Annotated in this window: 68 protein-coding genes (1 of these 68 running past the window's edge); 26 read left to right on the forward strand and 42 right to left on the reverse strand. The window is 72.2% G+C overall.

Going from position 1 to position 89070, the window contains the following annotated elements:
* Positions 1 to 1229, forward strand: partial view of an SAV_2336 N-terminal domain-related protein gene (locus ACFVYS_RS25050; RefSeq protein ID WP_389505372.1) — the 3' end only. Its footprint begins 2107 nt before the window's first position; 1229 of the gene's 3336 nt are visible here — the last part of the coding sequence; its start codon lies beyond the left edge, outside the window; the stop codon is at positions 1227 to 1229.
* A 72-nt stretch (positions 1230 to 1301) separates the two neighbouring features.
* Here the strand turns inward: ACFVYS_RS25050 and ACFVYS_RS25055 are convergent, their stop codons facing one another.
* The 5 genes from ACFVYS_RS25055 to ACFVYS_RS25075 form a co-directional block, all read right to left on the reverse strand.
* Positions 1302 to 2291, reverse strand: coding sequence for a malate dehydrogenase (locus tag ACFVYS_RS25055; RefSeq protein ID WP_389505374.1), 990 nt, complete (start codon positions 2289 to 2291; stop codon positions 1302 to 1304).
* A gap of 429 nt (positions 2292 to 2720) precedes the next feature.
* Entirely contained in the window at positions 2721 to 3722 is a 1002-nt protein-coding gene (locus ACFVYS_RS25060) for a helix-turn-helix domain-containing protein (protein WP_389505376.1), read from the reverse strand.
* Between the two features lie 127 nt (positions 3723 to 3849).
* The gene (locus ACFVYS_RS25065; RefSeq protein ID WP_389505378.1) at positions 3850 to 4308 is read right to left on the reverse strand and encodes a helix-turn-helix domain-containing protein; all 459 of its coding nucleotides are present in this window, start codon (positions 4306 to 4308) and stop codon (positions 3850 to 3852) included.
* 244 nt (positions 4309 to 4552) lie between these two features.
* The gene (locus tag ACFVYS_RS25070) at positions 4553 to 5095 is read right to left on the reverse strand and encodes a DUF3017 domain-containing protein (protein WP_389505380.1); all 543 of its coding nucleotides are present in this window, start codon (positions 5093 to 5095) and stop codon (positions 4553 to 4555) included.
* Positions 5085 to 5939: a bifunctional methylenetetrahydrofolate dehydrogenase/methenyltetrahydrofolate cyclohydrolase gene (locus ACFVYS_RS25075; RefSeq protein WP_142265812.1), complete on the reverse strand. Its 855-nt coding sequence runs from the start codon at positions 5937 to 5939 to the stop codon at positions 5085 to 5087. Before ACFVYS_RS25075 ends, ACFVYS_RS25070 begins: the two co-directional genes overlap by 11 nt.
* Before the next feature lie 293 nt (positions 5940 to 6232).
* On the opposite strand from ACFVYS_RS25075, the gene ACFVYS_RS25080 reads away from it, so the two are divergent.
* On the forward strand, positions 6233 to 6865 hold the full coding sequence (locus ACFVYS_RS25080; RefSeq protein WP_171399011.1) for an RDD family protein: 633 nt from the start codon (positions 6233 to 6235) through the stop codon (positions 6863 to 6865).
* 107 nt (positions 6866 to 6972) lie between these two features.
* Here the strand turns inward: ACFVYS_RS25080 and purH are convergent, their stop codons facing one another.
* Positions 6973 to 8556 carry a bifunctional phosphoribosylaminoimidazolecarboxamide formyltransferase/IMP cyclohydrolase gene (gene purH / locus ACFVYS_RS25085; RefSeq protein WP_389505383.1) on the reverse strand — a complete coding sequence of 528 codons (1584 nt, stop codon included), beginning with the start codon at positions 8554 to 8556 and terminating at the stop codon, positions 6973 to 6975.
* The gene (gene purN, locus ACFVYS_RS25090) at positions 8553 to 9182 is read right to left on the reverse strand and encodes a phosphoribosylglycinamide formyltransferase (protein WP_389505385.1); all 630 of its coding nucleotides are present in this window, start codon (positions 9180 to 9182) and stop codon (positions 8553 to 8555) included. Before purN ends, purH begins: the two co-directional genes overlap by 4 nt.
* Positions 9183 to 9490: 308 nt before the next feature.
* On the opposite strand from purN, the gene ACFVYS_RS25095 reads away from it, so the two are divergent.
* The gene (locus tag ACFVYS_RS25095) at positions 9491 to 10249 is read left to right on the forward strand and encodes a hypothetical protein (RefSeq protein WP_389505387.1); all 759 of its coding nucleotides are present in this window, start codon (positions 9491 to 9493) and stop codon (positions 10247 to 10249) included.
* Positions 10250 to 10391: 142 nt separating this feature from the next.
* Here the strand turns inward: ACFVYS_RS25095 and ACFVYS_RS25100 are convergent, their stop codons facing one another.
* The gene (locus tag ACFVYS_RS25100) at positions 10392 to 12248 is read right to left on the reverse strand and encodes a DUF6350 family protein (RefSeq protein ID WP_389505389.1); all 1857 of its coding nucleotides are present in this window, start codon (positions 12246 to 12248) and stop codon (positions 10392 to 10394) included.
* A 96-nt stretch (positions 12249 to 12344) separates the two neighbouring features.
* Here ACFVYS_RS25100 and ACFVYS_RS25105 point away from each other — a divergent pair, with 96 nt between their 5' ends.
* Positions 12345 to 13532, forward strand: coding sequence for a sigma factor-like helix-turn-helix DNA-binding protein (locus ACFVYS_RS25105; protein ID WP_389505391.1), 1188 nt, complete (start codon positions 12345 to 12347; stop codon positions 13530 to 13532).
* Between the two features lie 91 nt (positions 13533 to 13623).
* On the opposite strand, the gene sucD is transcribed toward ACFVYS_RS25105, so the two are convergent.
* The 6 genes from sucD to ACFVYS_RS25135 form a co-directional block, all read right to left on the reverse strand.
* Positions 13624 to 14511, reverse strand: coding sequence for a succinate--CoA ligase subunit alpha (sucD, locus tag ACFVYS_RS25110; protein ID WP_389505393.1), 888 nt, complete (start codon positions 14509 to 14511; stop codon positions 13624 to 13626).
* Between the two features lie 21 nt (positions 14512 to 14532).
* The gene (gene sucC, locus ACFVYS_RS25115) at positions 14533 to 15711 is read right to left on the reverse strand and encodes an ADP-forming succinate--CoA ligase subunit beta (RefSeq protein ID WP_389505395.1); all 1179 of its coding nucleotides are present in this window, start codon (positions 15709 to 15711) and stop codon (positions 14533 to 14535) included.
* 573 nt (positions 15712 to 16284) lie between these two features.
* Positions 16285 to 17178, reverse strand: coding sequence for a hypothetical protein (locus tag ACFVYS_RS25120; RefSeq protein ID WP_389505397.1), 894 nt, complete (start codon positions 17176 to 17178; stop codon positions 16285 to 16287).
* A 65-nt stretch (positions 17179 to 17243) separates the two neighbouring features.
* Positions 17244 to 18416 carry a vWA domain-containing protein gene (locus ACFVYS_RS25125; protein ID WP_389505399.1) on the reverse strand — a complete coding sequence of 391 codons (1173 nt, stop codon included), beginning with the start codon at positions 18414 to 18416 and terminating at the stop codon, positions 17244 to 17246.
* Positions 18413 to 21169 (reverse strand): DUF5682 family protein, encoded by a 2757-nt coding sequence (locus ACFVYS_RS25130; protein WP_389505400.1) that lies wholly within the window; start codon positions 21167 to 21169, stop codon positions 18413 to 18415. The genes ACFVYS_RS25125 and ACFVYS_RS25130 overlap by 4 nt, the downstream gene beginning before the upstream one ends.
* Before the next feature lie 112 nt (positions 21170 to 21281).
* Positions 21282 to 22424, reverse strand: a complete 1143-nt coding sequence (locus tag ACFVYS_RS25135; RefSeq protein ID WP_389505402.1) for an AAA family ATPase — start codon at positions 22422 to 22424, stop codon at positions 21282 to 21284.
* Positions 22425 to 22603: 179 nt separating this feature from the next.
* Here ACFVYS_RS25135 and ACFVYS_RS25140 point away from each other — a divergent pair, with 179 nt between their 5' ends.
* Together ACFVYS_RS25140 and ACFVYS_RS25145 are read left to right on the forward strand one after the other, a co-directional pair.
* The gene (locus tag ACFVYS_RS25140) at positions 22604 to 23956 is read left to right on the forward strand and encodes an SWIM zinc finger family protein (protein WP_389505403.1); all 1353 of its coding nucleotides are present in this window, start codon (positions 22604 to 22606) and stop codon (positions 23954 to 23956) included.
* Positions 23957 to 24033: 77 nt separating this feature from the next.
* On the forward strand, positions 24034 to 25644 hold the full coding sequence (locus ACFVYS_RS25145) for a DUF5691 domain-containing protein (RefSeq protein WP_389505405.1): 1611 nt from the start codon (positions 24034 to 24036) through the stop codon (positions 25642 to 25644).
* Positions 25645 to 25898: 254 nt separating this feature from the next.
* Here the strand turns inward: ACFVYS_RS25145 and ACFVYS_RS25150 are convergent, their stop codons facing one another.
* A complete protein-coding gene (locus tag ACFVYS_RS25150) occupies positions 25899 to 26315 on the reverse strand; it encodes a cobalamin B12-binding domain-containing protein (protein WP_020132112.1) in 417 nt (138 codons plus the stop codon).
* A 500-nt stretch (positions 26316 to 26815) separates the two neighbouring features.
* On the opposite strand from ACFVYS_RS25150, the gene ACFVYS_RS25155 reads away from it, so the two are divergent.
* On the forward strand, positions 26816 to 27796 hold the full coding sequence (locus tag ACFVYS_RS25155; protein WP_389505407.1) for an esterase/lipase family protein: 981 nt from the start codon (positions 26816 to 26818) through the stop codon (positions 27794 to 27796).
* A gap of 264 nt (positions 27797 to 28060) precedes the next feature.
* Positions 28061 to 29587: a M23 family metallopeptidase gene (locus ACFVYS_RS25160; RefSeq protein WP_389505409.1), complete on the forward strand. Its 1527-nt coding sequence runs from the start codon at positions 28061 to 28063 to the stop codon at positions 29585 to 29587.
* A gap of 129 nt (positions 29588 to 29716) precedes the next feature.
* Here the strand turns inward: ACFVYS_RS25160 and pcrA are convergent, their stop codons facing one another.
* A complete protein-coding gene (pcrA, locus tag ACFVYS_RS25165; RefSeq protein WP_389505411.1) occupies positions 29717 to 32212 on the reverse strand; it encodes a DNA helicase PcrA in 2496 nt (831 codons plus the stop codon).
* Positions 32213 to 32667: 455 nt separating this feature from the next.
* Between pcrA and ACFVYS_RS25170 the strand changes: the two genes are divergently transcribed.
* Both ACFVYS_RS25170 and ACFVYS_RS25175 read left to right on the forward strand, forming a co-directional pair.
* Positions 32668 to 33837, forward strand: coding sequence for an NlpC/P60 family protein (locus ACFVYS_RS25170; RefSeq protein WP_389505413.1), 1170 nt, complete (start codon positions 32668 to 32670; stop codon positions 33835 to 33837).
* 417 nt (positions 33838 to 34254) lie between these two features.
* A complete protein-coding gene (locus tag ACFVYS_RS25175; protein WP_389505415.1) occupies positions 34255 to 35262 on the forward strand; it encodes a tellurite resistance/C4-dicarboxylate transporter family protein in 1008 nt (335 codons plus the stop codon).
* On the opposite strand, the gene ACFVYS_RS25180 is transcribed toward ACFVYS_RS25175, so the two are convergent.
* Positions 35240 to 35596 (reverse strand): hypothetical protein, encoded by a 357-nt coding sequence (locus tag ACFVYS_RS25180; protein ID WP_389505417.1) that lies wholly within the window; start codon positions 35594 to 35596, stop codon positions 35240 to 35242. The genes ACFVYS_RS25175 and ACFVYS_RS25180 overlap by 23 nt on opposite strands.
* 459 nt (positions 35597 to 36055) lie before the next feature.
* On the opposite strand from ACFVYS_RS25180, the gene ACFVYS_RS25185 reads away from it, so the two are divergent.
* Entirely contained in the window at positions 36056 to 37147 is a 1092-nt protein-coding gene (locus ACFVYS_RS25185) for an NlpC/P60 family protein (RefSeq protein WP_389505419.1), read from the forward strand.
* A gap of 57 nt (positions 37148 to 37204) precedes the next feature.
* Here the strand turns inward: ACFVYS_RS25185 and ACFVYS_RS25190 are convergent, their stop codons facing one another.
* Both ACFVYS_RS25190 and ACFVYS_RS25195 read right to left on the reverse strand, forming a co-directional pair.
* A complete protein-coding gene (locus ACFVYS_RS25190) occupies positions 37205 to 37951 on the reverse strand; it encodes a LuxR C-terminal-related transcriptional regulator (RefSeq protein ID WP_389505420.1) in 747 nt (248 codons plus the stop codon).
* Positions 37948 to 39276: a PspC domain-containing protein gene (locus ACFVYS_RS25195; protein ID WP_389505422.1), complete on the reverse strand. Its 1329-nt coding sequence runs from the start codon at positions 39274 to 39276 to the stop codon at positions 37948 to 37950. Before ACFVYS_RS25195 ends, ACFVYS_RS25190 begins: the two co-directional genes overlap by 4 nt.
* A gap of 413 nt (positions 39277 to 39689) precedes the next feature.
* On the opposite strand from ACFVYS_RS25195, the gene ACFVYS_RS25200 reads away from it, so the two are divergent.
* Both ACFVYS_RS25200 and ACFVYS_RS25205 read left to right on the forward strand, forming a co-directional pair.
* Positions 39690 to 41195 (forward strand): PspC domain-containing protein, encoded by a 1506-nt coding sequence (locus ACFVYS_RS25200; RefSeq protein ID WP_389505486.1) that lies wholly within the window; start codon positions 39690 to 39692, stop codon positions 41193 to 41195.
* A complete protein-coding gene (locus tag ACFVYS_RS25205) occupies positions 41182 to 41442 on the forward strand; it encodes a hypothetical protein (RefSeq protein ID WP_389505423.1) in 261 nt (86 codons plus the stop codon). The genes ACFVYS_RS25200 and ACFVYS_RS25205 overlap by 14 nt, the downstream gene beginning before the upstream one ends.
* Positions 41443 to 41608: 166 nt before the next feature.
* Here ACFVYS_RS25205 and ACFVYS_RS25210 read toward each other — a convergent pair whose 3' ends face one another.
* Both ACFVYS_RS25210 and ACFVYS_RS25215 read right to left on the reverse strand, forming a co-directional pair.
* Positions 41609 to 42145 (reverse strand): DoxX family protein, encoded by a 537-nt coding sequence (locus tag ACFVYS_RS25210; RefSeq protein ID WP_389505425.1) that lies wholly within the window; start codon positions 42143 to 42145, stop codon positions 41609 to 41611.
* 247 nt (positions 42146 to 42392) lie between these two features.
* Complete coding sequence (locus ACFVYS_RS25215) at positions 42393 to 43682, reverse strand: hypothetical protein (protein ID WP_362268672.1); 1290 nt, start codon at positions 43680 to 43682, stop codon at positions 42393 to 42395.
* Between the two features lie 201 nt (positions 43683 to 43883).
* Here ACFVYS_RS25215 and ACFVYS_RS25220 point away from each other — a divergent pair, with 201 nt between their 5' ends.
* A complete protein-coding gene (locus ACFVYS_RS25220) occupies positions 43884 to 44819 on the forward strand; it encodes a DUF4429 domain-containing protein (RefSeq protein ID WP_389505427.1) in 936 nt (311 codons plus the stop codon).
* Between the two features lie 154 nt (positions 44820 to 44973).
* On the opposite strand, the gene ACFVYS_RS25225 is transcribed toward ACFVYS_RS25220, so the two are convergent.
* Positions 44974 to 45768: a class II aldolase/adducin family protein gene (locus ACFVYS_RS25225; RefSeq protein WP_020132127.1), complete on the reverse strand. Its 795-nt coding sequence runs from the start codon at positions 45766 to 45768 to the stop codon at positions 44974 to 44976.
* A gap of 109 nt (positions 45769 to 45877) precedes the next feature.
* On the opposite strand from ACFVYS_RS25225, the gene ACFVYS_RS25230 reads away from it, so the two are divergent.
* Entirely contained in the window at positions 45878 to 46504 is a 627-nt protein-coding gene (locus ACFVYS_RS25230) for a hypothetical protein (protein WP_389505429.1), read from the forward strand.
* A 105-nt stretch (positions 46505 to 46609) separates the two neighbouring features.
* Positions 46610 to 47083: a pyridoxamine 5'-phosphate oxidase family protein gene (locus tag ACFVYS_RS25235; protein ID WP_389505431.1), complete on the forward strand. Its 474-nt coding sequence runs from the start codon at positions 46610 to 46612 to the stop codon at positions 47081 to 47083.
* Positions 47084 to 47101: 18 nt separating this feature from the next.
* On the opposite strand, the gene guaA is transcribed toward ACFVYS_RS25235, so the two are convergent.
* Complete coding sequence (gene guaA, locus ACFVYS_RS25240) at positions 47102 to 48682, reverse strand: glutamine-hydrolyzing GMP synthase (protein WP_389505433.1); 1581 nt, start codon at positions 48680 to 48682, stop codon at positions 47102 to 47104.
* Positions 48683 to 49024: 342 nt separating this feature from the next.
* Here guaA and ACFVYS_RS25245 point away from each other — a divergent pair, with 342 nt between their 5' ends.
* Positions 49025 to 49321 carry a chorismate mutase gene (locus tag ACFVYS_RS25245; RefSeq protein ID WP_389505435.1) on the forward strand — a complete coding sequence of 99 codons (297 nt, stop codon included), beginning with the start codon at positions 49025 to 49027 and terminating at the stop codon, positions 49319 to 49321.
* Positions 49322 to 50124: 803 nt separating this feature from the next.
* A complete protein-coding gene (locus ACFVYS_RS25250) occupies positions 50125 to 51156 on the forward strand; it encodes an LPXTG cell wall anchor domain-containing protein (RefSeq protein ID WP_389505437.1) in 1032 nt (343 codons plus the stop codon).
* A gap of 77 nt (positions 51157 to 51233) precedes the next feature.
* On the opposite strand, the gene ACFVYS_RS25255 is transcribed toward ACFVYS_RS25250, so the two are convergent.
* The 4 genes from ACFVYS_RS25255 to ACFVYS_RS25270 all read right to left on the reverse strand — a co-directional run bounded on the left by ACFVYS_RS25255 (position 51234) and on the right by ACFVYS_RS25270 (position 57613).
* Complete coding sequence (locus ACFVYS_RS25255) at positions 51234 to 53012, reverse strand: GMC family oxidoreductase N-terminal domain-containing protein (protein WP_389505439.1); 1779 nt, start codon at positions 53010 to 53012, stop codon at positions 51234 to 51236.
* A gap of 53 nt (positions 53013 to 53065) precedes the next feature.
* Positions 53066 to 54709 (reverse strand): succinic semialdehyde dehydrogenase, encoded by a 1644-nt coding sequence (locus ACFVYS_RS25260; RefSeq protein WP_389505440.1) that lies wholly within the window; start codon positions 54707 to 54709, stop codon positions 53066 to 53068.
* Positions 54710 to 54831: 122 nt separating this feature from the next.
* Positions 54832 to 56685, reverse strand: a complete 1854-nt coding sequence (locus tag ACFVYS_RS25265) for a serine/threonine-protein kinase (RefSeq protein ID WP_389505442.1) — start codon at positions 56683 to 56685, stop codon at positions 54832 to 54834.
* Positions 56686 to 56716: 31 nt separating this feature from the next.
* The gene (locus ACFVYS_RS25270; protein WP_389505444.1) at positions 56717 to 57613 is read right to left on the reverse strand and encodes an MBL fold metallo-hydrolase; all 897 of its coding nucleotides are present in this window, start codon (positions 57611 to 57613) and stop codon (positions 56717 to 56719) included.
* Positions 57614 to 57700: 87 nt separating this feature from the next.
* On the opposite strand from ACFVYS_RS25270, the gene ACFVYS_RS25275 reads away from it, so the two are divergent.
* Positions 57701 to 58603: an AraC family transcriptional regulator gene (locus ACFVYS_RS25275; protein ID WP_389505446.1), complete on the forward strand. Its 903-nt coding sequence runs from the start codon at positions 57701 to 57703 to the stop codon at positions 58601 to 58603.
* Positions 58604 to 58614: 11 nt separating this feature from the next.
* Here the strand turns inward: ACFVYS_RS25275 and ACFVYS_RS25280 are convergent, their stop codons facing one another.
* The 5 genes from ACFVYS_RS25280 to ACFVYS_RS25300 all read right to left on the reverse strand — a co-directional run bounded on the left by ACFVYS_RS25280 (position 58615) and on the right by ACFVYS_RS25300 (position 68994).
* Positions 58615 to 60225 (reverse strand): serine/threonine-protein kinase, encoded by a 1611-nt coding sequence (locus ACFVYS_RS25280; protein WP_389505448.1) that lies wholly within the window; start codon positions 60223 to 60225, stop codon positions 58615 to 58617.
* 92 nt (positions 60226 to 60317) lie between these two features.
* Entirely contained in the window at positions 60318 to 61976 is a 1659-nt protein-coding gene (locus ACFVYS_RS25285) for a serine/threonine-protein kinase (protein WP_389505449.1), read from the reverse strand.
* Between the two features lie 72 nt (positions 61977 to 62048).
* Positions 62049 to 63746 carry a serine/threonine-protein kinase gene (locus tag ACFVYS_RS25290; RefSeq protein WP_389505451.1) on the reverse strand — a complete coding sequence of 566 codons (1698 nt, stop codon included), beginning with the start codon at positions 63744 to 63746 and terminating at the stop codon, positions 62049 to 62051.
* A 158-nt stretch (positions 63747 to 63904) separates the two neighbouring features.
* The gene (locus ACFVYS_RS25295) at positions 63905 to 66634 is read right to left on the reverse strand and encodes a protein kinase (RefSeq protein ID WP_389505453.1); all 2730 of its coding nucleotides are present in this window, start codon (positions 66632 to 66634) and stop codon (positions 63905 to 63907) included.
* A 176-nt stretch (positions 66635 to 66810) separates the two neighbouring features.
* Positions 66811 to 68994, reverse strand: a complete 2184-nt coding sequence (locus ACFVYS_RS25300; protein ID WP_389505455.1) for a serine/threonine-protein kinase — start codon at positions 68992 to 68994, stop codon at positions 66811 to 66813.
* A gap of 253 nt (positions 68995 to 69247) precedes the next feature.
* Here ACFVYS_RS25300 and ACFVYS_RS25305 point away from each other — a divergent pair, with 253 nt between their 5' ends.
* Positions 69248 to 70291, forward strand: a complete 1044-nt coding sequence (locus ACFVYS_RS25305) for a serine hydrolase domain-containing protein (RefSeq protein ID WP_389505457.1) — start codon at positions 69248 to 69250, stop codon at positions 70289 to 70291.
* A gap of 199 nt (positions 70292 to 70490) precedes the next feature.
* Here ACFVYS_RS25305 and ACFVYS_RS25310 read toward each other — a convergent pair whose 3' ends face one another.
* Positions 70491 to 72197 (reverse strand): glycerol-3-phosphate dehydrogenase/oxidase, encoded by a 1707-nt coding sequence (locus ACFVYS_RS25310; RefSeq protein WP_389505459.1) that lies wholly within the window; start codon positions 72195 to 72197, stop codon positions 70491 to 70493.
* Positions 72198 to 72573: 376 nt separating this feature from the next.
* Between ACFVYS_RS25310 and ACFVYS_RS25315 the strand changes: the two genes are divergently transcribed.
* Positions 72574 to 73782: a nucleotide sugar dehydrogenase gene (locus ACFVYS_RS25315; RefSeq protein ID WP_389505461.1), complete on the forward strand. Its 1209-nt coding sequence runs from the start codon at positions 72574 to 72576 to the stop codon at positions 73780 to 73782.
* Between the two features lie 577 nt (positions 73783 to 74359).
* On the opposite strand, the gene ACFVYS_RS25320 is transcribed toward ACFVYS_RS25315, so the two are convergent.
* From ACFVYS_RS25320 to ACFVYS_RS25335, 4 genes are all read right to left on the reverse strand, one after another.
* On the reverse strand, positions 74360 to 75484 hold the full coding sequence (locus tag ACFVYS_RS25320; protein ID WP_389505463.1) for a GuaB3 family IMP dehydrogenase-related protein: 1125 nt from the start codon (positions 75482 to 75484) through the stop codon (positions 74360 to 74362).
* 127 nt (positions 75485 to 75611) lie between these two features.
* Positions 75612 to 77117 (reverse strand): IMP dehydrogenase, encoded by a 1506-nt coding sequence (gene guaB, locus ACFVYS_RS25325; RefSeq protein ID WP_389505465.1) that lies wholly within the window; start codon positions 77115 to 77117, stop codon positions 75612 to 75614.
* Between the two features lie 164 nt (positions 77118 to 77281).
* Positions 77282 to 77869, reverse strand: coding sequence for a sigma-70 family RNA polymerase sigma factor (locus ACFVYS_RS25330; RefSeq protein ID WP_028807228.1), 588 nt, complete (start codon positions 77867 to 77869; stop codon positions 77282 to 77284).
* Positions 77870 to 78316: 447 nt separating this feature from the next.
* Complete coding sequence (locus ACFVYS_RS25335) at positions 78317 to 78928, reverse strand: response regulator transcription factor (protein WP_003948568.1); 612 nt, start codon at positions 78926 to 78928, stop codon at positions 78317 to 78319.
* A 379-nt stretch (positions 78929 to 79307) separates the two neighbouring features.
* Here ACFVYS_RS25335 and ACFVYS_RS25340 point away from each other — a divergent pair, with 379 nt between their 5' ends.
* Positions 79308 to 79637, forward strand: a complete 330-nt coding sequence (locus ACFVYS_RS25340; RefSeq protein WP_020132152.1) for a WhiB family transcriptional regulator — start codon at positions 79308 to 79310, stop codon at positions 79635 to 79637.
* A gap of 82 nt (positions 79638 to 79719) precedes the next feature.
* Here the strand turns inward: ACFVYS_RS25340 and ACFVYS_RS25345 are convergent, their stop codons facing one another.
* Complete coding sequence (locus ACFVYS_RS25345; RefSeq protein ID WP_389505467.1) at positions 79720 to 80655, reverse strand: LysR family transcriptional regulator; 936 nt, start codon at positions 80653 to 80655, stop codon at positions 79720 to 79722.
* A gap of 80 nt (positions 80656 to 80735) precedes the next feature.
* Between ACFVYS_RS25345 and ACFVYS_RS25350 the strand changes: the two genes are divergently transcribed.
* The 3 genes from ACFVYS_RS25350 (at position 80736) to ACFVYS_RS25360 (ending at position 83313) form a co-directional block, all read left to right on the forward strand.
* Positions 80736 to 81446 carry an MOSC domain-containing protein gene (locus ACFVYS_RS25350; protein WP_389505469.1) on the forward strand — a complete coding sequence of 237 codons (711 nt, stop codon included), beginning with the start codon at positions 80736 to 80738 and terminating at the stop codon, positions 81444 to 81446.
* A 296-nt stretch (positions 81447 to 81742) separates the two neighbouring features.
* Positions 81743 to 82516, forward strand: a complete 774-nt coding sequence (locus tag ACFVYS_RS25355; protein ID WP_020132155.1) for an SDR family oxidoreductase — start codon at positions 81743 to 81745, stop codon at positions 82514 to 82516.
* Between the two features lie 89 nt (positions 82517 to 82605).
* Entirely contained in the window at positions 82606 to 83313 is a 708-nt protein-coding gene (locus ACFVYS_RS25360; protein WP_389505471.1) for an ester cyclase, read from the forward strand.
* A gap of 213 nt (positions 83314 to 83526) precedes the next feature.
* Here the strand turns inward: ACFVYS_RS25360 and groL are convergent, their stop codons facing one another.
* The 4 genes from groL to ACFVYS_RS25380 all read right to left on the reverse strand — a co-directional run bounded on the left by groL (position 83527) and on the right by ACFVYS_RS25380 (position 87781).
* Complete coding sequence (gene groL, locus ACFVYS_RS25365) at positions 83527 to 85152, reverse strand: chaperonin GroEL (protein WP_389505472.1); 1626 nt, start codon at positions 85150 to 85152, stop codon at positions 83527 to 83529.
* 111 nt (positions 85153 to 85263) lie between these two features.
* A complete protein-coding gene (groES, locus tag ACFVYS_RS25370) occupies positions 85264 to 85572 on the reverse strand; it encodes a co-chaperone GroES (RefSeq protein ID WP_020132158.1) in 309 nt (102 codons plus the stop codon).
* A 398-nt stretch (positions 85573 to 85970) separates the two neighbouring features.
* On the reverse strand, positions 85971 to 86795 hold the full coding sequence (locus ACFVYS_RS25375) for a polysaccharide deacetylase family protein (protein ID WP_389505474.1): 825 nt from the start codon (positions 86793 to 86795) through the stop codon (positions 85971 to 85973).
* Positions 86792 to 87781, reverse strand: a complete 990-nt coding sequence (locus tag ACFVYS_RS25380) for a polysaccharide deacetylase family protein (RefSeq protein WP_389505476.1) — start codon at positions 87779 to 87781, stop codon at positions 86792 to 86794. Before ACFVYS_RS25380 ends, ACFVYS_RS25375 begins: the two co-directional genes overlap by 4 nt.
* Before the next feature lie 137 nt (positions 87782 to 87918).
* Here ACFVYS_RS25380 and ACFVYS_RS25385 point away from each other — a divergent pair.
* Positions 87919 to 89070 (forward strand): methyltransferase domain-containing protein (locus ACFVYS_RS25385; protein WP_389505478.1); only part of this gene is annotated, 1152 nt, incomplete at its 3' end.

The raw sequence follows: 89070 nt of genomic DNA on the forward strand, positions 1-89070 counted from the left end.
GGGTGTTCGTGCTGCGGCGCACGGTGGTGCTCGGCAACCTGTCGGACTGCGTGGTGGACGGTCGCTACGAGGGCACCGGCTCGGCCCCCACCGTCAAGGACAACATGCGCTCGCTGGGCGAGTTGCTCCAGCTGATCAGCAGCAGGGTCGGGGTGAACACCCCGGGCCTGCCGGACGGCATGCACCTGTGGCAGGGCGACGGCTGGGAGAGCCTGCGCCTGCTGGTCCTGCGCTGCTTCGACCCGATCCCCGCCACGCGCCCGGCGGCGGGTGAGATCGCGGACGTCCTCGCCCGGTACATCAGCCTGGCGCGCGCGGTGCGGGACTCCTCGCCGTCCCGGGTGCCGATCCGCCTCGCCCCCCGGGTGCCGCTGCGCCCGCCGCCCGCCGGGACCGTGCGGGCCGAGACGGTGAGCCCGCTGCGGCTGCCCCGCTTCGGCGCCGCCCGCCGGGACAGCGAGGCGATCCTGGAGCGGCTGCGGGTCCCGCTGGACCAGGGCAGGCGGCTGACCGTGCTCGGCGCCCACGCGGGCACCGGGCGGACCGTCACGACGGTGGTTCTCGGCTCCCTGCTGGCCACCGTGCGCGGCGCGCCCGTCCTCGCCCTCGACGGACCGCCCACCGAACGGGCCCTGGACATCTATCTGAGGGGTCCGGTGACGGCCACGACGCGGGACATCGCGCTGCTGCCGCCCGACACCCCGTACGCGGGGATCCGGGCCCTCACCACGCGTCTGGACTCCGGTCTGGAGATCGCCGGGTACGGCGCCCGGGCCGACCTCAATCCCGCACACGCGCAGGAGTACGCCCGGGTGCTGACGGTCGCCGATCCCCACTACGCGTTCGTGCTCACCAGCTGCCTGCCGGCGCGCTCGGGCCGACCCGCCGAAGCGGTCCTGGATCTGACGGACCAGCTGGTTGTGTGTTGCACCGCGTCCGACGCCTCCCTCGCCGACGCGAGACGCATGCTCCGCGGACTGCCCGCGGACCGGTCGCGGGTCCTGATGAGGGACGTCGTCGTGGTGGTCGGCGGCCCGGGGAACACCAGCCGCCGGCTGCCCGCCGGCTTCCCGCGACACCTGGGCGTGGACGCCGAACGCGTCGTCCGCGTCCCGTTCGACCCGGCGCTGCGCAACTCCGGCTTCGACGGCCTCGGCCGACTGCGTCCGGCGACCACCCGGGCGTACCTGAAGCTGGCGGAACTCGTCACGGACCCCGGAACGCGCTGATCCCCGGGCAGCTGGAGCAGCCACCCGGGGATCAGGAACAGTCGGCAGTGGTCAGGGACCGGCCGGCAGGACTCAGATGAGGCCGAGCGCGCGGACCGCCTCGCGCTCCTCCGCCAGCTCCTGCACCGACGCGTCGATGCGGGCACGGGAGAACTCGTTGATGTCCAGGCCCTGGACGATCTCGTACGAGCCGTCCTTGGTGGTGACCGGGAAGGAGGAGATGAGGCCCTCCGGGACGCCGTAGGAGCCGTCCGACGGGATGCCCATGGAGGCCCAGTCGCCGTCCGCCGTGCCGTTGACCCAGGTGTACACGTGGTCGATGGCCGCGTTGGCGGCGGAGGCGGCGGAGGACGCGCCACGCGCCTCGATGATGGCCGCGCCGCGCTTGGCGACGGTCGGGATGAAGTCCTCGGCCAGCCACTTCTCGTCGTTCACGGTCTCGGCGGCGTTCTTGCCGGCGATCGTGGCGTGGAAGATGTCCGGGTACTGGGTCGCCGAGTGGTTGCCCCAGATGGTCAGCCGCTTGATGTCGGCGACCGTCGAGCCCGTCTTCTTCGCGAGCTGGGTCAGCGCGCGGTTGTGGTCGAGGCGGGTCATCGCGGTGAAGCGCTCGGCCGGTACGTCCGGGGCGGCGGCCTGGGCGATCAGGGCGTTGGTGTTGGCCGGGTTGCCGACGACCAGGACCTTGATGTCGTCCGCGGCGTGGTCGTTGATGGCCTTGCCCTGCGGCTTGAAGATGCCGCCGTTGGCGGAGAGCAGGTCGCCGCGCTCCATGCCCTTGGTGCGCGGGCGGGCGCCGACGAGGAGGGCGACGTTGGCGCCGTCGAAGGCGACGTTCGGGTCGTCGGTGATGTCGATGCCCTGGAGCAGCGGGAACGCGCAGTCGTCGAGCTCCATGGCGGTGCCCTCGGCGGCCTTCAGCGCGGGAGTGATCTCCAGCAGGCGCAGCTTGACCGGCACGTCCGCGCCGAGCAGCTGGCCGGAGGCGATGCGGAAGAGCAGGGCGTAACCGATCTGGCCGGCCGCGCCGGTGACGGTGACGTTCACGGGAGTGCGGGTCATGGCGTTCTCCGTATGACAGCTGTCGGTGGGGCGTCCCTGCCCCTGGTGGGACGTACAAATGATCGATCTCTTGGTATCAAGAGATCCAACCAGCGGTCAGGCTATCGCGCCGCCGGGATCCCGGGCGGCCGGGGTTGTGTGGCCCGTCCCACAGAGTGATCCCGACTGTCCGACAAAGCGGCCCCCGGCGGTCCCTGGGCAGCGGCCCCGGCCGTACGGAAAGCGGCGACCGCCGGTCCGGGAGAGGTGGAAACCGAGCGGCCGCCGTGGTGGGGGTACCGGGTCGCGCCGGACTCCCGTGGGGGTACGGTTCGCCTGCCCGGGGCGGAGGCGCGTATTCCTGCCCGCTCCGACTTTTTTGCGCCAGGTTCCGCCGACGCCGCCCACCTCACCCGTTCGGCCCAGCGCCGGGCCCGGCGTGCGGCCGTCTCAGGGCGTACACCCCTGCTGTCCCGACGCCAGCACCGCGCACGCCGTCGCGTCCGACGCGCTCTTCACCGCCACCATCGGGGTGTACGCGATCGTGTCGCCGGCCACCGTGACGGCGCCGGTCTGCCGCACCGGTCCCACGGTCACCCGCACCCCGTCGCCCTGCGCGGCCTGGGTGATCCGGCCCCAGGCCGCCCCGCACGTCCTGCTGTAACGGACCTCGACCAGGGTCGTCCCGACCGTCGCGGTCTTCGCCGTCGCCGCGAGGTCGCCGCTGCACCCCATCTCCTCCGCGTCCCGGCCCGCGCAGTCGGAGCCACCGCACAACACCCCGGAGGGCAGGGCGGTGCTCGGCGCGGCCGAGGCGGGCGACGGCGACCCGGTGGTGCCCACCGCCTGCTTCGGGCCCCCTCCGTCGGTCAGCAGGAACGCGCCCACGACGATCGTCACCACCCCCACGACGCCGGCGAGGAACAGCGTCATGCGCCGCGGGCCGGCACCACCCGGGCCGGAACCCGGGCCGGCACCACCCGGGGCGCCGACGGCCGAACCGTGCGCGTCCCGCGAGCGCGGCATCGTCGGTGACACGCCCGCCGGTCCCGCGACGCCCGGGGTCACCGCGATCCGGCCCACATCGCTCTCGCGCACATCGGGCGCCGGCCCGAACTCCCCCAGCGCGGCCCGCGCCTGGGAGATCCGGACGGCCTCCATGGTCCGGTCGTGCCGCGTCTCCGAGCGGCTCCAGGCCCGCTCGGCCAGTTCCCACATGGTGGTGAGATGGATGGGAGGCGTGCCGGTGACCTCGGCCAGCGCGACGATCGCGCCCTTCGGGGCGAGCAACCGGCCGCTGAGATACCGCTCCCAGGACGTCTTGCCGTAGCCCGTACGGTCGGCCACCGCCGCGACACTCAGTCCCGTGCGGTCCACGACCCGCCGCAACTGCTCGACGAACTCCCTCACCTGCGGGTCGAGTTCACCGGGCAGAGCCCTCCAGCGAGCCATCGAACCCCCTCCCTCCGCCAAGTCCCCCACTGGTCACGTTAGACCCGATGACCAGACGATTCGGGATACATACCCGAACTGTCAACGTATCGACACGACGAGCGCACATCCGCACGACGAACGCACATCAGCCGAAGACGACCGCTCCCCCGACGGCGGTGCACAGCAGGACCAGCAGCAGCAGGGCCGCATACAACAGCAGGCGTCCGGCGGGCCGGGGCGAGGCCTCGGGAGCGGGCTCCTCCGGCCGGTCCCACCAGGGGATCGTCGGGTCGTCGCGGTACTCCTCGGCCGGGTTCGCCGGCGCCGGCCGCGGCCAGACCTCGACGGCCAGCTCCCAGCGCACGACGTGCCGTTCGGCGTCCGCGCCGGCCAGCCCCGCCACCCGGCACAGCGCGGCGACGGCCTGCCGGGGCGGCGGCTGGACGGCGTTGAGATAGCGCTGCCAGGAGGACTTGCTGTACGCGGTGCGCGCGCCGAGCGAGGCCAGGCTGAGGCCCGTACCGTCCTTGAGCTGCCGCAACTGCTCCACGAAGTGCCGTACTTCCGACGGCAGCCCGTCCGGCAGCGGCTGCCAGGCGCCCATCCCGCCCACCTCCCCTTCGATCCGTTGGGGGGACGACGCGGGACGGCCGGACGGTTCCCGGGGCGGGCGGCTGTGGCGGGGCGCGCACACCGTGGCGGAACGGTCACTTCCGTGCCACAGCGACCCGCCGACTGTTGAACAGGCAGTTCAGGAGGGTGGAACGTGGAACACGTCGGCGGCCCGTCCTCCTCGGGGGATGGGGACGGGCCGCCGACGTGTCGCGCCGTACCGGGCTCGGTTCGGCTCAGCTGCTGACCGTGAAGTGCAGGGTGTCCTTCAGGAAGGGGATCTGCAGCCACGGATCGGGCTGCGCCATCAGCGACAGCAGGACGATCGCGGTGCCCAGCACGGTGTACGTCACGATGTCGGTGAAACGGGAGCGCACGGCGAGCATGCCGACCCCGGGCAGCAGCCAGCGCAGCACCGCGCCGACCAGCAGCCCGACGCCGATCAGGATCGTGCCGATCCGGAACACGTCGAGCGCGGTCACCAGCAGACCGAGCGCGACGATGCCCAGGACGACGATGATCGGCCACTGCCGGGCGGCCAGCGCGTCACCGGGCGCGGCCCGGCCGCCGCCCTCGGGGCGCGCGGTGTCCCGCGTGAACAGCGGGAAGCGGCGGGTGGTGCGACGCGGCACCCCGTCGGCGTCGGGCGCGCTGACCGGGTCCCGCACCTCGATGTCGTCGATGCCCTCGGCGCCGCCGCCGTCGGTGACACCGGCGCTGTCGGTGCTGTCGGTCGCGTCGATGTTTCCGGCCTTGCCGGTCGTTCCGTCAGCCGACACTGCGCTCCGCCGCCTCCACCACGTTGACGAGCAGCTGGGCGCGGGTCATCGGGCCCACGCCACCGGGGTTCGGGGAGACCCAGCCGGCCACCTCACGGACGTCCGGGTGGACATCGCCCACGATCTTCCCCTCCGCGTTGCGGGAGACGCCGACGTCCAGCACGGCCGCGCCCGGCTTGACGTCCTCGGCCCGGATCAGGTGCGCGGAACCGGCCGCGGCGACGATGATGTCGGCCCCCTTGAGATGCGCCGACAGATCCCGGGTGCCGGTGTGGCACTGGGTGACCGTCGCGTTCTCGCTGCGCCGCGTCAGCAGCAGCGGCATCGAGCGGCCGATGGTGACACCGCGGCCGACGACCACGACCTCGGCGCCCTTGATCTCGACGCCGTACCGGCGCAGCAGCGTGAGCACGCCGTTGGGGGTGCAGGGCAGCGGGGCGGGCTCGTTGAGCACCAGCCGGCCGAGGTTCATCGGGTGCAGGCCGTCGGCGTCCTTGGCCGGGTCCATGAGTTCCAGGATCCGGTTCTCGTCGATGCCCTTGGGCAGCGGGAGCTGGACGATGTAGCCGGTGCAGGCGGGGTCGTCGTTCAGCTCGCGGACGACCGCCTCGATCTCCTCCTGGGTGGCCGTGCCGGGCAGCTCGCGCTGGATGGAGGCGATGCCGACCTCGGCGCAGTCACGGTGCTTGCCGGCGACGTATTTCTGGCTGCCGGGGTCGGTGCCGACGAGGATCGTGCCGAGTCCGGGCGTCACGCCCTTCTCCCTGAGCGCCGCCACCCGGGCGGTCAGATCGGACTTGATCGCGGCTGCGGTGGCCTTGCCATCGAGAATCTGGGCGGTCATGGACCCATCCTCCCGGATGACGGGCCCCCGGTTCCAATCCGGATGAACCCGGGCACCGGCTGACCCGGCTCCGGCCACCCCCCTCGACGGGTCCGCCCGGTGCCGTTTCGGCCATGATCGGGAAGGTTGCACTTGCACAAAGCCTGCGGAATGCGGCTGGACAGGAGCACACCTGTCCAAGAACGATGGGGCTCCGCAGTATGCGGTCGGTGTTGGGGGGCAAACCGCTCATCTGAAGATGTTCCTCCGCGCACTCCGCGTCGTCCCCGCTTGTGCAACGGAGGAAAATCGCCATGAGCTTCGGCCCGCCCAACGACCCCTACGGTCAGCCGCAGAACCCCCAGCAGGGGCAGCCCGGTTACGGCTACCCCCAGCAGGGCCAGCCCGGTTACGGCCAGCAGGCGCCGCAGGGCGTCCCCCCGCAGGGGTACGGCCAGCCGCAGCAGCCCGGCTACCCCCAGCAGCCCGGCTACCCGCAGCAGCCCGGTTATCCGCAGCAGGGTTACGGCTACCCGCAGCAGCCCGGCTACGGCGGTCAGCCGCCGTACGCGAACTGGGGCCAGCGGTTCCTGGGCACCCTGGTCGACATGCTGGTGTTCGCGGTGCCCTACGCCCTCGTCATCATCGGCAAGGACACTCCGGCACTGATGGCGATCGGCGCCGCCGCCCTGCTCGGCCTCGCGATCTGGCAGCTGATCCAGGAGGGCCGCACCGGCCAGACCGTCGGCAAGAAGGCACTGGGCATCCGCCTGGTGCGGGAGATCGACGGGCAGCCGCTCGGTGTCGGCATGGCTTTCGTCCGCCGCCTGGCCCACTTCCTGGACAGCCTGGCGTGCTACCTGGGCTGGCTGTGGCCGGCCTGGGACGCCAAGAAGCAGACGTTCGCCGACAAGGTGTGCAGCTCGATCGTGATCCGCACGCACTGACACACGCACTGACGCACGCGCTGCGCCGCGGATGAACGCACGTCGGCCCCGGTCCCCCTCCTGGCTCCAGGAGAGGCGACCGGGGCCGCGGCGTCGATCAGGGAAGATCAGTGGAAGAAGTGGCGCGTCCCCGTGAAGTACATCGTCACGCCCGCCTTCTTCGCGGCCTCGACGACCAGCTCGTCACGGACCGAACCACCGGGCTGCACCACGGCCTTGACGCCCGCCTCGACCAGGACCTCCAGCCCGTCGGGGAAGGGGAAGAACGCGTCGGAGGCGGCGTACGAGCCGCGTGCCCGCTCCTCACCGGCCCGCTCGACGGCCAGCTTCGCCGAGTCGACGCGGTTGACCTGCCCCATGCCGACGCCGACCGAGGCGCCGTCCTTGGCGAGCAGGATGGCGTTGGACTTGACGGCCCGGCAGGCCCGCCAGGCGAACGCCAGCTCGGCGAGCTCGGACGCGCCGAGCGCCTCGCCGTTCGCCAGGGTCCAGTTCGCCGGGTCGTCGCCGTCGGCCTGGAGCCGGTCGGTGACCTGGAGCAGCGCGCCGCCGCCGACGGGCTTGAGCTCGACGGCGCCCGCGGGGCCCTGCGGCGCCCTGAGCACCCGGATGTTCTTCTTCTTGGTGAGGGCCTCGAGCGCCCCCTCCTCGTAGTCGGGCGCGACGATGACCTCGGTGAAGATCTCGGCGACCTGCTCCGCCAGCTCCTTGCTGACCGGCCGGTTGACGGCGATCACGCCACCGAAGGCCGACAGCGGGTCACAGGCGTGCGCCTTGCGGTGCGCCTCGGCGACGTCCGCGCCGACGGCGATCCCGCACGGGTTGGCGTGCTTGATGATCGCGACGGCCGGCTCGGCGTGGTCGTACGCGGCACGGTGCGCGGCGTCCGTGTCCGTGTAGTTGTTGTACGACATCTCCTTGCCGTGCAGCTGCTCGGCCTCGGCGAGACCGCCACCGCTGCCGTCCACGTAGAGCGCGGCGGGCTGGTGCGGGTTCTCGCCGTAGCGCAGGGTGCTCTTGCGCTCCCAGGTGGCGCCGAGGAAGTCGGGGAAGCGCGACTCGTCCACGGGCGCGTAGGAGGACGCGAACCAGGAGGCGACCGCCACGTCGTAGGCGGCGGTGTGCTGGAAGGCCTCGGCGGCGAGCCGCTTGCGGGCGGCCAGGTCGAAGCCGCCGGACTGCACGGCCGAGAGGACGTCGGCGTACCGCGCCGGACTGGTGACCACGGCCACCGACGGGTGGTTCTTCGCGGCGGCGCGCACCATGGACGGCCCGCCGATGTCGATCTGCTCGACGCACTCGTCCTCGGAGGCGCCCGAGGCGACGGTCTCCCGGAAGGGGTAGAGGTTCACGACGACGAGGTCGAACGGCGCGACGCCCAGCTCGTCCAGCTGCTGCCGGTGGCTGTCGAGTCGCAGGTCGGCGAGGATGCCGGCGTGCACCTTGGGGTGCAGGGTCTTGACCCGGCCGTCCAGGCACTCGGGGAAGCCGGTGAGCTCCTCGACCTTGGTGACGGGGACGCCGGCGGCGGCGATACGGGAGGCGGTGGAACCGGTGGAGACAAGCTCGACACCGGCCTCGTGCAGCCCGCGGGCCAGCTCCTCGAGCCCGGTCTTGTCGTAGACGCTGACGAGCGCGCGACGGATGCCCCGCTTGCTGCTCTCTGCCGTGACAGTGCTGTCGGCGGTCACTGGATAACTACCTTTCGTCCCTCAATGCGATAGCCGTTGCGGGCGAGCCGCCCCACGACCTCGACGAGCAGCCTTCGCTCGACTTCCTTGATGCGCTCGTGCAGAGCGCTCTCGTCGTCCTCGTCCCGGATCTCGACCACGCCCTGGGCGATGATCGGTCCGGTGTCGACGCCGTCGTCGACGAAGTGGACGGTGCAGCCGGTGACCCGGGCGCCGTACGCGAGCGCGTCCCGTACGCCGTGGGCCCCGGGAAAGCTGGGCAGCAGGGCCGGGTGCGTGTTGACGAAGCGCCCCCCGAACCGCCCCAGGAATTCCTTCCCCACGATCTTCATGAACCCGGCGGAGACGACGAGGTCCGGCTCGTGGGCGGCCACCGCCTCGGCGAGCGCGGCGTCCCACTCCTGGCGGCTCCCGAAGTCCTTGACCTTCCGCACGAAGGTGGGGATCCCGGCACGCTCGGCCCGGGCGAGCCCCTCGACACCCTCCCGGTCGGCTCCGACGGCCACGATCTCGGCGCCGTAGACATCGACGCCGGTGGCCGCGATGGCGTCGAGGAGAGCCTGGAGGTTCGTACCGGATCCGGAGACCAGCACGACGAGGCGCTTGGCCACGGGCTTGGCGGCCACGTTGGGGCCCTTTCTTGGGGAAGCGTTTGCGCGGCCGGTTTATACATTCGTACGAATGCTTCGCGCCCCGGGATACGGGGAAGTCTACGAAGCGGCCGACCGTCAGCAACGATACCGGCACACCGGACGGCCCCCACGGGACGGGGGCGTGGCCGGAAGGTAGCGTCAGGGGCGAGCGGGCTCGGGAACGCGGTGGCGACGCGGTGCGTTCTGCAAGTGACGGCCCAGCTAGGCAGTACCAGCCCAAACCAGTTCATTGTCAGCCAAAGCCGATCACTAGCCGATCACTAGGGGAAGACGCCCACTTGATGCCGGACCGCAGTCTGCGACTCCTCACGCTCCCCCCGCAGTCACGGCAGGGAGGGGAGCGCGGCGCCGTGCTGCTGCGAGAGCGCCCAACCTCTCCCCCCGACGCCCCCTCGGGCGACAACTCGGGCGACAACCCGCCCCCCGAGGACGACAACCCCTTCGCCCCGCCCCCCGAGGGCTCCCCGGACCGGCCCTGGCAGCCCCGGCGCCCGGCGGGCGGCGCCCCCGAGGGCGACCGCACCCCGTGGGGCGGCCAGTGGAGCGACCGGCAGCCCGGCCGCTCACCCGGCGGCTTCGGCGAGCGCCCCGGCGGCACCCCCGAGGGCGGCGGCCCCGGCACCGACCCCGCCAAGCGCTGGGACCCCACCGACCCCGCCCAGCGCCACGCGCGCTACGCCCTGCTCTGCGGGATGTGGGCCTTCTTCTTCGCGCTCTTCGGCTGGCCGTACGTGGCCCTGCTGCTCGGCGCGCTGGCCCTGAACTGGGGAATCAGCGCCCTGCGCGCCAAGCCCCGCACCCCCGACCCCGACGCCCCGCCCACCCCGGAGACCACCGGCCGCCCCCAGAAGACCGCCGCCGTCAGCGGCCTGGTCACCGCCTCGGTGGCCCTGGCCCTGGTCGCCGCGAGCTTCACCGCGCAACTGGTCTACAGCGACTACTACACCTGCACGAACGACGCCCTCACCAACGAGGCCAAACAGTCCTGCGACGACCTGCTCCCCAAGGAGCTGAAGAACATCCTGGGCGCCAACGCGTGACGTTCCGCCCGTCCCGGCGAGCCGTCAGCCCGTCCGGCGTTTGAGGACGAGGCCCTTTCGGGGCCGAAGCGGGGGTCCGGGGCGGCAGCCCCCAGGGACGGGAAGGGAAGTGGCGGCGGGGGCGAAAAAACCCTCTGGACGGTCACCGCCCCACCCCACCCCCCTCACTCCTCTCCGAACCGTCCACACCCTCGTCCTCCCCCGCCTCCCGCAACGCCGCCCACCGAGCCTCCCGAGCCACATCCCCATGCCACACCGGCTCCACGTAACCCACGGGGTCACTCGGGTCCAGGGGGTCGATGACGTCCCGGGGGTGCATCGGGTCCCGGGCGGGCATCGGATCCCGGGGATGCATCGAGTCCCAGGGTTCCCTGGCGTCCAGAGGGCCGATGGGGTCCACCAGCTCGACAGGCGCGGGCGCAACCGCCACGGGCGGCACGGCCGGCACAGTCGGCGTGTCCCGCCCGGTCGGCACGGACGGCATGGCCTGCACGGACGCGCCGGTTTCGGCAGGGCCGCCCAGCACCACCGCACCGTCCCGCGCCACCGAACCGCCCCGCGCCACCGCATCGCCGTGCCCCACCGGCGAGAAGTCGTACAGCTCGGACCCCACCTCCAAGCCGGCGGCAGCAGAACCCGCGGTACCCGCAATACCGGCAGTACCGGCAGTACCCGCAGTACCGTCCTTCCCCGCCCTCGCCGCCCTCCAGCGCCGCCACCCTCGCACCACCAAAGCCACCGGCACCCCCACCCCCATGGTCCACAACACCACCGCAGCCCCCACCTGCCACCACACCGGCCCGAACCGTGCCAACGCGGAAACCCCCAACGGCCCACCGGCCAACCCCGCGAGCCCTCCCATCAGCACCCCGCACAACACCCCCGCCAGCACCACACCTCCCGCGGTCCGCCGGCGCGACCAGGCGCCGCCGGCCCCCGCCCCCCGCGCCACGAACACCCCCACCGTCACTCCGGCGACCACCGGCACCACCCCCACCGCCCAGTTCCACGGCGTCCCGCCCCCCGCCTCCGGCACCGCCGCCAGCAGCGGGAACTGCGGCAGCAAGGACGCCGGGTCGGAGGACAACGGCGCCACCGCATGTCCGGCGCCGAGGACGTACCCCGGCCCGAGGGCGTACGCCGCCCCCCACACCGCCGCGTTCGGAACCAGCGCCACGCACAGCAACAGCACCGCGAACCGCCCCGACCAGCCCTCCGTCAGCTGGAGAAACGCCTCCCGGGCCGCGCCCAGGTGCCACACCGAGGACACCGCCACCAGCGCCGCCCCGCCCCCGAAGAGCACCGCCGCCCCGGCCCCCGCCGCCCGCCCGGCGACCCCGAGCCGCTCCCTCCCGTCCGCCTCGAGCAGCAGCCGCCGCACACCGCGGGGCAGTACCAGCAGCGCGCTGTCGACAGGCCCGCGGGGACAGCCGTAGGCCGACCACACCCCCGCCCCGGCGGCCAGCGCCGCGACCGCCGGCACGCACACCACCGTCCACGCCCACGAGGGCCGCAGCGCGCCACCGGTGGCGGCGTAGCAGGCGACGCCCGTCCCGACGGCGAGGTAGCCGAGCACGACACCCGCCCACGCCGTACGGGCACTCACGAGTACCGCGCCCCCGTCGTGACCGCCACCCCCGTCCACCGCGTCCCTCGCGGCACGGCGCACCAGCCACGCCGGCAACGCGAGCAGCAGCAGCGGGGTGACGCCGACCGGCGCCGGGACCCCGGACAGCGTGTCGACGCGGACCAGTTCCGCGCCGTGGGCCAGCAGCCACAGGGCGGCGGCGACATGCAGCGCGCCGTCCGGCCCGCTGTCGGGATACGGCGAGCTGATCCACAGCACCATCACGAGCACGGCGAACGAACCGAGTCCGAGCCCGGCCGCGAGCGCACCGCCCAGGAGGCCGGCGGCCAGCCCGGAAGATCGGTCACGCATCCGGCTGAGCAGGGGCGACAACGACAGTCGGCGAGCGGTCATCTGGGTCACGCCCGTCATGCTCCCAACGACACGCGCTTTCCCGTCGTAACAGGCGAAGTACCGTTGTGTCGCTCAATATATGTTTATGTACATTTTCGTGCGAAGGGTTCTCCTGTGACACAGAGCCCTGCCCCACTCCCCCCTCCCAAGCTGCGCCGACACCTGCGCGAGGCGGCCTCGCTGACACCTGATCAGGTTGCCGAGCGGGTGGGCGTCGCCCGGGAGACGGTGCGCGCGTGGGAGTCCGGCCGCACGACACCGCGCGGCCGCAGGCGGGAGGCGTACGCGAAACTGCTGGCATCGCTGACCAAGGCGGACATGGTGACGAACACCCAGGAGGCAGCGCGCCCACCCCAGGTGACGGTGTGCCTGAACGGCGACCCTCAGCACCCCGAGACCCTGGAAATCCCCGGAGCCGCCGGAGCCCCCGGAACCCCTGAAGTCCCCGGAGCCCCCGAATCCTCTGGAGTCCCCGAAGTCCCTGGAGGCCCGGACACCGGGGCCACCCTGACGCCCGCTCAGGCCTTCGACGCCCTCTACGCCTTCTGCGCCCCCGCCCTCGTACGGCAGGCATACCTGCTCTCCGGCCGCCGCGAACTCGCGCGCGAATCGGTCGAGCGGGCGTTCCAACTGGCCTGGCAGCGCTGGCCCGAGGTGGCCGTGGACCGGGACCCGGCGGGCTGGGTGCGGGCCACGGCGTACGAGTACGCGCTCTCCCCCTGGCACCGGTTCCGCCCCCGCTACCGCCACCCGGAGCCGCCTCCGTCCGACGCCGCCGACCGCGCGCTGCTGGACGTCCTGCTGGCCCTTCCCGCGCCCTACCGCCGCACGCTCCTCCTCTACGACGGTCTCGGCCTCGACCTCCCGGAGACGGCGGCGGAGACGGAGGCGAGCACCCCCGCGGCGGCGAACCGGCTGCTGCACGCCCGTGAGGCGGTGGCCGCCCGGCTGCCCGAGCTGGCGAGCCCCTCGGCACTGCACCGGCGGCTGGCCGAGGTGGCGTCCGCCGAACGGCTGCGCGCGGCCGGGCCGACCACCGTGCGGGCGGGCGGCGAACAGCGAGCCCGTTTCTGGACCAGGGCGGCGATCGCGTTCACGATCGCGATCATCGGCGCGACCGCACTGACGGTACGTACGGCCCCCGCCCGCTACGAGCCCGCGGTACCCCCCGGTGAGACCGTGCAGGGCGTCCCCCCTCGATCGGCCCCCGGCCCGCTCTCGGACGCGGAACTGAACCTGCGCGCCAAGCTGAGGTCCGGGATCCAGCACGGCCCGCAACGGCTGCTCCCGCTGGCCGAATGAACCCGGGCCCGGCCGCGGGCCCCGCGACCCGGAAACGCCGGTGGGCCCGCTCCCCCAAGGGGAACGGGCCCACCGGAACCCGGCCTGGAACTCAGCCGGCCGCGAGGATCTCGCGGGCCAGCTTCGCCGTCTCGGTCGGCGTCTTGCCGACCTTGACGCCGGCGGCCTCGAGGGCCTCCTTCTTCGCCTGGGCAGTGCCGGAGGAGCCGGAGACGATGGCGCCGGCGTGGCCCATGGTCTTGCCCTCGGGCGCGGTGAAGCCCGCGACGTAGCCGACGACCGGCTTCTTCACGTTGTCCTTGATGAAGGCCGCGGCCCGCTCCTCGGCGTCGCCGCCGATCTCACCGATCATGACGATCAGGTCGGTGTCGGGGTCGGCCTCGAACGCGGCGAGCGCGTCGATGTGCGTCGTACCGATGATCGGGTCGCCACCGATGCCGACGGCGGACGAGAAGCCGATGTCACGCAGCTCGTACATCATCTGGTAGGTCAGCGTGCCGGACTTCGAGACCAGACCGATACGGCCCGGCTTCGTGATGTCGCCCGGGATGATGCCGGCGTTCGACTGGCCCGGGGTGATGAGACCGGGGCAGTTCGGGCCGATGATCCGGGTCTTGTCGCCCTGGGACACGGCGTACGCGTAGAACGCGGCCGAGTCGTGGACGGCGATGCCCTCGGTGATGACGACGGCCAGCGGAATCTCCGCGTCGATCGCCTCGACGACGGCGGCCTTCGCGAAGGCCGGCGGCACGAAGAGGACGGACACGTTGGCGCCCGTCTTCTCGATCGCCTCGGCGACCGTGCCGAAGACCGGGATCTCGGTGCCGTCGATGTCGACGGACGTGCCCGCCTTGCGGGGGTTCACGCCACCGACGATGTTGGTGCCGTCCGCCAGCATGAGCTTGGTGTGCTTCATGCCCGTGGCACCGGTCATGCCCTGGACGATGACCTTGCTGTCCTTGTTCAGGAAGATAGCCATGGCTGTTCTGTCCCTCTTCCCTTACTTCGCAGCCGCGAGCTCGGCGGCCTTGTCGGCCGCGCCGTCCATGGTGTCCACACGCTGGACCAGCGGGTGGTTGGCGTCGGAGAGGATCTTGCGACCCAGCTCGGCGTTGTTGCCGTCGAGACGCACGACCAGCGGCTTGGTGACTTCCTCACCCTTGTCCGCGAGCAGCTGAAGCGCCTGGACGATGCCGTTGGCGACCTCGTCACAGGCGGTGATGCCACCGAAGACGTTGACGAAGACGGACTTGACGTCCGGGTCGCCGAGGATGATCTCCAGGCCGTTCGCCATGACGGCGGCGGAGGCGCCGCCACCGATGTCGAGGAAGTTGGCGGGCTTGACCCCACCGTGCGCCTCACCGGCGTACGCGACGACGTCCAGGGTGCTCATGACGAGACCCGCGCCGTTGCCGATGATGCCGACCTCGCCGTCGAGCTTGACGTAGTTGAGGTTCTTCGCCTTCGCGGCGGCCTCGAGCGGGTTGGCCGACGCGTGGTCGACGAACTCCGCGTGTCCCGGCTGACGGAACTCGGCGTTCTCGTCCAGCGAGACCTTGCCGTCGAGGGCGATGACGTCGCCGGAGGCGACCTTCGCCAGCGGGTTGACCTCGACGAGGAGGGCGTCCTCCTCGATGAAGGTCTTCCACAGCGTCACGAGGACGTTGGCGACCTTGTCGGCGACCTCGGCCGGGAAGTTCGCGGCCTCGACGATCTCGCGGGCCTTCTCGGGGGTCACACCCTCGTTGGCGTCGATCGGCGTCTTGGCGACGGCCTCGGGGCGGGTCTCCGCCACCTCCTCGATCTCCATGCCGCCCTCGACGGACGCGATGGAGAGGAAGGTGCGGTTGGCACGGTCGAGGAGGAAGGAGACGTAGTACTCCTCCAGGATCTCCGGGGCCGTCTCGGCGATCATCACCTTGTGGACCGTGTGGCCCTTGATGTCCATGCCGAGGATGTTGGTCGCGTGCTCCACGGCCTCGTCGGCGGAGGCGGCGAGCTTCACGCCGCCGGCCTTGCCACGCCCGCCGACCTTCACCTGGGCCTTGACGACGGACTTGCCACCGAGACGCTCCGTGGCTGCGCGGGCCGCCTCAGGCGTGTCGATGACTTCACCGGCCAGCACCGGTACATCGTGCTTGGCGAAGAGGTCCCTCGCCTGGTACTCGAACAGGTCCACGCGCTTCCGTCCCTATCAGTGATCTCGCGGTTCGTTGTCTGCGTGGGCGTGCCGCGAGGGCAACGTGACGTCAACCGGTCTGTCAGTCACAAGGGAGGCGCACACGGTGTCCGAGCGCGCGGCATGTCCGTCTCGCAGGTTATCGCTGCTTGCAGGAGGCCCCTAAATCGAGGGTCACACCTGAGCGGTGATACCTGTCACATGATGCCGGGATCACTGGCACCCGGTGCCGGGTGTGAGGAGCTCGGGGGGAGACGGGAAGGGCCTCACCGGGTTGGGGTTGACCCGGCGAGGCCCCCTGAACAGCCCCTTTGAGGGCTCAGGTCGGTCGATCCTCACCCCAATGAGGAACACTCGACCCCACCCGTGAGGTTTCGGTCGGACGAACCGGTGGCTTTCGGCCGTCCGGGGGCCTGCCGCCTCACGGAGTCAACCGGTCAGACGCATGACGCGCTGCCGAAGAACGTGGTTTTCCCGCGCGACCCGCGCGACCCGCGCGCAGCCCCGCATGCCAAAAGGATCGTCGGCCGGGGAGAAGGCGCGAGGGAGGGGTGCGGTTAGGGGCGACTGCCCCTAACCGGGGAAGGCCGGGATGTTCCGGTGCCTGTCCCGTGTACCGGCCCCCTCGGAGCGCACGGCACTGCCGGGCACCAGCCGCAGCGGCACCCGGTGACGCGGTGTGACGGCATGGGTGTCGCCGTGCCGGAACGCGCCTCCGTCGAGCACCGACGCACCACCGCCCAGCACACCGTCGCTGCCACCGGCGGGCCCACGGCGCACCGGCCCGGGAGCGTGAGCAGGAGCTTGACCGGCGGGGGCGGACGCGACGCGGTGACCCACGTCGACCGAACCGCCGACGCTGGCACCCACCGGGCCGTACACCGCCCTACCCGAACCCGTACCCGCATGCGTATCCGTGTCCGCCGCTGTCACGGTCACCGCCACCGCCACCACGTCGACGGCCTTCCGATCGCCGAGTCCGTGCGCCCGTCCTTGCTCTTGCCCTCGCTCTTGCCTTTGCCCGCCCGGCGACGGGGTCGCCGCGGAGCCCTGCGCGGGCACCTCCACGACCGGCACCGGAAGCGTCCGCACCGGAACCGACGGAAGAGCCGGAAGATCGGGGAGAGCGGGGAGGTCGGAGACGTCGGGGAGGGCAGGGAGGGCTGGGAGGACGGGAAGACTCGGGAGGTCGGGCAGGTCGGAGACGTCGGGGAGCTTGGGAGGGTCAGGGAGCCTGGGAAGGTCGGGGAGCACGGGGAGGTCCGACGCGATCGGCAGCTTCGGCGAGGAGGAGACGGGCGGCGTGGACAGACCCTCCGCCGCGTGGGCCTGTTCCCCGCAGAGAAACCCGAGCGCGAACAACCCGCCCACCAGGAGCGCCAGTTGCACCACGCGCCGCCCGGCCGCGCCGCGCAGGACGCGCAGGATCCGCAGAGCGGCACCAGGCAGGGCGGTGGGCCAGGTCAAGGGGGAGGTTCCTCCCGTGCGGCGGCTACGTGCCCCCGATCCTTACATGTGCGTCCCGCGTCGCGTCAGGCGGTGTCCGGCACGGGCAGCGGGCGCTTCTCGATCGCCGCCGCCATCACCTCCGGGAAGAGATCGGGCGTGCAGGCGAACGCCGGTGCGCCCAGCGCCGCGAGTGCCGTCGCGTGCTCCCGGTCGTAGGCGGGCGTCCCTTCGTCCGACAGCGCGAGCAGTGCGACGAACTGCACGCCGGACGCCTTCATCGCCGCGACGCGCTTGAGCATCTCGTCCCGTATGCCTCCCTCGTACAGGTCGCTGATGAGCACCACCACCGTCTCGGCGGGCCGGGTGATCTGCGTTTGGCAGTACGCGAGCGCGCGGTTGATGTCCGTACCGCCGCCGAGCCGGGTGCCGAACAGGACGTCCACCGGGTCGTCGAGCAGGTCGGTGAGATCGGCGACCGCGGTGTCGAAGACGACGAGCCGGGTGCTGATCGAGCGCATGGACGCCAGTACCGCCCCGAAGACCGACGCGTACACGACCGACGACGCCATCGAACCCGACTGGTCGATGCAGAGGATCACCTCCTTCTTCACGGACCGCGACGCCCGCCCGTACCCGACGAGTCGCTCCGGCACGACCGTCCCGTACTCGGGCAGGTAGTGCTTGAGGTTGACGGCGATCGTGCGGTTCCAGTCGATGTCGTGATGGCGCGGGCGGTGGACGCGCGTGCCGCGGTCGAGGGCGCCGGTGAGCGCGGCCCGGGTGCGGGTGGCGAGCCGCTTCTCCAGGTCCTCGACAACCTTGCGGACCACGGCCCGTGCCGTCTCCTTCGTCGTCTCCGGCATCGCCTTGTGCAGCGAGAGCAGCGTGCCCACGAGGTGCACGTCGGCCTCCACCGCCTCCAGCATCTCCGGTTCCAGCAGCAGCGCGGACAGTCCTAGCCGGTCGATGGCGTCGCGCTGCATGACCTGTACGACGGAGGAGGGGAAGTACGTGCGGATGTCCCCGAGCCAGCGGGCCACCGACGGCGCCGAGGCCCCGAGCCCCGCCGAGCGGTCCTGCCCCGTCCGCGCCCCGCTCTCCTTTCCGTAGAGCGCGGTGAGCGCCCCGTCCATCTCGGCGTCCCGCCCGGAGAGCGCGTGACTGGTGCCGTCCGCCGTGTCGCCCCCGAGCACCAGCCGCCAGCGCCGCAGCCGCTCCTGTCCGGCCTCGGTCGTCGCCGCGTCGGTCGTCGTCATGTGCCCACCTCCGCAAGCTCGTCGTCGTCGGCCGGCCCCGGCCCCGGCCCTGTCCCCGGTTCCGGCCCCGGCCCTGGTACCAGCCCCAGCAGCAGCCGCACCACCGGCAGGACGGCGTCCGCGCGTCCCTCGTCGAGTCCGGCCGCGAACCCCGGTGTCCCGGAGTCCGTGCCCGGCCCGCTGCCCCGCTGCCCCGGGCCGCGCCGGACCAGCTCGCCGAGCGTTCTGCGCACCCCCGGTTCGTACGCCGAGAACGTCCGCCGCAGCAACGGCAGTACGTCCGTGAACGCGTCCCCCGGCACCGCAGTGAGCCATCCGTCGACCAGCCCGAGCAGCCGTTCGTCGTGCATGAGGAGCAGCCCGCCCCCGGAACCGCCTCCGACGAACCCCTCGATCCAGGCGGCCGCGTCCGACGGCGGTGTCCCCGGTGACAGGGCGAGCCCCATGAGCCGCGCGGCCTCGTCCTGGTCCAACTCCCCCTCGTCCAGCAGCAGCCGCACGGCCCGCCCCCGGATCACCCCGGGCACGGTGTCCCGCCCGGAGAGCACCCGCAACACACCCCGCCAGCGCCCCCGCAGCCCCCCGTGAGCCGGGCGTGGCCCACCGCCGAGTTCCCGGCCGGCTCCCCGTGAGACATCCGGCAGCCGCCCGCCCCCGTCCGTCTCCACGACCTCGGAGCGGCCCCCCGCTGCCCCGGCCGCCGTGCCGGTCCGTGTGTCGGCCGATGTGCCGGTCCGTGTGCCGGCCGCCGTGCCGGTCGGTCTGCCGGTCGGGGCCCCGGTCGGTGCGCCTGGCGATGCCCCCGCCGGTGAGTCGGCCCGTCCCGGGGGCGTCGACGTCTCCTCCAGCATCCCCACCGCTCCGTGCACCGCGTCCACCTGGCGCCGCATCTCGTCCGCCGCGTCGGCGTCCAGCGAGACGCAGGCCGGGGGGAGGCCGACGAAGACCCGTTCGGCGAGGCCGGCGGCCACCTCGGCCAGGGCTCGGGTGTCGGTGCCCCGTACGTCGCCGTAGCGGAGCGAACGCACCAACGCGGGCAGGGCCTGGGCGAGATGGCCGACGTCCGTGTCGAGTGCCGCCCGGTCGGCGAGGACCCGCATCACCGTCGGAAGCGCGTCCGGCAACCCGGCCAGGAGGCACCGCTCGGCGAGCCCGGTCACCTCGGCGAGGCCCCGCGCGGCGGCGGCGTCCGCTTCCGCCTTGGCGGTGGCCGCGGCGAGCACGGTCGTCCCCCACACCCCGGCCTCGGCGGTCCGCACCGACAGCTCCGGCTCCCACCGCAGCCGCCACGCCTCCCGGAACGTTCCCGTGCTGCCGGGCGAGGCGGCCGGATCGCCCCAGTCGACCCGCAGCAGCCGCAGCCGGTGCAGGAGCCTGCTGCGCTCGGCGTCGTTGTCCTTGCGCAGGTCGAGCGCCAACTCGCGTGCGTCGGCCTCCGGTTTGAGCCGCAGCCGGCGCTGAAGCCGGTCGAGGTCCCGCTGCAACGGCACGGCGGGCGCACCGGCCGGCACCTCACCCAGGACGTCCCCGACCACCAGCCGGTCGCGCACCAGCGCCAACGGAACGTCCGAGCCCTCGCACAGCACCGCGCGCACGGCGTCGGACGTCTCGCTCAGACCGGGCAGCGGCCGGCCGCGCAGCGCCGCGAGCGTCTCGGCCAGCCGGACCGCCTCGATGACATGTGCCGAGGACACCATCCGGTCCTCCGCACGGAGCAGCACCGCCACCTTCGTCAGCCAGCGCTCGACCGGCCGGTCCGGCGCACCGAACAGGTGGGCGTACCAGCCCGGCGAGTCGATACCCGCCCCGTACCCCCCGGCCCGGGCCAGTCTGCGGTGGGTCCACGGCACCCAGGTCAGGTCGGCCCTGACCTTGGGCAACCCCTTGAGCAGCGCCCGGTCGGCGGCGACGGGGACCCTCCGGCGCAGTGCGGGCACATGCCACGCCCCGCACACCACGGCCACCCCGTCCGACCCGAACTCCTTCTGTACCGCCCGCACTTGGATGCGCATGTACGCCTCCCGCACGAGATCCCGGCCGTCGCCGCGCTGCCCCGCTTCGGTCGCGCACGTCTCCCTCAGCGCCCCCATGGCCTCCTCGATCGCGGCGAACGGCGCGAACGGGTCCTTCGCCCCCGTCGACCGGTGCTCGACGACGTCCTCCCACCACCGCTCGGGATCGTCGTATCCGGCTACCGCGGCGAGCCGCCCGAGCGGGTCCCCCCGCACCCCCTCCCAGGCGGCACCGGGCACGTCGTCCCCGCTCGCACCCCCGTCCCCGTCCCTGTCCCTGTCCCCGTCCCCGTTGCCGTTCCCGCTCTCGCCCTGGTGCTGTCCCTCGGGACGCGGCCCCTTCTCCGGCTCCTCCTTCTCCCAGGCCAGCGTGTGGGTGGCCGGGAGGTCGATGAAGCGGGCGGGGACGCCGTGCTCCAGGGCCCAGCGGAGGGCGACCCATTCCGGGGAGAACTCGGCCATCGGCCAGAAGGCCGAACGGCCGGGTTCGTCGACGGCGTGGGCAAGCAGCGCGACCGGCGGCCGCATGTCCTCGTCGGCGGCGAGCGGGATCAGCGTGTCGGCCTCGGGCGGCCCCTCGACCAGCACGGTCCGGGGCCGGGCGGCGTCCAGCGCCGCCCGTACCGCCCGCGCCGACCCCGGCCCGTGGTGGCGTACCCCGAGCAGCAACGGCCGGCCCGCCTCCGGGACTTGGCCGCCACTCTCCGGGCCTTGGCCGCCACCCTCCGCGACGCCCGTCATCCCCTGCCCTCACGCCTGCGGGGCCACCTCGTGTCGTCGTCCACAGCCACCCTCCACGCTCCGCGGGTCCACGCCCGGATCTCCTCGTTCCCCTCGCTTGCGTCGCTCCCGTTCACGCGCTCACCTCCCGGCAGGCCCGGTAGAAGTCCGTCCAGCCGGCCCGTTCCCGGACGACCGCCTCCAGGTACTCCTGCCAGACGACCCGGTCGGCCGCCGGATCGCGGACGACGGCGCCGAGGACGCCCGCGGCCACGTCCCCCGCCCGCAGCACGCCGTCGCCGAAGTGCGCGGCCAGGGCGAGACCGCCGGTGACGACGGAGATGGCCTCGGCGGTGGACAGCGTGCCGCTCGGCGACTTCACCTTCGTACGCCCGTCGGAGGTGACGCCCGCGCGCAGTTCGCGGAAGACCGTCACCACCCGGCGGATCTCGTCGATGCCGTCGGGAGCGGCCGGCAGGTCGAGGGAGCGGCCGATCTGGTCGACGCGCCGGGCGACGATGTCCACCTCGGCCTCGACGCTCTCGGGCAACGGCAGCACCACCGTGTTGAAGCGGCGGCGCAGGGCGCTGGACAGCTCGTTGACCCCGCGGTCGCGGTCGTTGGCCGTGGCGATGAGGCTGAACCCGCGGACCGCCTGTACCTCCTGCCCCAACTCCGGTATCGGCAGTGTCTTCTCGGACAGGATGGTGATGAGGCTGTCCTGCACATCCGCCGGGATCCGGGTCAGCTCCTCCACCCGCACCGTCGCCCCCTCCGCCATGGCCCGCATGACGGGGCTGGGCACCAGAGCGCCCCGGCTCGGCCCGTGGGCGAGCAGCTGCGCGTAGTTCCAGCCGTAGCGGATCGCCTCCTCGGGCGTGCCCGCGGTGCCCTGCACCAGTAGCGTCGAGTCACCGCTGACCGCCGCCGCCAGGTGCTCGGAGACCCAGGTCTTGGCGGTGCCCGGGACGCCGAGGAGCAGCAGGGCGCGGTCGGTGGCGAGGGTGGACACCGCGACCTCGACGAGGCGGCGCGGGCCCACGTACTTCGGTGAGATCACTGTGCCGTCCGGCAGGACGCCGCCGAGGAGATAGGTGGCGACGGCCCACGGCGACAGCCTCCAGCGGGCCGGGCGCGGACGGTCGTCCTGCGCGGCCAGCGCGGTGAGTTCGGCCGCGAAGGCGTCCTCGGCGTGCGGACGCAATGCTTCCGCCGGCTCGTTCCCACTCGGTTGCACGGACGTCGGATCTGTCGTGGGATCTACGGACACGGACATGGCTGAGGCCCCCTCCAGCTCGGCCGGTTCGGCATCTGGTGTCCACCGTGCACCACGCCACTGACAATGCGATCCGACCTGCGAAAACGTCCTCCCGACCACCCGCGACGGACGGCCGGACGACGGTCGGCGGGCGCTCGCCGACCCGATTGTCAGTGGTGGGATCTACCTTCGATGTCATGACTCAGCAGGGGGTGCGCTGGACGGCGGACCAGGTGCTGGCACTGGCGCCTGACTCCACGTCACGCAAAGCGGGAAGCAAACTCGGCACGGCCGATCCGTGGTCGGGCACGGGCAGTTCGCGGGAGGGGGCGGTATGGGGCCTGTGCGAGGGCAGCGGCGGCACGCCGTACCGGACGGTCGTCGACACCGCGGACGGGACCGGCCCGGCGTACCGGTGCAGCTGTCCGAGCCGTAAGTTCCCGTGCAAGCACGCGCTCGGGCTGCTGCTGCTCTGGTCGGGCGGCGAGGGGGCGACGCCGGCGGGGAGGGCACCGGACTGGGCCGAGCGGTGGATCGCGGGACGCAGGCGTGCGCGGGAGCAGCGGGAGGCCGGCCCCACGGGGTCCGGGTCCGGCCCCGCCGATCCGGAAGGGGCGCGCCGCAGGGCCGAGCGACGCGCCGAGCGGATCACCGCGGGGGCGACGGAGCTGGAGGAGCGGCTCGCCGATCTCCTGCGCTCGGGCCTGGCCACCGCCGAGCAGTCGGGGTACGCGCTGTGGGAGGAGACGGCGGCCCGCATGGTCGACGCACAGGCACCCGGCCTGGCCGCTCGGGTGAGGGAGTTGGGGGCGGTTCCGGGGTCCGCGCCGGACTGGCCGGTGCGGTTGCTGGAGGAGTGCGCGCTGCTCCATCTCCTCGACCAGGGCTGGTTGCACCGTGAGCGACTGCCGGAGGCCCTGGCTGCGACGGTCCGCGCCCGTGTGGGTCTGCCGACCTCCCCGACGGGCCCGCCGGTCCGCGACCACTGGCTGGTGCTCGCCCAGTACGACACGCCGGACCCGAAACTGACGACCCGCCGCATCTGGTTGTACGGCACCGCCTCGGGCCGCACGGCTCTCCTGCTCTCCTACGGCGCCGCGGGCCGCGCACCGGAGCTCACGCTGCCCGTCGGCCTCGCCCTGGACGCCGAGGTGTCGGCACACTCGGGCGCGGGACGACAACGGGTCTCCCTCGGCGAGCAGTTCGCCCCACCCGTCCTCACCGGAACCCGTCCCCCCGGCATGACGACGACCGAGGCGACCGCCCGCTACGGCGAGACCCTGCGCCACGACCCCTGGCAGGACTCTGTCCCGGTGACGCTGGACCACGTCATACCGACCCCGGACGGCGACTCCTGGCAACTGGCGGACGCCGAGGGCGACACGGCGCTGCCGCTCACCCCCGCCGCAGTCTCGCGCCCCGGCCTGTGGTGCCTCGTGGCCCTCTCGGGCGGCGCCCCCGTCACGGTCTTCGGCGAATGCGGCCATCGTGGCTTCACCCCGCTGACAGCCTGGCCGACGGCCCCGGGAGAAGCGGTACGCCTGTGCTGAACCGACACCCCGCAACAGCGACAACAGCCGCACCGGGCGCGACAACCACCACGCCGACGGCAACAGAAGGGAGTCTCATGAACGCCACCCCGCCCCTCCCGCCGCCGCCCGCCTGGGAGGACCTGGTCACCACCGCCCTCCTCGGCACGGATCGCCGTACGCCCCCGGGCGCGGCCCCCGGCCGGGCCGCGCCGGCCGCGCTCTTGGACGCGGCGGCCGCCGAGACCGTACGCCGACGGGCCGGCCTGCGCCCGGGCCGGGCTGCCCCTCGGCCGGCGCCCGCAGCCGAGGATCCCCGTCCGCCGTTGCCCGTCGCGGCGGCCCGCCGGCTCGCCTTCCTGCTGGCCGACCGCCCCGGCACCGGCCCCGGCGGCCGCAGAGGCACCGCACCGGATCTCATGGAGCTGCTGCCCCAGTGGCTGACGGCGGTGAACGCCCGCGGGTTCGCCGCGCCCGCCGAGTCCCTGCCCGCGCTGCTCGACGCGGCGCGCGGACGTACGGACCTGCGCCCGGCGGCGCTGGAGTTCGCCGGACCGCGCGCCCTGTGGCTGGCCCGGCTCAACCCCGACTGGCGGTTCGCGCTGCGCGCGACACCGGGCGGCGGCACCTCGCTGCCGGGCCCCACGGAGACCGAACGCGCCGAAAAGCTCTGGCAGGAAGGCCTGTTCGCCGAGCGGGTGGCCCTCCTGGCGTCGATCCGCTTCCGCGACCCCGACGCGGCCCGCGAACTGCTGGCCGCGTCCTGGTCGACGGAGCGTGCCGAGGACCGGCTGATGTTCCTCGACTCACTGCGCACCGGCCTCGGCCCACGGGACGAGCCCTTCCTGGAACAGGCCCTGACCGACCGGAGCCGCAATGTGCGGGCCACCGCCGCGGAGTTGCTCTCGGCGCTGCCGGGTTCGGCGCTCGCCGCGCGGATGGCGGTCCGGGCCGGCGCGTGCGTGGCCGTCGACCACACCCTGGACACCCCGACGCTCCTCGTGGAGGCCCCGCACGAGTGCGACGCGGGCATGGAGCGCGACGGTGTGTCGGCGAAGGCGCCGCCCGGCCGGGGTGAGCGGTCCTGGTGGTTCGGCCAACTCGTGGAGGCGGCCCCGCTCGTCACCTGGCCGGCGCGCCTGGGCGGCCGTACGCCGGAGCAGATCGTGGCGTTGCCGGTCGCCGACGACTGGCTCGGCGAACTGCACGCGGCGTGGTGCCGGGCCGCCGTCCGGCAGCGCGACGCCGACTGGTCACGGGCCCTGCTCGGGGTGCCGTCGGCGCCGGGCGCGGGCGGGCCGGGCGCGGTCTCCCTCGCCGAACGGGCCAAACTGCTGGGCACGCTTCCGGTGGCCGAACGAGCCGAGTGGGTCGCCGGTTTCATCTCCGCCCACGGCCTCTCGGAGGCGTTCCAACTGCTCGGCGTGTGCCCCGTGCCCTGGGCCACGCCGCTCGGCCGTGCCGTCGTGGACGCGCTCAACATCGCCCGGGACGCGGGCAGTTACCCCTGGAGCTTCAGTGGCGTGATGGGCCTGGCCGAACGTTGCCTCGACCCCGAGGAGGCAACCCGCCTGGACGCCCTCCTGGCAGTCCCGGACGAACCGGAGGACGCCTCCCCGGGCGCCGGCGGCTACTGGGCGGAGGCATTCCAACGACTGGGCAGGACCCTGCGCCTGCGGGCGGTGATGACAGCGGAACTCAACCCCTAGAAACGGCACCCAGGACCCACCACCCGGCACCATCAATCCCGCCCGGCGACTCAGAACCCGGCCCACACCATCCAGCCCACCCGGCACCTCAGGACCGCCGGCCCACACCATCCAGCCCGCCCGGCACCTCGGGAACGCGGCCCACCTGTCCAGCCCGTCCGGCGATTGAGGACGAGGCCCGTTCAGGGCCGACCGGGGTCTGGGGGCAGCGCCCCCGGGGAAGGCCCGCCCAAAGCCACCCGCACCACAACCGCTCAGGCGCCGGCAGGCTGCCGCACGTTCGCCCGGACCCAGTCGACGATCGAAGCGGTGGTCGCCCCCGGCGTGAAGATCTCCGCGACCCCCTTCTCCTTCAACGGCGCGATGTCCGCCTCCGGGATGATGCCCCCGCCGAACACCAGGATGTCCGCCGCGTCCCGCTCCTTCAGCAGCTCGATCACCGCGGCGAAGAGCGTGTTGTGCGCCCCGGACAGGATGGACAGACCGATCGCGTCGGCGTCCTCCTGGATCGCCGTGCCGACGATCTGCTCGGGCGTCTGGTGGAGCCCGGTGTAGATGACCTCCATACCGGCGTCACGCAGCGCCCGCGCGATCACCTTGGCCCCGCGATCGTGGCCGTCGAGCCCCGGCTTGGCCACCACCACGCGGATCGGACCGGCTGCCACACCCATCACTGCCTCCATGAAGCGACTACGTCCATCCTCAACGGCACGGACACCCCGTGCCAGACCGCCCGGGGAAGTGAACGAACGTTATCGCCAGCATCCCGCAACCGGCAGTTTCACGGTGTCGACCGAGGGGGAAATCACACGAAGGGACACTTTCACCGCGCACCGATCCCCCGCGCCACGGGGGAACAGGCGCACCGGGAGCCGCAACGAGGTCGCCGTACCGCCACGCCACAGGCCGCTGGCGTGGCGGTACGGCGCAACGGAAGGCACGATGGGCACGTAGGACAGGTAAGGCACGACAGCGGGGAGCCTCGTCGCCAGACCGGCAGGGCTCCTTGTCGTCATCGGTGTAACGGGTGTCACACAAGCCGTACACGCCCCGCACGCCAGGCCGCGCCCGTCCCACTCCCTGCCGTGCCCGCTCGACCTCCTCCACCGCGACTTCCACGAGGGCACACGGGGGACAGAGAAGTCCTCAGCGTGCCGACAGGAGGTCGGCCATGAAGGTCACCCGGGCACTTCAGCCCTTTCTTCCGCTGTGCCAGCGTCTGCTGCCGGACATGCGGACCCTTCCGGGCATCCTGAACCTCTCCAGCCTCCCGAGCCTGCCGAACCTCCCAGGACTCCCCGGACTTCCCGGCCTGCCGAGCAGACTGGCCGGGCTGTCGCTGACGCTCCTCAAGGCGACCGCCCTGGATCTCGCGATCCTCGCGGGCCACCTGCTCCTCTATCCCTCCGGCATCGCCCAGGAGCGCCGCGCCACGGCCCGCCCCGCGCTGCCCAGGGCGGCCGGCGCCGAGGACCCGGCACAGCTGCCGACCAAGGCCCCGCTCCCGGTCGTCCTGCTGCACGGGTTCATCGACAACCGTTCCGTGTTCGTCCTGCTGCGCCGCAGCCTCGCCCAGCACGGCAGGCACCGGGTGGAGTCGCTCAACTACTCCCCCCTGACCTGCGACATCCGGACGGCCGCCGAGCTGCTCGGCCGGCACGTGGAGGAGATCTGCGAGCGCACCGGCAGCGCGCAGGTCGACGTGGTCGGACACAGCCTGGGCGGGCTCATCGCCCGCTACTACGTGCAGCGGCTGGGCGGTGACGGCCGGGTCAGGACACTGGTCACGCTGGGCACCCCGCACTCCGGCACCCGGGTGGCGCCGCTCGCGAACGCGCACCCGATCGTGCGCCAGATGCGCCCGGGTTCCGAGCTGATCGAGGAACTCTCCCTGCCGGCGCCGGGCTGCCGTACGCAGTTCGTCAGCTTCTGGAGCGACCTCGACCACCTCATGGACCCCCTGGAGTCCGCCTGCGTCGACCATCCCGACCTGTTGGTACAGAACGTCCGGGTGACCGGGATCGGCCACCTCGCCCTGCCCGTCCACCCGGCGGTCGCCACCGGCATACGGCAGGCCCTCGACACGGCACCTACGGGAGCGTCCGCCGGCGCTCGCACAGACACCCAGGCCGACGGCCTCACCGTGGCCTGACCACGCCCTCAGCGACACCCCGCCGCCGCCCCTGACGACCGTCCGACCACCCTTCGAGCGCCCTTCAACCGCCCTTCGAGCGCCGTCCGATATCGAACGCCATTCGAACATAGGGCCAAACCCGCGCCCGCCGTCCCCCGAAACACGGCCGAATGCCCCTTTCCCGCAGGCACGAAACCTGCGGAAGATTGTCGTGCCCGCGTACTGCCGGGTACAGTCGCCGCACTGCTCTGGCAGCCCCTGTTGTCGGCGAAAGAGAAGTTGGTGAACGACCGTCACCCGTCGGGGATCATGACCACCCCGACCCCGGCTTCCGACGCCGCTTCGGCGCACTACGCGTCGTACGGCACCCAGGAAGCCCAGTACGACGGCTTCACCACGCACCACGGCTACGAGACCGGCGCATTCGACGCCGGCGCCCACGCCACCGGCCACTTCACGCCGGCCGACCCGCTCTTCGGTGAACTGCCGGGCGACGGCACGGCCTCCACGACCGGCACGTACGACAACACCCAGTGGGGCACCGGCGGCCACCAGGCCCCGGACACGGGCAGTCACCAGACCTTGAACTACGACGGGTACGCGGCCCAGCACCACGCCGCCTACGACACGGGCGCGTACGACGCCACCGCCTGGTCCACGGATCACCACCAGCAACTGAACGCCGTCCCGCAGCAGGCAACGGCACCGGATGTCAGCGGACAGTGGGACGCGAGCGCCTGGCTCCAGCCCGACCAGTCCGTGAGCCCCGCCGACCAGACCCAGCAGTGGGAATGGGGCACGCAGGCCTTCGACACCGGCGCCTACGACGCCACGCAGTGGAACTCCGACAGCGGCGAGGGCGCCCAGCAGGCCTCCGACGAGCACGAGCAGCAGGCCGAAGTCCCGTTCGACCAGCAGGCCACGGCCACCTTCGAACAGGTCGGGCTCGACGAACACACCCCGGCCGAAGGCGAGTTGTCCGACGACACCCCGCTGCTCCTCCTCGACGACCAGGAGGAGGCGGCCCCGGCCCCCGCGCCGGGCGGGCGGGCGGCCGCCCGTAACGCGAGCCGTTCCCGGCGCCGGATGCCCGCGAAGCGCTCCGCGCTGCTGACCGTGGCCGTGCCCTCGGCCTGTGTGATGGGGGTCGCCGGGATCGCCGCGGCCTCGGTCGGCACGCTGACCGGCGGCGACGACAAGGACACCACGGCCTCCGCCTCGGACGCGCAGCCGGTGAAACCGTCCGCCGCGAACAACAAGCTGGACGCCCAGCTCGAGACCCTCAGCGCCGGGGCCGACGACTTCGCCGACCGGGCCAGCCGGACGCAGGAACGTATCGACCTCAAGACGCAGCAGGAAGCCGAGAAGAAGAAGGCGGCGGCCGAGGCGGCCCGCAAGGAGCGCTTGCGCCCCAAGTACGCCCTCCCGGTCGCGCAGCACGGCCTCAGCGCCTACTTCGGCCAGGCCGGCATCAACTGGATGTCCCAGCACACCGGTATCGACTTCCCCGTCTCCTACGGCACGACCGTGATGGCGGCGACCGACGGCACCGTACGGACGCAGTGGAACAGCGCCTACGGCAACATGATGATCGTGACGGCGAAGGACGGCACGGAGACCTGGTACTGCCACCTCTCCAGCTACCGCGTCTCCTCCGGTACGACGGTCAAGGCCGGCGACCCGATCGCGTACTCCGGCAACTCCGGCAACTCCACCGGCCCGCACCTGCACTTCGAGGTCCGGCCCGCGGGAGGCTCCGCGATCGACCCGCTGCCGTGGCTGCGCAGCCACGATCTCAACCCGACGTAGACGCTCGACCCGACGTGAGCCCGAGCGTGAGGACGACCGCTCGCCGTCAGCGCGTGCAGTGAGCCCCCGCCCCCGAAGCGGGGGCTCACTGCATGCGCACAGTCACGAGCGCGGGCGCGGCCCCGCCCGCTACAGCTTCTCCACCGGCGCGTACCGCAGCAGCAGCCGCTTCGGCTTGATGTCGCCGAAGTCGACCGTCGCCTCCGCGTTCGCGCCCGTGCCCTTGACGCCGACGACCGTGCCGAGACCGAACTGGTCGTGGGTGACGCGGTCGCCGACGGCCAGCGTGACCACCGGCTTGTCGGCGGACCGGCGGGTCGCGAAGCCGGACGCGCCCGCGGCCGAGGAACGCGAGCGGGACGAGGACAGCGAGGCCGCCACACCCGAGACGGGACCGGAGGACACGGGCGCGGTAGCCCCCGTCCGCTTCCAGTCCACATGCGTCGGCGGGATCTCCTCCAGGAACCGGGAGGGCGGGTTGTACGACGGCTGCCCCCAGGCGCTGCGCAGCGCGGAGCGCGTCAGGTAGAGCCGCTCCCGCGCGCGGGTGATCCCGACGTAGGCCAGGCGGCGCTCCTCCTCGAGCTCCTTCGTCTGGCCGAGGGCGCGCATGTGCGGGAAGACGCCGTCCTCCATGCCGGTGAGGAAGACGACCGGGAACTCGAGGCCCTTGGCGGTGTGCAGGGTCATCAGGGTGATGACGCCCGAGCCGTCGTCCTCGTCGGGGATCTGGTCGGAGTCGGCGACCAGGGCGACCCGCTCCAGGAATGCGGAGAGCCCGGCCGGCGTCGTACCGTCGCCCTCCGCCTCGCCGGTCTCCTGCTCGAACTCCAGAGCGACCGCGGCGAGTTCCTGGAGGTTCTCGATCCGGGTCTCGTCCTGCGGGTCGGTGGAGGCCTGCAACTCGGCGAGGTAGCCGGTGCGTTCCAGCACGGCCTCCAGGACCATCGCCGGAGCGGCGCCCGACTCGACGATCGTGCGGAGCTCCTCCATCAGCGCGTTGAACCGCTTCACGGCGTTCGTCGACCGCGAGGCCATGCCGTACGCCTCGTCGACGCGCTTCAGGGCCTGCGGGAAGCTGATCTTCTCGCGCTGGGAAAGGGCGTCGATCATCGCCTCGGCGCGGTCGCCGATGCCCCGCTTCGGCACGTTGAGGATCCGGCGCAGCGGCACCGAGTCCTCCGGATTGGCCAGCACGCGCAGGTAGGCCAGGACGTCCCGGACCTCCTTGCGCTCGTAGAAGCGGACCCCGCCGACGACCTTGTAGGGCAGGCCGACGCGGATGAAGATCTCTTCGAAGACACGGGACTGGGCGTTGGTGCGGTAGAAGACGGCGACATCGCCCGCCTTCGCGTCGCCCGCGTCCGTCAGTCGGTCTATCTCGTCGGCGACGAACTGCGCCTCGTCGTGCTCGGTGTCGGCGACGTAGCCGGTGATGCGCGCGCCCGCGCCCGCGTTGGTCCACAGGTTCTTGGGGCGGCGGGACTCGTTGCGCTCGATGACGGCGTTGGCGGCGGACAGGATCGTCTGTGTGGAGCGGTAGTTCTGCTCCAGCAGGATCGTCGTCGCGTCCGGGTAGTCCTCCTCGAACTGGAGGATGTTGCGGATCGTCGCGCCGCGGAAGGCGTAGATCGACTGGTCGGCGTCACCGACGACGCAGAGCTCGGCCGGCGGTACGTCGTACTCGCCCGGGGGCACGTCGACGGGGTGCTCGGAGGTGCCGACCAGCTCGCGCACGAGGGCGTACTGGGCGTGGTTGGTGTCCTGGTACTCGTCGACCAGGACGTGACGGAACCGGCGGCGGTAGTGCTCGGCCACGTCCGGGAAGGCGCGCAGCAGATTGACCGTCGTCATGATCAGGTCGTCGAAGTCCAGCGCGTTCGCCTCGCGCAGCCGGGACTGGTACATGGCATAGGCCTGGGCGAGGGTCTTCTCGAAGCCGTCGGCGGCCTGGGCGGCGAAGTCCTCCTCGTCGATCAGCTCGTTCTTCAGGTTGCTGATCTTGGCGCTGAAGGACTTGGGCGGGTAGCGCTTGGGGTCGAGGTCCAGATCGCGGCAGACCAGGGCCATCAGACGCTTGGAGTCGGCCGCGTCGTAGATCGAGAACGACGAGGTGAAGCCGAGCCGCTTGCTCTCGCGGCGCAGGATGCGCACGCACGAGCTGTGGAAGGTCATCACCCACATCGCGTTGGCGCGCGGGCCGACGAGCGCTTCGACGCGCTCCTTCATCTCGCCCGCGGCCTTGTTGGTGAAGGTGATCGCGAGGATCTGCCCCGGGTGCACATGCCGCTCGGCCAGCAGGTGGGCGATGCGGTGGGTGAGCACGCGCGTCTTGCCGGAGCCGGCGCCGGCCACGATGAGCAGCGGGGAGCCCGCGTGGGTGACGGCGGCGCGCTGGTTTTCGTTCAGCCCCTCCAGGAGCGCGGCCGCGTCCAGGACGGGGCGCGGGGCGCCGTCGCGGTAGTGGGTGTCCCGGTCCGGGGGCACGTCGAACTTCCCGCCGAACAGATCGTCCGGAACCGACTCCGGTCCGTGATCGTCCTCGGGCGGTGGCGGGGGTTCCTCCTCGTGGGCGCGGGGGCCCTGGAGGTTCGCCAGGAAGCTGTCGTCAAAGAGGCTGCTCATCGCTCTCCGAGTCTAGGGGGCGCCACTGACAACCGGCCGCCGTCCCGGGAACATCTCCCGCCCTCACCCTCCGGGGCACCCCTGTCACGATCCGCGACCCGCACCACCGCGACGCCGACTTCCGGCCAAAGGTCACGAAAATGTATCGGGCATATCGCCCATCAACCTTCACACGGACCACACGAGTTGGCTACCGTGCCGAAAGGCCGTACGACCCCCACCGGCGAACCCCGCCGGACCGCACGGCCTCCGCCGAGTCCGCCGCGTCCGCTCACGCCGACGGAACCGGGGAGTCACCGAGACCTCGGGGTGAATCGGCCCAACGCCCTTCCGGGGGCGGGCCGTAGGGCAACCCTTCCGACACACCTGCCCGAACCCTCCCCCAGTGCCCGACCAGCCTGGGAGAGACCCCACCGCTGACCCGGCAGGCGGAGCACTGGAAGGAGTCGCCTCCCTTGGCGTCGCAGCACCGCAAGCCGCGCTCCGCGGGCGCGCGCGTGGCGGGGATACGCACCCCCGCCCTCGCCACCGCCGCCCTCACGTCCGTGGCCCTGCTCTCCCAGACGGCGAACGCCGCTCCGTCGGACGACGGCAAGCCGAGTCTGGAGGAGGTCGAGAAGAAGGTCGACGACCTCTACCGCCAGGCGGAGTCGGCGACCGAGAAGTACAACGCCGCCAAGGAGAAGACGACCAAGCAGCGCAAGCGCACCGACGGCCTCATGGACGACGTCGCCCAGCGCACCCAGAAGCTCAACGAGGCGCGGGAGGAACTGGGCTCCTACGCCGCGGCCCAGTACCGCACCGGCGCCTCCGCGCCCGACACGGCAGCCTTCCTGCTCGCGGACACCCCGCAGGACTACTTCGACCAGAACCAGCTGATGAGCCGGCTGACCGGCCGCCAGAAGGGTGCGGTCGACGACTACGTCACCGAGCAGTCCGCGACGATGAAGCAGCGCCAGGAGGCCACCGAGAGCCTCGCGACGCTCACCGACGCGCAGCACGACCTGAAGATCGCCAAGGCCACCGTCCAGAAGAAGCTCGCTGCCGCGCGCGAGCTGCTGTCCCGGCTCACGGCCCAGGAGAAGGCGCGCCTCGCGGCGATCGAGAAGCAGCGCCAGGAAGAGGCCGCGCGCAAGGCGGCGGAGCTCGCCCGGCAGCAGGCGGCGGAGCAGGCCGCGGCCCAGCAGGAGAGCGGCGGCGCGTCGGCGGCCACGGGGTCGTCCTCGACCGCCCCCGCCCCCGCCCCCTCCGAGAACCCCGCGTACGCCACCAAGGCCGAGAAGGCGCTCGCCTTCGCCCGCGCGCAGATCGGCAAGCCGTACGTCTGGGGTGCCACGGGCCCCGACTCCTACGACTGCTCGGGCCTCACCCAGGCCGTGTGGAAGGCCGCCGGCGTCACCCTCCCGCGCACCACCTACGACCAGGTCAACGCGGGCACCACGGTCTCGCTCGCCGACGCCCGGCCCGGCGACCTGATCTTCTTCTACGACGACGTCAGCCACGTCGGCGTCTACATCGGCAACGGCATGATGATCCACGCCCCGAAGCCGGGCGCGTACGTCCGCGAGGAGTCCGTCTTCTACGACGGCGAGTCGGCCATCCACAGCGTCGTCCGCCCGGCCTGAGGACACAGGACACAGGGCACCCGGGACCCAGGCGACACGCGCGCGTGGAACGCAGGGGTCACGTGTGCATAGGACAAGCAGGGCCCGCACGCGTGGGACGCAGGGGACACGTACGCGGGGGCCACGCGCGCGTGGGACGCAGGGGAACACGCGGGGCCACGCGCGCGTGGGGCTTCGTCCTCGAGCGACATGACCCACCGCACCCCTGCACCCCACCCCGGACGTGCGCACACCCCCGGCACACTCACCCCCGCCTCCACCGCTGCCCCTGCCCATGCCCCCGCCCCTGCCCCGGAGGCGGGCCGCCGGCGGGACCGCCCCGCGCGCACGCCCCGCGCCCGGCACCCGCGCGCATTTCTGCGCGCCCACGCGCGTGCCCCGCTTCCGCGGCGCGCCGTGCTCCTTAGCATCGGCCGCATGCCAGGCTCCCCCGCCCTCCCGTCGCCGGCCCCTTCCCCGGGCTCCCCGCTCCGCGTCTGGTGGACGCAGCGGCCACCGGCGGCGGGCGCCGCGGTCATGGCGACCGGCATCGTGTCGATCGGGCTGCACCTGACGGGATACGACGTCCTGTCCCGCGTCACCCTGGTCATGGCGGGCGTCGCGTGGGTGGCGCTGGCGGCGGACTTCGTCGTACGGCTGGTGCGCAAGCGCGAGCGGTGGCTGACGGAGGCGGGCACGCCCGGGGCGCTGAACGCGGTGGCGGCGACGACCGTGCTCGGCACCCGGGTCTCCACGCTCGGCCGGCACACCCTCGCCGAGGCGCTGCTGGCGCTGGCGGCGGTGCTGTGGCCCGTGCTGCTCGTGACCGTCGTCCGGCAGTGGCGGCGGGGCATGCCGGGGGTGGTGTTCCTGTGCTGTGTGGCCACCCAGGGGCTCGCCGTGCAGGGAGCGGTCCTCGCCGAGGCGGAGGCTGTGGCCTGGCTCGCGCACACCGCGCTCGTGCTGTTCTGGCTCGGGCTCGTGCTCTACGGCGTCGCCCTGGCCCTCTTCGACCTGCGGCAGGTGGCCGAGGGCGCCGGCGACCAGTGGGTGGCGGGCGGCGCGCTCGCCATCTCGGCGCTGGCGGGGGCGGGCCTCCTCGCGGCCGACGACGGGGGCCTGTACCTGTGGAACGCCGACGACACCGGCGTCCTGCGCACGGTGACCATGGCGCTGCTGGTGCTCGCCCTGGCCTGGTACGCCGTCCTGCTCGTCGCCGAGGTGCGGTGGCCGCGGCCGCGCTACGACATGTGCCGCTGGGCGACCGTGTTCCCGATGGGCATGACGGCGGCGGCGACCCTGTCCGTCGCCGCCGCTGTCGACGTGCCGTCGCTGAAGGGGTTCGGGCAGGTGCTCCTGTGGGTCGCGGTGGCAGCCTGGCTGGTCGTCGCCGTGGCGGCCCTGGCCGCGGCCCGCGCTTCCCTCAGGTCCAGAGCACCGCGATGAAGATGTTCGCCAGGGTGAGCAGCCCGACCAGGGCGAACAGCGGTTTCTTCACCGCCTCTTCGTCCCGCTTCATGTAGACGAGGGCGAGGATGACGATCAGCAGAGCCATCTTCACGCCGATCTTGGCGTTGTCGACGTCCTGGTCGTCCGCCCGGTTGAGGGCGACCAGGACCACACCGGTGCCCAGCATGGCCGCCGCGCCGCGGAGCATCAGTGGGCTGAATCGGGCCGTGCCCTGGCCGCCCATTGCCTTCAACTGCGTGAGGTAGCCGCCCAGGAGCGCGGCGATGCCGATGATGTGCAGGCCGACGAAAAGATGAATGAGTAAGTCCATGAGGCCGGATGCTATTCCGCCGTGCAGGTGTCACGACAGCAGCTCTCCACCATGTCTCAAGCCGCATATATGCGTCCCATAGCACCCGGCCCCTTTCGCGTGTCTCGAAATCGCCGTTTCGGTCAGCGCACCGCGCGAACCCGACGGCCCGGTCCGGATTACCGGGCATTTGTGATCACGCCACGGTCCCCACGAGTCACTTCCGCACTTCGCGTTACCCAACCGTCACAGCCGGGCCTAGCGTCCTCCCCCAGGTGACCGGCTCCCCACCGCCGCCCGGGCCAGGGGCGGCAGTCGGCCACCACCGCCGAGAAGGTCCGGCGGCGTCCCGCTCCCCCTGTGCGGGCCGTCGCCGGACGCGTCAACCGCCCCCCGGGGCCGTCCGTCCGCTCCCACGACGGCTCTCCGGTAGCTGTACGGACGGACGAGGCGGTCGTACGAAAGGACGTGCAGTCCCACGTGGCAGCGCACCGCAAGCCCCGACAGCGCTCGCTCGGCGGCCAGACGGCCCGCACGGCGTTCACCCTCGCTCTCGCGGGCGCCGCGACGGCGACGGCCTTCGACGGGACCGGACAGGCCGAACCGAACCTGACTCCGGTCCAGGTCAAGGCGAAGGTGGCGAAGCTCTACCAGGAGGCGGAGGAAGCCACCGAGAAGTACAACGGCGCCCGGGAGAAGGCGACGGCGGCCGAGCAGCGGCTGGAGGGCCTGCGGGACGAGGCGGCGCGCAAGGAGGAGAAGCTCAACACGGCACGGGAGACGCTGGGTTCGATGGCGGCGGCGCAGTACCGCAGCACCGGACTCGACCCGGCCGTGCAACTGGCCCTCTCCGACGACCCCGACCGCTACCTCGACGGCGCCGCCTTCGCCGAACGGGCCGGGGACCGCCAGTCCGCCGCCGTCACCCAGGTACGCAGACAGCTGCGGGAGATCGAGCAGTTGCGCGGCGCCGCGCGTGTCGAACTGACCTCGCTCAAGACGCGCCAGGCCGAGCTGAAGACCCACAAGAAGACGATCACCGGCAAACTCGACGCGGCGCGCCACCTGCTGAACCAGCTGACGGCGGCGGATCGGTCCCGTATCGGCGAGGGAACGAGCGGCGGCACCGCGAGCGGCCGCGCCTCACGCTCCTCGGCAGACGGACGCGACGGCCTCCAGGCCCCCGGAACCGCCACCTCCGCCTCCACCGACCGAGCCCCCAACTCCCGTGCCGCGGACGCCGTTTCCTACGCCTACTCCAAGCTCGGCAGCCCCTATGTGTGGGGCGCGACCGGACCGAACGCCTTCGACTGCTCGGGCCTGGTCCTCGCCTCGTACCGCTCCGCCGGCGTCTCCCTGCCCCGCACCACCTACGCCCAGATCGGGGCCGGACAGCGGGTCTCCCGCTCCGAACTCCTCCCGGGCGACCTGGTGTTCTTCTACTCCGGCATCACCCATGTCGGCCTCTACATCGGCGACGGCCAGATGATCCACGCACCGAACCCGTCGGCTCCGGTGCGCGTGGCGCCCATCGACGAGATGCCGTTCGCGGGCGCGACACGCGTCGTGTGAGACAGCCCGTTGTGAGATCGCCCGTGTGAGCCCCGCCCCTGTGAGACAGCCCGTCCCTCACACCAGCCGTCGTGCCGTCGCCCAGCGGGTCAGCTCGTGCCGGTTGGACAGCTGAAGCTTGCGCAGCACCGCCGAGACATGCGACTCGACCGTCTTGACGGAGATGAAGAGCTGCTTGGCGATCTCCTTGTAGGCATAGCCCCGGGCGATGAGCCGCAGCACCTCGCGCTCGCGCTGGGTGAGACGGTCCAGGTCCTCGTCGACCGGCGGGGCGTCCGTCGAGGCGAAGGCGTCGAGCACGAACCCGGCGAGCCGCGGCGAGAACACGGCGTCGCCCTCCTGCACCCGGAAGATGGAGTTCACGAGGTCGGTGCCGGTGATCGTCTTGGTGACATACCCCCGGGCGCCGCCCCTGATGACCCCGATGACGTCCTCCGCCGCGTCCGACACGGACAGGGCGAGGAAGCGCACCGGCTGCTCGGCGTCGGCCATCAACGGAGCGCAGCGGCGCAGCACTTCGACCCCTCCGCCGCCCGGCAGATGGACGTCGAGGAGGACCACCTCGGGCCGGGTCGCGGTGATCACCGTGACCGCCTGGTCGACGTCCGCCGCCTCACCGACGACCTCGACGCCGGTCTGCTCGGTCTGGCCGATCTCGGCCTGCACTCCCGTACGGAACATGCGGTGGTCGTCGACGAGGACCACGCGCACATGGCGCCCGCCCGTGCCATCGCCGGAGGACTGCGCCGGCTCGGCCGCCTCCGCCGCTCCCCCTGTGCTGTTCGTGTCGGTCGGGTCGCTCATGACGTCTTCTCCGCCCTCTCCATCTCCAGTTCGACCTCCGTGCCGCCGTCCGGGACGGCCCGCAGTCGCGCCGTGCCCCCGTGGCGCTCCATGCGGCCGATGATCGATTCTCTGACGCCCATGCGGTCGGCGGGTATCGAGTCGAGGTCGAAGCCGGGTCCGCGGTCCCGGACGGACACGAAGACCGTCCTGCCCTCGACTTCGGCGTAGACCTGCACGGCGCCGCCCTCGCCACCGTACTTGGCCGCGTTCACCATCGCCTCACGCGCGGCCTGCATCTGTGCCCCGACCCGCTCGTCGAGCGGGCAGTCACCGACGACCACGACCTCGATGGGGACGCCGTGCTTGTCCTCGACCTCGGCTGCGTTGCGCCGCACCGCGTCGGCGACCGTGGTCGGCTCGTCGGCCTCCTCCTTGCCGGTGCCCTCGGGTTTGTAGAGCCAGGTGCGCAGGTCGCGCTCCTGGGCGCGGGCGAGGCGGCGCACCTCCCCGGCGTTCTCCGCGTTGCGCTGGATCAGGGTCAGGGTGTGCAGCACCGAGTCGTGGACGTGTGCGGCGACCTCCGCGCGCTCCTGGGCCCGGATGCGCATCAGGCGCTCCTCGGAGAGGTCCTGGGTCATTCGGACCAGGTAGGGACCGGCGAGGAGCGTGATACCGACGAGGACGGCGAGGGCCGCCTGGAGCACGGAGCCGAGGTGGGCGGCGGAGCCCTGGAGGACGAAGATGCCGGAGACGCCGGCTGTGACGAGCAGGACGCCGGCGCCCGCGCGCAGAAGCGTGAGCGTACGGCGTCTGCGGCCGACCTCCACCCAGCGGGCCCGGCGCGCGTTGTCCGCCTGGCGCCAGACGAGGGCGACGCCCGCGCCGACGAGGACGGCGGGCAGCAGATACGCCTTGGCGCCACTGCCCAGATTCACGTTGCCCACGAAGACCATGGCGACGACGACCATGAGGAGCAGCGCGACGATCTGCCCCTTGTCCGGTTTGCGGGCGACGAGCCTGCGACGGCCGTCGGGCGCGGTCTCGGTGCCGACGAGCGCCGGGGGCTTCTGCCCGCCGACCCCGCCGACCCCGAGCGGCACGAAGAACCAGAAGGCCGCGTACAGCAGGGCGCCGAGACCGTCCGCCATGAACAGGCCGGCGAAGACGAGCCGCACCCACACCACGGGCAGCCCGAGATGCCCGGCGAGCCCCCGCGCCACGCCCCCGAGCCAGCGTCCGTCACTGCTGCGGTAGAGCTTGCGCGGCGGCCGCGGTTCGACGAGTGGCACTGCTGCGGCTTCCGGCATGCCAACGATGGTCACACGGCCGCCGGTCCCGGGCATCAGGGTTCGCCCCCGAGACGCCCCTGATCTCCGGGACCCTCGCCGGTCGAACGCCTCCCCCGCCCCGGATCAGGGCCGATATCAGGGTCCGACCAGGGTCATTCCGACTGCCGCGAGGGCGGCTCGCCCGCCACCATGGACTCATGACAGATCACCAGCACGCCGCGGACGCCGTGCCCGACGGGGGCACCGCGCCCGACGCGGCCGCCCCGTCCTCCGGCGCCCGGGGCGCCGCGGGTGAGAACCCTCGCGCGCACGAGCGGGCGGGCGCGCACGAGAAACAGGGAGAGGGTGCAGGACGCGGCCCGTCGGAGGGCCCCGACGCAGGCACGCACGCCGGCACGGACGCGGAGGACAGGACAGTGGTCGAGGCGGCCACCGAGGCCGCGACCGCCGCCGCGGCGGCGGCCCGCATCGGCGGCGCGGAAACCAACGGCGGGACGGAATCCGACCACGGTTCGCCGGAAGGAAACCGAGGGCAGGGAGATGGTCCGGGCCCGGGAGCAAGCCAAGGTCCGGGGGCAGGCCAGGGGTCGGGAGCAAGCCAGGGGGCAGGCGGAAGCCAGAGGCCCGGTGGAAACCAGAGGCCGGGCAGAGGCCAGGGACCGGGTGGCCCCCGGGCACCGCAAGCGACCGAAGGGGTCGGTCCTCCGGCCAGGTTCCGGCGGGACCGCGAGCACAAGGTGCTCGCCGGGGTGTGCGCGGGCCTCGGGCGGCAGTGCGACATGGATCCGGTGATCTTCCGGATCACGCTCGCCGTGCTCTCCGCGACCGGCGGCCTCGGCCTCATCTTCTACGGCTTCGCCTGGCTCTTCGTCCCCTACTCCGACGACGAGCAGAACGAGGTGCGCAAACTCCTGACCGGCCGGGTCGACGGCCAGGCTCTCGCGGCCGTGCTGTTCGCGCTGGTCGGCTGCGGGGTGTTCCTGTCGATGCTGAACAACGGCAGCGTGCTGACCTTCGCCGTCGTCGTCTCCTTCCTCCTCGCGGGCGCCGGCTACTGGTCACGGCACCGGGACTCCTCGGATCCCGACCCGCTGGCCGCGCAGGCCGTGGCCGACGCCCCGCCGGAGGCCCAGGCACCGCCCGTCCCCTCCGCCTACCCCTCCTGGTGGCGCGACCCCATCGTCAAGGACGGCACCCACGACGGCGGTACGGGCTATCTCTGGGGCCCCTGGGACGCCCGAGCCCGGGACATCACGGCGACCATCGACGTCGACCTGGTCGGCCATACGCGACGCCCCGAGGACATACGGGCCCCGCACAGGCCGTACACCGGACCGCGCGGCCCTCGCTGGATCGGCGGCTGGCTCTTCCTGCTCGCCGCTGTCGCGGCCGGCCTCGTCACCCGGCTCACCTGGGACGACCACCCGCTCGGCACCAGCCTGCAGGCGGGGCTCGCAGCCGCGCTCATCGTGCTCGGCGTGGGTATCGCGGTCAGCTCGTTCCTGGGGCGGACCGGTGCGGGGTCGGTGTTCCTGGCGATCGTCACGGCGGGCCTGCTGGCCGGTACGGCCGTCCTGCCCAAGGACATCGGGACGCACTGGATCGACACGGTGTGGCAGCCGGCGGCGGTGGCGGACATACGGACGGACTACGACCTGGGCACCGGGGACGGCACCCTGGACCTGTCCCGGCTCGACATCGCGAAGGGACAGACGGTGAGCACCAATGCGGAGGTGGGGGCGGGCCGACTGCGGGTGATCGTCCCGCCGGACGTGACCGTGAAGGTGAGGATCGACGTGGGGCTGGGAGACATCCAGCTGCCGGGCGACGACGAGAAGGATGTGGATGTGCAGCCGGGCAAGCACAAGGAGGTGACCCTGTCGCCGGCCTCGGGTGGCAAGGACGCCGGGACCATCGACCTCGACCTCCAGGTCGGCGTGGGACAGGCGGAGGTGGCCCGTGCTGCGTCATGAGTTCCGGCCAGGCAGGCTGGTCGCCGGCGTCTTCTTCACCCTCGCGGGCGTCATCTACGCAGGTGACGCGGGCGGGCTATGGGAGACGCCGTGGTTCGTGGTGATCCCGGTCGTCACGGCCGGACTCTGTCTGGCGGGCGCGACGGGCGTCGTAGCGAGGAGCATACGCCGACGGCGAAGCCCGTCCCGCAGGACCACCCCGGCCGGGACCGGCCCGGACCCGGCCGGGGTGGTCCCGATCGACTGACGGCCTCACCGGCGGGGGCGGACGGGCTGACCGGCGGAGGGGCAGGCAGACGGGCTGACCGGCGACCGGCTCACTGAAGGACCGGCCGACCGGCTCACCAAAGGACGGGCGGACGGGCTGACGGCCTGGTCCACGCGTCGGTGGGGCCGGTGGCCGGGCGTAGGGCCTACCTGGCTCGGGTCCCGGCTCGCTCTCGCCGCCTGGAGCGCCAGGCGGCGTCGAGGGAAAGGACGGGGGCGCCGGCGAGAACCAGGGGCAGCCAGGCCATCAGGTAGGCGAGGTCGTTGCCGTAGTAGTACGGGTCCGAGGCCCAGCTCACCGTGAGCCACAGGCTGAGCGAGATCAGCGCGCCACCGAGCGCGGCGAGCCGGGTGAGGACGCCCAGCAGGGCGCCGATACCGACGGCGAGTTCGCCGAAGGCCATCGCGTAGCCGAAGCCGACGGGGCTCTTCAGGGCCATGTCGACCAGGGCCGGGATGGCCGAGGAGTCACGGACGGCGCGCATGGTGTCGCCGATCGAACCGGCGCCGCTGTCCTTCAGGAAGGCACCGTCGGTGAGTTTGTCGAGGCCGGCGTAGATGAAGGTGACGCCCAGGAAGATACGCAAGGGAAGGAGGGCGTAACGGGTGGCGGTGTCCCGCCAGTCGCGGCCGCCACCGTCCAGATAGGGGGGATAGGTATCCGTCCGCATGCCGTGAGTCATCGCCCGTAGCCGCCTCTCGCCCGCAGTGGTGGGACCCTCAACAGACCATACGTACGAAATGGGGGGTGCGCTCAACTGTCTGTACGAGCTCTCGGCACCACTGGTTCACTTCGCTCGACCGATTCACTCCGGCCCGTCGGCCCACGCGAGTACGAGGCCCACCCCACCGGAGCCCCACCGGATCAGCCCGGTTCGATCCGGTTCGGGCCAGTCCGGTTCATTCCGGCCCGGCTCAGTCCGGCCCGGCTCAGTCCGTGACGTCGATGGCGTACCGGTTCGTCTCCGCACCCGCGGCCGTGACGACCTGTACGTCCACCCGGCCCGGTTCCACGTCCGCCGGGACGGGGACGGTGAGGACGGCGTCGGTGGGGTTGCTGAAGCCGCCGGTGACCGGCACGAGGGGGACGTGGACATGGACCGGGCCGATGCGGACGACCATGCGGGAGAGCCGGTCGGCGGTCTGGGCGCCGGGCGGGACGAATCCGGCGCCGCGGATCTCGATGTCGTCGCCGGTGCGGATCGGGGCGTCGAGGTCGCCGGCCTCGCGGGAGCGGACGACGGAGAGGATGACGGGACGGCCGCCCTCGGCGTACTTGCCGGCGAGGTAGGTCGCGGCCGAGACCAGGACCACGACCGCCAGGCCCCAGGGGAGGTCGGGCAACTGGTCGGGGCGGCGGGCCAGCCGGACCGCGGCGAAGGCCAGGGCGACGGCACAGATCACGACGTACTGGATGTCGGCGAAGGTACCGCGGCCGGCGTCGTCGGTCAGCAGGTCGGCGGCCCGGGGGCGGTGGGCGCGGACCTTCTGGAGCCGCTGGCCGAGGACCCGCAGGCCGACCACCCGGCGCACCAGCACGGCGATCCCGCAGACGACGGCGAGGACGGTCACCACACCGGCGCCGCGGGACAGATCGAGCCCGGCGAGCAGCGCGTCGCGTTCGGCGTGGCCGGAGGCGGCGGCGAGCCGGCCCACCAGGACCAGCACCGCGTAGGCCACGAGCAGCACCCAGCCGACGGCGACCGCGCGGGAGGTGGAGAGGCGGTTGTCCTCGCCGATCACGGGGGCGAGGGCTCCGCCGCGCGCCCGGTGGAACCAGGAGGCGGCGGTCAGCGCGCCGGCCACGACCAGCGCGGCGAGGAGTCCGGCGGTGCGGGCGTCGGTCCAGCCCGCACCGATGGCGGTCAGGGACTGCACCAGCAACAGCGCCACGACCGACACCCACACGGTGACCGCCGTGCGGAGCCACAGGCGGGACAGCCAGGCCTCGCCCTCGGCGCGGCCGCGTTCGGCGACGAGTTCCGCGGACTGGGTGAGCTCCTCGGAGACCCACTGGCGGGAGGCCGAGACGGAGTGGGCGACGGCGGCCGGCAGGCCGTGTCCGGCCGCGAACCCGTCCCGCTGCACCAGGAACTCCGCCACCGCTCGCCGGTGCCCCGCGCGGGCCCCGTGCGGGCAGTCCCCGCAGGTACAGCCCCCGTCGTGCGTGCCCGGGCCCCTGCTCGACTCCGTGCCCTGTCTCGCCTCCTGTACCGCCATGTCCGACGCCCGCCTTCCCCACGACCCGATCGGATGGCGACCCTCGAAGGACCCTGTCTGGATCCCGGCCGCCGCGCTGAGAACAACTCCCCCGCAATGACAGCGAATTGTGCCCTACGGCACACCCCTTGTTCCCGGCAGGTCTGGTCAGCGCGGGTGAAGCGGGCAGGGCCGTGTTGACCCGGCTGCGAGAATTTCCGTATGGCCGAGATCATCCAGCGTGACGGGACCTGGGCCTTCGACGGCACATCGGTCAGGATCACTCCGGGACTCCACCGCTCCGTACCGCTGTTCCGGCAGACGTACGGGGAGATCACCGTGCCCCTGGAGGCGGTCGCCGGGATCGTCTACGAGCCCGAACGCAAGCGCGGGCGGCTGCGGATGCGGCTGCGTGAAGGGGCGGATCCGCTGCTGCACGCGACCGGCGGCCGGCTCCCCGACCGTGCCGATCCCTACCGGCTCACCGTGGACGTGGACCGTTCGGGGGTCGCCGAGTACCTCGCCGAGGAGGTCCGGCACGCGCTGCTCCTCGACCAGGTCCCGGGCGAGCCGACCAAGGCCTACCTCCTGCCGGGCCCGCCGGTTCCGGTCTCCGTGCGTTCCTCCGACGGCACCGTCTCCTTCGACGGCACCCAGGTGCGGGTCGACTGGGCGGACACCTCGGACCGGGTGAAGCGGGCGACGGGCCCGCGTGTGATCAACGTCGGCGATGTCGTGCGGGTCGAGTGGCTGCCCAACTCCGGTCTGGAGGACGGCTTCCTGCGCTTCGTGACCCGCGAGACGGTGTTCTCGAAACTGCCGGCCGAGAAGGACCCGTACGCCCTGGATCTGTGGGGGAACGTGAGTCGCGACCTGCTGACGGCCCTGGTCGCGACCGCGGTCACCGCGCGTCTCCCGCATCCCTCCGCACACGCGGGTGCGGAGCTGGAGCACGGGCGCGACCAGGAACGTGAGCAGCTGGGCGAGTACGGGGACCTCGCCCGCGGGCGCGGGCTCGCGGCGTCCGTCCCGCCCCCGTCCGACCACCACGACGTACTGCTGCGCCGACTGCGCGAGTTGGGTGAGCTGCACCGGGACGGGGTCCTCACGGACGAGGAGTTCACCCGGACGAAGGCGGTCGTCCTGCGCGGCTTCTAGAACGCGCACCGGCGCGCGACCTCCGTCCGGACACGGTCTCCGTCCGGACACGGCCTCCGTCCAGCACGCGGCCCCTTCAGCGCGCGGCCTGTGGACGCGGGCTGCGCACACGGCTTCCGGACGCGACCTGCGGAGACGACCGCCGGGGCGGGTCTCAGCTCAGCAGGTCCGGCTCACCCCGGCTGATGTCCTGCCACAGCGGCTGGTAGTTGATCCACGCCACGAGGTCGCCGCCGAGCTGTTCCCGGGTCGCGACCGCCGCCCGGTGGTCGATCAGGACGGGCCGGCCCGCCGCCCGCGCGGTCAGCTGGACCTGGCTGGAGCGTTCCATCGACAGGAACCACCAGGCGGCCGCGTCCACCGAGTCGCCGACCGTCAGCAGCCCGTGGTTGCGCAGCACGAGCGCCTTGCGGGAGCCGAGCGCGGACGCGATCCGCCGCCCTTCCTCCGCGTCGACGGCCACGCCGGTGTAGGCGTCGTAGAGCGCGTGGTCCTCGTAGAACGCGCAGCTCTCCTGGGTGATGGGGTCGAGCAGCTCGCCGAGCGCGGCCAGGGCGCGGCCGTGCACCGAGTGGCAGTGGGCGACCGCGACGACGTCCGGGCGGGCGGCGTGCACCTGGGCGTGCACGGTGAAGGCGGCCTGGTTGACGTGGTAGCGGCCCTCGACGACCTGTCCGTCGGCGTTGGCCAGCACCAGGTCGCCGACGGTGACGTGCTTGAAGGGCATCCCGAACGGGTTGACCCAGAAGCAGTCGTCGAACTCCGGGTCGCGGGCGGTGATGTGCCCCGAGACGCCGTCCTCGAAGCCGAGCCGCCCGAAGATGCGTACCGCGCCCGCCAGGCGTTCCTTGCGGTGTCGGCGCTCGTCCTCCACCGAGTCGTGCATCGGCGGCATCGCGAACTGAAGCCGGTCGGTGGGCAGGGGGGCAGGCGGCGTGGGCCCGTGCATCGGTCCTCCAGCACTGGTTGCTTTACGACGCGGAAGTTACCGTCGGTCAGTGCAAAAGGGCAGAGCCGTTATGTAAAGATGACGATTTCCGTCACCTTCGGAGCACACCGTGAGTCTCACCGACCGCCACATCACCGCCCTCATGCGTCAGATCGCGACGCGCAACGACATCGAGCTGGTCCACCCCTTCGCGGAGCTGGAGACGTTCGGCGCGCTGGTCTACCTGGCCGAGTGCTACGGCTTCCGGTACGAGAGCGTGCGCCTGGTCGGCAAGCACCGCATCATGCACGTGCAGCTGGTGCGCGACTCCAGCCCCTGGGCGCGGCAGCGGGCCGCGGCGAACTCGGCGGCGTTCCCCGACCCGGGCCCCGGACGCCCGGTGCCGGGCATGTACCTGGGCTCGCTCACCCCGGTCCCCGAGGTGCGGGCGGAGGTCGACGTGATCACGGCGCTCATCCGCCACGACGCCCTGGGCGCGGCCGCCAACCGTAAGCAGCTGCTGGCCATCGGCTGGGGCTCGGCGGTGCTGTTCCTGCTGATGGCGGTGCTGACCGGCAAGTACGCCGTCCTGCTCCCGCTGGCCGTGCTGATGCCGCTGTTCATGCTGGGCTCCCTCCAGGTGAACACGACCCGGCGGGCGAAGCTGGCCCGGCGGCTCACGGCGGCCGGCTGCACGCCGGTGCGGGACGCGGCGGGGCTGGAGCGGTACGTACGGCCGGTGCCCCAGGGTTTCTGACCCGCAGCGCTTCTGACCCGCAGCGCTTCTGGCCCACAGGGTTTCTGGCCCACGGCCCGGCCATACCCGACAGCGGATGTCGGGTATCGGGGCCACACTCGCCGTATGACAGCGAACTGGGCGGCCTTCGCCGCAGCCGAACCCGCACTCGCGAAGATCACCGAGGAACGCTTCGGAGCCTTCACGCATCACGTTCTCGCGACGCTCCGCAAGGACGGTTCCCCTCGAACCACCGGCATCGAGGTCCGCTTCCTCGGCGGTGAGCTGTGGCTCGGCATGATGCCGGACTCGCTCAAGGCCCTCGACCTGCGCCGTGACGCACGCTTCTGCCTCCAGGCCAACCCCGGCGAAGGCACCGGGATGGGCGGGGGCGACGTACGGATCGCGGGTCGGGCGGTCGAGGTGGCGGACGGGGAGGCGAGGGCGGCGTACGTGCAAGAGGTGGAACCGCCGCAGCCGTTCCACCTCTTCCGCACCGAGCTGACGGAGGTCGTACGGACCCACGTCGAGGACGACACCTATCTGGTCGCCCAGGTCTGGCAGCCCGGGGAGCCGGTGCGCACGCTCAAACGGACCTGACCGTCGAAACCGGGAGGACTACTCCCACTCGATGGTGCCCGGCGGCTTCGAGGTCACGTCGACGACGACCCGGTTGACGTCGCGCACCTCGTTGGTGATCCGGGTGGAGATCTTCGCCAGGACGTCGTACGGGAGGCGCGACCAGTCGGCGGTCATCGCGTCCTCGGAGGAGACCGGGCGCAGGACGATCGGGTGGCCGTAGGTGCGGCCGTCGCCCTGCACGCCGACACTGCGGACGTCCGCGAGGAGGACCACCGGGCACTGCCAGATCTCACGGTCGAGACCGGCGGCCGTCAGCTCCTCGCGGGCGATCGCGTCGGCGTCACGGAGCAGGTCGAGGCGGTCCTTGGTGACCTCGCCGACGATCCGGATACCGAGGCCGGGGCCCGGGAACGGCTGGCGCTGGACGATCTCCTCCGGCAGGCCCAGCTCCTGGCCGACCATGCGGACCTCGTCCTTGAACAGCTTGCGCAGCGGCTCGATCAGCTGGAACTCGAGGTCCTCCGGCAGACCGCCCACGTTGTGGTGGGACTTGATGTTCGCGGTGCCGGTACCGCCGCCGGACTCGACGACGTCCGGGTACAGCGTGCCCTGGACCAGGAACTCCACGGCCGGACCCGCGTCGGCGATGATCTCCGCCTGGGCCTGCTCGAAGACCCGGATGAACTCGCGGCCGATGATCTTCCGCTTCTCCTCGGGGTCCGAGACGCCCTTGAGGGCGGTGAGGAAGCGCTCCTCCGCGTCCACGACCTTCAGCTGGACGCCGGTGGCGGCCACGAAGTCCTTCTCGACCTGCTCGGTCTCGCCCTTGCGCATCAGACCGTGGTCGACGTACACGCAGGTCAGCTGGGAGCCGATGGCCTTCTGGACGAGGGCCGCGGCGACCGCCGAGTCCACGCCGCCGGAGAGGCCGCAGATGGCGCGCTTGTCGCCGACCTGCTCACGGATGGCCGCGACCTGCTCGTCGATGACGTTGCCGGTGGTCCAGTCCGGGGCGAGGCCCGCGCCGCGGTACAGGAAGTGCTCCAGCACCTGCTGGCCGTGCGTGGAGTGCATGACCTCGGGGTGGTACTGGACGCCGTAGAGCTTCTTCTCGTCGTTCTCGAAGGCGGCGACCGGGACGACGTCCGTGGAAGCGCTGACGCTGAAGCCCTCGGGGGCGGCGGAGCAGGCGTCGCCGTGCGACATCCACACGGCCTGCTCGGCCGGGGTGCCCTCGAAGAGGGTGGAGGAGGAGCGGGAGACGTGCAGCTCGGTGCGGCCGTACTCACGGGCGCCGGTGTTGTCGACCGTGCCACCGAGGGTCTGCGCCATCAGCTGGAAGCCGTAGCACATGCCGAAGACGGGGACGCCGGCCTCGAAGAGCTCGCGGTCGAGGCGGGGGGCGCCCTCCTCGTACACGGACGAGGGGCCGCCGGAGAGGATGATCGCCGCCGGGTTCTTGGCGAGCATCTCCTGGACCGGCATGGTGCTCGGCACGATCTCGCTGTAGACCCGCGCCTCGCGGACTCGACGGGCGATGAGCTGGGCGTACTGCGCGCCGAAGTCGACGACCAGGACGGTGTCGGGGGCGGCGGCAGTAGGAGTCGCTGATGACACGGGGGCCTTCCGGCGGTGGGGCGGGGTCTCTGTGTAACCCGATTCTACCGAGGTGGACGTGGGACCGGACCCGGCACCGGACCCACCACCGCGTCTCAGGATGCGAACCGGCTCGCGAACCGCCTTGGACCTCACCCGGGGACCCTGCATACTGGCCGCATGCTCACGCACCCGACCTTCGTCTTTACCTATGGCAACCGGCCCACCGGCTGCCATGGTCGTGCTGCTTGAGCAACTGACAAGCGACTTCCCAGGCGCCCCGGGCCGACAAGGCCCGGGGCGCCTGTCGTTTCTCCCGGGTCCTGCCGCTCCGGGGCACCCGTACCCACCACAGGAGCCCCCATGACCGCCATCGACACGACCGCCATCGACGTGACCGGCGCCCGCACCCCCGAGGCGGCCGACGTGATCACCGGCGCCCGTGAGCGCATCGACTCGCTCGACGACCGGATCATCGGTCTGATCCAGGAACGGATGGCCGTCTCCGCCGTCATCCAGGAAGCGCGGATCACCTCCGGCGGCCGGCGCGTGAACCTCTCCCGCGAGATGGAGATCCTCGGCCACTACAAGGACGCCCTCGGCAAGCCCGGCACGTCCCTTGCGATGACGCTGCTCGAACTGTGCCGGGGCCGCGTCTGAGGTCGGGCGTCAGTTCGACCCCCGTCAGCCCCCTTCTCACCCGTACGGGCGCGTGACCGCCTCCCGGACGGCTTCGTTGGTCCCGGTGTCCGTTCCAGCCAGGGGCGGGCCCGGAATAACCACGCGTGGCTCGCTGGAGCGATGAGGCGTACGGATCGTGCCGTGCGCCGTGGGACCTCGCTCCGGACAAGTGACCGGACGGCAGGGGACAGCAGCCCGGTCACCCAAGAGAACGGCCGGCCTCGGGGACGCCCGGGGCCGAGCCGACCGGCGAAAAATGCAAAAATGCACAAGGGCTGGGTCAAACGGTTGCGGGCGCCGCGCTCATCCATCACGATGCGTAGACAGGCCCGACCAGCCTCAAGTCCCCCTCCGGGCAACCATCTTCCGTGCGTTGCCCGCACTGCCAAAGGTCCAGGCCAGCGGCGCGACCCCCCGGCGCCGCTCCCAGGCACCGGCGCTGCCCTGACGCCGGTGCTGACGATAAAGAAGGGCCTCGCGGATCCGTCCCGCGGGGCCCTTCGTCATGCCCCGCGGGAAGCGTGCACCGCGACCGAACGGGGAGCTCGTCCGGGCCCGGTCCGACGCACCCTCCCTGCCACAGACGGTGTCTCACCGCCGGGCTCGGGCGGTGTCCTGCCCTGCGACGACGGCCGGATCGGCGCAGGTGTGACGCGTGCCACATAAAGATCCTGTGAGTTCAGCACAACTGTTCACAGCTCTGGCCAGTCACACCTAGCGAACCAAAGGCCACATCCCCACCCCCATGCGGAAGGCCTCCCGCCGGATCGACCGAGGTCTTCATGAAACTCCGCCGCACGCTCGTCACCATCGCCGCGACGGCCGTCATCGCGCCGCTCGCCCTGCTGTCCGCGCCCGCCGCCTTCGCGGAGGAGAGCGGCTCGCCGTCCGCGAGCGCGTCCGACGACACCTCCGCCTCGCCGTCCGGTTCGAGCGAGTCGAGCGCGTCCGCCTCCGCCTCGGAGTCCGACACCTCGTCCCCGTCGGCGTCCGGATCGCAGAGCGGCAGCGCCTCCAGCTCCCCGTCCGGCAGCTCGTCGCCGTCCGCGTCCGGCTCGGGCAAGGCCTCCGCGAGCCCGTCGGCGAGCAAGAGCGACGACGGGTTCGACCCGAACACGGACTGCGAGACCTTCGACCTGGACGAGAACCTCACGGCCGAGGTCAAGGGTCTGCCCAGCAAGATCGTCGCCGGTTCCGGCTGGCACGACTTCACGTACGAGGTCGGGAACGACTCCGACGTCGACTTCAAGAACGTGTACATGGCCATGTTCCTTGACTATGCCGACGACACGGACGCCTGGCTGTCCGAGGGACTCGCGATCATCCAGGTCAAGGAGGACGGTAAGTGGACCGACGCCTACCAGGACTCCTACGAGGACGAGAACGGCAAGACGGTCAACGTCACCGGTTCCTTCCTCGCCCAGCTCGACGAACTGGAGAAGGACTCCTCCGCGTCTCTCGACCTCCGTGTGAAGGTCGCGGCGTCGGCCCCGGCGGGCTCCGCGCTGGCGATGAGCGACGCCCTGTACGTGGGCGACGACTCCGACTGCTACGTCAACGGTGACTACTACGACGTCGAGATCCTCGCCGCCGGCGGCGATGCGGACGGTGCCGACGACGCCAAGCCGAACGGTGACAAGCCCACCGCCGGTCCCAAGCCCCAGGGCAGCGCCAAGCCGATCAGCGGCAGCCTCGCCTCGACCGGTTCGAACTCCGCGCTGCCGATGATCGGACTGGTCGGCGGGGTGGCCGTCGTGGCCGGCGCCGGTGCGGTGTTCGCGGTCCGTCGCCGCAAGGCGGGCACGCACGCGTAACGCGCGTACAGACCAGCGAAGGGACCTGCGCTCGGAGGGGGGCGCAGGTCCCTTCGCCTTTTGCCCGATCGGATCGTCTACTGCTTGGGCGGGACGGCCGGCATTCCCAGGAACGGCAGACGCAGCGCGCCGAACGCCTCCGCCGGTACCACCGGACTGACCGGCTCCACCGGCTTCAGCCGCTCGTAGGCCGCGCCCTGGGTCGGACGCGGGTCCGTCTCGCCCTTGTTCGGCCAGTACGACATCGCGCGCTCGGCCTGGGCGGTGATCGTGAGCGACGGGTTCACGCCCAGGTTCGCCGAGACCGCGGCGCCGTCGACGACCGAGATGCCGGGGTGGCCGTAGAGGCGGTGGTACGGGTCGATGACACCCGTCTCGCGCGAGCCGCCGATCGGGCAGCCGCCGAGGAAGTGCGCGGTGAGCGGGGTGCCCATCAGCTCGCCCACGTTGGAGCCGGCGAAGCCGTTGATGTCGGCGGCGATCGCGGAGGCGGCCTCGGAGGCGGCTTTGATCTGCTTGGGGTTGGGGGCGCCGTGGCCTTGGCGGGCGGTGAGCAGGCCTTTGCCGACGCCGTCCGGTTTCAGGTACGTCGTCAGCGAGTTGTCCAGGGACTGCATCACCAGGCCGATGATGGTCCGCTCCGACCATTTGCGGTTGGAGAGCGAGCGCAGGACCAGGAGCGGGTGGCGGGCCGCGTTCGCGAGCCAGCCGGCCACCCTCGACGAACCCTCCGCGTACGGCACTTGCAGAATCGACAGGCCGCCCATCGAGTTGGAGCCCTTGCCGTAACGGACCGGCTCGATGTGGGTGCTGTCGTCCGGGTGGACGGAGGAGGTGATGGCGACTCCGCGGGTGAAGTCCACCTTCGCCGCGCCCGTCACCTTGCGGTAGCGGCGGTCGTCGGTCTGCGCACCGACCAGCGCCTCCGAGTTGGTGCGGGTCAGCTCACCCAACCGCTGTGAAAGATAAGGGAGTTGACCGTTGGCCTTCATGCGGTGCAGCAGCGTCTGGGTGCCATAGGTGCCCGCGGCGAGCACGACCCGGCGGGCCTTGAAGACCCTGCCCTTCGCCTTGCGGCGGTCGTCGGTGGGGAGTGTGGCGACCGCGTAGCCGCCCTGCGAGTCGTCCGTGACCGAGACGACCGTCGTCAGGGGGTGCACGACCGCGCCCGCCTTCTCGGCGAGGTGGAGGTAGTTCTCGTTCAGGGTGTTCTTGGCGCCGTGCCGGCAGCCGGTCATGCACTCGCCGCACTCGGTGCAGGCCTTGCGGGCCGGGCCCACGCCCCCGAAGTAGGGGTCGGCGACCTGCTCCCCCGGCTGGGCCTTCGCCGTCCCGTCGGCGTCCTCGCCGTCGCCGAAGAACACGCCGACGGGCGCCATGTGGAAGGTGTCGCCGACGCCCATCCGCTCCGCGGCCGCCTTCAGATGCACGTCGGAGGGGGTCGTCGTCGGGTTGAGCCGTACGCCCAGCATGCGCCGCGCCTGGTCGTAGTACGGCTTCAGCTCCTCCTGCCAGTCGGTGATGTCACGCCACTGGGGGTCGTCGAAGAAGGGCTTCGGCGGTACGTAGAGCGTGTTGGCGTAGTTGAGGGAGCCGCCACCCACGCCCGCGCCGGCCAGCACCATGACGTTGCCCAGCAGATGGATGCGCTGGATGCCGTACATGCCGAGCCTGGGGGCCCAGAGGTAGTTCTTCAGATCCCAGGAGTTCTTGGGCAGCGACTCCCGGGTGAAACGGCGGCCCGCCTCCAGGACACCGACTCGGTAGCCCTTCTCCGTCAGGCGCAGGGCGGTCACCGAGCCGCCGAAGCCGGATCCGACGACGAGGACGTCGTAGTCGTAGGTGTCCTGGGACACATGCTCTCCTCTTTGAGAACGGGTGGGACGGGGTGCGCTCCGGCGCGGGCGCCCTAGCGGAAGCGGAACGCCTTCATCAGCCTCAGACTCCGGCTCATGAACTCCGCGTACTTCTCGTCGTCCATGCCCAGTGCCGGAGCCATCGGCAGGAGGCGCTGCTGGGCCACCGTCTGGGCCTCGGTGTACTTGAGGATGCCCTCGGAGCCGTGGCGGCGGCCGAGACCGGAGTCCTTCATGCCGCCCATCGGGGACTGGACGCTGCCGTAGGCCGGGGCGTAGCCCTCGTTGACGTTCACCGTGCCGGTGCGCAGCCGGGAGGCGACGTCCCGGCCGCGGCGGCCGTCCTTCGTCCAGACCGACGAGTTCAGCCCGTACGGCGTGGAGTTGGCCTGCTCGACGGCCTCGTCGTCGGTCTTGAAGCGGTAGATCGAGACGACCGGGCCGAAGGTCTCCTCGGTGCAGACGGACATGGGTTCCGTCACTCCGTCGAGGATCGTCGGCTCGAAGAAGTACGGGCCGATGTCCGGGCGGGCCACCCCGCCGGCGACGACCTTGGCGCCCTTGGCGACGGCTTCCTCCACGTGCCGGGTCACCGTCTCCAGCTGGCGCTCGCCCACCAGGGAGCCCATGTCGGCGCCGTAGGCCAGCGAGGTGCCAAGGCGCATGGCCTTGGTGCGGGCGGCGAAGCGCTCGACGAAGGCGTCCGCGATCGACTCGTGGACGTACAGCCGCTCGATGGAGATGCAGAGCTGGCCCGCGGAGGAGAAGCAGGCGCGGACGGCGCCGGCCGCGGCCTTCTCGATGTCGGCGTCCTCGAGGACCAGCATGGCGTTCTTGCCGCCGAGTTCGAGGGAGACCCCGATCAGACGGGCGGCCGCGCCCTGGGCGACCTCGCGGCCGGTACGGGTGGAGCCGGTGAACGAGACGTAGTCGGCGTGCCGGACGACCTCCGGGCCGACGACGGGACCCTCACCGAGGACGACCTGGAAGACCTCGGCGGGCAGCCCCGCCTCGACGAGCAGGTCACGGGCCCAGAGGGCGGTCAGGCAGGTCTCCGTGTCCGGCTTCATCACGACCGCGTTGCCCGCGACGAACGCCGGCAGCGCGTCGCCGACCGACAGCTCCAGCGGGTAGTTCCAGGGGGCGATCTGGCCCACGACACCACGCGGGTGGCGCAGTTCGGTCACCTTCGTCAGCGTCGGCATGGCGCCCGCGTGCCGCTTGGGACGGAGGTAGGCGGGGGCCTTGCGGCCGTAGTGCCGGGCGGCGACGGCCACCGCCTGCACCTCCTCGTGGGCGTGCAGACGGGCCTTGCCGGTCTCCAGCTGGATGAGGTCGAGCACCTCGGCCTGGCGCTCCAGCACCAGGTCGTGGAAGCGGAGCAGCACGGCGGCGCGTTCCCGCACGGGCGTCCGCTCCCAGACCGCCTGTGCCTTGCGGGCCGCCTCGAAGGCCTTCAGTACGTCGTCGGGCGTGGACTCGGGCAGGTCGGCCAGCTTCCCGCCGGTGAAGGGCGTGTGGTTGGCGGTACGGCCGGAGCCGGTCACCCCCTTGGTGAGCTGGGCGACCAGCTCCGGCGTGACCACGTCCGCGGCGGTACGGACGCCGGTGGGGGCGGGGGCGAGGGGGTTGGTACCGGTCGTGGTCGTCCCACTGATCTCGGTGCCGGTCTTTTCCGGGGCCTGCGAGTCCGTCATGAGGCGCAGGGTATGACGTGGGGAAGACTTTGGGTACCCGCCGGTAATACGGTTTCACCGACCGCACACATGGCGCCAGCGTTCACTGGCAACAAACCTGCTGATCAGGACGCAATGCCCGGTCATTTACGGATCTCCAGGCGGTCGCGCGCCTCCTTGAACACCGCCGTGCCCTGCTTCTCCTCCGGCGTGCCCTTGGGCATGTCGACGCGCAGCTCGTACATGCGGGCGTCGGCGGTGAGGACGAACAGCTCCATGACACGGGTCGGGGTGTCGTCCAGACCGTAGGTGGTGTCGGCGAGGGCGGCCTGAGCGCCGTGGAAGCTGGTACGGGTGGTCTGGGTGCGCGCGTCCGGGGCGTAGCCGTTCCAGGTCTCGTGCGCCTGGACGGCCCTGGCCATCGGGTCGGCGGGCGCCTTGTCCCAGAGGGTGAGGCGCACGTCGACCGCGCCCGCCGAGTAGACCACCAGGCGCGGCTGCTGATCCGCGTCGGCCTGCCGGGCCGACTGCCGGTACCGGCTCGGGAGGGAGAGGACGGCGTCCAGCCCGGCCTCACGGTGAGCGACCCACCGCGCCCCCGCGACGGCGGAGGCAGGGGCTGATGCGGCTACCGAGGCGGAGGCGGACGGTTCCGTCGGCGCCGAACCGGCGTAGGTCACCGGCCGCTCGGCCGCCCCGCTGTCGGCTCCGCCGAGCCAGGCGCTCCCCCACCAGGTCCCCCCGGCGAGCAGCCCGACGAGCACGGCCAGAGTCAGCGAGCGACGCGTCAGCGGCCGCCGGAGGCGGCCCGAACCGGCCGCCCCGGGCTCGGTGGCCGAGGCGGGGTGGGGCTGTGGTCCGGGGCGGTCGTTCGCCGCGGGCTGCGCGCCCGGTCGCGACGGGTCCGGCCGTGCCGCTCCCACGCGCACCGTTCCCGCGTCCTCACCGAACTCCCGCAAGGCGTGCATGTCCTGAGGCTCGGCCCGCTCCGCCTCCTCCCTCTCCGCGTTCTCCGCCCTCTCCGTCCTCTGCTTCTCCGCTTCCTGCGCCTGCTCCGCTTCCTCCGACTCCCCCGACTCCCCTGTCGTGTGCTTCCCGTGCTGCCCTTGCTCCCAGGCCGGGACCGGTCGGCCCTCCGTGACCGATGCGAGGATCTCGGCGACCTCCGCCGGGTCGGGCCGCTGTACCGGGTCGCGCACCAGGAGCCGTACGACGAGCGGGCCGAGCGGGCCGGCCCGTTTCGGCTCCGGCGGGTCCGCGGCGATGATCGCGGCGAGCGTGGCCTCCACGGTCGTACGGCGGAACGGGGACCAGCCCTCGACGGCCGCGTACAGCAGGACGCCCAGGGACCAGAGGTCGGAGGCAGGACCGCCGCCCCGGCCGGCCATCCGCTCGGGCGCGACGAACTCCAGCGAGCCGACGAACTCGCCGCTGACGGTGAGGGATTCCTCGCCCTGGATGTGGGCGATGCCGAAGTCGGTGAGGACGACCCGGCGGTGAGGGCCGAGCAGGACGTTGGCGGGTTTCACGTCCCGGTGGACGATGCCGACGGCGTGCGCGGCACGCAGGGCACCGAGGACGGCGAGGCCGATCCGGGCGGCCTCGGCCGGATCGAGGGGGCCGCGCTTCAGCACCTCGTGCAGGGACTCGCCGCGCACCAACTCCATGACGATCCAGGGGAGTCCGTCCAGCCCGCCATCGGCGTCGGCTCCCGTGCCCCCCTCGACCACGACGTCGTGGATGGCGACGGCGGAGGGGTGGTCGACCCGGGCGGCGGCCCTGGCCTCGCGGTGGAGGCGGTGGGCGGCCCGGCGGTGGAAGTCGTCCTCGGGATCACCGGGCAGCCGGGGCTGCTTGACGGCGACCTCGCGCTCCATGAGCTCGTCGCGGGCCCGCCAGACGGTGCCCATACCGCCGGAGCCGATACGTTCCAACAGCCGGTAGCGGCCGCCCACCGTCCGGCTTTCGGCGCCGCCGGGGTCCCCGTCGTTGCTCATGTCTCCATGACTACCACGATCTCCGGCGCCCTCACCTGCCCACGGCGAACCGTCCCGTTTCCAGCCGTCGCACCTCCACCGCACCCGGCCCGGCGAAGTGTGCGGGTATCACCAACTCCGCTTCCTCTGCGGCACGTTCGAGGATCCGGGCACGTTGAGCCGCCGCGAGTTCCGGGTCGAGGCAGAAACAGCTGCTGCACTCGGGCCGCAGCACCTGCACCGGGTTGTGCAGCAGGTCCCCGACGAACACGGCCCGTTCGCCGCGCGAGGCGACCCGCAGGACGGCCGAGCCCGGGGTGTGGCCGGGGGCCGACTCCAGGGTGAGGTGCTCGTCGATGCGATGCTCCCCTTCCCAGAGCACCGCCTGCCCGGCCCTGTGCACGGGAGCAACGCTGTCCTCGTAGACCAGGCGGTCGTCCTCCCGTACGCCGCCACCGTAGCCGCCGACAGGGCCGAAGTAGGCGTCGTCGGCGGCCGGGAGGAGGTAGGAGGCGCGAGGGAAGGTCGGCACCCACTCCCCCTCGACGTCGAGCGTGTTCCAGCCGACGTGGTCCGCGTGGAGATGGGTGTTGACCACGAGGTCGACGTCCCGCGGCCGCACGCCGGCCCGCTCCAGCCGCCCCGGCAGGTCTCCCTGCCGCCGGTGGAAGTGCGGGAGGCCGGGCCGCTCCCGCCCGTTGCCGACACCGGTGTCGACGAGGACCGTCCGGCCGGCACTGCGCACGACCCAGGTCTGCAGCGCCGACATCACCCGGTCGCTGTCGGGGTCCCAGTGGTCCGGGGCGAGCAGCTCCCGGTGTTCCTTCCACACCTCGGGACCGCAGCCGGGGACGAGGTCGGAAGCGGGCACGAAGAGGGACTGCCACTCGACCACCCGGAGGATCTCGACGTCCCCGACCGTGAAGCTCTGCACGTGTTCGTCAGTCATGTCGGCGAGCCTAGGGAGGCACCCCTGAGCGTTTCGATGCCCGAACCGCTCAACCGGATACGCGTCCGCCTCACCTACCCTTCCCCCATGGACGTGGTGAGCGACGCGATTTCCTCAGTGCGCACCGGACGGCCGCACTCCGACCGGTTGGGGGTGAGCGGAAGTTGGTGCACCCGGATCGCCGCCTACGAAGGGGCCGGGTTCCATGTCGTCCTGGCGGGGAGCTGCTGGCTGCTGCCGGAGGGCGGTACGGGGATCCACCTCGGCCCGGGAGACGTCGTGCTGCTGCCGCACGGTGCGGGGCATGTACTGGCCGACGGGCCGGTGGACGCGGCGACGGCGGCCCGTGCGGTGCCGTTCGAAGAGGTCCGGCCGCGTCACACGTCGGGTGACGTGGAGCTGCTGTGCGGCAAGTACCGGCTGGACCGCAGTCGTACGCACCCGCTCCTTGCGGAGCTGCCCCAGGTGGTGCACCTGGCGAACCGGGCCGACCGGCCGTCCGAACTCCACGCTGCGGTCGACCTGTTGGCCCATGAGCTCGACGGACGCCGACCGGGTTCCTCCCTGGCCCTGCCCAGCCTGCTCGACCTGCTGCTCGTCTACATGGTCCGGGCCTGGCTGGCGCGGGCCGCGACGGGCACCTGGCCGGCCGTCCTCGGCGACCCGGTGGCCACGGCCGCGCTGCGCGCGCTGCACGCGGACCCGGCCGCGCCCTGGACCAACGACAGTCTCGCGGCCCGGGCGGGGGTCTCCCGGGCGACACTGGCGCGCCGCTTCACCGCGCTGGTGGGCCGCCCGCCGATGGCGTACCTCACGTGGTGGCGGCTGACGCTCGCGGCGGCCCGGCTGCGCGACACGGACGCGCCGCTGGCGGCGGTGGCCCGGGAGACGGGGTACGGCAGCCCGTACGCCCTCTCCCACGCCTTCAGCCGGGAGTTCGGGACGACTCCGGGGAGGTACCGGGCCGACCCCGGCCAGGACCTGACCTGACCTGCCCTGACCTAGAGTTTGTCGAGGTCCAGGTTGGCGATCGCCGTGCGGGCCACCTCGCGGCCCCGCGCCGTGAAGTCGCCCGCGCCCGGGTAGGCGATGGTGAGCCGGTACATGTCGCCGGCGGTGGACTTGTAGTAGAGGATCCGCAGCTCGCGCGGGCGAGGGTCCTGGGTGTCGTCGGTGGTGTAGCGGACGGTGTTCCCGGCGGCCTTCCGGTCGCGGAACGTGGCGTTGTCGTCGGGCTGCGTCTTCGGCGCCTTCGGCATGTCGAGGCGGTAGCTGCCGTTCTCCTTGAACACGCCGTCGTCGGCGTACATCTCGGCGGCGGCGGACGCCTTGATCTCCTTGCCGGTGTCCTCCGCCTTGCGCTCCACCGACAGCACCACGGAGATGGCACCGCTCGGGTCGGTGTAGCTGACCCAGTGGCTGTCGTCCGTCTCGCGGTCGGGGACGCCCTTCTTGTAGGTGCCGGGGACCGCCACCTTCGCGGTGACGTCCTTCACCTGGTGCTTCTCCCAGCCGTCCGGCAGCGGCCCCGCGAACGGGTCGGCGACCACCAGGTACGCCGCCACCGCCGCCGCGACGACCACCGCGCCGAGCCCGGTCCACACCGCGCGGCCGAACCGGCGCCGGGCGCGCGGGACTTCCACCTGCCGTACGACCTGGGTGGGCTGGGGCGCGGGCGGGTTCGCGGCGGCCTCCAGCAGGGCCCGCACCCGTGCGGCGGCCGGGCGGCGCGCCGGGTCCTTCTCCAGGAGGCCGTTGACGGCCTCGGCGAGCGGGCCCTGGGCGGCGGCGGGCGGCGCGGGCACCGCGTTGAGGACGGACTGGAGCGTGGCCGGGGTGTTGCTGCGGCGGAACGGCGAGACGCCCTCCGTCGCCGCGTACAGCACCACGCCCAGGGACCACAGGTCGCAGGCCGGGCCGGGACGCTGGCCCAGCACCCGCTCGGGGGCGATGTACTCGGGCGAGCCGACGAAGCCGCCGGTGTCGGTCAGGTTGGTCTCGCCCTCGATCTGGGCGATGCCGAAGTCCGTGAGGACGATCCGGTCGTGGCGGCCGAGGAGGATGTTGTCCGGCTTCACGTCCCGGTGCAGGATGCCCGCCGCGTGCGCGGCCTCCAGCGCGCCGAGCACCTCCAGGCCGACCCTGGCCGCCTCGCGCGCGCCGAGCGTGCCCTCCTGGAGGGCGTCGCCGAGCGAGCGTCCGTGGACCAGCTCCATCACGATCCACGGCCGGCCGTCGACGACCGCCACGTCGTGCACGTTCACCACGGCCGGGTGGTCCAGCCGGGCCGCGGCCCGCGCCTCGCGGCGCATCCGCTCGAACGCGTTGGCCTGTTCACGTTCGGGAAGGTGGTCCGGGACGCGTGGTTCCTTGACCGCGACCTCGCGGTCCACCGTCTCGTCCTTGGCGCGCCACACCGTGCCCATGCCGCCGTGCCCGAGCTTGGCGAGCAGCCGGTAGCGTCCCGCGATGAGCCGCCCGACGCCCGGCTCCTGCGGCGGGGCGACCTGGACGGGCACCGCGGCCTGCTGTTGCGGTGCCGGCCTGGGCGGTTGCAGAACAAAACTCGTCGTCTCGTCGGCCTCGTGGCCGGCGCCCCCGTCGAAACTCATGGGTCCATCCCTATCGCGCCAGGCAGGCCGGTATCCACCGGCGGCGTCCACCGGTCACAGACCCGTGACGCACAACGTTCCTTATTTCCCGTTTAGGTCGATACGGCGAACGTGTCGACCGCGACGTCGAAGTACTCCCGCGCCTCCCGCACCTTCCCGACCGGCGCCGACACCCACACGTCGTACAGCAGCCCGCCCTCCTCCCAGCACAGGTCGTACGTGTGCCGGGGCCCCTCCGCCGCGCTGAAACCGTTCCAGGTGAACTCCCACAGGGCGGCGGGGCGCCCGCCGTGGCTGGTCTCGGTGACCCGGCCGTCGTGGTAACCCGGGTTGGTGTCCGGGCCCTGGGCGGCGGCCGACTCCATCACGGCGGACGGACCGCCGGGTGGTGCGGCGGCGACCTTGATGCCGAGCCGGAAGACCTGCCCGGGGGACATGTAGAAGACCCGCTCGCCCTGCGGTACGCGGGTGAAGTCCTCCGGCACGGCGAGCGAGAACCCGGCGGGATCCACCGCCACGCGGTAGCCGGAGGGGGCGGTGGGGGTACCGGGACGGTCGTCCGAGGCGGGGGAAGCGGAGCCGGCCGTGGAGGACGCGGCCGGCCGGGAGGGCCGGGAGGACGGGGTGGCAACGGACGGGGAACGGGTGGCCGAGGAGGCCCCGGTGGGCGTGGCGCTCACCGAGCCGCTCGCCGAGAACCCCGGCGCCGAACTCGTGGGTGTGCGCCCGCCGTCGCCGTCACCGTTCAGCAGCAGCGCCGCCGCCGACACCCCCGCCCCCGCCATCGCGGCGACCAGCAGCGCGGCCACGAGCACACCCCGCGTGGAACGCTCCCTGGCCGGTGCCTCCCACCGTGGCCGGGGCAGGTCCTCCTGGGTCGGCGTGTACCGCGACGACACCGGCGTCGGCGTCCGCCCGGTGTCCAGGTAGGCGCGCAGCAGCCGCTCCGCCTCCTCGGCGTCCAGTCGCCGGTCCGGATCGCGTTCGAGCAGCCCCCGCACGACAGGCAGCAGCGGTTCGGCCTGCGCGGGTGTCCGGATCTCGGCGAAGACGACGGCGTGCAGGATGCCGCCCAACGAGTCGCGGCGGAAGGGGGATTCGCCGCTCAGCGCGGTGCACAGCAGCGCGCCCAGCGACCACAGGTCGGCTTCCGCGCCGGTCCGCGTCCCGGACATCCGCTCCGGCGCGGTGTACTCGGGCGAGCCGACGAACGACCCGGTCTCGGTGAGCGTGGTGGCGCCCGCGACCTGCGCGATACCGAAGTCGGTGAGGACGACGCGGTCGCTGTCGCGTTCGAGCAGGACGTTGGCGGGCTTGATGTCCCGGTGCAGGACCCCGGCCGCGTGCGCGGCGCGCAGGGCCCCGAGCAGGGCGATGCCGATGCGGGCCGCCTCGGCCGGCTCGATCGGCCCCCGCGCGGCGATCCGGTCGGCGAGCGAGCCGCCGTCGATCAACTCCATGACGATGTAAGGACGTTCGCCGTCCTCGACGACGTCGTGCACGACGATGATGTGCGGGTGGCTCAGCTGGGCCACCGCGCGGGCCTCGCGCAGTGTCCGGTCGCGGCGGCCCCGCGCCTCGTCGTCGGAGAGCGTGTCGTCCTGGGTCAGCTCCTTGACGGCGACACGCCGTCCGAGCAGCTGGTCGGTGGCGCCCCACACGACCCCCATGCCTCCGCGCCCGAGTCTCGCGTCCAGCCGGTAACGGCCCGCGATGACCCGTACGGCGTCCCCGTCCCCCTCGGTCCCCATGGGCTCATCATGCCCCACCGGACGTCACGCCTCCGGGGCGCCGTCCGGCCAACTACCGGGACGGGCGGAACCCTACGAAGTCGGCTCCCGCCAGCTCTGCAGTACGGATTTGAACTGCTTGGCCGCCTCGGTCCAGTCCTCGGCGGGCGAGGACATGTAGATCGCGTACTCGGTGCCGTCGCGGGACACGTACGTCTCCTCGATCGCGCGGCGCGGCCCGGGGAACTCCGTGTCCTTGGCCAGCGCGGTCCAGGTGTACTCCCACTCGGAGCCCTCCCGGTCCCGGTAGACGTTCTTCTCCAGGGTGACCCGGTTGTAGGCGACCAACCGCTTGAGCTGCAGTTCGAGATCGACCTGGTGCGCGTACGGGTCGCTGAAGTCGGGGGACTTGTCCAGGGCGATGCGGAGGAAGTGCTCGCCGCCGTCGGGCGTGTAGTCGATCTGCTTGAGGTCGCCGTCGTCCTGGTACACCACCCGCTCCCAGCCCTTGGGGAGCGAGAGCCCGAAGCCCAGCGGGTCGTTGACCTCCTCCCAGGAGTCGGCGCCCTGTTCGCCGGAGGTGCTCGTCCCGGCGGGGGTGCTCGGGCTCGGCGAGGTGGACGCCGTCGCGGACCCGCCGGTGTCCTGCCGCCCCTCGTCGAACTTCTGCCACGCCACGGCCGTACCCCCGCCGACCAGCGCGGCGAGGACGACCACGAGCGCCAGCACACGACGACGGCGCCGGGGCGGCTCGGACTGCCGGGTGTCCGGGCCCGGGCCGATGCCCGTCGGCCCCACGGCGGTCGCGGCGGTCACGGGGTGACCGGGAACGGGTGTCGCCGCGTCCGGCGCCACCGGAACGTACGCGGTGCCTGCCGTCGGGTGGGACAGCGGGTGCGCCCCGGAGTGATGACCCCCGGCAGTGCGGTCGGGCCCGCCGTACTGCGTCGGCACGTACGCCTGTGCCGCGCTGGGGCGCCGGCCCTCGGCCGCCTCCGCGAGGAGTTGCTCGGTCTCGGCGGTGTCGGGACGGGTGGCCGGGTCCTTGCGCAGCAAGGCCGTGATGACCGGGCCGAGCGGGCCGGCGTACCGGGGGTCGGCGGCCTCCTCCTCGACGACGGCCTGAAGCGTGGTCAGCGGCGAGGTGCGCCGGAACGGCGACCGCCCCTCGACCGCCGTGTACAGCGTCGCGCCCAGCGCCCACAGGTCGGAGGACGGGCCGGGGTCCTGACCGCGCACCCGCTCGGGGGCCAGGTAGTCGACCGAGCCGACCACCTCCCCGGTCCGGGTGATGGTGCTGTCGCCCTCGATCTGGGCGATGCCGAAGTCGGTGAGGAGGACGCGACCGTCGTGCGAGAGCAGCACGTTGCCGGGCTTGACGTCACGGTGCAGGACGCCGGCGGAGTGCGCGGCGCGCAGGGCGCGCAGCACCCACAGACCGATCCGGGCCGCCTCGGTGGGCTCGACCCGCCCGTCCTCTTTGACGGCGTCGGCCAGCGAGCGGCCCTCGACCAGTTCCATCACGATCCACGGCCGGCCGTCATGCTCGAGCACATCGTGCACGGTGACCACGGCGGAGTGGTTGATCCGCGCGGCCGCGCGGGCCTCCGCCCTGGTCCGCGCCAACAGAACGGCCTGGTCGCCCTCCGCGACATAGAGCGCCGCCGTCAACTCCTTGATGGCGACGGCCCGGTGGAGCAGCTCGTCGTGCGCACGCCACACCCGGCCCATACCGCCGCTCCCGATGGCGTCGGCGAGCCGGTAGCGACCCGCCAGGAGCAGGCCCTGCATCTGATTCACGTTGCCCCGCAATGCTCTTGACAGCGCAAGCCTATGGACCGGGCAGCTTCCGGGGAACCAGCAGGGTGCCAAGGTGACAGCAATGTGACGGTTGTCGCTTCCCCGGCCTGCGGGGAACCGAACGGAACCGGGCGGGGCCGGACGAGCGCTCAGCCGGTGTACTGGTAGGTGGCCGACGCCTGCTCGAACAGCCGGGTGACCTCGTCCCGCTCGGCCTCCGGGCCCCTGACCTGCACGATGTGATACCGCCCCGAGATGAGGATCGCGACATTGCGGACGTACAGCGCCCGCCCGTCGCCGCCGGTCCAGGTGAACTGCCCCTCGGCCATGGTCCGAGCGCCCACCGTCGTCGTGCGCAGCCCGGACGCCGTCGCCCAGCTGGAGTCACGGTACGGCTGGAGCTCGCTCTCCTTCTCCCGCTGGTAGACCATCGGGTCGCTGCCGTTCGACGCCGCGCTGTCGCGGCCGGGTACGACGATCAGCTCGAAGTCGCCGTGCGTGTACACGACCTGGCCGCGCCCGTTCTTCGGGGTGCGGTCCCAGCCGTTGGCCACGGCGACCCGGAAGCCGGCGTCGTCCGCGCGGACGGTGAACCCGTCGGCGGCCTTCGCCCCGGAACCGCCGGTCTGCGTCTGGGTGGCCTCCGCTCCCGAGGACGCGGCGGAGGGGGAGGTTCCGGTGCCCGGCGAGGTCTGGTCGGGCCGGGGTTCGCTGCTCGCCTCGGGAGCCTGGCCGCCCGGTGCCCCGGTGGCCCCGGTCCGCTGGGAGCCGTCCGTACCGGCCGCGCCCTCCTCGTCCGCCTTGGGCATGAACATCAGGGCGTACGCGATCGCCCCGGCCAGCAGGAGCAGGATCAGCACCAGCAGGGTGCGGCCCAGGCTGCGGGGCGAACCGCTCGTCTCCTGCCTTCCGCGTTTGTGCCGCCCGTGGGTGGCGGGCAGACCGGCACGGCGTCTGCGCACCAGTTCGCCCCGGCGGCGGACGATCGGCAGCCGGCGCGGATCGGTCGGCGGCGCGGCGACGACATACGTGCCCGCCTCCGGCTCCGGCGCGGACCGCACCAGCGAGCGCAGCCAGCCCCGCAGTTCCTCGAAGCCGAGGCGCTCGGTCGGGTCCTGGCGCAGCAGCGACTCCACGACCGGCCTGAGCGGTCCGCACTCCTCGGCGAAGGCCGGCGGCTCGGCGCACACCATCTGCACCAGCTCGGCCGTCGACTCCTCCGGGTAGGGCGCATGCCCCTGCACGGCCCGGAAGAGCAGCGCGCCCAGCGCCCACAGGTCCGTCGCGGGCCCGATCGGCGCGGCCAGCTGCCAGTTCTCGTGCACCGGCCCGGCCTGCTCGGGCGCCCACCGTTCGGTGACCGGCCCGACCACGGCCATCCGTGCCTGACGCGCCCGCTCGGCGGCCAACGCGGTGGCGGGCCCGCGCCGGGGCACGCTCCCGGGCGTCCCGGCCACCAGCTCGTCCCACCGGGCTCCGCCCCGCACCTCACCCGAAGGCCCCTGGCCCTGGCCCTGTGCGGGCACCTGAGCACCAGGGACGGGCGTGAGCGAAGAGTGCGACGTCGCGGGGGCGGCGTACGGCGCGCCGCCGGGACCGGGACCCGGACCGGCGGTGTGCAGGTGAGCGGGCCGGCCCTGGCCGTATCCGGCGGGGCCGGGCACGGGAGCGCCCGAGACGCCGTAGGGGTCGGCGATCTGCGCGGGGGGATTGCCTGTCGGGGTCCCGTGGCCGTCGTCGCCCGGGGTACGGGCGCCGGGCAGGGCCGCCCGTCCGTTCTGCTGCGCCTCCTGGGACTCCTGCACCCGGGCCGCCGCCCGCGCTCCGGCGCGGTACGCGGCGATCGCCCCGGCACGCGCGGCCCGAATGTCCCCGCCGGTCTCCACGGGCGCCCTGCGGGCCACCGCCCCGGACGCCCCGCCGCCACCGGACGGCTCCGCCGCCGGCACCGGCAACGCGCCGGACGCCCGCGCCTCTATGGCGGCCCGCCGAGCGGCCTCGGGGTCGACCGCACCGGCACCGGGCCCGCCTCCACCGGGGCCGACCCCGACGGAACCGGCGAAACCACCGAAGCCGCCCGAGCCACCGGGGCCCGCGGGGCCACCCGGGCCGCCGAGAGCGCCCGGTCCGTCCTGTCCCTGCCGGGGCTGGGTCGCGGAGGTCCGGGGCCCGACGACGCTCCCGCCGTGGCCGCCCGCGTCTCCGTTCCCCCGGCCCGCAGCGCCCCGCTCACGCTCCGCCGCGTCCGGTGCCGGCACCGGGTCGTACCCGCACAGCGCCTCTTCCGCCGCGCCGACCGCCAGGCCGGTCAGCATGACCCGCCCGTCGTCGCAGACGAGGACCGTGCGCGCGGTGATGTTCCGGTGCACCCAGCCGTGGGCGTGCAGCACCCGCAGCGCCATGAGCACGTCGGAGGCGACCTCGGCCGCGCGGTAAGGCGTCAGGGGCTTCTCGGCGAGCAGCGCCGACAGCGGCCGTGCGGCCACCAGTTCACTCACTATCCACAGCGAGCCGCCCTCGGCGAACACGTCGAAGACCTGGTCGAGCCGCGGATGGTCGGGAATGCTCGCCGTGGCCTGCGCCGCCTCCATGGCACGCCGGACGACGGGGTCGGCGGGCCGTCGTGTTCCCTCACCCGCGCCCACGCCCCGGGGCCTCGGTCCCCGTGCCCCGCGTTCGCGCGCCGTGAACCCCTCGGGCAGCCCCTCCGCGTCGAGCACCTCGGCCTCGACCACCTCCGGCAACGGCACCTGGCGGACCAGGACTTCCTGCCCGCTGTAGGTGTCGAAGGCGCGTGTCTCGGTGAGTTCGTACTCGTCGGACGGCGGCAGCGGCAGGCGGTAGCGGTCGACGAGTACCCGACCCGCGTAGTCGTCCACGTTGCCTCCCCCGGCCGCCCGGTCGGTCAATTCCGTTCGTGTTGCGTTCCGTTACAGCCGTATCCGGCCGCATAGCTGGATGCGTACGGTCCGCAAGCACTCACGATACGTGCCGGAGGCAACTCGCAAAGAGGGGATGCCAGATCTCGCGCCCGAACACGGCCACTCGGCGGCCGCTACTTCTTGGGCGTGAACGTCTCCGTCAACGTCGTCCAGGTCGCCTGCCGCAGGTCGGTACCCCATGCGGCGGACTTGGCCGTGTACATCAGCGCGTACCCGAGGCTGTCGTTCACGACGAACCCGCGGTCGATGGTGCGGTACGCCGTCCCGTCGTCCGTGTAGGTGAACTCCCAGTCGGCCGTGTTCCAGCCCCGGTAGTCCACCGCCGCTATTTGGATCCTCTTGTACTGCGAGCGCGTCATGCCGCCCTCCTGGTTCTTCCAGTCGGCGACCGGATCACCCTTGGGCGTGGTCGTCCAGGCGACGAGCAGCTTCTGTCCGTCGGGCCCGGTGAAACGGTCGCCCGCGGAGTCCGAGGACCGGTACTTCCACCCCTTGGGCAGCCCGATCGAGTACCCCTGACCGCCCTTGTGTGTCGTGGTCTTGCTGTCCCCGGACGCGGTGACGCCGGACCCGGCGCCCCCGGCCGCGGAGGTGTCGCCCGACGCGGAACCGGAGGACGCGGCGGACTCCGAGGACGACGATCCGCCCGTACGGGTCCCGCTGTCCTCGTCCTCCTTGGTGTCGGCGCTCGCGCTCCCGCTCGCCACGACGGCCCCGGAACCACCGCCGCCCTTCGCGCCGCCTGTGGTGTCGTCGTCACCACCGAGGGTGAGGGCCAGCACGGTACCGAGCACCGCGAGCGCCACGACGACGGCGATGATCACCAGCGTCCGCTTGGGCACCACATCGGTCAGCGGTGCCCTGGGCACGGACCGAGGCGGCAGATCCGGCGGCGTCATCACGGGCCACCCGGAACTCCGCCCGGCACCCCCGCCAATACCCCCGGACTCAGCACCAGCCCCCGCGCCGCTGCCTGCACCTGCACCCGAACCGGAACGCGCCGCCGGAACGGATGGCGACGCCTGCGTCGCACCGGACACCGGCCTGGACGCCGGCCCGGACGTCGGCCTGGGCGCCGAGGCCGGCGCCGAACCCGTCGCGGCCCGGGAGACCTGGGCCGCGGGCGCGGCGGCGGACGGAGCGGCGGCGGAAGCGGCGGCCCCGGCACCCCGGCCCGCACCACCCTGCGGCGCACCGCTCTGCCGCGTCTCGGGCGCGCCCACGGAACCGGACGCAGTCGTGCCGTTCGCCGACTTGGCGCGGGCCGCGGCCGCCGAGGTCGCGGCGCCCGCCGCCACGGCGGCCTTGCGCACCGAGCGGAACGCGCCGCGCAGCTTCTCGCCCGCCTCGGCGCCCGCCGAACTCCCCCTGCCTCCGGCGGCGTCCGGCAGCGCCGGCAACGGCACGACCTTCGTCGCGTCCGCCGGCTCGGCGTGCCGCGGCTCGGGCGCGTGCAGCACCGCGTTGAACATCGCCCGCGCACCGGCGTCGTCGAGCCGCCGCGCGGGATCCTTGGTGAGCAGGCCGTAGATGACGTCCTTCAGCGGACCCGCGTTCTTCGGCTCCTCCAACTGCTCGGTCATCACCGCGGTGAGCGTGGCGATCGCCGAACCCTTGTCGTACGGGGGCGAGCCCTCGACCGCCGCGTACAGCAGACCGCCGAGTGACCACAGGTCGGCCGCCGGGCCCGGCTTGTGACCGCGGGCCCGCTCCGGGGAGATGTACGAGGGCGCGCCCACGAGCATGCCGGTGGAGGTGATCGACGGGTCGCCCTCGACCTGCGCGATACCGAAGTCGGTGAGCACGACCCGGCCGTCCTCGGCGATCAGCACGTTCGACGGCTTCACGTCACGGTGCAGGATGCCCTCGCGGTGCGCCGAACGCAGCACGTCGAGGATGGCCAGCCCGACCTCCGCCGCACGCTTCGGCTCCAGCACGCCGTCCTCACGGATGACCTCGGCGAGCGACTTGCCCTCGACGAGTTCCATCACGATCCACGGCCGGTCGTCCTCCTCGACCACGTCGAAGACCGTCACCGCGCTGTTGTTGCGGATCCGCGCGATGGCCTTGGCCTCGCGCAACGTCCGCGTGATCAGCCGGCGCTTCTCGTCCTCGTCGATGTTCCCCGGGAACCGCAGCTCCTTGACGGCGACCGTGCGTCCGAGGGTCTCGTCCTCGGCGCGCCACACCGTCCCCATGCCGCCGCGGCCGAGTACGTCTCCCAGCCGGTACCGCCCGGCGAGGAGACGTGCGCTCTTGTCCTGACGGGATGCTCCCGCCCGCTCCGCCTCCGACATGCGTCCCCTCATGCAACCCGCCCTGACAGAGCCTCCATTGTCCCTCACCCGACAAGTGCCCGACGCCCAGGGTGCCCCTCATCCCCTCTCGGCCGCACTCAGGAGCGGTGCATTCCGGCCAGAAGGTGCAGCACGCTCCGGCCACGGAGCCCCCACGAGCCCCTTTCGTCGGTCGGGGACCGGATGAAGTGAGGCGCGACCGGCCCTGGATGATGAGCCTGCCGGGAGAGAAGGGGAGAAGGGAGGAGCCGTGATGCGACCGCTACGGAGCATGGTGGCCGTACCCCTGTCCCTCGCACTCCTCGGCCTGTTCCCGACCGGCTCACGGGCGACCCCCGTTCCCCCCACGGACTTCCTCCTCCCGCTGCTCCTCACCCGGGGCAAGGCGCCCGCCGCCGCCCTGCTGGCCCGCGAGGAGAGCGGTACCCGCTACGCGGAGGCGGGCCCGGGCGTCTCCCGGTCCGATCACTTCCGGGCCGGCAGTATCACCAAGACCTTCCTCGCGACCGTCGTGCTCCAACTGGCCGCCGAGCGAAGGCTGTCGCTGTCCGACACGGTGGAGTCGCACCTGCCGGGCCTGGTGCGCGGGGCGGGCAACGACGGGCGCGCGCTGACCCTGCGTTCCCTGCTCACCCACACCAGTGGCCTGTACGACTTCACCCGGGACACCGAAGGCACCGTCCCCGTGCTCCCGCTGCAAGCCGTTCGTATCGCTGTCACCCACCCTCCGGCCGACCGCGGCCGCTTCGCCTACTCCAACACCAACTACGTCCTGCTCGGCCTGGTGGTCGAGCAGGTCACCGGCCGCTCGTACGCCACGGAGGCGGAGCGGCGGATCATCGCTCCCCTGCGCCTGACGGGCACCTCCTTCCCCGGCTCCCGCACCTCTCTGCCCTCCCCGCACGGCCGCGCCTACAACCCGGACGGGACCGATGTCACCGCGCTCGACCCGCGGGTGGCCGGGGCCGCGGGCGAACTGGTGACCACACTCACCGACCTGGACCGCTTCTACGCGGCGCTGCTCGGCGGCGAACTGCTGCCCCCGCGCCGGCTGCGCGAGATGCTCGACACCCGTACCGCACACGGCTCGTACGGCATGGGCCTGTTCCCCGCGAAGCTCCCGTGCGGCGTCACGGTGTGGGGACACAACGGCCGGATCTCCGGCAGCTACGTGCGCACCGCGGCCACCGTCGACGGTCGGCGTGTCCTCACGTTTCGGGTGAACACGACGGCGATCGCAGACCCCGCCCTCGAACCGGCCCTGCTCGCCGCCGAGTTCTGCCCTCGCAATGCGTAGAACGAGCCGGTGCCGAACGGAGATCCCGGATCGCTACACCCGTTCGAGTGAAACGACCACGCGAAAGCCGAACCCGGCCGGACCCTGCCGAGCAGGACCCGGACGAGGACCGGCCCGGACCCGGACGGGGACCGGACGGACGGGGACCAGACCGGACCCGGACCCGGACCCGGACCCGGGCAGCGAAGGGAACGGAACGTCAGAGCTGCACGATGTCCGGTGCTCCCAGGCGCGCCGCGTCCGCCGTCAGGTCGTCGGGCTGGCGCTGGGACTCGCGCTCGGCCTCCACCCGCTTCTCGTAGTGCTGGACCTCGCGCTCGATGTGGTCCTTGTCCCAGCCGAGGACCGGCGCCATCAGCTCGGCGGCCTCGCGGGCGCTGCGCGTGCCGCGGTCGAAGGTCTCGATGGAGATGCGGGTGCGGCGCGTCAGGACGTCGTCCAGGTGCCGTGCTCCCTCGTGCGAGGCGGCATAGACGATCTCGGCGCGCAGATAGTCGTCGGCGGCCTGGAGCGGCTCGCCCAGCGTCGGGTCGGCGGCGATGAGATCCAGCACCTCCTCCGCCATCGCCCCGAAGCGGTTCAGCAGATGCTCCACCCGCACCACGTGCAGTCCGGTCCGCGCGGCGATCCGCGCCCGCGCGTTCCACAGCGCCCGGTAGCCCTCCGCGCCTATCAGCGGCACGTCCTCCGTGACGCAGTCGGCGACCCGTTGGTCGAGCCCGCGCACCGCCTCATCGACGGCGTCCTTCGCCATCACCCGGTACGTCGTGTACTTGCCGCCCGCCACGACCACCAGTCCCGGCACCGGATGCGCGACAGTGTGCTCCCGCGACAGCTTGCTGGTGGCGTCGGACTCGCCGGCCAGCAGCGGCCGCAGCCCGGCGTACACGCCCTCGACGTCGTCGCGGGTCAGCGGCACCCGCAGGACCGAGTTCACATGCTCCAGCAGATAGTCGATGTCCGCGCTGGAGGCGGCCGGGTGGGCCTTGTCGAGGTCCCAGTCGGTGTCGGTGGTGCCGATGATCCAGTGCCGACCCCACGGGATGACGAACAGCACGGACTTCTCGGTGCGCAGGATCAGACCGGTGGACGAACTGATCCGGTCCCTCGGCACGACGAGATGGATGCCCTTGGACGCGCGGACGTGGAACTGCCCGCGCTCCCCCACCATCGCCTGGGTGTCGTCGGTCCACACACCCGTGGCGTTGACGACCTGCCGGGCGCGGATCTCGTACTCGCCGCCGCCCTCGAGGTCCTGCACCCGCGCGCCGACGACACGTTCGCCCTCGCGGAGGAAGCCCGTCACCCGCGCGCGGTTGGCAGCCTGGGCCCCGTAGGCCACGGCCGTACGTACGAGGGTGGCGACGAAGCGGGCGTCGTCCATCTGGGCGTCGTAGTACTGCAGCGCGCCGACCAGCGCGTCCTTCTTCAAGGCGGGGGCGACCCGCAGGGCGTGACCGCGGGTCAGATGGCGGTGCGTCGGCAGGCCCCGGCCGTGCCCGCGGGCCATGGACATCGCGTCGTAGAGCGCGACGCCCGAACCGGCGTACCAGCGTTCCCAGCCCTTGTGCTGGAGCGGGTACAGGAAGGGCACGGGCTTCACGAGGTGCGGAGCGAGCCGCTCCAGCAGCAGCCCGCGCTCCTTCAGCGCCTCCCGTACGAGCGCGAAGTCGAGCATCTCCAGATAGCGCAGGCCACCGTGGATCAGCTTGCTCGACCGGCTCGACGTGCCCGACGCCCAGTCGCGCGCCTCGACCAGCCCCGTGGACAGACCGCGCGTCACGGCGTCCAGGGCGGTGCCCGCACCGACCACACCGGCTCCCACCACCAGCACGTCCAGCTCTCGCTCGGCCATGGCTGCCAGTGACTCGGCTCGCTGTGCCGGCCCCAGTGTCGCTGTCCTCACCACTGCCTCCCGCTGTAGGTCGCGCCGGCCGCACCCTCAGGGCGAGATCCGGTCCGTTTCCCTCATGCCCAAATTCTGACCGTGATGCCCGGCTTCAGCCACCACTCGCCCCCAGCCTGTGGACAACTCTCACGGAACCCGAACCGGCCTTCCGGAGAACACGGCCGAACACGCAGCGGACGACACGGCCGGTCACAGCCGGTCACGCCGGTCGGCACACTGCCCGAGCAGGCCGGTCGACACAGCCGACCAACACAGTCGATCAATCCCACATAACGGTCATATTTACTCCTAGTCTGACATTGCGCTCGTCCACTCTGTCCACCGGGCTTGCGCACCTGTCCCACCTCGGTTACTGGGAAGGACGGCATACGCCATGCCCGCAGATCTCGCCGTCATCGGACTCGGCCCGTTCGGCCTGCCCCTGGCCCAGGCCGCCGTGGCCGCCGGAATCCCCACCATCGGCTACCGCACCGGCCCCGAGGCCGGCTCCCTCAGCCCCGCCGAACTGCGCCGGATGCTCTCGGGAGGCTTCCGGCCCGCCACCAACCCCGCGGAGCTGGGCCGGGTACGCACCGCCGTCATCTGCGCCCCCACTCCGCGCGACGCGGACGGCGGACTCGACCTGAGCCAGCTGGAGACGGCCGCCCGCACCCTCGCCGGACACCTGCGCCCGCACACCACCGTGATCCTCGAGTCGCCCGTGTACCCCGGGGCCACGGAGGACTTTCTGCGGCCGCTGCTGGAGGAGACCTCCGGCCTCCGCGCGGGACGCGACTTCCACCTCGCCTACTCCCCCAGCCGGGTCGACCCCGGCAGCCGCGCCTTCAACCCGGCCAACACCCCGAAGGTCATCGGCGGCCTCACCCCCGCCTGCACCGAGTCCGCCGCCGCCTTCTACGGCCGTCTCACCGACAAGGTGGTACGCGCGCGTGGCCTGCGGGAGGCCGAGACCGTGCAGCTCCTGGAGACCAACTTCCGGCACGTCAACATCGCCCTCGTCAACGAGATGGCCGTCCTCTGCCACGACCTGGGCGTCGACCTGTGGGACGTCGTCCGCTGCGCGGAGACCAAGCCCTTCGGCTTCGAGGCCTTCCGCCCCGGCCCCGGGGTCGGCGGCCACTCCGTCGCCCTGGACCGCACCGGCCACCCGGGCAGCCCGCTGCGCCTGGTCGAACTGGCCCAGCAGGTCAACAACCGCATGCCCCGCTACGTCGTCCAGCGCGCCGCCGCCCTCCTCAACGAGCACGGCAAGTCGGCACGGGGAGCACGCGTGCTGCTGCTCGGCGTCACCTACAAGCCCGACCTCGCCGACCAGCAGAACACCCCCGCGCGCGAGATCGCGGTCCGCCTGATGGAGCTCGGCGCGGCCGTCAGCTACAACGACCCGCACGTCCCGTCCTGGAGCGTCCTGGACCGCCCGGTGCCGCGCGCCGACTCCCTCTACGAGGCCGCCGCCGACGCCGACCTGACGATCCTCCTGCAGCAGCACCGGACGTACGACCTCCAGGGCCTGTCGGTGAAGGCACAGCTGCTGCTGGACACGCGGGGGGCCACCCCCACGGGGGCGGCGCACCGGTTGTGAGCCGGGGCGCACACGGCCGCCTCGGGCTCCGGGGACTGGTGGCGTGCGCCACTGCCCGCCGGTAACGTACGGAACAGGCGGAGCCCACCGCAGCGGTCACTGCGGCAGGCTCCAGGATGGATCACGGAGTGTCCGCCCCTACTGTGCTTGGGGGCGGCCGCTCACCAACCGAAAAGACGCAAGATCCACCTTCTCCGGCACTGCACCGTCCGAGACGGAGTCGGTCCCAGCGGGTGGGCTTTCGGTGGCGTCCCATGGGCGCCCCCTTCCACGACGCCGCCCATGACCCGGTGGACGACACGTTCAGGAGTTCGGGCCGGGCCCCGAGGGCCGGGGTCCGGAACGATGTCCCTGGAAGGGGGCACCCCACACAACTGGGGCGCCGACCCGGACGCTACTGTCCGCGACCCCCCTGACCAGCCCACTTCCGCTCCCGAACGCAACCGCGCGCCCCCGTCCCGCGCCACCCGCCCCGTCCCACGCGGGCATGGGAACGAGACATGCGAAAGGGGCCGGTCACCTCACCCGAGTGAGATGACCGGCCCCTGCCGACGTCCTGTCCTACGGAAAAGCGCGCCTACCGCCGGTGCACCGAGTCCGCGACCGTCACCTCGACGCGCTGGAACTCCTTCAGCTCGCTGTAGCCGGTGGTGGCCATGGCGCGGCGCAGGGCGCCGAAGAGGTTCATCGAGCCGTCGGGCTTGTGCGAGGGGCCCGTGAGGACCTCCTCGATGGTGCCCACCGTGCCGAGGTCGACCTTCTGCCCGCGCGGCAGCTCCTCGTTGACGGCCTCCATGCCCCAGTGGTGACCACGGCCCGGCGCGTCGGTCGCGCGCGCGAGCGGCGAGCCCATCATCACCGAGTCGGCGCCGCAGGCGATCGCCTTGGCCAGGTCGCCGGACCAGCCGACGCCGCCGTCCGCGATCACGTGCACGTACCGGCCGCCGGACTCGTCCATGTAGTCACGGCGGGCCGCCGCCACGTCCGCGACCGCCGTCGCCATCGGGACCTGGATGCCCAGCACGTTGCGCGTGGTGTGCGCCGCGCCGCCGCCGAAGCCGACCAGGACGCCCGCCGCGCCCGTGCGCATCAGGTGCAGAGCCGCCGTGTAGGTGGCACAGCCGCCGACGATCACGGGGACGTCGAGCTCGTAGATGAACTGCTTCAGGTTCAGCGGCTCGTGCGAACCGGAGACGTGCTCCGCCGACACGGTCGTGCCGCGGATGACGAAGATGTCCACGCCCGCGTCCACGACGGCCTTGGAGAACTGGGCCGTGCGCTGCGGGGACAGCGCCGCCGCGGTGACCACGCCCGAGTCGCGCACCTCCTTGATGCGCTGCCCGATCAGCTCCTCCTTGATGGGAGCCGCGTAGATCTCCTGGAGGCGGCGGGTCGCGGTCTCCGCGTCCAGCTCGACGACCTCGTCGAGCAGCGGCTGCGGGTCCTCGTGCCGGGTCCACAAACCCTCGAGGTTGAGGACGCCGAGGCCGCCCAGCTCGCCGATGCGGATGGCGGTGGCCGGGGAGACGACCGAGTCCATGGGGGCGGCCAGGAAGGGCAGCTCGAACCGGTAGGCGTCGATCTGCCAGGCGATCGAGACCTCCTTCGGGTCCCGCGTACGGCGGCTGGGGACGACGGCGATGTCGTCGAAGGCGTACGCCCGGCGGCCGCGCTTGCCGCGCCCGATCTCGATCTCAGTCACGTGTGTGGCCTTTCCCTGATGCGTTGCAGCGTCTTCCAGTATCGCCGACGGGTACGACAAGGGCGGCCCCGGAGTCTCCGGGGCCGCCCTCGGTACGCCTTACGAACGCTTCACGCGCGCGTGAGGGTCACTTGCGGCTGTAGTTCGGCGCCTCGACCGTCATCTGGATGTCGTGCGGGTGGCTCTCCTTCAGGCCCGCGGACGTGATCCGGACGAAGCGGCCGTTGTCCTGGAGCTCCGGCACGGTCCGGCCGCCGACGTAGAACATCGACTGGCGCAGACCGCCGACCAGCTGGTGGACGACGGAGGACAGCGGGCCGCGGTAGGGGACCTGGCCCTCGATGCCCTCGGGGATCAGCTGCTCGTCGGAGGCGACGCCCTCCTGGAAGTAGCGGTCCTTGGAGAACGACTTGCGCTCGCCGCGGGTCTGCATCGCACCCAGGGAACCCATGCCGCGGTAGGACTTGAACTGCTTGCCGTTGATGAACAGCAGCTCGCCCGGCGACTCCTCGCAGCCCGCGAGCAGCGAACCCAGCATCACCGTGTCGGCGCCCGCGACCAGGGCCTTGGCGATGTCGCCGGAGTACTGGAGGCCGCCGTCGCCGATGACCGGGACACCGGCCTCCTTGGCGGCGAGCGCGGCCTCGTAGATGGCGGTGACCTGCGGGACGCCGATGCCGGCGACCACGCGAGTCGTACAGATGGAGCCCGGCCCGACGCCGACTTTGATGGCGTCGGCGCCCGCGTCCACCAGGGACTTGGCGCCGTCACGGGTGGCGATGTTGCCGCCGATGACGTCCACCCGCGTGTGGTTCGACTTGATCTTGGCGATCATGTCGCCGACGAGCCGCGAGTGGCCGTGGGCGGTGTCCACGACGATGAAGTCGACGCCGCGCTCGATCAGGGCCTGGGCCCGCTCGAAGGAGTCACCGGCTACGCCGACGGCCGCGCCGACCAGCAGCCGGCCCTCGCCGTCCTTCGCGGCGTGCGGGTACTTCTCCGCCTTGACGAAGTCCTTGACCGTGATGAGGCCCTTGAGAGCGCCCTCGTCGTCGACCAGCGGAAGCTTCTCGATCTTGTGCTTGCGCAGCAGCTCCATGGCCTCGGCGCCGGAGATGCCGACCTTGCCGGTGACCAGCGGCATCGGCGTCATGACCTCGTGCACGCGGCGCGAGCGGTCGGTCTCGAAGGCCATGTCGCGGTTGGTGACGATGCCGAGCAGCCGCTTGTTGCCGTCGGTGACCGGGACGCCGCTGATGCGGAACTTGCCGCACAGCGCGTCGGCCTCGGCGAGCGTGGCCTCCGGGTGGATGGTGATCGGGTCGGTCACCATGCCGGACTCGGAGCGCTTCACCAGGTCGACCTGGTTGGCCTGGTCCTCGATGGAGAGGTTGCGGTGCAGAACACCGACGCCGCCCTGGCGGGCCATCGCGATCGCCATGCGCGATTCGGTGACCTTGTCCATGGCGGCGGACAGCAGCGGGATGTTCACCCGCACGTTCTTGGAGACGTACGAGGCGGTGTCGATCTCGTCGGGAGCCATGTCCGACGGGCCCGGCAGCAGCAGCACGTCGTCGTAGGTGAGCCCGAGGGTCGCGAATTTTCCGGGCACTCCGTCGACGTTGGCAGTCATGACACCTTCCCCAAATGGCCTTGATCGGTGCGGATGTCCATGCTAACGGGAAGCGCACCTCCCGAATTCCACGGTCGAGTGTGACTCCGGGCTTCGTATGTTCGTACGGAAACGGTCGGTGCCCTGTTCATCGGCGCCTGTTCCGAAGGGGCTGCTACGGACTGCTACTGCTCGGCGAGCGCCCGCAGTCTGCTCAGTGCCCGGTGCTGGGCCACGCGGACCGCCCCGGGTGACATTCCCAACATCTGGCCGGTCTCCTCGGCGGTGAGGCCTACGGCGATGCGCAGCAGGAGCAGCTCCCGCTGGTTCTCGGGCAGGTTGGCCATGAGCTTCTTGGCCCACTCGGCATCGCTGCTGAGCAGGGCGCGCTCCTCGGGGCCGAGTGAGTCGTCCGGCCGCTCGGGCATCTCGTCGGAGGGGACCGCCGTCGAGCCCGGGTGGCGCATCGCGGCGCGCTGGAGGTCGGCGACCTTGTGCGCGGCGATGGCGAAGACGAAGGCCTCGAAGGGCCTGCCGGTGTCCCGGTAGCGGGGCAGCGCCAGAAGAACCGCGACACAGACTTCCTGCGCGAGATCCTCCACGAAGTGGCGCGCGTCGCCGGGCAGCCGGGACAGCCGGGTGCGGCAGTAGCGCAACGCCAAGGGGTGGACATGGGCCAGCAGGTCATGAGTGGCCTGCTCGTCGCCGTCCACGGCGCGATGGACGAGCGACCCGATCGTCCCCACGGCAGTGACCGCCTCGTCATCGCGCATCGGTCCATGGTGCACTGCGGCCGGACCGGCCGCGGCACCGTGCCCATCGTTGTGCACCGAAGCGTTATGAGCAGGTGCGCCGGAACTCATCCCCTGCGCCCTCCCCTCCCGCTCGACCGACTCGTCCCCGAGGAACTCCACACCTCAAGGATGCGGCATCCGCGGCGAAACGAGCAGCGGGCACCCGGCGAGAGCCTGTGCCGCCCTCGTCCGCCGTGCGGTGGGAGGGGTCCTCGTTCGACCTCCGCACCGCGTCTGAGCAGGGAGGTTCACCCATGACCCCGCTCTCCTCACTGAATGACGGATGTCACCCGAACCCGGTCGGCTCCGCCGGACGGCCGGGGGCCGCCCCGCCTCGAACCGGTCCAGGCCCCGTCCCGCTCGGCCCCGCTCCGGGCCGGGCCGGCGCACGGACGGGCGGCGGGGACGGGAAGGCGGGGACGCGGCCTAACGGACCAGTCCCCACCGGAAGCCGAGCGCCACCGCGTGCGCGCGGTCCGAGGCGCCGAGCTTCTTGAAGAGCCGGCGGGCGTGCGTCTTGACGGTGTCCTCGGAGAGGAACAGCTCACGGCCGATCTCCGCGTTGGAGCGGCCGTGGCTCATGCCCTCGAGGACCTGGATCTCACGCGCGGTGAGGGTGGGCGCGGCGCCCATCTCGGCCGAGCGCAGCCGGCGCGGGGCGAGCCGCCAGGTCGGGTCGGCGAGCGCCTGCGTGACGGTCGCCCGCAGTTCCGCACGCGAGGCGTCCTTGTGCAGATAGCCGCGAGCGCCGGCGGCCACCGCGAGGGCGACGCCGTCGAGGTCCTCCGCGACGGTCAGCATGATGATGCGTGCTCCGGGGTCGGCGGACAAAAGCCGCCGCACGGTCTCGACGCCGCCCAGTCCGGGCATGCGTACGTCCATCAGAATCAGGTCCGAGCGGTCGGCACCCCAGCGGCGGAGGACTTCCTCGCCGTTGGCCGCCGTCGTCACGCGCTCGACGCCGGGCACGGTCGCGACCGCGCGGCGGAGCGCCTCTCGGGCAAGCGGGGAGTCGTCGCAGACGAGGACGGAAGTCATGGCCGCCCTCCGCAGCTGATGCGCGTCACCTTGTGCCTCCAGGCTGTTACGAATCGTCACCTGTGCGGTCGACCGTCTCGGACGCCTGCCCGAGCGTTTGTGTTTTCAACCGCCACCGCACTCTCAACGATGGTCACTCGAAAGAGTTACGGGGCTGCATGCATTCTTCGGCACTCTACGTGAGGGGGCGGATACAGAGGAGGCAACCACACGGACCCTCAAGCTTTCATCACAAGCAGTGCCCCATTCGGCCCCATTTCTTCCCTTTTACTGGTGTCTGAGGCTAGATTCGCAATGAGTCATATTTTCATCTCCTTAGATCGTAGTTGTACGGTCGTGGGCACCGTATCCGCTCTGAACGGCTACAAGGGGTCACGCAATGGCAGATTTCTCCCGCCTTCCCGGACCGAACGCGGACCTGTGGGACTGGCAGCTTCTGGCTGCCTGCCGCGGGGTGGACAGTTCGCTCTTCTTCCATCCGGAGGGTGAGCGCGGGGCGGCTCGGAGCGCTCGAGAGAACTCGGCCAAGGAGGTCTGCATGAGGTGCCCGGTCCGCGCGCAGTGTGCGGCGCACGCGCTGGCGGTACGTGAGCCGTACGGCGTGTGGGGCGGGTTGACCGAGGACGAGCGCGAGGAGCTGATGGGCCGGGCGCGCAATCGCCTGGTCTCGGCGTCGTCGGGCGCGAGAGACGCTTCCTCGAACACATGAAGGAACGTTTCTGCAAAGCGCTGTGAAGCAAAGGTTCCGAAAACGGCGGGCACACGCGTGTGCCCGCCGTTTTCGGTTGCCGTCAGCCGAGGCTCGCCGCCGCCCGACCCAGCTGCTCCAGCGTGGCCGACACCGCCGGCACCTGGGCCAGGTCCGGCAGGGTCAGCGCGACGATCTCCCGCCGCACCGCCGGTTCCAGGGTCACCGCGCGGGCGCCACGCGGCCGGACGGACTCGATCGCGAGCTGCGGCAGCACGGCGACGCCGAGGCCGGCGCCCACCAGGCCGACCACCGCCGGATAGTCGTCGGTCGCGAAGTCGATGCGGGGCGTGAAGCCGGCGCTCTCGCACACCTGGACCAACTGGCCTCGGCAGCGCGGACAGCCCGCGATCCACGGCTCGGCGGCGAGGTCGCCGATGGCGACGGACCCCGAGGACCCCGTGCGCGCCAGGCGGTGCCGTTCGGGGACGAGGGCGACCAGCCGGTCCGTCAGCAGCGGCCGTACGACCAGGTCGTCCCATTCGCCTTCGCCGGCCTGCTCGGCGTCGCCGGTGCCCGTCGCGCGTTCGTAGCGGAAGGCGAGAGCGATGTCGCAGTCGCCCTCGCGGAGCAGCTCGACCGACTTCGGCGGCTCGGCCTCCTCCAGGGAGACCCGGGTGCCGGGGTGGGCCGCGCGCAGGGCGGCGAGGGCGGTCGGGACGAGGGTGGAGCTGCCGCTGGGGAACGACACCAGACGGACCCGGCCGGCGCGCAGTCCCGCGATGGCGGCGACCTCCTCCTCGGCGGCGGTCAGTCCGGACAGGATGCCGACCGCGTGCCGGACGAGGGCCTCGCCCGCCTGGGTCAGCCGCATCTCCCGTCCGCTGCGGATCAGCAGGGGTGTGCCGACGGACGCCTCCAGCGCCTTCATCTGCTGGCTGACGGCCGGCTGCGTGCAGCCCAGTTCGCGCCCGGCCGCCGAGAAGGAGCCGGTGGCGGCCACGGCACGCAGGACGCGGAGATGACGGGCCTCGATCATTCGCCGAGCATAAGCGAGCCTTGGAGCGGCACGCGAATAATGCGTCGACACTTTGACCCCCGGGCTCGTACCGTGCCGCTATGAGGCTTCTGTCTGTCAATCTGGGCCGCCCGAAGGCCGTGCCGTACACCGACCAGCCGCAGGGCCTGACCGGGATCGACAAGCGGCCGGTCGAGGGGCCCGTGCGGGTCGCGGCGCCCGGCCCCAAGGGGGTCGGGGCGAGCGGACTGGCCGGGGACGCCGTATGCCACCTGCGCCACCACGGCGGCGACGACCAGGCGGTGTACGCCGTCGCCCGCGAGGACCTCGACGACTGGGAGCGCGAGCTGGGGCGGACGCTGGCCAACGGCGCGTTCGGCGAGAACCTCACCACCACGGGTCTCGACGTCTCCGGCGCGCGGATCGGCGAGCGCTGGCGGATCGGCCCCGAGGTGGTGCTGGAGGTGACGTCCGGACGGATACCGTGCCGCACCTTCCAGGGCCACCTGGGCGAGAAGCGGTGGGTGCGGCGATTCACCGAGAAGGCCGCCACGGGCGCCTATCTGCGGGTCGTGGTGCCGGGTGAGATCCGCACGGGGGATCCGGTACGGATCGTCCACCTGCCGGAACACGAGGTGACGGCCAGGATGCAGTTCCAGGCCGCCACCACGCACCGGGAGCTGCTGCCCCGGCTGCTCGCGGCGGGCGAGGCACTGCACTCGGAGTCACTGGCGGCAGCCCGCGAGTACGTGGCGAAGTACGGGGACGGGGAGGCGTCCGGGTCGGCGTCGGGGTCCGGGTCCGGGGAGTAGTCCGGGGCGACGGCCGCGCCTCGGATCAGCAGCTCCGCCGCTCGTCCACCGGACGGGTCCTGGAGGGGCCCGGGGCAGGTCCGGGTCCGGGCCCGGGGGCTGCTCCGGGGTAGGGGCGGGGGCGGGTGCGGGGGCAAGTCCGGTAGAAGTTGCGGGGGCTGAGTCGGCATCAGCTGAGTCGGTTTCCTGGGGCGGGGTGCGGCGCGGCGGGCGCGGGGGTGCGCACGGAGTCTTCACCTTCGGGAGGCCGCGTGCAGAGAACGGACGCCCGTACTCCAGGTCACTAATCTTCTGCCATGACAACGGCTCTGATTACGGGTTCCACCGCGGGCATCGGTGCCGCGTTCGCACGCAGACTGGCGGCGGACGGGCACGATCTCGTCCTCGTGGCACGGGACATCAAGCGGCTGCGCGAGCAGGCGACCGAGTTGCACGACCGGCACGGCATCGAGGCGGAGGTGCTGACGGCCGACCTCGCCACGGACGGGGGCATCGAGGCGGTGGCCGCCCGGCTCGGTGACCGCAAGAACCCCGTCGACCTGCTGATCAACAACGCCGGCTTCGGCAACAAGGGCCGCTATCTCGATGTGTCCATGGCCGACGAGCTGAAGATGCTCAAGGTGCACTGCGAGGCGGTGCTGCGGCTGACGTCCGCAGCGACGGCGGCGATGCGCGAGCGCGGGCGCGGGGGTGTGGTCAACGTGGCCTCGGTCGCCGCCTTCGTGCCGCGCGGGACGTACGGGGCGTCCAAGGCGTGGGTCGTGCAGTTCACCCAGGGCGCGGCTAAGGACCTGGCGGGCAGCGGGGTGCGGCTGATGGCGCTGTGCCCGGGGTTCGTGCGCACGGAGTTCCATGAGCGGGCCGGGATGGGCACGGACAACATCCCGGGCTGGATGTGGCTGGACGCGGACAAGCTGGTCGCGGCGGCGCTGCACGACCTGGCGCGCGGGAAGTCGCTGTCGATCCCCGATCCGCGCTACAAGGCGCTGATGGGCCTGGTGAAGGTGACGCCGCGCTCGCTGCTGGGCGGGATCAGTTCGAGGACGGGCCGGAAGTACGGGCCGCAGTAGCGGGCCCGGCGGTGGGCGGGTGGCGTCGGCGCTCCGGTGGGAAAATGGGTGTGACAGGGACCGGACCCAGGGGGGCCGGAGGCGGCGTCATGACGTTCGTACAGCTCATCGACTGCAAGACCAGCCGGTTCGACGAGATGGACCGGCTGATGGACACCTGGGTCGAACAGACCAGGGGCAAGCGGACCGCGTCCCACGCGGTGGTCGGCAAGGACCGCTCGGACGCCTCGCACTTCATCGAGATCGTGGAGTTCCCTTCGTACGAGGAGGCGATGCGGAACTCGAACCTGCCCGAGACCGACAAGGTCTTCCGGGAGCTGGTGGCCCTGTGCGACGAGATGCCGACCTTCACGGATCTCGATGTCGTACGGGACGAGCAGTTGTACGCCGGAACGGCGCGGCGGTTCTTCGAGGCGATCGGCACGCGCGGTGAACTGCCGCCGCTCGACGGTCTGCTGGCCGAGGAGTATCACGACCACGATCCCGCCAACGAGCAGGACACCATGGGGATGGACGCGATGCGCCGGGAGGTCGAGATGTGGCGGGGCGGGTTCGACTTCGCCTTCTCCCTCGAGGACCAGATCGAGCAGGGGGACCGCGTGTGCAACCGGTGGACCTGGAGCGGCACCCACAAGGGTGACTTCATGGGGATCCCGGCCACCGGGAAGCAGGTCGGCATGACCGGCACGACCGTCTTCCGGTGCCGGGAGGACGGGAAGATCGTCGAGGCCTGGTGGCAGTACGACCGGCTGGGGCTGATGGAGCAGCTGGGGGCGCTGGACGCGTTGGAGCGCTGACTCCGGCTCCGTGAAGAACGCCCGCGAGAACGCCCGCGAAGGGAGAAGACCCCGTTCCGCAACGGAACGGGGTCTTCTTCGAGCACTCCGCGCCTCACGGGGTCCCTGCGTGCGGAGGCCCGGCACCCCTTGTCCGCGGGGTGCCGGGCCTCTGCCGTGCCGGCGACCTGGGTCGGTGTCCGTCGACCCGGGTCGGTGTGCCGACGCGCTGCGTCAGTGGGAGTGACCGTGCGAGTGGCCCGCGGCGGCCGGCTCTTCCTCTTCCTTCTTCTCGACGACCAGGGTCTCGGTCGTCAGGAGGAGGGAGGCGATGGACGCGGCGTTCTCCAGGGCGGAGCGGGTGACCTTGACCGGGTCGATGACGCCGGCCTTGACCAGGTCGCCGTACTCGCCGGTCGCGGCGTTGAAGCCCTGGCCCTTGTCGAGCTCGGCGACCTTGGAGGTGATGACGTAGCCCTCGAGGCCCGCGTTCTCGGCGATCCAGCGCAGCGGCTCGACGACGGCGCGGCGGACGACGGCGACACCGGTCGCCTCGTCGCCGGTCTTGCCGAGGCCGCCCTCGAGCACCTTGGCGGCGTGGACGAGCGCGGAGCCACCGCCGGAGACGATGCCCTCCTCGACCGCGGCGCGGGTCGCGGAGATGGCGTCCTCGAGACGGTGCTTCTTCTCCTTCAGCTCCACCTCGGTGGCGGCGCCGACCTTGATCACGCACACGCCGCCGGCCAGCTTCGCGAGGCGCTCCTGGAGCTTCTCGCGGTCCCAGTCGGAGTCGGTGTTCTCGATCTCGGCCTTGATCTGGCCGACCCGGCCCTGGACCTCGGCGGAGTCGCCGGCACCGTCGACGACCGTGGTGTCGTCCTTGGTGACGGTGACGCGGCGGGCGGAGCCGAGCACGTCGATGCCGACCTGGTCGAGCTTGAGGCCGACCTCTTCGGAGATGACGGTGGCGCCGGTGAGGACCGCGAGGTCCTGCAGCATCGCCTTGCGACGGTCACCGAAGCCGGGGGCCTTCACGGCGACCGCGTTGAAGGTGCCGCGGATCTTGTTGACGACGAGGGTGGAGAGCGCCTCGCCCTCCAGGTCCTCGGCGATGATCAGCAGCGGGCGCGAGGAGTTGGTCTGGATGACCTTCTCCAGCAGCGGCAGCAGGTCGGCGATCGAGGAGATCTTGCCCTGGTTGATGAGGATGTAGGGGTCCTCGAGGACGGCCTCCATGCGCTCCTGGTCCGTCACGAAGTACGGCGACAGGTAGCCCTTGTCGAAGGCCATGCCCTCGGTGAAGTCCAGCTCCAGACCGAAGGTGTTGGACTCCTCGACGGTGATGACACCGTCCTTGCCGACCTTGTCCATCGCCTCGGCGATGAGCTCGCCGACCTGCTGGTCCTGGGCCGACAGCGCGGCGACGGCGGCGATGTCGGACTTCTCTTCGATCGGGCGGGCGGTGGCCAGCAGTTCGTCGGAGATGGCCTTGACGGCGGCGTCGATGCCCTTCTTCAGGGCGGCCGGGGAGGCACCCGCGGCAACGTTCTTCAGACCCTCGCGTACGAGCGCCTGGGCGAGCACGGTGGCGGTGGTCGTACCGTCACCCGCGATGTCGTTGGTCTTGGTCGCCACCTCCTTCACCAGCTGGGCACCGAGGTTCTCGTACGGGTCGTCGAGCTCGACCTCGCGGGCGATCGTGACACCGTCGTTGGTGATGGTGGGGGCGCCGAACTTCTTGTCGATGACGACGTTGCGGCCCTTGGGGCCGATCGTCACCTTGACCGTGTCGGCAAGCTTGTTGACGCCGCGCTCGAGGGCGCGACGGGCGTCCTCGTCGAACTTCAGGATCTTCGCCATGGGAGCGGTTCAGCCCTCTCGGAAAACGTGGGAGAAACGAACTGCGCCCCCAGCACCCGGCTTCACAAAGTCGCGGGGCCAGGAGCGCAGTTCACTGCAAAACTGGGTGAATTACTTCTCGATGATCGCGAGCACGTCGCGAGCCGAGAGGACGAGGTACTCCTCGCCGTTGTACTTCACCTCGGTGCCGCCGTACTTGCTGTACAGGACTACGTCGCCGACCTTGACGTCGAGCGGCAGGCGCTCGCCGTTCTCGAAGCGACCCGGGCCCACCGCGAGGACAGCGCCCTCCTGGGGCTTCTCCTTCGCGGTGTCCGGGATGACCAGGCCAGAGGCCGTGGTCTGCTCGGCGTCGAGCGGCTGGACCACAATGCGGTCCTCGAGCGGCTTGATGGCAACCTTGGAGCTGGTGGTCGTCACGATCCGACCTCCCCCTTCGGAGATCTCACGGGGCTAACTGTCTGAGGTGGCGACCAGGTGGATCCGTCGTCGCGGGTGCCGGACCTGCCCGTCGCGTTTGGCACTCTCCAGGGGGGAGTGCCAGAACTGAGACTATGACCGCGATTAGCACTCGGTCAAGCGGAGTGCCAATGCCTGCGGCGCGTCGGCCGGATTTCAGCGGGCGTGAGGGTCTTGGTCGCCCGGTGTCGGTGCGGGCCGCCGTACTGGGGGCTGCCGCCCCCAGACCCCCGCTTCGGCCCTGAACGGGCCTCGTCCTCAAACGCCGGACGGGCTGGAAGACAGACCCCCGGCCTGCACCGGGAGTCAGGCATCCAGCCGGTGCTGGGAGGTCCCGGGGCAGTCCGTGAGGCGGACCCTCAGACGTAGTCCTCCAAGCGGCCCACCGTCAGGCCCTGCTCCTGTACCCGGCGCAGCAGGCGCGTCGTCCGTTCCCGTAGGCCCGGGCCCGTCGACTCGTCCGGGGCGACGGCGATGATGTCGCCGGGGTGGAGGCGGTGGGGGCCGTGCGGGTAGGTGAGATCGGTGGGGCCCATCGAGGCGCGCCACAGGACGATGGCCGCGATGCCGCAGTCGGCGGCGGCGCGTCGGGTGGTGGTGTCGTAGGTGCCGTAGGGCGGACGGAAGAGGCGGGGGCGCAGGCCGAAGCGGGCGCGGAGCTTGTCCTGCTGGCCGCAGATCTCGGCGCGCTGGCCGGCGTAGGGCAGGCCGCGCAGGGCCGGGTGGTCCAGGGTGTGGTTCTGGATGTTCGCGCCGACGGACCGCAGGCGCGCGAAGTGGGCGTAGCCCGGGCCCACCACGCTGTCCGTCAGGAACATGCTCACCGGCAGACGCAGCTCGCGGACCATGTCGACGAACCGGGGGTCGCGCTCGGCGCCGTCGTCGTAGGTGAGGAAGACGACCTTGTCGGTGGTCGGGACGTGGTCGACGACCGGCGGGAAGGCCGCTCCCGGGCTGCCCGCCAGGGAGCGGGCGGGGTGGTGCGGCGCGGGGGCCAGCGGGGCCGTCAGACCCCAGTGGCGGTACGCGTCCTGCCCGGCCGGCCCGTGCGGGCGGACCCGGGTGGCGGCCTTCTTGCCGAGCCGTTCGATCGGGTCGACGGACTGGGCGCAGCCCGCCAGGGTCGCCAGTGTGGTGAGGGTCGTCAGGATCAGCAGTACGGCCGGCAGACCCCGCGTCCTCACAGGTAGTCCTCCAGCCGTGCCACCGCGTACCCCTTCGCCGTGACCTTGTTCAGGAACCGGCGGACCATGTCGGGCATTGTGCCCTTCCAGTCGCCGCGGCCGCGGAAGTGGCTCAGGACGATGTCGCCGGGGTGGAGGTCCTGGTCCCACTCGCGGTACTCCCAGTGGTCGACGAAGACCTCCTCGGCCCAGAGCGGGGCGTAGCGCACGCCGCAGGTCTTCGCGGCGCGCAGGGTGTCCTGGTCGTAGTTGCCGAAAGGCGGCCGGAAGAGGGTGGGGCGCTTGCCGTAGCGCTTCTCGATCACGTTCTGCATGCCGCAGATCTCGCGCTTCTGGCGGGCGTAGGACAAGGCGGGCAGGTAGGGGTGGTGCAGGGTGTGGTTGTTCAGTCCCACGCCCCGGTCCTGCATCTTCTCGAAGTAGCCGTAGTCGTCCTTGACCAGGTAGTCGCTGAGGAAGGCGGTGTACGGGATCTTCAGCTCGCTCATCATGCGCAGGAACGCCGGGTCCTTCTCGGCTCCGTCGTCGATGGTGAGGAAGACGACCCGGTCCCTGGTCGGGATCGTGGTGAAGACCGGCGGGAGGCCGAGTTCCTCGTGGTCGTCGACCTCGAAGCCCTTGCGGGTGGTGATCTCCGGCTTGTCCGCGGGCGGCGCCGGGGGTGTCAGCGGGACCTTCTTCAGACCCCAGTGCTTCGCCGCGGCGACCCGGGCCCGGTGTGCGGCGCGGAGCCTGGAGGCGTACGAGTGCAGGGCGCGGGCGGGTGGCGCCGCGGGGGGCGGCCCCGCTTTCCGGGGCTGCTGGCCCGGCGCGGGGCTGGCCGCGCGGCCGGCGCCCTCGCCGCCTCCCGCGCAGCCCGTGGCGATGGTGGCCAGGGCGAGGACGGCGATCAGGCTCCGGACGCCCGCGCGCCGGCGGACAGGCCCGTGCCGACGCGGCACCCGAGAACAGCCGCGCTTGTCATCATCTTGTACGACAGGTCCCATGGCGCCGGATCCTCGCAGTCACCGCCCCGCAACCCCGTCCGACACCGCCGCCGAGGACACACCGTCCACCGACTGGCCCAAAGAGACCGGCGGCGGGCGGTGACCGGTGCCGCGGGCGGCTGGTCGACAATGAGGTGGTGAACGACCTCGCTCCCCTCCTCACCGCCGAGGGCCGTGCCCTCCTCGACCTGGTGCGTGGCACCGCTCCCGCCGACGAGCTCGCCGTCGCCACCCGGCTGCGCCGCGAGCACCCGGCCGACCTGGTGTCCGCGGCGCTCGGCCAGGCCCGGCTGCGACAGCGGGCGGCGGCGAAGTTCGGGGCCGCGGACGCGGAGCGGATGTTCTTCACGCCGAACGGGGTGGAGCAGTCGACGCGGGCGAGTGTCGCCGGGTACCGGGCCGAGCGGATGAAGGCACTGGGCGTGACCTCGGTCGCCGACCTGTGCTGCGGGATCGGCGGGGACGCGATCGCGCTCGCCCGGGCCGGGATCCGGGTGCTGGCGGTGGACCGGGACCCGGTCACCGCGGAGGTGGCGCGCGCGAACGCCGACGCGCTGGGGCTGAGTGCGCTGATCGAGGTGCGGGAGGCGGACGTCACCGAGGTGGACACCGGTGGCTACGACGCCGTGTTCGTCGATCCGGCGCGCCGGGGCGGCCGCGGGCGCATCTTCGATCCCGAGGCGTACTCGCCTCCCCTGTCGTGGGCGGTCGGCGCCGCCCTCGCGGCCCCGCGCGCCGCCCTGAAGATCGCGCCGGGCGTGCCGCACGAGGCGATCCCGGCCGAGGCCGAGGCCGAGTGGATCTCGGACGGCGGGGACGTGAAGGAGGCGGTGCTGTGGTTCGGCACCGAGCCGGGGGCCGTGCGGGCCACCCTGCTCCCGGGGCCGCGGACCCTGCTCGGCGCCGGGCTTCCCGACCCGGACGTCCGGCCGGTCGGGCGGTATCTGTACGAGCCCGACGGCGCCGTCATCCGGGCCCATCTGGTCGCCGACGTGGCCCGGGAGCTCGACGGCGGGCTGATCGACGAGACCATCGCCTACATCACCGCCGACACCCTGCGCCCCACCCCGTACGCCACCGCCTACGAGATCACCGACCGGCTCCCCTTCAACGTGAAGAAGTTGAAGGCGCTGCTGCGGGAGCGGGGCGTCGGGATCCTGACCGTGAAGAAGCGGGGGTCGGCGGTGGAGCCGGAGGAGCTGCGGAAGAAGGTGCTCCCCAAGGGTCAGGGGCCGCACTCGGCGACCGTGTTCCTGACGCGGGTGGCGGGGGCCCCGACGATGCTCGTC

The sequence above is a fragment of the Streptomyces sp. NPDC058295 genome (assembly GCF_042880655.1).
Lineage (GTDB): Bacteria > Actinomycetota > Actinomycetes > Streptomycetales > Streptomycetaceae > Streptomyces > Streptomyces coriariae.

Bases quoted from the DNA above. Each gene is read 5' to 3' on its own strand.
- ACFVYS_RS25100 (WP_389505389.1), bottom strand. From the start codon at position 12,248: ATGACGGGCGTGACCCAGATGACCGCTCGCCGACTGTCGTTGTCGCCC.
- ACFVYS_RS25150 (WP_020132112.1), bottom strand. From the start codon at position 26,315: ATGGGTGTGGCAGCCGGTCCGATCCGCGTGGTGGTGGCCAAGCCGGGG.
- ACFVYS_RS25340 (WP_020132152.1), top strand. From the start codon at position 79,308: ATGGCAGATTTCTCCCGCCTTCCCGGACCGAACGCGGACCTGTGGGAC.
- ACFVYS_RS25235 (WP_389505431.1), top strand. From the start codon at position 46,610: ATGACAGCGAACTGGGCGGCCTTCGCCGCAGCCGAACCCGCACTCGCG.
- ACFVYS_RS25140 (WP_389505403.1), top strand. From the start codon at position 22,604: ATGACTCAGCAGGGGGTGCGCTGGACGGCGGACCAGGTGCTGGCACTG.
- ACFVYS_RS25080 (WP_171399011.1), top strand. From the start codon at position 6,233: ATGAGCTTCGGCCCGCCCAACGACCCCTACGGTCAGCCGCAGAACCCC.
- ACFVYS_RS25335 (WP_003948568.1), bottom strand. From the start codon at position 78,928: ATGACTTCCGTCCTCGTCTGCGACGACTCCCCGCTTGCCCGAGAGGCG.
- ACFVYS_RS25275 (WP_389505446.1), top strand. From the start codon at position 57,701: ATGGACGTGGTGAGCGACGCGATTTCCTCAGTGCGCACCGGACGGCCG.
- ACFVYS_RS25195 (WP_389505422.1), bottom strand. From the start codon at position 39,276: ATGCCCGGGACCGGCGGCCGTGTGACCATCGTTGGCATGCCGGAAGCC.
- ACFVYS_RS25355 (WP_020132155.1), top strand. From the start codon at position 81,743: ATGACAACGGCTCTGATTACGGGTTCCACCGCGGGCATCGGTGCCGCG.
- ACFVYS_RS25345 (WP_389505467.1), bottom strand. From the start codon at position 80,655: ATGATCGAGGCCCGTCATCTCCGCGTCCTGCGTGCCGTGGCCGCCACC.
- ACFVYS_RS25060 (WP_389505376.1), bottom strand. From the start codon at position 3,722: ATGGCTCGCTGGAGGGCTCTGCCCGGTGAACTCGACCCGCAGGTGAGG.
- pcrA (WP_389505411.1), bottom strand. From the start codon at position 32,212: ATGAGCAGCCTCTTTGACGACAGCTTCCTGGCGAACCTCCAGGGCCCC.
- ACFVYS_RS25095 (WP_389505387.1), top strand. From the start codon at position 9,491: ATGCCGGACCGCAGTCTGCGACTCCTCACGCTCCCCCCGCAGTCACGG.
- ACFVYS_RS25145 (WP_389505405.1), top strand. From the start codon at position 24,034: ATGAACGCCACCCCGCCCCTCCCGCCGCCGCCCGCCTGGGAGGACCTG.
- ACFVYS_RS25065 (WP_389505378.1), bottom strand. From the start codon at position 4,308: ATGGGCGCCTGGCAGCCGCTGCCGGACGGGCTGCCGTCGGAAGTACGG.
- sucD (WP_389505393.1), bottom strand. From the start codon at position 14,511: ATGGCTATCTTCCTGAACAAGGACAGCAAGGTCATCGTCCAGGGCATG.
- ACFVYS_RS25290 (WP_389505451.1), bottom strand. From the start codon at position 63,746: ATGCAGGGCCTGCTCCTGGCGGGTCGCTACCGGCTCGCCGACGCCATC.
- ACFVYS_RS25280 (WP_389505448.1), bottom strand. From the start codon at position 60,225: ATGAGTTTCGACGGGGGCGCCGGCCACGAGGCCGACGAGACGACGAGT.
- ACFVYS_RS25190 (WP_389505420.1), bottom strand. From the start codon at position 37,951: ATGAGCGACCCGACCGACACGAACAGCACAGGGGGAGCGGCGGAGGCG.
- ACFVYS_RS25350 (WP_389505469.1), top strand. From the start codon at position 80,736: ATGAGGCTTCTGTCTGTCAATCTGGGCCGCCCGAAGGCCGTGCCGTAC.
- ACFVYS_RS25215 (WP_362268672.1), bottom strand. From the start codon at position 43,682: ATGGCGGTACAGGAGGCGAGACAGGGCACGGAGTCGAGCAGGGGCCCG.
- ACFVYS_RS25245 (WP_389505435.1), top strand. From the start codon at position 49,025: ATGACCGCCATCGACACGACCGCCATCGACGTGACCGGCGCCCGCACC.
- ACFVYS_RS25055 (WP_389505374.1), bottom strand. From the start codon at position 2,291: ATGACCCGCACTCCCGTGAACGTCACCGTCACCGGCGCGGCCGGCCAG.
- guaB (WP_389505465.1), bottom strand. From the start codon at position 77,117: ATGACTGCCAACGTCGACGGAGTGCCCGGAAAATTCGCGACCCTCGGG.
- ACFVYS_RS25265 (WP_389505442.1), bottom strand. From the start codon at position 56,685: ATGAGCAACGACGGGGACCCCGGCGGCGCCGAAAGCCGGACGGTGGGC.
- ACFVYS_RS25135 (WP_389505402.1), bottom strand. From the start codon at position 22,424: ATGTCCGTGTCCGTAGATCCCACGACAGATCCGACGTCCGTGCAACCG.
- ACFVYS_RS25360 (WP_389505471.1), top strand. From the start codon at position 82,606: ATGACGTTCGTACAGCTCATCGACTGCAAGACCAGCCGGTTCGACGAG.
- ACFVYS_RS25315 (WP_389505461.1), top strand. From the start codon at position 72,574: ATGCCCGCAGATCTCGCCGTCATCGGACTCGGCCCGTTCGGCCTGCCC.
- ACFVYS_RS25225 (WP_020132127.1), bottom strand. From the start codon at position 45,768: ATGCACGGGCCCACGCCGCCTGCCCCCCTGCCCACCGACCGGCTTCAG.
- ACFVYS_RS25210 (WP_389505425.1), bottom strand. From the start codon at position 42,145: ATGACTCACGGCATGCGGACGGATACCTATCCCCCCTATCTGGACGGT.
- ACFVYS_RS25130 (WP_389505400.1), bottom strand. From the start codon at position 21,169: ATGACGGGCGTCGCGGAGGGTGGCGGCCAAGGCCCGGAGAGTGGCGGC.
- groL (WP_389505472.1), bottom strand. From the start codon at position 85,152: ATGGCGAAGATCCTGAAGTTCGACGAGGACGCCCGTCGCGCCCTCGAG.
- ACFVYS_RS25220 (WP_389505427.1), top strand. From the start codon at position 43,884: ATGGCCGAGATCATCCAGCGTGACGGGACCTGGGCCTTCGACGGCACA.
- ACFVYS_RS25305 (WP_389505457.1), top strand. From the start codon at position 69,248: ATGCGACCGCTACGGAGCATGGTGGCCGTACCCCTGTCCCTCGCACTC.
- ACFVYS_RS25250 (WP_389505437.1), top strand. From the start codon at position 50,125: ATGAAACTCCGCCGCACGCTCGTCACCATCGCCGCGACGGCCGTCATC.
- ACFVYS_RS25175 (WP_389505415.1), top strand. From the start codon at position 34,255: ATGCCAGGCTCCCCCGCCCTCCCGTCGCCGGCCCCTTCCCCGGGCTCC.
- ACFVYS_RS25285 (WP_389505449.1), bottom strand. From the start codon at position 61,976: ATGGGGACCGAGGGGGACGGGGACGCCGTACGGGTCATCGCGGGCCGT.
- ACFVYS_RS25075 (WP_142265812.1), bottom strand. From the start codon at position 5,939: ATGACCGCCCAGATTCTCGATGGCAAGGCCACCGCAGCCGCGATCAAG.
- ACFVYS_RS25380 (WP_389505476.1), bottom strand. From the start codon at position 87,781: ATGGGACCTGTCGTACAAGATGATGACAAGCGCGGCTGTTCTCGGGTG.
- ACFVYS_RS25300 (WP_389505455.1), bottom strand. From the start codon at position 68,994: ATGTCGGAGGCGGAGCGGGCGGGAGCATCCCGTCAGGACAAGAGCGCA.
- ACFVYS_RS25155 (WP_389505407.1), top strand. From the start codon at position 26,816: ATGAAGGTCACCCGGGCACTTCAGCCCTTTCTTCCGCTGTGCCAGCGT.
- ACFVYS_RS25260 (WP_389505440.1), bottom strand. From the start codon at position 54,709: ATGACGGACTCGCAGGCCCCGGAAAAGACCGGCACCGAGATCAGTGGG.
- ACFVYS_RS25125 (WP_389505399.1), bottom strand. From the start codon at position 18,416: ATGACGACGACCGACGCGGCGACGACCGAGGCCGGACAGGAGCGGCTG.
- ACFVYS_RS25180 (WP_389505417.1), bottom strand. From the start codon at position 35,596: ATGGACTTACTCATTCATCTTTTCGTCGGCCTGCACATCATCGGCATC.
- ACFVYS_RS25270 (WP_389505444.1), bottom strand. From the start codon at position 57,613: ATGACTGACGAACACGTGCAGAGCTTCACGGTCGGGGACGTCGAGATC.
- ACFVYS_RS25330 (WP_028807228.1), bottom strand. From the start codon at position 77,869: ATGCGCGATGACGAGGCGGTCACTGCCGTGGGGACGATCGGGTCGCTC.